This is a genomic window from Bradyrhizobium sp. SZCCHNPS1003 (assembly GCF_032381555.1).
GTDB lineage: Bacteria > Pseudomonadota > Alphaproteobacteria > Rhizobiales > Xanthobacteraceae > Bradyrhizobium.
Map to the genome: position 1 here is coordinate 1 of NZ_JAUHIU010000010.1, position 115,343 is coordinate 115,343.

Consider the following 115,343-nt stretch of genomic DNA (forward strand, 5'->3'; position numbering starts at 1 on the left):
CGCGGTCGTGTTGATCTGCGCCAGCACGTTGTTGTACTGCGAGACCAGGCTCGCGCGCTGCGTCTGCGCGGTCGCGTCCGCCACCGGAGCCGCCGCCGTCAGACCGTTGAAGGCTTGGCTGGCCGCAGCCGACGTACCACCGATCGCGCCGATCGTGGCCGAAGCCGCGTCGTTGGTCGTGGTGATCGAGATCTTGCCGGTGGACGAGTCGACCGTGGCCTGCAGGTTGTTGGCTGCGAGCTTGGCGTTGAGATCGTTCAGCGACTTGACCTGTCCTGTCCCTAGACCGAACGTGATGCTGGTCGCCGTGCCACCTCCTGTGGCGCCGACCGTCAAGGTCTGACCTGACAAGCCGTCGCCGACAGCAGTCAGCCCGAGCTTGCCCAAGGTGCCGGTGCTGCCCGAGAGCGTCAATCCCGCCGCCGGCGGCGTCAAGGTGATCGCACCCGCCGTGATCGACGCGGTGACGCCGGTCTGGGTCTGGATCGCCGACAGCAGGTTGCTGACGCTGTCGCCGATGCCGATGTTGGTGCCGGACGAGGACGTGCCGGTGACGAAGGTGAAGGTGGTGCCGTTGACGACCAGCGTCTCACCGGAGGTGATGCCGGTGGCGAGGTTGTTCGACGCGGTGCCCGCCGTGCCCGACAGCTTGGTCGAGCCGGTGATCGCCGCCGGGGTGGTGTTGTCGTTCTGCACGACCGAACCGGTCACAGCCGTCGAGCTGGAGCCGAGCAGGTCGGTGGCGCTCGCCCCGGTCAGAGCCGCGGAGGTGACATTCGACTTGGTGGAGTAGCCCACCGCGCTCTGCAGCACCTGGTTGGCGATCGACTTGGCGCTGTCGACGAGCTTCTGCAGCGAGGTGATGCCGGTGTTGGCGGCCTGCAGCACCTGCACGCCGTTGCCGATGCCGTCGAGCAGATTGGAGATGTCGGAAGCGCGGTTGTCGAGACCCTGGGCGGTGAAGAAGTTGGTCGGATTGTCGAGCGCCGAGTTGACCTTCTTGCCCGTGGAGAGATTGTTCTGGGTGGTGGCGAGGAGCTGAGCCGTCGACTGAAGCGACAGCAGATTCTGGCGCACCGACGCCGAGAGGACGATACCTGACATTTTCATACCCTTCTGGTGTGAAATAAACCCCGATCCCTTCGAGATCAGGGTGCAGCCCAGGTCGATTTGAACGACCCCGGACGACGGGCGTCACGGTGAATGGCAGTGGCTAACAAACGCTGAAGGGCTGTGGTGCGCAGCCGCCTCAATCAGCGGAACAGGCGCATCGGCGCGGCTCATTGCCGCGTCATCGCGCAAGAACGCCCTTTGAAAAGGCTCGTTGATTCAACAAACGCGCCCGTCGTTCACAACGCGTCAACCACCTTTGGAAAGGTTTCGACACGCGCGGCGACATTCTGCCGGCGGTCGTCATCGACCAGCGGACGACGCCGAGATGCGGTTTGCGCTCAGAGCGCCAGCGGCGGCGCATCGACCTCGATCAACGGCGTGAGACCGGCCGCGCGCTGGCGGCCGAACATGAGGACCGCCGCAATCAGCCGGTCGATGTCGCTCGTCCCGGTACGATGATTGACGATCGCGGCACGGATCGCCAGCCGTCCGTCGAGCATCGTGGTCGACGGCGCGGCGAGGCCGGATTCGTGGATGTCGGCGACGATCTCGCCGTTGAGCGCATCGGCATCGTCGACACGATAGCGGAAGCAGACGATGTTGAGATTGACCGGCGCCAACAGCTCGAGCTCGGGCTCGGCGCGCACCCGCGCCTCCAGATGGCGCGCGAGCTCGCAGCTTCGCGCGATCACGGCGCCGAGCGCGTCCGTGCCGAACGTCCTCAGCGTGAACCAGGTCTTCAGCGCCCGGAAGCCGCGCGACAGATCAGGACCGAGATCGCAGGGCCACTCGGTGCCCGCCGCGAGACCACGGGTTTCGCGGCGCAGATAGGCGGCCGGCGAGGCGAAGGCGTCGCGATGCTTGGTGCCATCGCGCACCAGCAGGAAGCCCGCATCGTAGGGCACCTGCCCCCATTTGTGAAAATCCAGCGCAATCGAATCCGCCTGCTCGATGCCGGCGAGCTTCGGTGCGAGCTCCGCTGACAGCATCGCGAGCGCACCGAAGGCGCCGTCGACGTGAAACCAGAGCCCCTCGGCACGACAGAGCTCGGCAATATCAGCGAGGTCGTCGATGGCGCCGATATCGACGGTGCCCGCCGAGGCGACGACGAGAAACGGATGCAGTCCCGCGGCGCGATCGCGCGCGATCGCGGTCCGCAGCTCGCCGACGTCGACGCGATGTGCGGCATCCACCGCGATGCAGCCGAGCGCGTCGCTGCCCAGTCCGCAAATGTCCATCGCCTTGGCGATGCAGCCATGCGCGGCCCTCGAGGTGTAGGCGCGCAAGCGCCGGCCGTCGTCACCGAGGCCGGCATTGCGAACCGACGCGCCGAGCGTGGAGCGGCGCGCCACCAGCACGGCCATCAGGTTCGCCATCGACGTACCAGTGACGAAGATGCCGCTCGCGCTTGCCGGAAAGCCGAACAACTGGCGCATCCAGTCGACGACCTGCCGCTCGATCTCGATCGGCGCGTGATCGCGGCCGCCGAGATTGGCGTTCAATCCGGCAGCGAGCATCTCGGCGAGCATTCCGACCACGGTGCCGCCGCCATGGACCCAGCCCATGAAGCCGGGATGAACGTTGCCGGTCGCATGGGGAACGACGAGCTCGCTGAAGTCGCGATAGACATCGGCGAGATCGGTCGGCGCATGCGGCAGCTCGCTGCGAAAGCACCGCCGCGTCGCCTGCGACATCGGCTGCCATACCGGCCGGTCGCGGATATCAGCGACATAGTCGATCATGTCATCGAGCATGCGATGACCGAGCGCGCGCATCTCGTCCCAATGTTGCGGATCGAGCGTCTCCGCCGTCCGCGATGCTGGATCGATGCGCAGCCCGGCGGTCACGCCGCCTGCTCCGCCCGCGACGCGGCGCGCTTGTCGATCATGGCCGCGAAGGCCGCAAAGATCTTCTGCATCTGCGGCGGCTTGTAGGGGAAGACCTCCGGCGAATCCATGTTGTGGACGACGGCCGTGTTGTCGGCCTCGAACACCAGCAGCGCGCCGTCCCTGGTCTCGGCGCAGTCGATGATGAAATAATCGAGGCCGACGCGCGCGGCGATCGCATCGAGCACGCTGCGGTGACGGCGGCCGAAGCCGATATCGAAGGTCTGCATGAAGGTCGCCTCTTCGAGGCGCTTGCTCTCGCTGCCGGCCATGTTGGCGTTGAGGTACCAGATGTCCCAGCGCCGCGCGATCGCCATGTGGCAGGCGTAGGCCGTGCCGTCGACGAACACGATGCGGTACTTGCGGAACTGGCCGTCCTCGCTGGCATAGTCGACGAAGCGCGAGACGAAGAATTCCTGCTCGTCGCGCTCGTCGAGATAGAGCGACAGCTCGAGCGGCTCGTCGATCTTCTCGAGGCCGACGCCGGCATGCGAGCCGCGCGGCCGGACAATGACCGGGAAGGCGAGCGAGTGGTCGACGTCCGTGATCCATTCGCGCTCGTCGGCGATCTCGATAAGACGCTCGCGGTCGACGGGGATGGTCGCCGGAATGGTGAGCCCGTCGATGCCGGCCAGCAGCGCATGCAGCTTGTCGCGATCGAGATGCCAGATCCGCTCCGGCGGATTCAGCAGCGGACGCGGCCAGCGCGCCGCGACGGCATCGATCTCGCGCAGCGCGTGCTGACAATCCTCGGAATCGGAGGCGATGACGATGGCGACGTCATGAGCGGGCAAAGGCGCCAGCAGGTCCGCGCCCGGAACGACATAGAGCAGCAGCAGCTCGATGTCGCTGTCCTCGAGCAGGAACTCGATCGGCGTGTTGCTGCCCATGTCGGTGGCCGCAGCGAGCGCGAGCACGCGCAGCCGCGGCGTCGCACTGTTGCTGGCAACGCGGTAGAGCTGCTGCGACTGCAGAACGTCGTACTGGATCGCGAGCCCGGACGATTTCTCGCCGATGAGCTGCGCGACCAGCGCGAGATCGAGCCCCTCGCCCGGCTGCGCGCGGCCGTCGAGCAGCTTGGCGAGCAAGGCGGCCCACATCGGTTTCAGGTCCTGGCCGTCGAAGGCGGCCTTGGCGAGCTTGGCCATGCCGATCCGGTCGGCATATCCTGCGCCGCTGGCCTCGGCCAGCGCGAGCAAATCAGTCGGCATTGCAGATGTCCCTGAGATCCTGGCTGCTCAGATCCGATACGAGCAGCTCTGTTTTGGCGACGATGTCGGCGACGCGGTCGATGTCGGAATCGAGATTGACCCGGGCGACGGTGACGTCAGCGCACCACGCGTCCGTCACCTGGCGCGCGCCGATGCACAGCCGCAGCGCGGCCGTCGGCGCCTCGCCCGCGCGCTCGATCCGCACCGGCTGGCCGATCAGGCACTGGCGCGCGGCAACCTCGGCCGCGCGTCCAGTGAAGCGGCTGCCGAGGTCGCGCTGCAGCGCGCGATACACCGCCTGCGTCTCACCGAGGCCGAGCGGACCGCCATCGCGCTGGAGCGCGAACGGGAAGATGGTGGGAAAGCCGAATTCGCCATCGCTCCCATCCTGCGCGGGGACGCGGGTGGTGATCGGACGCAGCACCGGCGACAGCATCAGTAGGCTTTCGATAGACTCGCCGAGCTGCCGGATCGCCATCCGACGGAACGTCTCAGGCACGGCGTGATACGCCGCGATCTCCGCCAGCGCGGCTTCCCAGCGCAGCCATTGGCCGATATTGGCGCGCGGCGCGGTGCGCGCGCGCAGATCCGTCCAGGCGAGCGGCCAATCGCTGCGATTGACGTAGTCGAACAGGCCGGGCGCGATCGGATGCCCGCTGCGCAGCGCAGCCGCTGCGGCCGCGGGCACCAGCAGCGCGCCGCTGAAGGCGGGGCCGCCGAAGAACTTCGAGCCCGTGACGAGCACCAGATGGCCGTGCTCGAGATGATCGCGCAGCCGCGCCGCGCCGAGCCGCATCTGGCAGGCATCGACGACGACCTGGACGCGCCCCGGCCAGCGCCGCGCCACCTCGTCCAGGCAGGCCATGTCCGGCGCGCGCCAGCCGAGCTTGGAGGAATCCATGACCTGCAGCAAGACGCTACGACCGTTCCGCACCAGCGCCTCGACGCTGTCGAGCACCTCGGCGTCGATATCAGCGCGCGGCTGCATCGATGCGCCGTCGAGCAGCGGCAGCGACACTGCGTCGCCCGAAAGCCCGTCGATCGGAGTGTTCATTCGCACCGCCAGACCGTTGGCCGTCCGCGTGCTGAAATGGTGTCCCCGGGCGCTCGTGGCGGTGCCGCTGCCGGTCTGGTCGCCGCCGACGACGATGCTCGTGACGGCCTCACCCAGCACCGCCCGCACCAGCGCCAGCGCATGCAGTTGCGAGTCGGTGCCGGACGGCGAGAACACGATGTCGACCTCGTCGGCAAGGCCGAGATATCCACGCAATTCGCAGCGCATCTCCTCGGTGCGCCGGTCGAGCGCCGCGTCGAGGCCGAGCGAGATCGCCGCATGCATCAGTTGCTCGCGCGCCAGCTCGACACGCGCATAGGCGCGTTCCGAAATCGGCGAGGCCGTGCTCGATGCGAAGCACAGCACATCGGGTTCGGGCGACGGCCCGCAGCCATAGACGTTGCGGCCCCAGGGGCGATCGAGCGCCAGGCGCGTGTCGCCGCCGTCGATCAGGAGATCGCCGAGCAAGGCAAACAGATCACGCAGTCCGGTCGCGGCGCCCTGCTCGCGCCGGTCGATCGGGGATGGCTGAGAGATGTGCGACTGGGTTGCCGCCGGGGTCATCACGCGGATCATCAGGCTGCGTCGGCCGCGGCAGCGGTAGGAACCGCCACCGCCGACGCGAATTGCGAGGCGACATTGCCGTGGAACACGGACGGACCAACATGATCGAGCCGGCTGTCGAGATCGGCCCAGATCTCACCGCCGAGATCGGTCCATCGCCTGCAGAACGCAAAATCCTCGCTGAGATAGGTGCCCGTCTCAGGATCGATCATGCATTCGAACAGCGCGAAGCGGTTCGGGCAGCCGGCCAGCGCGTCCTGCGAATGCTCGCGGAAGAACTGCAGCGGCGCGTAGGCCGGGTGCGCGATCATTGCCTCGACGACGCGGCGGCGGATCATCAGGAAGCCGGTGCCGGCATAGCGCACGCGGGTGAAGCCGTTGACCACCGCGACGTGGTCCGGATTGTCGATCTCCAGCACGTAATCGAGCGACGCCGCCGGCACGTCCATCCGGTTGTCGTTGATGGCGCGGCGTGCCTTGTTCCAATTGACCTTCTTGACCGGATAGACACCGGCGACCATGTCGCCGCCGGACTCGATCAGCCGGAACACCTGCCTTGGCGTGAAGCCGATATCCGCATCGACGAACAACAGATGCGTGGCCGAGGGATCATTGAGGAACAGGGTGACCAGATTCGCCCTCGCCCGGGTGATCAGCGCATCACCGTCGCGCATGTGGACGGTCAGGTCGACGTTCGAGGTGGCGCGCAACTCGCGCTGCAGGGCGAAGATCGAGCTCGCATAGATGCTCGACACCTGGCCGCCGAAGCATGGTGTCGCGATCACCAAGTGAATGCGCTCGTCGGTTCCGTCACTCACGTCCGCCTCCAGACAAAGAGGCTCTCGCCCCAGATCTGAACAAAAGCTAAAGAGACGTGGTTAACGAAAACCTAACCGCCGCCTCCGGGGCGCTACAGATATTTCACGAGCGTGAGCTGGGCCAGCATCGCCGTCGTCTGGTAGGACGCCTGGAGGTTGGTCTGCAGCTGCAGGATCTGGCTCGCCACCTCCTGCTGCGAGATGCCCTCGGTCTGGTCGACCATGCTCTGCATCGCGGCCTTGGCCTGGGTCTGACGCGCCGTGGCGTCTTTCATCGTGGTCTGGGCGTTGGCGAAATCGGTCTGGATGTCCGAGATCGACTGCTGACCGAGCTGCGGCGTCAGGTTGGCGGCGATGCGCTGGCTGAGCGCGCCGATCTGCTGCGGCGCATTCGCTCCCGCCGGCGGCGTGTTGACGGCGGCATAGACCGCGGTCTGCTGCACGAGGTTGCGGATCGCGAACTCGTTGCCCTGGGCGCCGAACTGAATGCTCTGCGCGGTGTCGATCCGGATGGTCGCGCTCGACCGCGCCGAGCCGGGACCGCTGTCGCCGGTGTACCAGGCGACGGTGTTGGCCGACCCGTTGACGAGGCTGGTCGCCGACCCCAGCGGCGAGCCGGAGACACGCAACGGCGGCGTCGCCGCCGTCACCGTGCCGGAGAAGCCCAGCGCCGCGAACGCACCCGCGTTCGAGCTCGACACCGAGAAGCTGGCGGCGTCGTCGGTGCGCAAGGTGATCACGCCGCCGCTGATCGTCGACGGCTTCGACGTGCCACTGAGCGTGTCGATCTTAGACAGCAGCGTCTGCACGCTGTCGCCGACGTTGATCTGGTTGTTGCCGTTGGCGCCGGAGGCGACGAAGGTCAGCGTCTGCCCGTTCACGGCGATGGTATCGCCGGCGGTGAAATTGGTCGTGAGCGAGTCGCTATTTGCCGGGCCCGACAGCAGCGTCGCCCCGGTGATCGGCGCGGGCGTCGTAGCCTTGTTGTTGACGGCCGTTCCCGACACGGAGCTCGCCGTGTTGAAGAAGTTGTCGCCGGCGACGATTGCCGAGGCGGCGGTCAGCGAGGTGTTGGCCAGCGTCGACAGCGCCGTGTTGAGCGCCGCGTTGAGATTGGCGGAGGTGGCCGCCGGCGTCGCACCGATGGCGAACGTATTGGTCGGCGCCGGCGTCGTGGTCGACGCCGTCAGCTTGATCGATTCCGAGGTGCCGTCGGGCAGCTTGAAGGTGAAGCTGATCTGGTCGCCCGCATTCGGATTGCCCGCCGTGAGGTCGACCGAAATGCCCGCAGGCGAGCCGGACGGCCCGGTCACCGTGGCGTTGGTGAGCGACGAAGTCACGCCGCTCAGCTTGAAACCGAACGGCGAGCCGGCGACGTCCTCCGCCAGCGTGATCGGCATCGTGGCCGACGCCGAAAGGTTGAGACGCCCGAGACCGTTGAGCCCGAGATCGGCCTGCTGCCGCTCGGCGATGACCTGCTTCAGGCCTGCCTGCGTCGTGGTGCCGTTCAGGATGTCGTCGGCCGACGCGATCGCCGGCCGGTCGGTGGCGCTGCCGGAGAAGATGTAGCGATCGCCGACCTGGGTGTTGAGGATGCCGGTGATGGCCGACAGGTTGGACAGCGCCGTCAACTGTCCGGTGGTCTGGCCGGTGCTGGTCAGGTTCTGCGGCGTCGCCGAGGCGCCGCTCTGGACCTGGTCATGAATCTTGGACAGCGACTGCAGCGAGGTATTGACCGCGCCGATCACGGTATTGACGTGGGTCATCGTCAGCGTGAAGGCCGAGATATTCGAGAGCTGCGCCCGCGCCGCGATCGCGAACCCCTCGTCGGGCCCCATGCCGGCGTAGTTGTTCGCCTTGACGCCGCTCGAGAGCTGCGTGGAAAGGTCCGCGAGCTGGTTCGAGATGTTCCGCACGGACAGGCCGAGCAGGGAATTTCCGTAATTGACACTGCTGATCGACATCTTACACGCGCCTCACTAAAATGCCTGGAGCAGGCTCTGCATCATGCTTTGCACGACCGACATGATATGGGCGTTGGCCGCATAGGTGTTCTGGACCTGGATCAGGTTGGACATCTCGCTGTCCATGTTGACCCCCGCCGTGCTCTGGAACTTCTCCTTCAGCGTGCTGACCACGACGCTCTGACCCTGGCTGAGCTGGGTCGCCAGCGTCGAGGCACTGCCCTGCTGGCTGACGAACTGCTGCAGATAGCCGGACACCGTGCCCTGGAACGGCTGCGCCGCCGAGCCAAGGCCGGTGGTTGGCGAGTAGCTGAAGGTCGCCGAGGTGAGCTGCGCGAACAGGAAGTCCGGCCGCGTCGAGTCGCCGGCCGCGGTCTGCGGCGAGGTCGAATAGGTCGACAGCTTGGTCGGATCGTTGAGCAGCGCCGGATTGATGTTGAGCCGCCCGGCGAGCCCCGTCATCTGCGAGCCGGTCGATGTGATCGCGCCGGTGTACAGCGCGCCGCCATCGGTGAAGACCGGCAGTTGCGCGTTGCCGCTGGCGAGCGTCTGCACTGTGGTGGTGGCCGAGGCCGCCTTGACCGTCGCCTGGCTTGTGCCGTCATCGGTGATGCGCAGCGTGGTGCCGGATGGATTGGCAAACTGCAGATGCGCGCCACCGAGCGCGCTGTTGAGCTGCGACACCACCGAGGCCATGCCGAGCGAGAAGTCGACGCCGACATAGGACGGGTTGGCACCGGTAGCATTCCGCAGCGGCAGCGCCGCTGGATCGTTGACGTTGACGATCTTGACCTGGCGCTGGACGTTGCTCGAATCCGTGTAGGTCAGATTGATGGTATTGCCCGCCAGCAGCCCGGTGGTCGAGACGTCGAAGCCGGCCGGCGGACCGGTCACCGCGGTGCCCGCCGTGGTCTTGTCGGACAGCGCCGAGGCCATCGTCGCCGCGAGCTGGTCGACCTGGGTCTGCGCCTGCACCAGGGTCTGGTCGCGCAGCTTGAGATCGGCCGCGATCTGCCCCGAGTTCAGGAGATTGTTCGACACGACGTCGAGCGATACGCCATTCGACAGCTTGATGTTGAGCTGCCCGACGCCGGTCTTGGTCGGATCGCTGCTGTAGAGCGAGGTGGCGTCGAGCGTCCCCGGCGACGAGAAGGTGAACTCCGAGCTGAGGCCCGCGCCGACCAGCTGGATGCCGGAATTGGTGAACACGCTCGTGCCGTTGGTCGCATCCGAGACGACACGGATGTCGACGTATTTGGACAGCGTGTCGATGGCGTTGTCACGCTGGTCCTGCAACGTCGCCGACAGCGGGTCGGAGGGGCTGAGCCCCTGCAACTGCATGTTCAGCGTCGCGATCTGCTTGATCGCGGCATTCGCCTGCGTGACCGAATTGCCGATGTCCTGCTCCACATTGGTGCGCAGGGTCTGGATGCCCTTGGTCGTCGCGTTGAGCTGCAGCGCCACGCCCTGCGCCGCCGACAGCGCCACCGACTGCGCCGACTGGTTGCTCGGATTGTTCGACAGCGACTGCAGCGCCGTCGTGAAATTGTTCAGCGCCGTCTCGAGCGTGCCGCTGCCGCCGGGCGTACCGTACACGGTTTGCAGCTGACCCAGGATGTTGGCCATCTGATTGGCATAGGTCCCGCCCGAGGTCTCGGTGCGGAGCTGGTTCTGGACGAACAAATCGAGCTGACGGTTGACGCCCGTCGTCGTCACCGTCGAGCCGAAGCCGCCGCTGGCGACCTCGATCTGGTTCGGGTTCTGCGCGACATAGCCGGGCGTGTTCGCGTTGGCGACGTTCGAGGAGATGATCGAGAGCGCGGCCTGCGTCGAACGCAGGCCGGACATCGCGGTAGCGAGGGCAGAACTCAAACCCATGTTCGGTAGCCTTGTGTCAATTCAACTGCCACGTCTCAGCGCGATCAGCGCAGCACGTTCAGAAGATCCTGCACCATCGAATTGGCCGTCGTGATCACCTTGGTGTTGGCCGAATAGGCCTGCTGGGTCACGATCAGCTTGGTGAACTCGTCGGCGATGTCGGTGTTGGAGCCTTCCAGCGAGCCGCCCGAGATCTTGCCGGTCGCGCCGATGATGGCCTGGCCGGACTGGTCGGTCGCCTCATAGGCGCCGCCGTCGAGCGCCTTCAGGTAGTTGGTGCCGTTGAAGTGCGACAGCGTGACCTGCGCCAGGTTGATGGTCTGGCCGTTGGAGAAGGTGCCGGTGACGACGCCGCTGTTGTTGACGGCGACCGACTGCAGCTGGCCGGCGGCGAAGCCGTTCTGATTGATCTGGTTGATGGTCGCCGAGCCGATCGTGCTCGCATATTGCGTCAGCGCGCCCGAGGAGATGTTGAGGCTGACGGTGCCGAGCGTGGTGCCGTCGACCACGACGTTGGGAATGGAGATGTTGGAGGTCGTCGGCGACACCAGCGAGCCGTCGGAGGCGAACACGAAATTGGTGCCGACGTTCTGCCACGCCACCGTCGAGCCGGTCGCGTTCGAGTCGGTCTGGTAGAACAGGTTCCAGGTGTCCTTGTGGCCCGTGCCGAGCGTCGAGCTGTCGACCTTGCCCCAGCGCAGCTGCACGTTCACCGGCGTGCCCGACGAGTTGTAGGCCGTGACCGCGCCGCCCGAGATCGTCTCGTTGTTGAAGTTGGTGAGATCGTTGCCGATCACGATGCCGGTGCCGGGACTCGCCGTGCGCGTCAGCGCCACAGGTGACGTGAGGCCGAGCGCGGTGAAACCCGGGGAGGCACTGCTCAAGTTCCAGTCCTCGCCGCTGCCGGAATGCAGCGTGATCTTGCCGGCGGTGATGGTCGGCTGCACGCCGGTGACGGTCGCGATCTTCGCCAACAGCGTGCCGACGGAGTCGCCGACATTGATCTGGGTACCCGAGGCGCCGGAGGCGACGAAGGTGAAGGTGACGACGTCGCCGGCGCTGCCGGTCAGGGTGATGGTGTCGCCGGCGGTGAAGTTGCTCGAGATCGAGTCGCCGCTGGCTCCGCTCAACAATGTCGAGGTCGTGATCTGCGCCGGGACCTTGTTCATGGCGGTGGCGCCGGTCACGGTGGAGTCGGCATAGAAGTTGGTGCCGACCGGCAGCGGCACGTTGGAGAGATCGGCCGAGTTGAGGCCGCCGGCCGCGACCAGCGTGCCGGTCGCAGCGTTGCCGCTCGCGGCGGTCTTCGGCTGCGTCGGCAGGTTGGCGGCGTACTGGATCGCGGTGGTCGCCTGCGCCGGCACGAAGTTGTTGGCGAACTGCAGCACGGTCGGCACGTTGCCGGTGGCGTTGCCGGTCTTCGGATCGACCGCGACGCCCATCAGGTAATAGCCGGCGCCGTTGATCAGGTTGCCGTTGGCGTTGAGCTGGAAGTCGCCGCGGCGGGTGTAGTTGGTGACGCCGGTGAAGACCGGCACGTTGTCGACGACCGAGGAGGCCTTCTGCACGTTGAAGAAGCCATCGCCGTTGATCGCCATGTTGGTGGCGACGGAGGACGTCGAGACGGTGCCCTGGGTGGTGATGGTGGCCTTGGCGAAGGCGGTGACGCCGCCGGCATTCTGGCGCGTGGGGTTGGTGGCGTTCGGGATGAGGTCTTCGAAGCTGGTGCCGATGCCCTTGTAGCCGACGGTCGACGCGTTCGCGATGTTACCGGAAATGTTCTGCAGCGCGAATGATTGAGCGGACAGACCGCTCACCGAAGTGTTCATCGCGTCGAAGATACCCATACCAATCTCTCCACTGTGATGCCGGCGGCGGGGTCGGCCCGCACCGCGTTTCGTGGAGAGCTGTCGCAATCGCTGTGCCAGATGTGAAAATGCTGCGAAATCAGCAGGTTGGAAAATAGCAACGTAAAAAGAGCGGCGTCAAAACTGGTGAACAATTGCCGAGCCGGCAGTTCTTGCCGGGCCGGACGCGCCAAATCGCGCTCCGGCTCGACCGCTCGTCGCGGCTGCCGGCGCGTCCTGAAGACCCCCATCTGAGCCTTGAACGGACGGGCCGGACAATCCGGGCGCAAATTCCTGTCAGGTCGACGACGGATTTGCCGGGTGGAACGTGAGCGACAGCCCGTCCATGCAGTAGCGCAGGCCGGTCGGCTTGGGGCCGTCGTCGAACACATGGCCGAGATGGCCGCCGCAGCGGCGGCAATGCACCTCGGTGCGGACCATGCCGTAGGTCTTGTCCTGGCGCGTCACCACGGCATTGTCGAGCGGCTTGAAGAAGCTCGGCCAGCCGGTGCCGCTGTCGAACTTGGTCTCGGAGGAGAACAGCGGCAGGTCGCAGCCGGCGCAGGCGAAGGTGCCCTTGCGGTGCTCCTTCAGCAGCGGGCTGGTCCAGGGCCGCTCGGTGCCCTCCTCGCGCAGGATCTCGTATTGCTGCGGCGTCAATTGCGCGCGCCACTCGGCCTCGGTCTTCTCGATCTCGAACTTCTCGGCGGCGCGGGCCGGCGCGGAGCCGCCGAGCCAGCGCAGGGCAGCGAAGCCGAACAGGCCGGCGGCGGTGGTGAACATCAGACGGCGGTCGATCATGGACGTCTCCGTGCGGCGATGGGTTACCGGATCTACGGATGGGATCCCGCGAAGTTACGTCAGGCGCCGGCGCGACGGCTCACTTTCTTGCGAGGGGTCAGCCCTCCCCGGCGTCGGGACGGCGGTTCAGATCGGATGGCTGCGGCCGCAACGGCAGCCGCGAGCCGGGACGCTCGGCTGCCCGGCGCCGCGCTTCGGCCGCCCTGATCTCGCGCACACGCTCCTGCGCGCGCACGCGCTCGCGGTGCCGCGCCAGCGTCCCGGCCGCGGCGGCACGGCCGCGGATCCAGAGATTGACCACGTGGCCGGCGACCCGGCCGCTGACGCCGCCGGCCCAAACCAGCTCGAACGGCGAGAACAGCTTCCAGCGGTCGTCGCCGGCGAGGATCGCTTGCGCGATCAGCTGCCCGGCCATCGCCGAGGTGTTGAGCCCCTGCCGGCCGAAGCCGCTCGCGACCCACAGCCCTTTGCGAAGCTGGCCGATCTGCGGCATGCCATGCACGGTCTGGCCGGTCACGCCGCCGAAGGTCTCGGCGATCTCGACGCGGCCGAGCTGCGGGAACACCGTCCGGATCCGGCGCTGCAACGCCGCGGCAAATCCGCTGGGCCGGGCGTCCCAGGTCGTTTCCGGGCTCGCCCACATCAGCCGGTCACCGTCGACGATGCGAAAATGATCGATGCCGTCGGTATCGCTGACTGATCCCTGGAAGGCGACCGCCTCGGCGAGCCGCTCGCCGAGCGGCGCGGTGACGCCACCATAGCGCCACACCGGCAACAGCGTATCGGACAGTTTCTGCAGCGGCGCGCCGAGATGGATGTTGCCGGCCAGCACGATGTGCGAGGCCCGCATCCGCGCCGACGGCGTCACGATGCGCTTGCGCACGCCTGACGCATCGATGCTGACCACCGGCGTATCCTCGAAGATCCGCGCCCCGGCCCTGTGCGCAAGCCGCGCCAGGGCATGAACATACTTCCGGCCATCGAGCTGGAACGCCCGGGGGTAATGGACGCCATGGAAGTAGCGGTCGGTCTTGAGCTTGGTCCTGACGCGCTCGACCTGCCAGCCCTCGACCTCGGTGTCGAAATCCTCGTGCAGCATCTGCAGGCGGCGGATCAAGGCGTCGCCGGCATCGACATTGGAGACTTCGAGCGCGCCTTCGCTGAGCCCGATGCCCGGCATCGCAGCCTCGGTGGCCTGGGCGCGGATGAACTCGGCGCCGGACCAGGACAACGCCCACAGCGCCCGCGCATGCGCGAGCCCGACGCGCTCGATCAGATCCGGCAGCGGCAGGTCGAACCCGGGCATGACCGTGCCGATCATGTGACCGGATGCGTTCCATCCGACTTGGCGACCTTCCAGCACCGCGACGCTCGCCCCCTGCCGGGCCGCGCACAACGCCACCGTCAAGCCGGCCAATCCCGCCCCGACCACGCAGACGTCGACGTCGAGGTCGAAATTCAACCTGGTGCGGCCGTGTGCACCTGCGGCATCCGCGTCATCGTTCATGCTTGTGGAAGTCTCGCTCATGGCGTTTTCTTAGCGAACCCTGCGCCGGACGTCATGACGCTTTTAATGGCGATAAAGAGACGTGGTAGAGGCTGACCCAGCCTGAACGATTCGAGACGGAATTCCATGCGCCGATTGATGCTGCTGCGCCACGCCAAGACCGAGACTGACGCGCCGACCGGCCGCGACCAGGACCGCCGTCTCGACGAGCGCGGGCACCAGGATGCCGCCATGATCGGCGATTTCATCGCCAGCCACCCGCCGGTGCCGGAGCTGGTGCTGGTCTCGACCGCGGTTCGGGCGCAGCAGACCTGGGACCTCGCGCTTGCGGCGATGAAGGACCGTGTCCCAGCCCCGCAGGTCGAGTCCGTCCCCGAGCTCTACGGCGCCGAGCCGATGCAGATCCTGTATCACATCCGCCTTGCGGCAGCGCATGATCCGAAGCAGCTCCTGCTCGTCGGGCACAATCCCGGCATGCACGAGCTGGCGCTGGCGCTGACCGGCGAGGGCGATTCCGAGGCCCGCCACGAGCTGATGCGCAACATGCCGACCGCGGGACTCGCGGTGCTCGATTTCGACACCGACGATTGGGGCGATGTGAGCTTCGCCCGCGGCAACCTGCTGAGGTTCATCACGCCGAAACTGCTCAAGCACGGCTCGGTCGATTGACAGACAGGTCGGGGCCGGCGCGTAATGCCGGCGGAGAGAGAGGAGGACCTTCGATGTTCAACTCGATTCTGGTGCCGATCGATCTGGCCGACACCGACCTCGCCAAGCCGGCCATCGCCACCGCGGCCACGCTGGCGCAGACCTGGAGCGGCACGGTGCATCTGCTCAACGTGATGCCGATGACGCCGGTGATGCTCGCCGAATACGTCCCGGCCGATTTCGATGCGCAGCAGCGCGAGACCGCCGAGGAAGCGCTGTCGATCGTGGCGCGCGAATCCGGCATCCCGGCCGAGCGCATCAGCTACACGGTACGCCAGGGCGGCATCTATCACGAGATCCTCGAGGAGGCGGCCAAGGTCAACGCCGACCTGATCGTGATGACCTCGCACCGCCCGGCGATGCGCACCTACTTCCTCGGCAGCAACGCGGGGCACGTGGTGCGCTATGCCAAGTGCTCGGTGCTGGTGGTGAGGCCGTGAGGCGGCAGATCACCGCATCTTCGCATGTCGGACCGCTTTGACCGAGCCGTGAGTCAGACGGTCGGACCAGCCTCAGCCGCGCGAGCAAGCCAGAAGCTACGCTCGCCGTTCGCTGGCTCGCCAACCGAATGTGCGATCCATTCGAAACCATTGTCGCGAAGCAGCGCCGCGTACTCGGATGGATCGAGAGACGCATGATAAAGCGGATCGCCGCGATAGCACCCGATGGCTTCACCATGTGCGGGGCCTGCGTTGAACATCAGAATGCCGCCCGAAGCCGTGCAGGCCGCGAAGATTGGAAACATTCGTCGCTGGTCATCGTGCCCAAGATGGAAGAAGCTGTCCCAGGCCAGCACGCCGTCAAACCGCCGACCTAAGGTCAACGACCGCATGTCGGCGACGATCCATTCCTGATCCAGCATCCTCGTTCGGCAAAGTGCGATCATCGTCGGCGAGCTGTCCACGCCGGTGACGGAAAACCCCTGTCCGGAAATGTGCGCTGCGATCGGCACACCGCCCCCGCAGCCGAGATCGAGCACGGTTGCGCCCGGTCGGAGACACGCAAGGAAGCGTTCGATGGGAGGCTTGTCAGTCCAGGCAGCCGCGCGGCGGTCGGCGTCCCACGACAGCGCATGGTGCTCGTAGTGGGCGACAATACGGCCTGCACCTTGGTTCATGGAAACTCCGTCGCAGGGGCCAGATGCCCCATCTGGAATGACCACCAAAGTCTGCCATGAGACCCGATGGACGCTGTTGTCATCGAAGTGCGAGCAGGCGCCGAGTCGATCACGGCCACTCCGCGATGAAGCCCTTCGCCTTATAAGGTTCGATCTTGTCCCATTCGCTCAGCACGCGGCGGCGAAACTCCGGATGGGTGTGCCACGACTGCCGCGGTACGCCGAAGCTATCGACCGTCAGCAGCATCTTCTCGACTTCGGGCCAGTGCCGCTGCAGGGTCATCGCGTAGCGCCGCGCGGTCCAGCTGTTGCCGAGGCAGATCACGCTGCCGACATTGGCGAGGCCGAGCGCGGCGTCGATCACCGGCAGCGCGAGCGCGACGTTCTCGCCGGTATTCGTGGCGTGGTGCTCTTCGAGGATGCGCTCGGCCGGAATGCCGCGCCTCACCATGGCGGCCTTGATCAGCGTACACTCCGAAAGATCAGCGCCCGGCGTGATCCCGCCGCTGACGATGGCGTGGCGGAAGTAGCCCTGCTGCCACAGCTTCACCGCCGTCTCGGCACGCAGCTCCTCGTCGACGCGGGTCCCGAACACGAACAGGAGATCGGCCGGCCGCAGCGGCGTATCGGCGAAATGCCGCGCGTTGACCGCGGCGATCTCGGCGTCATCCGGTCTGCGCAGCGCGCGATCCTGCATCGTTCTTCTCCCAACGTCGGCTCATCCTGGCATGACGCGGCGCTGTCGCGCGCTCACATTCGATGACCGGCGATGACGCCGCGTGATCACGGCAGCAGCGAGCCGGGAATATCCGTGAACGTGTAGCTGCGCGGCCTGTTGCGGGTGATGAAGCCGCCGACATACCAGGCGAACAGCGCGGCGAAGCCGATCAGGAACAACGCTCCCGACCATTCGGCGATGACGAGCGCACGCACCAGAAGCCCGGTCATCGCCACCGCGAACAGCGCAATCGCGGCGAGCGCGGCGCCATATGTGAAGCGGCCGAGGCCGGCCGTGAGCCGCGCGTTGCTGCCGCTGGAGGCGAGCCGCGCATGCAGGCCGAGGATGAAAGCACGATAGGCCTCGCTCTGCGGCGCCATCAGCGCCGCCGTCTGCCAGGAAGTCGAGATGATGCTCAGCCTGCGGCCATCGCGATGGGTGATGTCGGCACGAAAACGCTTCGCCTGCATCGACACCGGCCGGTAGGACAGCCGGATCGCGGCGATGTCGGCGTACGGCCACAGGCCGGTCCGGCCGGCGAACCGCCACGACAGGCCCTGCCCCGTGAGCTCGAACTGCTGCGCGGCGCCGATCAACGACGCCTTGTAGGCGTAGCGGATCACGTCATGGCCTTCTGTGGTGATGTCCTGGGAAATGGATCGGTCCTGTTGCGCGTGGCGCGCGCCTTATCCTACAAACGGAGCATGAGCGAAACGATCTATTTTCCGCGCCACCTGATCCTGGCCGGAGCGATGGCCGCCGGCGTGCTGCTGGCGCTGGCCGTGCACATGCTCGGCGCCCGCTACGGGCTCGATCTCGGCGGCCTGTGGCAGACCGAGAGCGGCGCCTTCATGCCGGCGGGATCGGCGATCGCCTGGTGGCTGATCGCCACGGTCGGCTTCTCCTCGGGCTATTTCATCGCCAACATCATGCACAGCGCGGTGTCGGGCGAGATCCCGCAGCGGATGCGCAACTTCCTGGTCGTGGTCGGCGTACTGATGCTGGCCGGCATCGGCCAGGCGATCTCCGGCCCGAGCCCGGTGCCGTCGGCCTCAGGTGTGCTGGCCGGCCTCGCCGCGCTCTGCCTCGGTGCCCTGATGGCGTTCTGCGGCGCCAATTTCGCGTTGCGTAAGAGCTGACGCGCGGCATCCGGATGCGACGACGCCGCGCGGGATGTCCGCGCGGCGTTTTGTCTCATCGACTGGTGACGCGATCAGCTTGCGGCGCGCAGGTTGACGCCGCTCTCGGCGAGCTTGGTCAGCTTCATGTCGGTCGCCTTCTCCTCGTCGAGCGTCTTCTGCAGCACGGCGGCGCAGTCGCTGCGGCCGAGCTGCTTGGCCCAGGCGATCAGGCTGCCGTAGCGCGTGATCTCGTAGTGCTCGGCCGCCTGGGCGGCGTTGATCAGCGCTGCGTCCAGCACGGCCTTGTCGGCGACCTCGCCGGCGACCTCCTCGGCCTCCTCGATGATGCCGTCGATCGCCGGACAGTCGACCGCCTTGGCCGCGATGCCGTGCATCTTGAACACCTGCTCGAGACGCGTCACATGCGTCTTCGTCTCATCGAGATGGGTCAGAAAGCCCTGCTTGAGCTTCCGATCCGTCGCCTTGTCCGCCATCTTTGGCAGCGCTTTGACGAGCTGGTTCTCGGCGTAATAGATGTCCTGCAGCTGATGAACGAACAGATCGTTCATCGTCTTGATGTCCTTGGTGAACAGTCCCATTTGCCTCATGTCCTCTTGGTTCGGGAACATGGCAGGTCCCTCCCCGACCGATCGTCGCCATGTTCGCTGTGCCCGCGGGGCGCTAACCGGCGGCCACGGCGGTTGTTCCGGCGCAACCGGCCCTGCCGGCCGGAACCGGTCGCAGAGGGCCAGGTTTGCTCGTGAACCGCGCGCGTAACCAATTGGACCGAACTGAGGCGGCCGCCAGCCGTGTGACTGAAGTGTGACAGACCCGCGCCGCATGGGTCGGAGCTGAGCTGTGTCAAGGACTGCACAAGGCGCGCATTTTAGCATAAGGAACAGGCTGTCACGAATTGCCCGCCTCCATCGACCAATGGTTTCGCCTCTTTTCCAAGAACTGGTACCGCCCCGCCGGGAGGATGAATGCAGCGCCTGCTGACCACGCTCTCGCGTGGCTTCAAGAAATGGATCGGCTGGAAGCGGCTGGGGATTGCAGCGAGCCTTGCGATCATCGCCTTCGCGATCACGACGCTCGTGCGCACGCTCAAGGGCGTCGATGCCGGCGTCATCCTGACGGCGCTCACCGAAATCCCGCTCGGTCACATCGCGCTCGCGGCCTTGTGTGTGATCGGCGCGTTCTGCACGCTGACCTTCTATGACTATTTTGCACTGCGAACGATTGGCAAGAAACACGTCCCCTATCGCATCGCAGCGATGAGCGCCTTCACCAGCTATTCGATCGGCCACAACATCGGCGCCACCGTCTTCACCGGGGGCGCGATCCGGTTCCGGATCTATTCGGACTACGGCCTGTCCGCGATCGACGTCGCCAAGATCTGCTTCCTGTCGGGCCTGACCTTCTGGCTCGGCAACCTGTTCGTGCTCGGCATCGGCATGACCCTGCATCCGGCGGCCGCCACCGCGATGGACCAGTTGCCCCCGGCGATGAACCAGTTGATCGCGATCGGCATCCTCGGGGCGATCTTCGCCTATCTCGGCTGGCTGACCGCCGGCAAGAACCGCCGCCAGCTCGGCCAGAACGGCTGGAAGGTGGTGCTGCCTTCCGCGCAGCTCACGCTGGTGCAGATCCTGATCGGCGTCGTCGACCTCGGCTTCTGTGCGCTGGCGATGTACCTGCTCGTCCCCGCCGATCCTCCGATCGACTTCCTGTCGCTGTCGGTGGTTTTCATCCTCGCCACCCTGCTCGGCTTTGCCAGCCATGCGCCTGGCAGCATCGGCGTGTTCGATGCCGCGATGCTGGTGGCGCTGCCGCAGTTCGGCCGCGAGCAGCTCTTGGCCACCCTGCTCGTCTTCCGCGTGCTCTATTTCGTGATCCCCTTCGCCATCGCGATCTCGATCATGGGCATCAGGGAGCTCTGGATGAACGTCGTCAAGCCGTGGCAGGAGCGGCGCCGGCTGAACGCCGCCTGCGAGGACGAGGTCGCGGCCAAGCGCGCCGCCGCCACGGCCCCTGCCGCGGTTCCCCAGCGCATCAAGCGCCACTCCCAGCGCTGAGCAGCAATTCTCTCGCGGACGATGCGACGGTTCGATCCTCGACCGGTTGAACTCGCGTGCGGTCCTCTTATTTCCGCCCCATCGCTGACGTGAATCCTTGCGCATGACCCGAATGCCCCCTCGTCCGCTGCTCGCCGCCTGCGTCCTGGTCGGCCTGCTCGCCCCTCTCGCCGCCACCGAGGCGGCCGCGCAGTTCGGCGCAGCGCCGCTGCAGATCAGCTGGGAGGTGCGCAACCGCTTCCGTCTCTTCCGCGAGGAGCGCGACTTCCTGCTGCATACCGAGAGCACGCGCGACCGCTCCATCCTCGCCGCCGAGCAGGCGCTGGGGGTGCAGAGCGACGGCCGCGGCTGGGCGCGCAACGTCGTCAACCGGCTCTGCATCGACCTCGCCGGCCGCGTCAACGAGCCGTGCACGCGCGACAACGTCAAGGAAAGCTATCTCACCCCCATCGACCATCCGGTCACCGTGCGCCTGACCGGCCCGGTGCCGGTCGGCGCCACCTGCGCCTGGTCGTTCGACGACGGCGACGGGCCGCAGACCTCGACCTTCGACTGCGCCGAGCCGGTCAATTTGCGCGTCCGCTACGGCCGCCAGACCGTGGCATCCGTCGATGTCGCCAGTCCCGAAGGCACGCGGCAGGTCTCGACCGGAATCCAGGTCCGTGACGTCCTAATCGCCGGCCTCGGCGACAGCATCGCCTCCGGCGAGGGCAATCCGGACCGCCCGATCGCGCTCGCCGACGACGGCTTCTGCTTCCGCTCCTATCTCGGCGGCCCGACCGCGCAATATTATCGGCCGAGCCGGGCCGGCTTCAAAGGCGGCCGCGCCTGTGAGGCGCCGGACACGTTGCAGAACTGGCAGAAGCACAGCGCGGTCTGGCTCAACGCTGCCTGCCACCGCTCGCTCTACAGCTACCAGACCCGCACGGCGCTGGCGCTTGCGGTGCGCTATCCGCACGTCGCGGTCACCTACCTGCCGCTCGCCTGCACCGGCGCCACCATTGCCGACGGCCTGTTCGGCAGCCAGCGCGCGCGCGAATGCACGCCCGGCCGCTCGGTCGCGACCTGCGCCGGCGGCGTCAACGGCCAGCTCGGCGAACTCCGCGAGGCGCTGACCGCGGCCAAGCGCCGCCAGCCGGACCGCAAGCTCGACCTGATTCTGCTGTCGATCGGCGCCAACGACATCAACTTCTCCGGCCTCGTCGCCGACGTCATCGTCGACACGCCGACCGAGCGCACCCTGTTCAAGCGCTCCGGCGTGATCGGCTCGGTGGAGGAATCGCGCAGCGAGCTGGCGAGCGACCTGCCGCAGGGCTTTGCCAAGCTGCGCGAGGCGCTGAAGCCGCTGGTCGGCGACCTCTCGCACGTCATCTACACCTCCTACGGCAATCCGGCGCTGAGCCGTGCCGGCACGCCCTGCCCGGGCGGCCCGGCCGGCTTCGAGGTCCATCCGTCGTTCAATGCCAATCCGCAGCGGCTCGCCAAGGTCGCGGGCTTCGTCGAGAACGAGTTCCTGCCGTCGCTGCGCGGGCTGGCGCAATGCACCGCGGGAGTTCTGTGCCGCGATCCGCAGGCCGACCGCATGACCTTCGTCGATGCTCATCAGGCCGCGTTTGCCGATCACGGCTTCTGCGCCCGCTCGACGCAGGATCCGCCGTTCGACCGCGAATGCTTTTCGGCCGACGGCACCAGCTTCGATCCGAACATCGTCAGCGCCGCCAACGAGCCGCTGCTGTGCGGCCGCGGCGCCAGCGAATATCGCCCCTATTTGCCGCGCGCGCGCTGGATCCGCGACGCCAATGACAGCTACTTCTCGGCGATGACCTATCCGCAAGGGCTGCCCGCGGCGATGCAGCCTTCCGACATCCACGATGCGAGCTGGGGCGTGCTCTCGGCCGTCTACGGCGGCGCCGTGCATCCGACCGCCGAGGGCCACGCCGCCATGGCCGATGCCGCGTTTCCGGCCGCAGCAGAGGTGCTGAACCTCGATGCGGCCGAGCCCAACGTCACGAGCCAGCCGCTGCCGCCAGCGGGAGTCGTGCGGCAGTAGCGCGCGGCCAACGATCGGCTCACCGCCGATGCACCGAGTCGCCCGTCGGCTCGACGTTGCGTCTCGGTCGCGAGCGGAGTCCGTCGATTGCGCCGAAACGGCCTGCCGCAAAAGGACGAAATTCGCCCGCCATTCCAGGTCGATGACTGCGTCCGGCCGCCTCGTGACAAAATTTCCTGTTTCTTTTTTCCAGAAATCATGCTCTGATGAGCGCATCCCGTGCTCATGAGAGGGGCGGTTCGCGGTCGTCACGAACGTGGAGTGCGGGACGCGGTGGGCGCCACCGGTCGCAGCGTGATCCGATCATGCCGACGAACGAGCGGCGGCGCACGGTGAAGTCGTAGGGTCCTGGCATCCCGATGCTGATGCCAAGCGAGCGGTGGTGATGATCCGCTCGTGACGGGGGCAAGACAGCCGGTCCCCGGGGAGAGGACGTATAAGCCGTCAAACATCGCGCAGGGAATGCCGGTTGATCGGCTTTACCTGTGGTTCCTGCCGCCTGCATTTTTTAGCAGGCGGGCCATGGGTGAGGCCCTCACCCGGCATTCCCTGCGCCCTCTCGCTCGAGAGGGTCGCGTTCAGCTTGAAAACTCGGACGCCATGCGCCGCGAGATCACGACGGTGTGTCGCTTAACAACGACCACCATGCTGCAGTTCGGCGGCGAACTACTTAGTCGGCGCCGGCTTCTTCATCATCGGCGGCGGCGCCTGCTTGGTCGCGGGGCCGGTTGCCGTGGTCGCCTGGGCCGGCAGATATTTGGCGAGGATCGCGGGGTCGATCTGGGCCATGTTGGTATCTGGAAGACGGGTCCAGGTCTCGTCCTTGCCAAACAGCGAGATGCCGAGATAGCCGTGCAGGATCAGCGTCTGCCCGTCCGGACTGACCCGCATATTGGCCTTCCAGATGTTGCCGTCGCGCGGATTGAGCACGTTGCCGCCTTCGTATTTCAGGCCCTCGCGCTTCATGTCGCGCACGAAGGAGATACCGAGCACCGGCGCATTCTTGCGGTCATCGCTGCACTTCGAACAGACCTCGTTCGGATTGTCGCCGGGGCGCGGAAACGTCTTGGCGATCACGCCCTCGAACACGCCGTCGTGGTCGATGAAGAGGAACCAGCCGACGGGCCTGCCATCCTCGACCTTCTGCCACAGACCGGCCGCGGTCGGCTCAGCCGCGAGCGCAGGCCGCGTCAGCAGAGCACCGGCAACGACGAGCGCGCCGATCGCGAGCTTCGTCACACCAGGCGCCAGCCGAAGTCGGGGAAACGCATTGCGCATCATCATCTCACCTTGACCAAGTCACAAAATGAATGGCCGCACAGTACGGCCGTTTCGTGCATCGTTCCAGCCCATAACAGGTCTGGCGCGCCGGTGAAACCGGCACGCGCAGGAAACATTTCTTCACATTTGAGTTGGTCCGGCGGCGCCGGGTTCCACGCTTCCGAGCAATTAGTTGACGCCGAGCTTCTTCTGCAGGCTCGACGACGACGTCGTGTACTGGAACACCAGCCGCTTCTCCGGATACACGTAGCGGTGCGCCTTCTGCGCCATCAGCGCGCCCTCGTGGAAGCCGCACAGGATCAGCTTGATCTTGCCGGGATAGGTATTGATGTCGCCGATCGCGAAGATGCCGGGCACCGAGGTCTCGAACGCCGAGGTCTCGACCGGAATGAGATTGTGCTCGAGCGCGATGCCCCACTCGGCAACGGGGCCGAGCTTCATCGTCAGGCCGAAGAACGGCAGCATCATCTCGCACGGCACGGTCTCGACCGCATTGTCGTTGCCCTTGATGGTGGCCGCGGAAAGCTGACCGTTCGCACCTTCGAGCGCCGTCACCTGACCGATGCGCAGATCCATCTTGCCGCTCGCCACGAGCGCGCGCATCTGCTCGACGCTGTGCGGCGCCGCGCGGAAATCGTCGCGCCGATGCACCAGCGTGATGCGCTTGGCGAGGGGATGCAGATTGAGGGTCCAGTCGAGCGCGGAATCGCCGCCGCCGACGATGACGACATTCTTGTCGCGGAACTGCTCCATCTTGCGCACGGCATAAAACACCGAGGTGCCTTCGTATGCCTCGACGCCCGGCACCGGCGGACGCTTGGGCTGGAACGAGCCGCCGCCGGCCGCGATCACCACGACCTTGCACTCGAACACCTTGCCGGCATCGGTGGTGACGCGAAAACCGGGATCGCCGATCTTTTCGACCTTCTCGACCATCTCGCCGAGATGGAAGGTCGGACTGAACGGCTTGATCTGCTCCATCAGCTGCTCGGTGAGGCCCTGCCCCGTCACCATCGGCACGCCGGGAATGTCGTAGATCGGCTTCTCCGGATACAGCTCGGCGCATTGGCCACCGACCTTGTCGAGGATGTCGATCAGGTGCGCCTTGATGTCGAGCAGCCCCAATTCAAACACGGCAAACAGTCCGCAGGGGCCCGCGCCAATGATCAGCACATCGGTCTTGATCGCTTCGCTCATGTCGCTCTTCTCGTTGGAGGCGCCGCTCGACGGACGGCGGCAGATGGCGGTTCCGAATTTGTAGCCAACGGGGTGGTCGCAGGGAAGGCACAAAAGCCGCCCCTCGCTTGCGCGCGGCTTGCAGCGGCGGGCTTAGCCGGGTTTGAAGGGGACATGAATGATGGAGATCAATCGGTGACAGAGACGGCCCGCCGCGACCACGCGCCACGCCTGGAGGACTTTCCCTATCGGCTGACGGACAATGTCCGCTTCGGCGACCTCGATCCCAACCAGCACGTCAACAACGCGGTCTATGCGACCTATTTCGAGACCGGCCGGGTGACCTTGATGAAGGACCCGCGCCATGGCCTCGGACAAGAGGGGCTGGCCTGGATCATGGTGCGGCTCGACATGCATTTCCGGGCCGAGCTGCGCTGGCCGGGCATGATCGAGCTGGGACTGGGGGTCGTGAGGCTGGGGCGCACGTCGGTGACCTGCGAGCAGGTCGTGTTCTCGGACGGGCGCTGCGTGGCGTCGGCCACCGCGGTCATGGTTCTGATCGACGAGGCGACGCGCAAGCCGGCGCCGCTGACGCCGAAGCTCATTGCTGCGCTACAGCCCTGGGTCCGCCGCGGCGTGACGATCGCGCTGCCGGCATAGGTCTGGCGGCGATCACCGGGGGCGCGGCGATGAGGACGCGAGGCGAACGGTCAGGCCTGACGCTCGGGGGTGGAGACGACGAGGCCGTCGAGCTCGTCGGAGACCTTGATCTGGCAGGAGAGACGGGAATTCGGCCGGACATCGTAGCCGAAATCGAGCATGTCCTCTTCCATCGGGGTCGGCGGGCCGACCTTCTCGCGCCAGGCTTCGTCGACATAGACATGGCAGGTCGCGCAGGCACAGGCGCCGCCACATTCGGCCTCGATGCCGGGAATGGCGTTGCGGATCGCCGCTTCCATCACGGTCGCGCCGTTCTCGATCTCAACGGTTCTGGATTCGCCGGTATGGTCGACAAAGGTGATCTTGGCCATGTGTGCTCGTGCTGCGCAGGGAATGAGGTCGGGCTGTCCTATAACGGACCGCTCCGCTCCGCGCTAGTGCTGCTGCCGGCCGCTCAGGCCGCGCCGAGCATCTCCGAAATCGCCGCGCGGGCCTGCGCGATCGCCGTGCCCAGCCAGGCCAGCGCATCGGCCGGGTCGCCCGCCCGCAGCGCCGCTTCGAGCCCTTCCGCCGCGTCGGCGACGTCGAGCGCGCCGATGGCCCGGGCCGAGCCCTTCAGCGTGTGGGCGACGGTGGCCGCATCCTCGGGCATCACCTGCAACCGCTCCAGCAGGCGGACAGCCTGGTCCGCAAACATGGCGAGCACCTCGCGCTCGAGCGCGCTGTCGCCGAGGGTCATCCGTCGCAGCAGGTCCAGGCTGATCGGCCCGTCGTCGGGAACCAGCGGGGGCGAGGGCATCCATTCGATCCGTGAAAGGTCGGGAATCATGGCGGCAATCCGGTCCGGCGGGCGCGCCGCGCGCGCCTGTGGTAAGCCAAGCACGACAATGGTTAATGCATTGTTACCGGCCCAATTGCCGCGGGTTTGCCGCGATTTGGGCCCGGCTCTGCCCCAATCGCGGCAGAAACGGGAATTCGCAGAACTTCTAAAGTGTTAACGGCGGGTGCTGTTAACGATGATTAAGAATCTCTTAACCACGGCCATTTCTTTCAACAGGCACTGCCAATAGGATGATGCCCGGATGGAGTGGGTCACCTGGCGGAATTTGCCACCCCTGGTGCCTGCGAGGGATGACGTCCGGTTCGAGCGTTGCGAGAGGGCACTCGTACGCGGCTCGCCGGATCGAAATTAAGACGAGGGCTCGGACTCAACATGGCGAACACTCCGAAAAAGGTCAAAGACCCGACTGAAGTTGCGCTGTCCGCCATTCAGGAGGCTTTGAACATCAGCGATTCGTCCGCGCCCACGGACTCGCAGAGCTCGGTCCACACCGAGGGGGCCCCGCCCGTCATGCCGAACGGCGTGTCCAGTCTGGATTCGTTCGACTCGCGTCCGGGCATCGACCGCAGCAGCCTTGACGAGATCGAGCCGCCGCCGCTCGCCGCGCGCCGCCCGGCCAATGACGACCGCGAGACCATCGGCCAGTTGCTGCAGGCGATCCAGAAGGGCCGCCCGTCACGCGGCGTCTACACGCTGGCAACCGCCTTTGCAGGCATCTGGATCGTCGGCTGCGTCCTGCTGACCATCGGTTTCCTGCCCGCTTTGCAGGCCCTGATCGGCCAGAGCGGCGGCGTGCTGGTGCTCGCCGGTCTCGCCGCGGTGTTCTTCGCACCGGTTCTGCTGTTCTACTTCCTGGCCAGTCTCGCCTGGCGCGGCCAGGAGCTGCGCATGATCGCGCAGTCGATGGCGCAGGTCGCGATCCGCTTCTCCGAGCCGGAAGGCGCCGTCAGCGATTCCATCGTGACCGTCGGCCAGGCCATCCGCCGCGAGGTCGCGGCGATGGGCGACGGAGTCGAGCGCGCGATCGCGCGCGCAGGCGAGCTCGAGATGCTGGTCGCCAACGAGGTTGCAGCCCTTGAGCGCGCCTACAGCGACAACGAGGTCCGCATCCGCGCCCTGCTCCAGGACATCGCCCATCAGCGCGACAACCTCGTCGGCCAGGCCGAGCAGGTCCGCAGCGCCATCTCCGGCGTGCAGATCGACCTTCGCCACGACATCGCGCTGATCTCGGACGCGATCGCCTCGCGCGTCGACGAGGTCGCCAAGAGCATCACCGGCGCGCTGGAAGAGCGCGGCGCCCACATCACGGCCGCGCTCGGCAACGCCGGCGACAACATGATCCTCGCGCTCGGCGAGCGCGGCGGCGATCTGCTCGACCGGCTCGAAGAGGCCAGCGCCGAGACCACCCGCGCCGTGCTCGACGCCTCGGAGCGGCTCACCACCAGCCTCAATTTCAAGACCGGCCACGTCCACGACGAGTTCGCCGACCTGTCGGACCGAGTCCACGAGATGCTGAACGAGCGCATCGACCGCATCACCAGCGAGTTCGAGCAGCGCACGGCCGCCATCGTCGACGGCATCTCGGTGCGAACCGAGCAGGTTCACGACCAGCTCAAGGCGTCCGGCGAGTCCCTCCTGCTGGAGCTCGAGCTGCGCAGCGGCGATCTCGTGACCAAGATCGACGAGGCGAGCCAGCGCATGTCCGGCCACATCGTCACGTCAGGCGAGAAGGCGAGCGAGTCGCTCGATGCGACCGTCAATTCGCTGGTCGCCAAGGTCGTCAGCCAGACCGAGAGCACCCACGACACGCTGTCGATCCAGATCAGTGCCTTCGACGAGCTGGTGAAGAACCAGGGCACCGAGCTCGCCGAGCGCTTCGCACGCGACAGCTCGACGCTGGGCGCGCTGATCACCCGGCACATCACCGAGTTCGACCGCACGGTGAAGACCTATGGCGGCGAGATCGTCGAGCGCATGGGCCAGCGGACCCAGGAAATCTCCGACAATCTCAAGTCCTATGTCGATACGTTCGATACGCGGCTGTCGTCCAACAGCGGTGAGATCACGGCGACGCTGGATCAGCGGCTGAACCAGTTCGAGACCAATCTGCAGGCCCGCATCACCACCCTCGACACCTCGCTCGATGCGAAGATCAAGACCTTCGACGACAGCGTCGAGGGCCGCCTCAAGTCGCTCGAGGAGAACTTCGACAACCGCGCGACCTCGGTCACTTCGACGATCGAAGGCCGCCTCGGCACTCTGTCCAACTCGCTGACCGACGGCGCTGCCCAGGTGCTGCACGCGATCGACTCGCGGCTGACCGTGCTGACCTCCTCGCTGACCGATGGCTCGGCCCAGGCGATCCAGTCGATCGATTCCCGCCTCAACATTCTGACCTCCTCGCTGACCGACGGCACCGACAAGGCGCTCGAAGCGATCGATCAGCGCATCCACAGCCTGTCGAACATCATCGACGGCCGCAGCTACGAGCTGACCGAAGCCGTCACCGCGCGCTTCCAGGACATCCATCAGGGCATCGAGACCCGCGTCGGCTCGATCGCCAAGGACATCGACCAGCGCGTCTCGCAGTTCGAAGACCTGCTCGGCTCGCGCGTCGAGGCCGTGGCCGGCCGCATCGAGAGCAGCGGCCGCCAGGCGAGCGACGAGCTGATGACCCGCGCCGAGCTGCTGTCCGCCAGCATCAAGTCGCACGTGGAAGACGCGGAGCGGGCGCTGACCAATCTCGTGGTCAACACCAGCGAGACCATCCAGACCGGGGCCCGCTCGGCACAGCAGGCGCTGCTCAACGTCTCGACCGACGTCGGCTCGCAGTTGAAGAACACGTCCGCCGAGGTCGAGCGCGCCCTGTCGAACGCGGGCAGCGGCGCGGCCGAGGCCGTCCTGACCAGTGCGCGCGAGGCCCAGGCCACGCTGGTCGCGGCCTCCGGCGAGACCGCCGACCAGATCAAGTCGCTGTCGGCCGACGTCGAGCGCACGCTCACGGCGGCAGGCTCGACCACCGCAGCCTCGATCCTCGCCGGTGCGCGCGAGGCCCAGAACACGCTGGTGTCCGCCTCCTCCGATGCCGCCACCCACGTCAAGTCGCTCGCCGTCGACGTCGAGCAGGCGCTGACGGCCGCCGGCTCGGCCACGGCAGCCTCGATCCTCGCCGGTGCGCGCGAGGTTCAGAACACGCTGGTGTCCGCCTCCTCCAACGCGGCCGAGCACGTGAAGTCGCTCGCAGCCGATGTGCAGCGCTCGCTGACCAGTGCCGGGACGGGAACCGCCGAAGCCATCACGGCGAGCGCTCGTGATGCCCAGCATGCCCTGCTCGCGGCATCGAGCGAAGCGGCCGAACAGGTCAAGGCGCTGACCGTCGACGTCCAGCGCTCGCTGTCGATCGCAGGAACCACGACCGCGGAAGCGATCACCGGCGGCGCTCGGGAAGCGCAGACCACGCTGATCAGCGCCTCGTCCGAAGCGGCCAATCACGTCAAGTCGCTGGCGGCCGACGTCGAGCGCACGCTCGCCGCGGTCGGAACCAGCACGGCCGCAGCGATCGTCGACAGCGCCCGCGACGTCCAGTCGAAGCTCGTCACCGCCTCGATGGAAGCAACCGAGCACGTCAAGTCGCTGGCCGTCGACGTCGAGCGGACGCTGTCGTCCGTCGGCGCCGATACCGCGACCTCGATCCTCAACAGCGCGCGCCAGGCGCAGATGTCGCTGACCGCCACCTCGGCCGACACCGCGGCAACCCTGGTCGGCAGCGCACGCGAAGCCCAGGCGGTGCTGACGACGACCACGACCGAGACGGTCGCGGTGATCGTCGGCGGCGCGCGCGAGGCACAGAACCTGCTGACGGCCACCTCCACCGACACCGCGGGCCAGCTCAAGGCGATGTCGTCGGAGATCGAGCGCGTCATCAATTCCGTCGCGGCGAACACCACCGATGCGATACAGAGCAGCGCGCTCAATGCGCAGAGCGCGCTCGTCGCCGCCTCCAACGAGGTCTCCACGCGGGTCAAATCGACCTCGACCGAGATCGAGCGCTCGGTGCTTGCCGCCGGCAACTCGTTCGGCTCGGCCATGACCGGCAAGACCGACGAGATCGTCACCTATGTGCAGCAGCAGAGCGAACGACTGTCGCAGATGCTCGACGGCAAGCGCGGCACGCTGGTCGAGACGCTGAACTCGAAGACCAACCAGCTCACGATCGAGATCGATCGCGTCACCACCGATGCGCTGAAGGCGATCGAGGTCCGCGGCCAGAACTTCGCCCAGAGCGTCAATGGCAACGGCTCCGAGGTCGCCCGCACCATCACCTCAGCGGGCGAGCTCGCGACCACCGCGATCACCAAGTCGCTCAAGGAGCTGGAGCAGGCCTCGCGCGCGGCGATCGAGCAATCGCGCCAGGTCTCGGTGGCTGCGGTCACCGAGATGCAGGAGACGAGCAAGATCCTGCGCACCGACACGGTCGCCCTGTTTGAACGTCTGCGCGAGGGCAACATCCTGCTGCAGGAGGTCCTGACCGGCGCCCACGACAACCTCAACTCGCTGGAGCGGGCGCTGGTCACCCGGGTGGCCGACTTCGTCACCGCGATGAACGACGTCACCGCACGCAACGGCACCGCGACGCAGACGCTCGAGGACCAGCTCAACGTGTTCAACTCCAAGACGTCGCGGGCGCTGGAGGATCTCAACTCGCTGTCCGGCCAGTTCGACGCGCATGGCAAGGCGCTGATCGAGGCGGCGGCCATTGTCGAGCAGAGCAACCGCGATGCGACCGTCTCGATCTCGGATCGCAAGACGACGCTGGAATCGCTGGTCACCACCATCGATCTGCGCACCGCCGATCTCGACCAGCGTCTGACGCGCTTCACCACCCTGCTCGACGAGTCCTTGGCGGCCGCCGAGGAGCGCGCCCGCGACATCGCCCGGGTCGTGGCGGAAACGGCGGGTGCCGGCTCCACCGCGCTCAGCCGGCAGTTCGAGGCCATCCGCGCCAACGCCGAGGAGGAACGCCGCCTCACCACGTCGCAGATGCAGGAGATCTACCAGCAGAGCACGCAGGAAGCCGATGCGATGTTCAAGCAGTCGGCGGAGAAGTTCGCCACGCTGGTGTCGAGCATGAAGCAGATGACCGCCGAGATGCATCGCGAGCTCGAAGCGACGCGCAACGAGCTGCGCCGCGGCGTGCTGGAGATGCCGCAGGAGGCCGCCGAGAGCACGGCGCAGATGCGCAAGGTCATCGTCGACCAGATCGAGGCGCTGGCCGAGCTCAACCGGATCGTCGCGCATCACGGCCGCGGTCTCGACGTGGTCAGCGCGTCGCGTCCCGCCGCGGTCGCCGCGCCCGCAGCCGTGATCCGTCAGGAAGAGCCGATCGTCGCCGCAGCCGTCGGCGGCCGGCCGGACATGCGCCTGCGCGAGCCGGCTGCGACCAGCGTCGCCAACCTGCCGCCGCCGGATCTCGGCATGCAGCCGCCGGCCCCGCCGCCGCAGCCACGCCGGGTCGAGGCGCCGCCGATGGGTCCGGTCGCCGATCAGCGCAGCGACAACTGGCTGTCCGACCTGCTCAACCGGGCCGACAACAGCACCGCCGGCCAGACTGCGCCGCGCGGCCGCGGACCGGCCCAGCAGCAGCCGGGCAATCCGCTGGAGTCGCTGTCGCTCGACATTGCACGGCTGATGGACCGCAATCTCGCGGCCGAGATGTGGGACCGTTACCAGCGCGGCGAGACCAAGGCGTTCTCCAAGCGTCTCTACACCCCGGCCGGCCAGAAGGCGTTCGACGAGGTCGCCCGCAAGTACCGCGCCGACCGCACCTTCAAGCAGACGGTGGACCGCTACATCACCGAGTTCGAACGGCTGCTCGACGAGGTCGCCCGCGACGACCGCAACCCGCAGGCGCTGCGCGCCCAGCTCACCTCGGAGACCGGGCTGGTCTACACCCTGCTCGCCCACGCCGCCGGCCGGCTGGCGTGATGGGAGCGAATGGGCGAGTAGCGAGTAGCGAGTAGCGAGTAGCGAGTAGCGAGTAGCGAAGGGTTCAGTAGAACCAGCGCTGCGACAAGAAGAACAAGCGGAGGCCACGAGGCCTTCGCTTCGCGTTTGGAGATGCAATGAAGGCGCTTTCGGCTTTGGCCGTTCGGGCCCCGCATCGCCGGCACCACGGTGTGCGACGTGCTCCGTAGCCAGCCAGCAGCGGTGGATAGCGACAGCGATGGAGCGCAGTCCGAGCGCAGTCCGCTGCCGCGCGCCCCTATTCGCTACTCCCTATTCGCAACTCGCTCGCGTCACCGCCGTCCCGTCGCCGCCGGCGGTGCGGGCGCGGGCTGCGAGGCCTGGGCGTTGCTCGGGCTGGCGTTGCTGGCCCCGAACAGGACCCGGGTCGGATTGCGATCGAAATTGTTCACGGCGCGGCTGATGTCGGACAGCGTGCGCCGTCCATCGGCCATCAGCGCGCCGGAGCGCTTGTCCAGATCCTCGGCGAGCTCGCGGATCGATTTCACCGTCAGGAACAGCTCGCCGCCATCCTTGCCGCCGGCCAGCGTGTTGAGACCGAGCATCAGGGTATCGGCCTTGCCCATGATGCCGTCGACACGGCTCATGACGCCATCGATGCGCTCGGAATTGCGGGCCAGCGACTGGGTGAAGACCTCGAGGTTCTTGATCGAGTTCTTCACGGCGTCCTGGTTGTCGGCGACCACCTTGTTGATGTTCTGCAGGGTGGCGCGGATCGCTTCGGTCACGTCCTGCAGCCGGGTCGGATCGGCACGCAGCACCGGCACGCCATCCTCGTCGAGCGGCGGCGGCGGCGCAGCCTCCTCGCCGCCCTTGAGCGAGATCGCGGCGACGCCGGTCAGTCCCTGGAACTCGAGCCCGACCAGGGTGTCCTTGCGGATCGGCGCGTTGTTCTCGACCATCGCCAGCGCCACGACGCGGCGCGGATTGTCGAGCTTGACCGAGATGACCTCACCGACCCGGATACCATTGAAGTTGACGCTGCCGCCGTTGCGCAGACCCGCGGCCGGCCCCTCGAACACGACCCGCAGCGGGCTGCGCTGCTTGGTCGTGTGCAGGCTCTGAAACCAGAGGACAAACCCGACCGCCGCGGCAATCACTGCCAGCGTGAACGATCCGATCAGGACGTAATTCGCCCGCGTTTCCATTACCAACTCCGGTACCGGCACGTCGCAGCGGAGATCCCAGCCGCCGCTCCCATGCGCTCTCGGTTGGCGCCGGACTGCGGCACCCACCCCATCAGCTATGTCGCAGGAGTCCCCACTCCCGCTCACAAAAATAATCGCCCCGAGGGGCGCTACGCACTAACCCATCACGGCCCGTGCACGCTTGCCGTGGAAATACTGCCGGAGCCACGGATGTTCCGAGGCCTGCATGTCGGCCATCGATCCCGCAGCGATAATCTTGCCGTTGCCCAGCACGGCGATGCGGTCGCACGCCGTATACAGGCTGTCGAGATCATGGGTTACCATGAAAACGGTCAGTCCCAAAGTGCGCTGCAGGGTACGGACAAGCTCGTCGAAATCGCCGGCGCCGATCGGGTCGAGCCCCGAGGTCGGCTCATCGAGGAACACCAGCTCCGGATCGAGCGCGAGCGCGCGGGCCAGCGCGACGCGCTTGATCATGCCCCCCGACAGCTCGCTCGGGAAACGATCAGCAACATCGGGCCGCAATCCGACCATCACCAGCTTGGCGACCATGATCTCGTCGAGCAGACGCTGCGAGACCTTGAGATATTCCCGGACCGGGAACTGGATGTTCTGCCGCACCGTGAGCGAGGAGAACAAGGCGCCCTGCTGGAACAGCACGCCCCAGCGCCGCTCGACGGCGCGGCGGCCGGCACGATCGGCGGCGTCGAGATCGACGCCGAACACCTCGATGTTGCCCGACAGCTTGGGCACCAGGCCGATGATGGTGCGCGTCAGCACCGACTTGCCCGCACCGGAGGGACCGACGAAGCCCAGGATCTCGCCGCGCTTGACGTCGAGGTCGAGCCCGTCGAGCACGCGCGTCTTGCCGAACTGCACGGTGACGTCACGCACGCGGATGATCGGATCGGACATCTCCTGCGTCATGTCACATCCCGACCGCGGCGAAGAAGATCGCGAACACGCCGTCCATCACGATGACGAAGAAGATACCCTTCACCACCGATGAGGTGGTGTGGCGCCCCAGCGACTCGGCGCTGCCCTGCACGGCCAGTCCTTCGACGCAGGCGACGATCCCGATCACCGCCGCCATCACCGGCGCCTTGAGCAGCCCGACCGTGAAATGATCGATCGAGATCGCATCGCGCAGGCGCAGCAGGAAGGCCTCGGGATCGACGCCGCCATAGAACCACGCCACCAGCCCGCCGCCATAGAGCGCGGCGATGTCGCCGAGGAAGGCCAGGATCGGCAGCGCGATCACCAGTGCGAGCATGCGCGGCAGGATCAGGACCTCGATCGGATCGAACCCCATGGTGCGCAGCGCATCGATCTCCTCGCGCATCTTCATCGAGCCGAGCTCGGCCGTGTAGGCGCTGCCCGAGCGTCCGGCGATCATGATCGCCACAAGCAGCACGCCGATCTCGCGCAGCACCAGCACGCCGAGCATGTCGACCACGAAGATGTCGGCGCCGAACCTGCGGAAATGGAAGATGCCCTGCTGGGCGATGATGCAGCCGATCAGGAAGGTGATCAGCACGATGATCGGCACCGCGCGCCAGCACACCTGCTCGAGATGATGGATGGTCGAGGTCAGCCGGAAGCTGCGGGGATGGACGAGCACCCGGCCGCTGGCGACGATCACGGCGCCGAGCATGTCGATCAGCGCGGCGACCGTGCCGAAGATGCCGGCGACACTGAGGCCGATCTGGCCGAGCATGCCGGTGATGGTCACCATCGTCGCGTCGCCATTGGGCGCGGTGCTGACGCGGCGAACCTCGTCGACCAGGCTGGCGTAGTTCGCAGAGAGCCCATCGATCCGGACCTCGACGGTTCCGGTCGTGAAGCTGCGGCGCAGCCGCTCGATCAGCCAGGCGCCGAACGTGTCGAGCTTGGACACCTGGGAGACGTCGATCGAGACATCGATCTTCTTGCCGGCGAGCTTTTCGGCATCGGCGACAAGCCGTTCGAGCGACGGCGCAAAGGGCGCAGTCCAAGCGCCGGTCGCGCGCAGCGACAGCGCGTTGCCATCGCCACTGCGCTGCAAATCAGGGCCGCCCTTCACGACGGCCATCCTCGGAGCCTCGGACGTCCGCTCCTTGACGAGAAAAATCCCACCGCGTCGCTACCACCTTGCCGGAGACCACTATCAACAGCCATAGTCGGTCAGATCGCGCAAGCCCCAAGCGCCTCATTCCGGTTCACAAATCGCCAGACTTTCAAATGACTTCCAACGGTTTTCCAATACTGGACGCCCGGATCGGCCACTGGCCGATCGCCGGCAGCTTCACGATCAGCCGCGGCGCCAAGACCGAAGCGGTCACGGTGATCGCGGAAGTGCGACACGGCACGATCGTCGGCCGCGGCGAATGCGTGCCCTATGCGCGCTATGGCGAGACCCCCGAGGCATCGTTGAGCGCGCTGCTCGCGATGCGCGATGCGATCGCCTCTGGTCTCGACCGCAACGCCCTGCAGACGGCGATGCCACCGGGGGCGGCGCGCAATGCGCTCGACTGCGCGCTGCTCGACCTTGAAGCCAAGCGGAGCGGCCGGCGCATCTGGGACCTGCTCGGACGCCGCGCGCCGGGGCCATGCGTGACCGCCTACACGATTTCGCTCGGGACCCCCGACGTGATGACCAAAGCTGCGGCCAAGGCCGCGCACCGCCCGCTGCTCAAGATCAAGCTCGGCGGCGACGGCGATCCGGCGCGGATTGCAGCCGTGCGCGAGGCAGCTCCGCAGTCACAACTGATCGTCGATGCCAACGAGGCCTGGACCGAGGCGAATTTGGAGTCCAATCTCGCGGCCTGCGCCGCCGCCGGCGTCACGCTGGTCGAGCAGCCGCTTCCCGCAGGAAACGACGAAGCGCTCGCCAACATTGCGCGCCCGCTCGCGGTGTGCGCCGACGAGAGCGTGCACGACCGCAACTCGCTCGAAGCGCTGCGCGGACGCTACGACGCCGTCAACATCAAGCTCGACAAGGCCGGAGGGCTCACCGAGGCGCTTGCCATGGCCGATGCCGCGCGCGCGCTCGGCTTCGACATCATGGTCGGCTGCATGGTGGCGACATCGCTCTCGATGGCACCGGCCATGCTGCTGACGCCGCTCGCCCGTTTCGTCGATCTGGACGGACCGCTGCTGCTCGCCGAGGATTGCGAGCACGGCCTGCACTACGAGGACAGCCTGGTCTATCCGCCCGATCAGGCGTTGTGGGGCTGAAGCGACAGGCTTCGGTGCGCGATCCACATCAGGGCGCCACCCGCTCCGGCCATCGCGGCCATCACGTAGTAGACACCGGGTCCATAGGCCGCATAGACCGGCCCCGAGAGGGCCGATGCCGCCGAGCCGACCACACCGCTCGCAGCCGCATAATAGCCCTGCCCGCGCGCCGTCAATTGCGCCGGCACATGGCGGACCAGCAGCCCCATGGTTCCGACCAGGGTCAGTCCGAAGGTGAAGCCGTGACTGATCTGGACCGCGGCGAGCCCGGCCGCATGCGGCTCCTGAGCCGTGAGGCTCCAGCGCAGCACGGCAGCCACTGCACCGATCATGACCAAGCTGGCGGGCGCCAACGTGAAGCGTGGTGACAGGGCGAACACGACGATCTCGGCCAGCACGCCCATGGTCCAGAGCCAAGCGATGGTCAGCCCGCTGAAGCCCTGCGCCTTCCACGCGATGGCGGAGAACGTGTAGTAGGCCGCATGGCTGGCCTGGATCAGCGCCGAAGCCGCGATGATGATGAGGAAGCTCGGATGGCCCAGCAGACTGCGCCCGTCCCGGGCCAGGCCGGCGCCATGCGGCAGGGGCGGCAGCGCCTGCAGCAGCAGGCTGCTTGCCGCACCGCACAGCGCGACCAAGAGGATGATCCAGATCAGCTCGGACGACGGCGCGAGGTCGGCCACCCCGCCGCACAGCAGCGTTCCGGCGATGAATGCGGCCGATCCCCACAGCCGCAGGCGACCGTAGTTCAGGCCATAGCTCATCACGCCACGGAGCGCATAAGCGTCCGTCAGCGGGACAACGGGTGTCCATAGACAGCAGGTTGCCACGTAGACCAGGAATACCAGCCAGGGTTCGCGCTGGAAGGCGAGAACCACAAAGCCCGATGCCGTTGCGAAGGTGGTCAGCCGCATCGCGGCGCGCAGGGCCTGCCGGCGCTCGGCAACCGCGGTGATCAGCGGCAGGACGGTGAAGCGGGTCACGGCGGGAACCGCGATGATCACGCCGATCCACGAGGCGTCCAGCCCGATCGCCCGTAGCCACACGGGGAAAAACGGCAGATGCGTCCCCGACAGCATGAACACCGCGCCATAGAACAGCCCCAACCTGTCCGCGAATCGGCGCGACAATACCGGCGATGTGGTGGAGATTTGTCGGGACAGTGGCATCAATTCAATTGCGATTCGATCAATATCATGGTGATCGTTATGCCAACGCGCAGCAATGTGCGCGATAGGTTTGCCATGGTCGATGAAGTCTTCGCCCTCTCGCCGATATCCGCCCGCGCGGCTCAGCCGAACGAGGCCGATTACGAGGCGATCCGCGACGCCTTCATGGAGACGTCCCGAGGCCGCTGGTTCCTCGGCGAATACGCCAAACGCAACCGCAATGCCGACACCAGCATGGTGCTCGACGCCGTGGCCCGCATCGAGCATGCGCTGGCCTCGCAGCGTCAGCAGCAGCAGGAGTTCGAGCAGGCCGACAGCAAGGCGCTGCCCGAAGCGCTGGCCGCGATCCGCGCCTCGGTCGAAGACGCTGCACTCGCCGCAGCCTCTGCGGTCGACAGCATGGCCCTTGAGCAGAACCTGGCGCCGGTGCGCAAGGGCATCCGAATCATCAAGGAAATTTCCTGGCGCTGGCGCGAGATCGGCGCCGATTCCCGGATCTGCGACCTGATCGATTCACAGGTCACATCGATCGAGGCCGCGTGCGACCAGCTTGCGAGTGCCGACCCCAAGGTCGCACTGCTTGCGGCCTTCGAGATCATCAAGACGCAGCTGAAGGAGCTCGACGCGGCGGAAGCAAGCGTTCCGGCCGCGGCTGACGAGATCAAGCCGGCGACCGAGTCCGCCACCCCGCCAGTACCTGATGTCGCATCGGGTCCGGCTGCGGAGGCGACGGTCTCGGCTGAGCCGCAGGTGGCTTCGGGGCCGTTGCCCGTGCCGGAACAGACGGAGGCGGCCCAAGCCGGGCCCGAAATGACCATTCCGCTCGTTGCAGCGGTGGCCGCGATCGAATCGGTCGAGACATCCTCCGGCGCTGACACCGCGATCATGGCGGCCGCAGCGGTTGAAGCCAGGATGGTTGACACCGACGCTGCGGCGGTGGTGCAGCCCCCCGAAATTGCGACCGAGCCATCGGTGGACGAAGCCCTTCTCGAAATCGAGCAGCACGCCGCGGCAGCCCTGGATGACGCCGTCGCCGCAGAAGCCCACGACGACGCCATCCTGGAATTGGTCGCGGCGGAGATGGGTGCCCCCGATCCGATCGACGATGAGGAGTTCAGCCGGGCCAGGACGCTCGGCTTCGACATTGAGGAGCCAACGTCGGTCGACGACGACATCGTCGCGAGCTTCAGCGAGCCAGCGCCGTCGGAGCCGGATCTCGCGCTGACCACGGCAGAAGCCCCGGTTACCACGGCGGCGCCGGCTCCCGCTGCGCCGACGATATCTGTCCCGCCAATGTATGCCCCACCGATGCCGGCCCCGCCCGCGGCGGCCCCGCGCATGGCCTCGCCTCCAGCCCCGGCGCCAGTCCCCAGCGTGCCCGTATCGGCACCGCTTCCGGAGGCGATCACCATCGAGACCCTGGCCGCCGTGGCGGCTGCGGTCGCAGCTCAATCTCCCGCAGCGCCGCAGGCCGACGTTGCGCCGAGCCAGCAGGTCCGCCCGACCGCCGCCGCGGCTCACAGCACCAGTGCATCCGCGATGCCCAGGCCTGCCTACGAGCCGTCGCTGGGATCGACGCTCCTGTCGAACGGCCTTCTGCAGCGGCCACAGGCGCCCGCCAATGACTTGCTGGCGCCGATCCGTCGCATGACCCAGCCTGAGAAGATCGCATTCTTCTCGTAGGGCGAGAGCGTCTCGGCCACCTCCTATCGAACCTCGATCACTGAGCACCGATAGGTGACGCGGATCACGTACGCTGCTGCGTGATCTGCGTAGCCTGATCCTCAAGCCATTCGCTTGGCGCATGCTCGAGGAGAACGCCGTGTCCGTTCCGAAATTTCGCGCTGTAACATCCGCCTGGAAATCCCTGCTCATGTCCGCGCTGCTGGGCCTGATGGCCTGGATCGGCCCGAACTCGGCGTTCGCTGCCGGCAGTGAGATCGACGACCTTCACACGCCACCGCGCGCGCTGGCAGCTCCCTCACCTGCAAAGGAGAGCAACACCCCCGCAGCGATCCCTCAAGAAGCCGAGCCACGCGTCGCACTCGTGATCGGCAATGCGAGCTATCAGAACGCGCCACCGCTGGAGAACCCGGACAACGACGCCCATGCTGTTGCCAAGCTGTTGAACTCGGCCGGCTTCGAGGTGATCACGGCGACCGACCTGACGCAGAACGAGATGCTCAAGGTCGTCCAGGATTTTTCGAGCCGGGTGGCAGCAAACGGCCCGAACACAGTGGCAATGGTCTACTACGCCGGCCACGGGGTTCAGCTCGCGGGCGAGAACTATCTGATCCCGATCGATGCCCGTATCTCAGCGCCCTCCGACCTGACGACGGGGACGATCCGTCTGGTGGACCTGATGGCAACGCTCGACGCCATCCCGAGCCGCATGCGGATCGTCGTGCTGGACGCCTGCCGCAACAATCCCTTCCCTGCCATCAACGATGCCGGACGCGGACTTGCCATCGTCGACGCACCGAACGGCTCCATCCTCGGATATTCGACCTCGCCTGGCGAGGAGGCGCTCGACGGGCGTGGCGAGCACAGCCCGTACGCGCAGGCGTTCCTGAACCTGGCGCGGCAGCCGAACCTGCCGATCGAGCAATTGTTCAAGCGCATTCGCCTGCAGGTGAACCAGAGCACCGATGGTCGACAGACGCCGTGGGAGAGCTCTTCGTTGACCAGTGATTTCACCTTCTTCGGCGAATCCCTGGTTGCCGCAGCGCGCGCGCCGGAGAACGCGCCCGTGGTGCAGATGGCCGCCGACCTGCCGAGCCGTTCCGTGCGGCAGGCCTATGACTACGTGCTGTCGGAGAACCGTCCGCAATATTATCGCGAGTTCATCGCGATGTACCCGCGCGATCCGCTCGCCGACCGCATCCGCGCACTGCTCGCCGGCCTCGTGCAGGCTGCGGCGTGGCACCAGGCCGTGCTGGCGAATTCGCCGGCCGCCTATCAGAGCTTCCGAGAATCCTATGCCGACAGCCCATATGCGCCGATCGCGCTGCGGCTGCAGGGACAGCCTCGGCCCATCCCCCTGCTGCAACCAAGCCGTCTCATCATGCCACCGCAACTGGCACCGATCGCTCGGCCGTTCAATCCCGGCGCCCAGATCCAGAGCCATCCAGGCCCGCAACCGAAGCTGCCGGCCACCAGCGTGCCGCCGCGCGGACCGATGCCGCCAACGGTGATCACGAAAGGCAATGCCATCAACAACGCGGGTCCCAACAAGGTCGTCGATCCCAGGCCAATCGCTCAGACCAGGTTGCGCGACAGGATCATGCGGCCGGCAAATCCGCCTGTCGCCGCGAAGATCCAGCGCGATCCACTGAAGCGCAGTCCTGGGCGGCCATTCGACACCCGCGAGGTCCGGCGTCCCTTCCCCGGCAATTCCGGTCCGTTCAAGCCGAACATCAACGCGTCGCGTCCGTCGATGGCGCGTGGCCAAGGAGGGATGCAGGGCGGCCCGACGCGGGGCACGCCGCACGTCGCGCAGTCCGGACTGCGGATCGGCGGTGGGGGATCTGCAAAAGGCGGCCTCAGCTTTCACTGAGGCTAGATCGTCACGCAATCAGCCTGGCGTAGAGCTCAGCATCGACATTGCCGCCGGACAAAACGATCACCACCGTCTTGCCCGCCACATCCAGCCGGCCGGCCAGCAATGCCGCAAGCCCGACTGAACCACCGGGCTCGACGACGAGCTTCAGCTCCCGGAAGGCAAAGCCGACCGCGCGCCCCACCTCCTCATCCGAGGCCTCGACCGCAGCCGATAGCAGTTGGCTGTTGATCGCGAAGGTGATCTCGCCCGGAATCGCCGCCATCAGCGCGTCGCAGATGGTGCGTCCCTTCGCATCATGGGCCTCGCGGCGGCCGGCCCGCAGCGAGCGCGCATGGTCGTCAAAGCCCTTGGGCTCAGCCACGACCATCCGGGTGCTCGGAAAATGCGCCTTCACCGCGGTCGAGACGCCGGCAAGCAGACCACCGCCCGAAGCCGGGACGATCACCAGATCCGGCGACAGGCCGAGCGCCGCAAGGTCCTCGGCGATTTCACGACCGACGGTGCCCTGCCCTGCGATGACGTGGGGATCGTCATAGGGCGGCACCACCGTCGAGCCGCGCTTTGCTGCGATGTCGCGCGCGATCGCTTCGCGGTCCTCGCGATCGCGATCATAGAGCACGACCTCGGCACCGAACGCCTTGGTGCGCTCGCGCTTGGCCGCCGGCGCATCCGAGGGCATCACGATCGTGGCGTCCATGCCCAGCAATGTGGCGGCATGGGCGACGCCCTGCGCATGATTGCCGGAGGAGAATGCGACGACGCCGTTGCCGCGCGCTGCCTGCGGGATCGACGCCAGTTTGTTGTAGGCGCCGCGGAACTTGAACGAGCCGGTCCGCTGCAGCACCTCCGGCTTCACGAAGACGTTCGCCTTGAACTGCTCGCTCAGCACGGGAGCCGGCAGCAGCGGAGTCCGCACGGCCACGGGCGCGAGGACGCGTGCCGCCTCATCGATGTCGGCGGCGGTCACGGGCAGGATCGGGGAATGAGCTGTCATGCCCCTATTTTACCGCGCCCGATTGCCGAGAGGCAAGGGAGCCGGTGTCAGGCGGCGCGAGCGGCCAGTTGGGGAACCGGCGCGCGCTGCCGCAGCGGATCGGTCCAGGTGAGGATCTCGAAGCGGCCGTCCTCGTGCTCGACCAGCGCCGTGCAGCTCTCGACCCAGTCGCCGCAATTCATGTAGCGAATGTCGTCCTGATCGCGGATGACAGCGCAATGGATGTGGCCGCAGATCACGCCGTCAGCGCCATGCCTTCGCGCCTCGGAGGCCAGCGCCGTCTCGAACGCGCCGATGTAGTTCACCGCGTTCTTGACCTTCTGCTTGGCCCATTGCGACAGCGACCAATAGGGAACGCCGAACATGCGACGGAAGAAGTTGACCAGACGGTTCATCTGGATCGCGAAGTCATAGGCCTTGTCGCCGAGATGGGCGAGCCAGCGCGCGTTCTGCACGACCAGATCAAAGATATCGCCGTGGATCACCAGATAGCGTTTGCCGTCAGCGCCGGTGTGGACGATGTTCTCGACGACATCGATGCCGCCGAAATGCGTGCCGTAATAACCGCGCAGGAACTCGTCGTGATTGCCGGGGACATAGACGATCTTGGCGCCCTTGCGCGCCTTGCGCAGCATCTTCTGCACCAGGTCGTTATGCGACTGCGGCCAATGCCAGCTCGATTTGAGCGCCCAGCCGTCGATGATGTCGCCGACCAGATAGATCGTATCTGCATCATGGTGGCGCAGGAAATCGACGAGGAGATTGGCCTGCGAGCCGCGGGCTCCGAGATGAACGTCCGAGATGAACAACGTCCGAAAGCGCCGAGCCGGGCTTTCTTCACCAGCAGTCTCAAGTCCCATGCGCGCCCACCTAACAGTCCCTGATGACACCGCGATGACGAAACGCCGCACCAGCAGAACCCATCCTGCCGGACCGCGACCGGACACCGCTCGTTCGACGACTCGCGACGTCCTTCGTCACTGCCCCGCGATACCAGCGGGGTGCGACAATCAGGCGACAGGCGGGCGGCGCGAACAGGGAAAATCAGCCTCCTATCTCGGCACGGTGACGACGCGCAGATTGTTGGTGGTGCCGGCTCGCGCGAACGGGATGCCGGCGACGACGACGAGCAGGTCGCCGGCTTCAGCGAACTCCTCCTGCACAGCGAAGAAGGTCGCGCGCTCGACCATCTCCTCGTAGCTCTGCACGTCCTGCGACAGCACGCTGTGCGCGCCCCACAGCAGGCACATGCGCCGCGAGGTGTCCTCGTTCGGCGTGATCGCCAGAATCGGCAGGCTCGGCCGCTTGCGCGCAACGCGCGAGGCCGAGGTTCCGCTCGACGTATAGGCCACGATCGCCCTGGCGTGGATCGCCGAGGCGAGATCGGCCGCCGCGGTTGCCACCGCATGCGGCGGCGTCTGCTCCTCGCCCGGCTGCGTCGCCTCGACGATCGAGCGATACATCTTGTGGCCTTCGGTGGCCTTGATGATGCTGTCCATCATCGCCACCGCCTCGCGCGGGTATTGGCCGCTGGCAGACTCCGCCGACAGCATCACCGCGTCGGCGCCGTCATAGATCGCGGTGGCGACGTCCGAGACCTCGGCGCGCGTCGGCGTCGGCGTCGCCACCATCGAATCCAGCATCTGCGTCGCGACGATCACCGGCTTCACCGCGAGCCGGCAGGCGCGCACCAGCTCCTTCTGCTTGCCCGGCACGTCCTCGTTGGGAATCTCGACGCCGAGATCGCCGCGCGCGACCATGATCGCGTCCGACAACTGGATGATGTCGTCGATCCGCTCCAGCGCCGCCGGCTTCTCGATCTTGGACATGATGCCGGCGCGGCCGTTGATGAGGCCCCTCGCCTCAAGCACGTCCGACGGCTTCTGCACGAACGACAGCGCCACCCAGTCGACGCCGAGCTCGAGCCCGAAGGCGAGATCGGAGCGGTCCTTGGCCGTCAGCGGCGACAGCTCCAGAATGGTGCCCGGCAGATTGACGCCCTTGTGATTGGAAATCGCGCCGCTGACGATCACCTTGGCCTCGATCCAGTCGTCGCCGAGGCCGGTGACGCGAACGCGGACGCGGCCGTCATCGATCAGAAGATCGTGACCGGGCGAGACCGCCGCAAAGATTTCCGGATGCGGCAACGGAATCGATGTCTTGTCGCCCTCGGTGCCGTTGAGGACAAATCGAATCGTCTCGCCGACTTCGACCTGGATCTTCTTGTCGCGCAGAGTGCCGACGCGAATCTTAGGACCCTGCAGATCCATCAAGATGCCGATCGGTCGCTGCACTTCCTTCTCGAGCGCGCGGATCGCGGCATGGACCTTGGCGTGATCGGCCTGGGTGCCGTGGCTGAAGTTGAGACGAAAGGTGTCCACACCGGCGAGGAACAGCGCTTTCAGCATCTCCGGAGAATTGCTCGCGGGACCGACAGTCGCAACGATCTTGGCTCGACGGTGACGACGCATGATGGGTCCTTTCTCCTTAAGCCGTGTCTCGCGTCTCTATGACACGCATGTGATTGGCATGCGCGGACGCAGCGGAAGCGCTGATATACGCCCCGCAGCGTCCATTGCAAGCGCGACACGGAACACGCCAAAATTGTGCAAGAGAACAGCACGCCTCAGACGTTGGAGCCGTGGATCGCGTCGATGACGGCGTCGGTCACCTCCCTGGTCGTCGCCTTGCCGCCCACATCGGGCGTGAGGATGCCGGCCGCACATACTTTCTCGACCGCCGCCATCAGCCGCGCGGCCGCGTCCCGCTCACCGAGATGCTCGAGCATCTGCGCGCCGGTCCAGAATGTTGCGACCGGATTGGCGATGCCCTTGCCGGTGATGTCGAACGCCGAGCCGTGGATCGGCTCGAACATCGAGGGGAAGCGGCGCTCCGGATCGATGTTGCCGGTCGGCGCCACGCCGAGGCTGCCGGCCAGCGCGCCGGCGAGATCGGACAGGATGTCGGCATGCAAATTGGTCGCTACGATGGTGTCGAGGCTCTTCGGCTGCAAGGTCATGCGCACGGTCATCGCGTCGACCAGCATCTTGTCCCAGGTCACGTCGGGGAATTCGCGCGCCACTTCGGCGGCGATCTCGTCCCACATCACCATGCCGTGGCGCTGCGCATTCGACTTGGTGACGACGGTGAGCAACTTGCGCGGCCGCGACTGCGCGAGCTTGAACGCGTAGCGCATGATGCGGGTGACGCCGACGCGGGTGAAGACCGCGACCTCGGTGCCGACCTCCTCCGGCAGGCCGCGATGCGCACGCCCGCCCATGCCGGCATATTCGCCCTCGGAATTCTCGCGCACGATCACCCAGTCGAGATCGCCGACGCCGACATTGCGCAAGGGCGAGGCCACGCCAGGCAGGATCTTGGTCGGCCGCACATTGGCGTACTGATCAAATCCCTGGCAGATCGGCAGCCGCAGGCCCCACAACGTGATGTGGTCGGGCACGTCGGGAGCGCCGACCGCGCCGAAATAGATCGCGTCGAACTTCTTCAACTCGGCGAGGCCGTCGGCCGGCATCATCACGCCGTGCTTCTTGTAGTAGTCCGAGCCCCAGTCGAAGGTCTTGACGTTGAAGCTGATGTCGCCTGAGCGCTTGGCCAGCGCCTCAAGCACACGGACACCTTCGGAGATGACCTCGGGGCCGATGCCGTCGGCGGGAATCGCGGCGATGGAATGGGTGCGCATGAAAGGGCTCCGTGTGATGGGTCAGGATTGCGTGGCCGCAGCGGCCTTCGCACGTTGAGAACGTGACAGCAACAGGGTCAGCACCGCCGATACCACCAGCAGCCCGGCGACGAAATAGAGCCCGCCGTTGAAGCTGCCGGTCTGGTCCTTGATCCAGCCGATCATCGCTGGACCGACGAAGCCGCCGAGATTGCCGATCGAGTTGATGGTCGCGATGCCCGCCGCGGCGGCCGAGCCGGACAGGAACATGGTGGGCATGCTCCACAGCGGCGGCTTCGAGGAGGAGATGCCGACATTGACGAGCGTGAGCGCGGCGAGCACGGCGGCGACACTGGTCGACAGCCCGGCCAGCCAGAGCCCGACGGCGGCGACGACGCAGGCCAGCACGACGTGCCAGGTGCGCTCGGTGGTGCGGTCGGAATGGCGCGCCCACAGGATCATGACGACCACGGCCACGGTCGGTGGCACCGCGTTGAGGAAGCCGACGGCGAACGACGACAGGCCGAACTGCTTGATGATCTGCGGCGCCCAGACGCCGAGCGTGTAGAGGCCGGCCGAGGTGCCGAAATAGACCAGCGCGAGCGCGAGCACGCGGATGTCGGCCAACCCGCGCCAGATGCTGTGGCTGGCGGTGGCGGCCTTGCTCGCCAGCTCGGCATTCATCGTGCGCACCAGCCAGTCGCGCTCGTCGTCGGCGAGCCAGCGCGCCTGCTCCGGACGATCGGTCATGTAGGCGAGCACGACGAAGCCGAGTAGCACCGCCGGCAGCGCCTCGATCAGGAACAGCCACTGCCAGCCCTTGAAGCCGAGAATGCCGTCCATCTCCAGCAGCGCGCCGGAAACCGGCGATCCGAGCACGGTCGACAGGGGCGCTGCCGCCATGAACAGCGCGGTGACTGCGGCGCGCTGCCGTGCCGGGAACCAGTAAGACAGATAGAGGATGATGCCGGGAAAGAAGCCGGCCTCCGCCGCGCCGAGCAGGAAGCGCAGCACGTAGAAGCTCGTCGGCCCCTGCACGAACGCCATCGCGGCCGACACCAAGCCCCAAGTGATCATGACCCGGGCGATCCAGATCCTTGCGCCGAATCTGTCGAGGGCGAGGTTGGACGGCACTTCGAACAGGAAATAGCCCCAGAAGAAGATGCCGGCACCGAAGCCATAGGCCGAGGCTGAAAGCCCGATATCCTTGTTCATGGTCAGCGCAGCGAAGCCGACGTTGACGCGGTCGATGAAGGCTACGAAGTAGAGCAGCATGATGAAGGGCACGATGCGCAACGTGATCCTGCGCAGCACGCGCATCTCCAGCTCTCCGGCCATCGTCACCTCCCTGTCCCGTCTTGTCGTTGATCTGACAAGCGTAGGCGGCGGACCGGGCCGGCTTCAATGCTCGCATCATTATACAAAAAAATGATATAATCCGGCCCATCGCCTCATCAGGACCCCGCCATGGAATTGCACCAGCTCCGCTGCTTCGTGGCCGCCGCCGAGGAGCTGCATTTCGGCAAGGCGGCGCAGCGGCTGCAGATGCTGCCCTCGGCGCTCGGACGCCAGATCAAGCTGCTGGAGGAGGATCTCGCGACGCCGCTGTTCGCTCGCACCACGCGCGCGGTGTCGCTGACCGAGCACGGCACGACCTTGCTGCGCGACGCCCGGGCGATCCTGGCCCGCGTCGAGGCGGTCGAAACCGGCTTCCGCCGCCGCGCGCGCGGCACGAAGGCGCAGCGGCTGCGCGTCGGCGCCATCGACAGCGCGGCCGCCGGGCTGCTGCCGCAATTGCTGCACGATTTTCGCGCGCAGCATCCCGACATCGCGGTGCAGCTCATGGAGGAGAAGACGATCCGGCTGCTGCCCAAGATCCTGTCCGGCGCGCTCGACCTCGCCTTTGTCAGGCCGCCCGAGCGCACCGATATCAGGCTCGAATTCCGCGCGCTGCTCAGCGAGAGCGCCGTGGTGGCGCTGCCGCAGCGGCACCGGCTGGCCTCGCGTGCCGCGCTCTCGCTCGCCGACATCGCCGACCAGCCGCTGATCGTCCCGGACCGCCGGTCGCGGCCGCACAGCCACGACCTCACCATGAAGCTGTTCGCACAGGCCGGGCTGTCGCCGGATATCGCGCAGTTCGCCGATGAGAAGCAGACCATCGTGCATCTCGTCGCCGCGCGACTCGGCATTGCCATCGTGCCGCGCTGGACCTCGCGGCTCGCGGTCTCCGGCGTCCGCTTCGTGCCGCTGCGGATGACACGCGGCAGCACCGCCGGACGGCTTCCGCTCGCGGCCGTCTGGCTGCGCGGCTCGCGCGATCCGGCGCGCGAGGCCATGCTCGGCGTACTCGACGCGCGGCTTGCGAAATACGCCCGCGGTGCCTGACCGCAAAATCCGCCGAACATCCTACCCCAGCGGCGCCTCCGCGACGTCGAGCAACGCGCCGAGGCCATGGCGCAGGCTGCGCATCGGCTGCTGCTCCGAGGACAGGCCGAGTGCCAGCAGCGAGCGGCCGGTCACCGCGTAGACATGGCCGAAGGGCAGCGACTGCGGCTGTGCATCCGGCTGGTTGGTGTCGAGCAGCGCCAGCCAATTATGGCCTTCGGGCACGGACGGAAGCGTGAAGTTCACGACGTCGAAATGCGCGTTGTAGACCAGCAGGAGCGTCGCATCCGAGCCACGCCGCTTGACGCCGGTCTCCTGGGCGCGGCCGTCGAGCAGCATGCCGAAACAACGCGCGTGATCGTCAGTCCACTGCTCCGTCGTCATCTCCTCGCCCGACGGGTCGAGCCAGGTCACGTCGTTGACGCCGAGGTCCTCATTGTGCGAGCCGATCAGGAAGCGGCTGCGATAGAGGATCGGAAACGCCTTGCGCATGGCGATCAGCTTGCGCGTGAATTCGCGCAACGCCCGCCCCTGCGGCGTGATGCCCATCCAGTCGAGCCAGGTGGTCTCATTGTCCTGCGCATAGGCGTTGTTGGTGCCGTTCTGGGTATGGCCGAACTCGTCGCCGGCCAGCAGCATCGGCGTGCCATGCGACAGCAGCATCGTGGCCAGCAGATTGCGCTTCTGGCGCTCGCGCAACGCGGTGATCTCGGGATCGTCGGTCGGTCCCTCGACGCCGCAATTCCAGGAGTGGTTGTTGCTGTGGCCGTCGCGATTGTCCTCGCCATTGGCCTCGTTGTGCTTGTCGTTGTAGGAGACGAGGTCGTTGAGGTTGAAGCCGTCATGCGCGGTGATGAAGTTCACGCTCGCCCAGGGGCGGCGGCCGCGCTTGTTGAACAGATCGCCCGAGCCGGAGATGCGCTTGGCGAAATCGGCGAGCGTGCCGCCATCGCCCTTCCAGAACGCACGCGCGGTGTCGCGGAACTTGTCGTTCCATTCCGCCCAGCCCGGTGGAAACTGGCCGACCTGATAGCCGCCCGGACCGATGTCCCAGGGCTCGGCGATCAGCTTGACGCTCGACAGCACAGGGTCCTGACGACAGGCATCCAGGAAGCTGCCGCCCTCGTCGAAGCCATAGGGCTCGCGCGCCAGGATGGTGGCGAGATCGAAGCGGAAGCCGTCGACCCGCATCTCGGTCGCCCAATAGCGCAGGGAGTCCGCGACGAGCTGCAGCACGCGCTGGTGCGACAGGTTCACCGTATTGCCGGTGCCGGTGTCGTTGATGTAGTAGCGTTTCTGGTCCGGCATCAGCCGGTAGTAGCTGGCATTGTCGATGCCCTTGAACGACAAGGTCGGCCCGAGCTCGTTGCCTTCGGCGGTGTGGTTGTAGACCACGTCGAGGATCACCTCGATGCCGTTGGCGTGGAACTGGTTGACCATGGTCTTGAATTCGGTCGCGAACGGCGTCTTCAGATAGCGCGGCTCCGGCGCGAAGAAGCCGATCGAATTGTAGCCCCAGTAGTTGCGCAGCCCCTTCTCGACCAGATAGCTGTCGTCGATGAAGGCGTGGATCGGCAACAGCTCGGCCGAGGTGATGCCCAGGGAGCGCAGATAGGCCGGAATGTCCTGATGCGCGAGACCGGCGAAGGTGCCGCGGTCGGCCTCGGGCACCAGCGGATGCAGCTTGGTGAAGCCCTTGACGTGCATCTCGTAGAAGATCGTCCGCTCCCACGGAATTTCCGGCTTGCGTGAGGTGCCCCAGGTGAAGGCGGGATCGATGACCCGGCACTTCAGCATCAAGGGCGCACTGTCGCGGTCGTCGAACGACAGGTCCTTGTCGGCGTGATCGAGCCGGTAGCCGAACAGCTCCGGCCCCCAGCGCAGGTTGCCGACGAGCTGCTTGGCATAGGGGTCGATCACGAGCTTGTTCGGATTGAACCTGTGACCGGCGTCCGGCTCGTAGGGTCCATGCACGCGATAGCCATACACCGTGCCGGGCCGCGCGGCCGGCAGGTAGCCGTGCCAGACCTCGTCGGTGTATTCGGGCAGCTCGATGCGCTCGAGCTCGAACTCGCCGGTCTCGTCGAACAGGCACAGCTCGACCTTGGTCGCGTGCGCGGAAAAGATCGCGAAGTTGACGCCGAGCCCGTCCCAGGTGGCGCCGAACGGAAACGGCCGGCCTTCGCTGATCCTGGTCTTGCGCAGGTTGAATGCGGCCCGCGTCAACGCGTCACCGAGGTCGGTGCGTTGGTCCATCCTTTGCCCCCTTCGTCCGATTCCCCAGATCGATTGCCGGGGGTCTCGATGATCAGCGTCGATTGCTAGGTTGCCGCTGGCGTCTCGTCCGGCACGATCACTTCCGCCTTGGTCTCGGTCACCGTCACCGACGCGATCACAGCTCCTTCCGGCGCTGCCTTCGCGGCTCGCTGCTGCGCGACTTCCTTGGTGATGGCAGCGATGGAGTTGCCGATGCGTTCGACCATCTCGGACAATTCCCCAGGCGACATCTTCAGCCGCTTGGTCACCACGCGGACCTGGGCCTGATCGGTCATGTCGAGCTTGTTGCGGGACGGCTGAATCTTCGGACGGCGCATCGGGAGTCCTCCTGCATGCCAGCTAACCTTGGCTGCGGAATTTGGTTCCCGCGACGGGCTCCCTCCCCCCTGGGCATCGCCATGAACACGTGCGTCACTGCTCTCGCGGCGCCATGCGCCCGAGTGATGTCATCGGTATTGCCCCCTGATCAGGCAGAGGGCGCAGGGAATGCCGGGAGCTGGCCGCCCCCATGGCCCGCCTGCAGAAAAAAGCAGGCGGCAGTCACCACAGGTTCAGCCGAGACATCCCGGCATTCCCCGCGCGATGGTTTTCACGCTTAATTCGCGATCTCCTCGGTGTACCGGCTTGTTAGTCACCGTCGCCCTCGGGATCATCGCCCGAAGACTTGGCGCCAGCATCGGGGCGCCAGGACCACGCGACTTCGCGTCCGCAAGCTGCCGTTCGTCCGCGCGAGTCGCCCCACGCTGCGGCATCCTACAGCCACCGCATCCCGCGCCCAACGTTCCGTGACGATCGCGAAGCGCCCCTCTTGAGGAGCACGGGATGGAGACAATCAAGCACGATTTCCGAAAAATGGCAACAGATTTATTTTTCTCAGAAATACAGACTGGTTCCGATCAGCCCGAGCAAGCATCGGGCGGCGCGTGCCCGCTCCGTTGACGATTGGGGTGTTGTCAAATCGCAATCGGCGCCTACCGGGGAGGCCGACGGCGGCTTGGCTCAGACGGGCGTTGTACATAGGGGTTCGGCAAGCACATGGCCGACATGCCCGCAGCCCCCGCTCTACACGCCTCCCACGACCTGTACTGGCACGAGATTGTGCTGGAACCGCCCCACTCCCATGTCTGGAGGCACACCGGATCAATCCCATCGAACCGTTGAGCTGCGGCCGGAGCGGTTGCAAGCACTGTGATCGAAGTCATGAGGAGAAGCGCGCGCATCATCACACATCATGGCACGAGGCTGACCAATCCGAAAGGGTCTGCCGGCGCGGCGATCTCGAACTCGGGTAAAGCCCTTTGCCGCAGACGACGCTGCCGTAGGGTGGGGCAAAGCGACGCCAAAGGCGGCGCGTGCCCACCATCGGCGGCGCTGGGTGCGGGCGGTGGGCACGGCGCGCGCGAAAGCTCGCCCGACAGGCCTCGCCCCGGCGCGCCTTTGCCCACCCTACGGTCCCTCGTCAATCATGACCGGCCCGGTGACCTTCTTCCGAATGGCCTCGACCGCAATCCTGTCCCGCCCTACCCGAACAGATGCGCCAGCCAGAACGCGGCGCCGGCGGCGAGGCCGCCGACCAGCGCCGTCTGCAGCGCCGACTTGATCTTGTTGACGCCGGTGAAGTGGCCCTTGATGGCGCCGAAGATCAAGAGCGCGATGCCGGTTGCGACCACGGAGATCCGGAGTGCGGACGAGATGTCAGGCGCCAGCATGTAGGGGATCAGCGGGATCAGGCCGCCGATCACGTAGGAGCCGCCGATGGTCACGGCGCTGACCGGCGCGCGCTTCGGATCCGGGCGTTCGAGACCGAGCTCGAAGCGCATCATGAAGTCGACCCAGCGCTTGCGATCGGACGCGATGGCGTCGACCACGGTCGCCAAGGCCTGGCCTTCGAGACCATAGCCGCGGAAGATCGCCGCAACCTCCTCGACCTCGCGGCCGCGAAGGTGCTCGATCTCGTCGTGCTCCCGCTTCTCCTCGGCGGCATAGTGCTCGGCGTCGGAGCGGGCGGCGAGATAACCGCCGAGCCCCATCGCGATCGCGCCGGCGACGACCTCGGCAAGGCCGGCGGTGACGATCACGTCGGTCTTGGCGACCGCAGCCGAGAGACCGGCGGCGAGCGCGAACGGCACGGTGAGCCCGTCGGCCATGCCGATCACGACGTCGCGGACGACTTCCGACGCGGTGAAGTGCTTTTCGATGTGCGGCGTTGCCGGCATGACGGCCTCCGATGGCGTGATCGACGGAGGCCTCTTAGCAGGCCCGGATGACAGGACCGATCACCGCAGTCCCGGCACCATCCGCCGCAGGGTGCGATCGTGCAGCCAGTAATGATGCAGCAGCGCCGCACCGGCGTGCAGGCCGATCAGGATCATCAGGCCATTGGCCAGCGCCTCGTGCATCTCCTTCATGTCGTGGGCGAAGCCGCGGTCGCCGACCCAGGGTGAGGCGATCTCGAACAGGCCGAACACCGGCAAGCCGTAGCCGCGGGCAAACTGGGTGACGATGCCGAGGACCGGAATGGCGAACATGATGCCGTAGATCAGCAGATGCGTGATCTCGCCGACGTGAACGGTCCACGCGCCGAATTTGGTCGCTTCAGGCGCCGGCGGCGGATCGGCCAGACGCCAGGCCAGGCGCGCGAGCGCAAAGCCCAGCATCGCCAGCCCGAGCGAGACGTGCATGAACAGGCCCGTGTCATGAGAGCCGCGTGGCAGGATGTCGCCGAGATGACCCGAGATCCAGGCCGCCGGCACCAGCACGGCGACGATCCAGTGCAGCCCGATCGCGACGGACCCATACGCCTTGGCGGAATTTCGAATACGCATGATCAGCTTCCTTCGACCATTGGGCACCCCCGCGGTGGCAAGCCGCGCGGGGCGTCATGACCTGAGGTAATAGCTGACCGGGGGCGTCGCGCCGCTGACGCGGGATGTCAGCCTGCTGTCAGAATGGACGGCGCCGGGGTCGCCTGGGACATCGCGGGCTGCGGCCAGCGGAGCGCCGAGACGATGGCCGGCGCGATCGTGATCCTGGCGCCGCCCAGCTCGGAACGGCCGATCTGCAGCCGCCAGCCATAGGCTTCGAGCACGTCCTGCACGATCGCGAGCCCCAGCCCGCTGCCCGGCCCCTGCTCGTCGAGGCGGCCGCCGCGCTCGAGCACGCGGCCGATCTTCGCGTCCGGAATGCCCGGACCGTCATCCTCGACGATGACGATCAGAGGGGTCGCATTCGCGACGATGCGAACCGTGCTCGCCGCATGACGCGCGGCGTTCTCCAGCAGATTGCCGAGCACCTCGGCGAGATCCGTCCGATCCATGCCGACGCTCAGGCCCGGGGGCACCTCGCCATCGAAGCTGACATGGGCGGCCGCCGGCGTGCGGCCGAGCGTCCCGAGCAGCGCATTCACCAAAGGCGCGAGCTCGGTCGCGGCCTCCGGCCCGCCGCGGGCCTTGCCGCGCAGCCGCGCCAGCGCCAGCTCGCGATCAACCTGCCGGCTCATCGCCTCGGCGACATCCTCGATGTTGCGCGCCAGCTCGAGCTGGCCGAGCTCCCTCAAGCGCGCGGCGTCGGCCGTGAGGGCGGCGAGCGGCGTCTTGAAGCCGTGAGCGAGATCGGCCGCACGGCTGCGCGAGCGCATGATCTCGCGCTGCTGCGCATCGAGCAACGCGTTGACCTCCTCGACCAGCGGCGCCACCTCGGTCGGCACGTCCACGGGAAGATGCTGGCGCCGACCGCTGCGGATCTCGGCGACGCCACGGCGCAGCACGCCGAGCGGACGCAGGCCGAGAGTGACCTGAACCGACGTGCCGACGGCGAGGATGACGGCCAGCACGGCGAGCGCGATCGACAGATCCTTGGCGAAGGTCAGCACCGCGCTGGTGGCACCGTCGAGGCCGTAGGCCACGGCCGCGCGCACGCGGATCTGGCTTTCCGGATTCATCAGGATGCCGCGCTCGGCGACCAGCACGTGTTCGCCATCCGGCCCGGCGAGCTCATGCTGATGCACGTCGCTCGGTCCGGGCTCGTCGATCGGCAGCGGCAGGATGGTGTCCCACAGCGAGCGCGAGCGCAGCAACTGGCCATGATCGTCCGAGATCTGCCAGTACAGCCCCGACAGCGGCACCACGAAGCGCGGATCGGCCGGCGGCCGCGCGACCACGATGCGCCCTTCCGCATCGACCTCGAGGCCGTTCAGCAATTGGCGCAGGTGAATATCGAGATCGGAGGCGAGCGTCCGCGCGACGTGGCGCTTGAACAGCACGACCATGCCGAAGCCGGCGACGCCGAGCGCGACCAGCAGCGCGATGGTGCCCGCCGCCACCAGCCGCAGCCGCAGCGAGCCGAGCCTCATTCCGCCGTCTCCGGGATCATGTAGCCAAAGCCGCGGCGGGTCTCGATGATGTCGGCGCCGAGCTTCTTGCGGACGCGCCGGATCAGCACCTCGAGCGCGTTGGAGTCGTGCTCGTGGCCGAGGCCGTAGACGTTCTCCTCCAGCTCATGCTGCGGCACGACGCGGCCGCTCTGCCGCAGCAGATAGGCGATCAGCCGGTATTCGAGCTGCGACAGCGTCACCGGCACGCCGGACAGGCTGACCTTCATCTGGCGCTCGTCGAGCGTCAGGTCGCCGGACGAGAGCACCGGCGCCGCACGGCCGGCGGACCGCCGCACGATCGCGCGCAATCGCGCCAGCAGCTCCTCGTTGCGAAACGGCTTCGGCAGATAGTCGTCGGCGCCGGCATCGATGCCGTCGACCCGCTCCGCCCAGCTCGCGCGCGCCGTCAGGATCAGCACCGGCATGTGTCGCCCCGCGCCGCGCCAGCGCTTCAGCACCGACAGGCCGTCCATGCCGGGGAGGCCGAGATCGAGGATCACGGCGCCATAATCCTCGGTGTCGCCGAGAAACCAGGCCTGCTCGCCGTTGTCGGACGTTTCGACCAGATAGCCCGCCGCCTGCAGCGTCCGCGCCAGGTCGGACGCCAGCCGCGGATCATCCTCGACCAGCAGCACACGCATCTACTTTTCCTCGATCCGTTCGATCTCGCCGCTGCGCGCATCGACATAGACCTCACGCACGCGGCCATCGCGGCCGATCACCCGAAACTCATAGCGCCAACGGCCACGCAGGCGCTCGACATCGATCCCCATCACGTCGCCGGCGACCCGGCCACGCAATCTCGGCAGGATCTGCGACAGCGGCAAGACGTCGCCCGCCTCCACGGCATGACGCATGGCATCACGGCGCTCACGATCATCCTCGCGCGCCACCGTCGCCGCGGACGCAGCCGTCGAGATCAGCATCGCAGATGCCGTGATGCGCATGAACCGTCCAATTTGAGGCAAATGCATGATCCTTCCGGGGCCTGACGCCGTCATCTTCAGAGATCGTCGTCATTCGTTGCGCTCTCGCCACTGGTTCGAATTGCGGGGCACGAATTGCGGAGCATTCGCAAATGCTACCGAGGTGGTGCGGATGATAGTTTGAACTTCCGATGTCGGAATTGCGCATCAGACAGATGCGGGGGTGGAAACTCGCACAGGATCGGCATCCTGCCCGAGGCAAGCTGACTCCCCGCTGACACGACCCGACGGGATGCCGTCAGTCTCGTTGCAACATGATCGCTTCAGGACGGAGCGAGCCGGGGGCGGTGAGTTCGGAGACGAGCATGCGTAAGACGATGACATTGGCAGCCGTGCTGGCGGGGCTGGGCGGCATCTTGGCCATGTCACAAGCCAGCCGGGAGACGGCGCCCACGCTGGTGCCGGTAGCCCGTGCCGTGGACGGCGGTCTTGAAGCTGATCTTGGAGCTGGTCTTGGAGCTGGTCTTGGGGCCTACCCGCATCTTGCGGCGCTGCATGCGCGGGCCGAAAGCCCGCCGCTGAGCTACGAGCCGGCCCGCCGCGAGCGCGAAGGCGACGACGACGATCAGGACGAGCCGCGGCGGTGAGGCGAACCGCCCCTGGCGAAGCGCCGCGCGGAGCTAGGCCGGCAGTCCCGCTTCGTACCAGCGACGCGTCGCCCTGACGATGCGCACGACCGAGAGCATCACGGGGACTTCGACAAGAACCCCGACGACCGTCGCGAGCGCGGCCCCCGAGTCGAGCCCGAACAGGCTGATCGCGGCGGCAACCGCCAGCTCGAAGAAATTGCTGGCGCCGATCAAGGCGGCCGGAGCCGCGACGCACCAGGCCACGCCGAGCCGGCGGCTGAGCCAATAGGCGATCCCCGCGTTCAGATAGACCTGGATCAGGATCGGCACGGCAAGGATCGCGATGACGACCGGCTGCTTCAGGATCTGCTCGCCCTGGAAGCCGAACAGCAGCACGAGCGTACCGAGCAGCGCCGCGAGGGAGACCGGTTGCAGCACCCGCAAGGTGCGCTCCAATGCCCCGCCCTTCGTCCGCAACAAGGCGCGACGCCAGAGTTGCGAGATGATGACGGGCACAACGATGTAGAGCAGCACCGACAGCAGCAGGGTGGTCCATGGCACCGAGATCGAGGCGACGCCGAGCAGCAGGCCCACCAGCGGCGCGAACAGGAACACCATGATGACGTCGTTGAGCGCGACCTGGCTCAGCGTGTAGTGCGGCTCGCCCTCGCACAGATTCGACCAGACGAACACCATCGCCGTGCACGGCGCCGCGGCCAGCAGGATCAGACCCGCCACGTAGGACGACAACTGGCTTGCGGGAAGCATCGGCGCGAACACATGGCCGATGAAAACGCTGCCGAGCAGAGCCATCGAAAACGGCTTGATGGCCCAGTTCACGACCAGGGTGACGCCGATGCCGCGCCAATGCTCCTTCACGTTGCCGAGCGCGGCGAAATCGATCTTCAGCAGCATCGGAATGATCATCAGCCAGATCAGGGCCGCGACCGGCAGATTGACCCGTGCCACCTCCGCCGACGCGACAGCCGCGAACAGCCCCGGCATGAGATGGCCGAGACCGATGCCTGCGACGATGCAGAGCAGGACCCAGACCGTCAGATAGCGCTCGAAGATCGTCATCAGATCAGGCCACGTCGGAGCGGAACGACGTTGCCCCCTCGCCCGTCCCGATCTCGCGCAGCCGCGTGCCGAGCGACATCGAATCGATGCGACCGAGCGGCAGATTGATGAAGGCGTCGATCCTGTTCTTCAGATAGCGGAAGGCGGTCGTGAACGCCGCGAGCTTCTCCAGGTCCGTGCCTTCGGCCGCCGCCGGATCCTCGATGCCCCAATGCGCGGTCATCGGTTGCCCCGGCCAGATCGGACACGCCTCGCCGGCGGCGTTGTCGCAGACGGTGAAGACGAAATCCATCGCCGGCGCGCCGGCGACGGCGAACTCGCTCCAGCTCTTCGAGCGCAGATCGTCCGTCGGATAGTCCATGCGCCTGAGCAGCTCGAGCGCCAACGGATGCACCGCGCCCTTGGGCGTGCTGCCGGCCGAGAAGGCGCGGAAGCGGCCGGCGCCGTCCTTGCGCAGGATCGACTCGGCCAGCACCGAGCGCGCCGAATTTCCGGTGCAGAGGAACAGCACATTGTAGACGCGGTCAGACACGATTCTTCTCCTTGCGCTTGGGCGGACAGCAGGGGGTAAGGCTTGCGACGACGGGCGCGCAGACCTCCGGTCGGCCGCCGCAACAGTCCTGCAGCAGAAACAGCGCGACCTTCTGAAATTGCGCGAGGTCGATGCGGTAGACGATCGATCGGCTGTGCCTGATCGAGCTGACGAGGCCGGCGCGCGCCAACACGGACAGATGCGCCGACAGCGTGTTCTGCGGCACCTCCAGCAGACGTGCGAGCTCGCCGGCCGGCAGACCGTCGGGCTCGTGCTGCACCAGGGTGCGAAAGGCCTGCAGGCGCGTCGGTTGCGCCAGCGCCGCCAAGGCCAGAACGGCTTGTTCGTTTTCCATATATCCAGAATTATCGATATATAGAGTCGGCGTCAAGGCCGACGAGCTCGAATGGTCGTTGTCGACGAACGGAGACGACGCGCCCGAAGGCTCATCGCAAGCGCAGGCGGGTGCCGTCGACGATGAGCTCGCCGTCCCGTTCCATGCGCGCCAGGGCGCGATAGAGCGCCTCATGGGTGACGCCGAGCTCGGCGGCCCAGTCCTTCTTCGACCGGCCGAGCTCGACCTCGCCGCCCTCCCCTTCGGTCTCGATGAAGTGGACGATCCGCTCGCGCGCCGTCTTCAGGCTGAGCCGCTCCGACTGTGCCCGGACCGTGCGCAACTCGCGGGCGAGATGGTCGTACCATCGGTCCCTGATCTCGGGACGGCGCAGCACCTCGGCGAAGGCCTTGCGGTCGATCGCGAGCAGCGCTGAATCCTGCGCCGCGACGGCGTCGCAATGATACGACGCCTGATCGAGGCTGGCCTCGGCGAGAAAGCCCCGCCGCGCACGCTGCAGGATGATGTCGTCGCCGGCGCGCGAGCGGCGCAGCAATCGCACCTCGCCGGTCAGCACGAAGAACATCGCCCGCGGCCGATCACCCCGACAGAACACCGTGCCCTGGTGCGGCACCTGGATGTGCCGGGTCTGCAACCGCGCGGCCGCCGGCAGAGCGGCAAGCAATGGCGACAGCCGTGCAAGGGCGCGCCAGTCGAGCGACGGGCGCGTGCCCTCGGGCGGGAGATGGATGATCCTCGGCATATGATCAGGATCATATGTGCCGCCGGCTGCGCGGTCTAGGGAAGACGTCACCGCGTTCGCTCAAATGGAGGTCCTCATGCGCCTGCGTCTTGCCGCCATTGTGCTGGCCTTCGTTGCGTCCGCCGGCATCGCCACGGCGCAGCACCACGGCCATCACGACCACGGCAGCCACGGGGCGCTTCCGCCAGACCCGCGCGAGCGGGTGGCGTTTCCGCCCGATCTCGCCGAGCACACCCTCGCCAACATGCGCGACCATTTGCTGGCGCTGCAGCAGATCAACGACGCGCTGGCGGCGGGCGAGCCGGACAAGGCAGGCCAGATCGCCGAGCAACGCCTGGGGATGAGCTCGCTGCGGCTGCACGGCGCCGCTGAGGTCGCCGGTTTCATGCCGCAGGGCATGCAGGAGGCCGGCACCGCCATGCACAAAGCGGCGAGCCGGTTCGCCATCGAAGCGCAGAACGCGGGCGTGACCGGAGACCTCAAGCCGGCGCTGAAGGCGCTCGGCGAGACGATGGCCGCCTGCGTCGGCTGCCATGCCGGCTACCGGCTGAGATAGCGCGCCGGACAACCGACCGCGCGCGGCGCGCGCTCATGGATATTTCCAATATTCTAGAAATATCGTTTGACTCCGGCGGGCCGCATGCCGCATCCTTCACGCCATGAAGCTCGATGACGCCGCTGCCCGCCTGGAAGCCCTTGGCAACACCACGCGCCTGAAGATCTACCGCGCGCTGGTGCGCGCCGGGCATGCCGGGATGCCGGTCGGCCGGCTGCAGGAGCGGCTGAAGGTCCCGGCGTCCACGCTGTCGCACCACGTCAAGACGCTGGTCGCGGTCGGGCTGATCTCGCAGATGCGCGAGGGCACGACGCTGGTCTGCCATGCCGAATACGACGTGATGCGGTCCCTGCTCGGCTTTCTGGTTTCCGAATGCTGCGTCGAGGAGCGCGACTGCGGCACCGCGAGGCCGGCCGCTTGATGATCTCGCCTTTTAATTCGATATTTCTAGAAATATAGGAGTAATAAATGACGGACGCCAAGACGGTCGCGATCATCGGCGCCGGCCACTCGGCGATCGGCACCTTGATCGACCTGGCCGCATTGGCCGAGGACGCGCCGGGCACGCAGGCGATCTGGCTGTTGCGCAGCGACGATCCCGCGAAGGCGTTCGGCGGCGGCAGCGCCGTTGAAGCTGCCGGAGACCGGCGTCTGCACCCGCGGCGGACTGGAGAGCATTGCAGCCCTGTCCGGCTGCTGTGGCGGACCGGCGCCGTCCGGCGTAGACAGTTGCTGTGCCGATGATGCCAAGGCCAAGGAGGCTGGCCGCAGCGGCTGCGGCTGTTCGTGACGTAGAGCCAAGCAGAGGTCTAACGGAATGCAGGCACGACGGCTGGGCGTGGTCATCGCTCTCGGCACCGCCCAGACGCTGGCCTGGGGATCGAGCTACTATCTGCCGGCGATCCTCGCCGACCCGATCGCCAGGGATCTCGGCCTGTCCAACAACTGGTTCTTCGGCGCGTTCTCGGCCTCGCTGATCATCTCCGGCCTGTTGGGTCCGCGCATCGGCCGCCAGATCGACCGCGTCGGCGGCCGTCAGGTGCTGTGCGCCTCCAACATCGTGCTGGCGATCGGGCTGGCGCTGCTCGGCCTGTCGCATTCGCTGTGGGTGATGGCGCTGGCGTGGCTGTGGCTCGGCGTCGGCATGGGGCTCGGCCTCTATGACGCCGCGTTCGGCGCGCTCGGGCGCATCTATGGCAAGGATGCACGCGGCGCGATCACCGGCATCACCCTGATCGCGGGCTTCGCCTCCACCGTCGGCTGGCCGCTGAGCACGCTGGGGCTCGCGACGATCGGCTGGCGCGAGACCTGTTTCGCCTGGGCGATCGCGCACCTCGTGATCGGCCTGCCGCTCAATTTGTCGCTGCCGCGTGCGACCCAGATGGCGCCCGGCGAGATGCCGACCGGCAAGCCGAACATCCCGCTCGACCGCCCGATGGTGCTGATCGCGTTTGCGATGGCCGCGGCCTGGACCGTGACCGCGGCGATGGCGGTGCATCTGCCGCGGCTGATGCAGGCGTTCGGCGCTACGCCGGCGCAGGCGCTGTTCGCAGGCATGATGATCGGGCCGGCGCAGGTCGCCGCGCGGGTGTTCGAGGCCGGCTTCCTCAGCCGCTTCCATCCGCTCGCCTCGGCGCGGCTCGCCTGCATCACCCATCCGATCGCCGCCGTGACGATCGGGCTGTTCGGCGGCGGCGCCGCGGCGGCCTTCGCGCTGCTGCACGGCTCCGGCAACGGCATCCTGACGATCGCTCGCGGCACCCTGCCGCTCGCGATCTTCGGCCCCGTCAACTACGCCTACCGGCTCGGCCTGATCGGGGCGCCGTCACGGATCTGCCAGGCCTTCGCGCCGCTGCTGTTCGGCCTGCTGATCGACGGGCTCGGCCGCGGCGTGCTGATCGTGTCGGCGAGCCTCAGCCTGTCGGCGCTCGCCGCCTTGATGCTGCTCCCGGCCGGGCGCGCCGAGGCGGCGGTGCCGCGCAGCACGACCGACAAGGCGGCCTGAGCCGGTAGCACTTCCTTAACCAGCTTGCTGCGCCCACAGCCCAACCTGCCGCTGCGGACGGGCATCCTGGGGCGCATATACGGAAAGTTGAAGGTTGGATTGAAGGATACCCGTGGTCATACGGGGGTGTTCACCACACGATGGCATTGCAGCGCAAACACATGCTTCGTGTCGGGGCGGTGGCCGCCTGCGTCGGGATCTTCCTGGCCGGCGCCGATTTGGCCGTGACCGCGCTGATCGGCAACCAGACCGCGCGGCAGCTCAGCGAGCTCAGCAAGGTGGCGTTGCGCCGTTCCGAGGCCGCGATCGACTCGGCCGGATCGATCCTGAACCGCCTGATCGCGAAAGGACCGATGGATTGCAGCGCCGTCGCGCTACAGGCGCTGCGCCTTCACGTCTATCAAGGCACCATCATCAAGGACATCCGCACCGTCGATCGCGGCGGCGCGGTCGAGTGCGCGGCCTATTCCGAAACGCTCGAATTCGACAATGGCTGGGCGCGGCGCGACGAGATGTTCAAGTCCGCCGACGGCGAGCTGCGGCTGTTCCGCGTCGAGCAGTTCACCGGCGCCGCGTTCGGCGTGATGCGCGACATCGACCCGCAACGGTCGCTGGCGGCGATCCTGCGCATCGACGGCAACCTGCTGGACGTGATGCCGGTCGGCCTGCGCGCCGAGAGCAATGTCACCCTGACCCTGCCCGATGGCGAGCAGGTGGCCGGCTATCAACCCGATACATTAGCCAAGACGCCGGCGCAGACCGTCGCCTTCACCACCGTGTCCGACCGCTATCCGCTGCAGGCCACGATCCATGTGCGACCGCAGAGCCTGAGCGCGCGCCGCGACCTCGCTTATCTCCTGACGATGCTCGCCGCCGGCACGCTGGGCGGCATGTTCGGCCTGCTGCTGGCGAGCTATCTCAGCCGTCCGGTGGACCCGGTCGCCGAGCTCGATCGCGCGCTCGCGGCCAACGAGTTCAAGCCCTATGTGCAGCCGACCTTCCGACTGAAGACCGGCGACATCGTCGGCTGCGAGATCCTGGCGCGCTGGGAGAAGCCGGACGGCCGGCTGATCCCGCCGATGAGCTTCATCCCGCTCGCCGAGAGCACCGGCCGCATTGAGAAGCTGACCTGGCAGCTTCTCAAGACCGCCTTGCGCGAGCTGCAGCCGGAGATGAAGCAGGACAAACTGTTCAAGCTGTCCGTCAACATCACCCCGCGCCATCTGCTCGGCGACCGCTTCATCGACGATCTGCGTAACACGGTCGCGTCGTCATCGGTCTCCCCCCGCCAGGTCGTGCTCGAGGTCACCGAGCGCGAGGAGCTCGCCGATCTCGCCAAGGCGACTGATGTCGTGAAGGAGCTCAGCGAGCTCGGCTTCCGCGTCGCGCTCGACGACGTCGGCATCGGCCATAGTGGCCTGTCCTATATCCAGCGGCTGGGCGCGCGTATCCTGAAGATCGACAAGTTCTTCGTCGACGCGATCACCCGCGACCAGTCCGCCATCGTGGTGGTGCAGATGCTGGTGGCGCTGGCGCGCGAGCTCGACATGTCCGTGGTCGCCGAGGGCATCGAGCATCAGGAGCAGGTCGACGCGCTGATCGCCTGCGGCGTCGAGGAGGGCCAGGGCTATCTGGTCGCGCCGCCGCTGTCGCTCGGCCGTTTCAAGCAGTTTCTCGACGTGCGCCGGGCCTCGGCCGTTCCCGGCCAGGCCGGCGAGCCGGAACTGGCCGCGTGACGGGGAGCCCGCGCGCGTCGGGCACACGCCTCACTGCCTGGTCATCTGTCCGCGGATCTCGCCGCCCGGGTTCGCCTGAGTGTGGACGTTGGCGTACCATTTGCCGGCCAGCAGATCGGCCGCCTGCGCATCGGTGATCACGGCGGAGCCCGTGATCGGCGGCTCCGGGCTCTTGAACGGCAGCACGATGCCGGCGTTCTTGCCGGGCTCGCTGGGCCCGTGGAAATGCGCGCCGATCGGCGGGCCGCTGAGGCCGGAGAAGGTAACCTTCCAGCTCAGCGTCTTGGTTGCGGTATCGAAGCTCGCTTCGGCCGCGCCCGACGCGGCGGACGCGTTCGGCGGCACCTCGTTGGCGGCCTTGAGTTCAGACTTCAGAACGACGGTTTCAGCATGAGCGAGTGGCGCGGCCGCGACGCAGGCGACGGCGAGCAACGCCAAATGAACGAATGTCCGTCCCATGGTTTTCCTCCTAAATCGTTTTGTGCAGTCTCGGTGTTCGAGACCCCAGGGGCAAGCCGATATTCCGTGGAACGCGTTAACAGCCCAGGCATGGGCAGCGGCCCAGGCCGCGTTGATTGAACAATCCCGACCCCTGTGCCAAACAGGACGGGAACACAAAGGCCTCGAAAGAAAGCCATGGCGGATCGAATGGTTGCTTCCAAGACGGCGCGCGGCAAGGTGGGGCGGCCTCCGCTCGAACGTGCCGGCGAGGTCGAGGAGCGCATTCTCGACGCGGCAAAGACGGTGTTCCTCGCAAACGGCTTCGAAGGCGCGAGCGTCGACGAGATCGCGCAGACCGCGCGCGCCGGCAAGCCGACCATCTACGCGCGATTTCCCAGCAAGGCCGCGCTGTTCGCGGCCGTCATCGGCCGCCAGGCCGCGCGCAACACGCAGTATGAGAACCTGGCGCCGCAGGGCCGCACCTTCCGCGCCCGGCTGATCAGCCTCGGGCTCACCTTGATCGAGCGCGCCTTCGTCGAGGACACGATCGGCCTGATGCGCACCGCGATTGCGGAGAGTCCGCGCTTTCCCGAGCTGACGCTCGAGATCCAGGACACGGCGCGCAAGCGCGCCACCTGCAATGTGAGCCACGCGATCGGCGAGCTGGCGCGCGCCGAAGGTCTCGCCGGCAAGGGCGCCTTCTCGGCCGACCGCATCGAGGACAGCGCACGGATCTTCCTCGATCTCGTCGTGTTCGCCGTGCTGATCCGCAGTCTGCTCGGCGAGGACATGCGCGCCCTGAAGAAGGAAGCCCAGGCGCATGTCGAGAAGCGCGTCGACTTCTTCCTCGCCGCGACAACGTGATCCTAAATCTTTTTGTCCTTGCGCAGCTCCGGAAAGATCGTCTCGTCCTGCAGGATCACGTCCGCGGTGCGCTGATAGTGCGCCGTGAGCAGCGCAACCGCGCGTTCGGTGTCGGCGTCGAGCACGGCGCTCACGATGTCGGCGTGCTCGTCGCCGACGGGGCGTGACGGAAACGCCTTGCGGATCGACAGCCGGCGGTAGCGATAGAGCTGGTCGGCAAGCTGGCCGCAGAACGCGATCAGCGACTGCGAGCCGCAGTTCGAGATCAGGACCCGATGATAGATCCGGTGCAGCCTCTCCCACTCCGGATTGTCCTCGAACGTCGTCGCGCTGAGCGAGCGCGGCGCGCGGCTGAGCCGATGCTGCGCCAGCACCAGTTGCTCCTCCCAATCAGGCGTCGCCGCCGCCATCGACTCGCGCAGCGCCAGCGCCTCGACCCAGCAGCGCGTCTTGGTCAGCTCGGCGAGCTCGGCGCGGCTGATGTCCTTGACGTAGAAGCCGCGCTGCTCGCGCACCTCGACCAGTCCGTCGGCAGTCAGGCGGTTGAGCGCCTCGCGCAGCGGCGTCTGCCCGGTCTCATAGGTCTCGGTCAAGAACCGCATCTGCAGCTTGCGCGACGGCGCCAGCCGGCCGGACAGCAGGTCCTCGCGCAGCCGGTCATACACATGACTCGCCTGGGTCGACGGGCCCTGCCCCTCGGCCTCCAAAACCGCATCCACGTCCGATCTCCTCTGAATCAGACGACATATATAGAGCCGGGCCACAGAACATAAAATTTATAAATTCTGATTGATTTCGATTTTTTCTGTAATAAAAGGGACGAGCCGGTTTCGCCGGCCAGGGACAGAAACGTCGCGCGTCCTCACCCGGGCATCGCGCAGGAGGACACGCTCATGACCCGGTTTCCGGTCGCGGCTCTCCGCAGCGTCGATCTGGGCACGCCAGATCTCGCGCGTTCGGAAGCGTTCTATCGACAGACCTGGGGGCTGGAGCGCGTCGCTGAGGCCCACGGCATCGTCTACCTCCGTGCAACCGGCAGCGACCATCACGTCGTGGCGCTGCACCGGAGCGAGCGCACCGAGCTGCAGGCGGTGACATTCCGCCTCGCCGAGTCCAGTGAATTCGATGCCGTCGGCCGCAACGCCATCCATGAAGGCGCGACGCTGATCGCAGCGCCAGCGCCGAACCTCGGCCCCGACGGCGGCGTGATCATGAGCCTGCGCGGCCCCGAAGGCGGCGTGCTGCGCTTCGTGCATGGCGACATCAGGCACGACGCCAAGCCGCCGCGGCCCGAGCTCCCGGAGCGGCTCGCCCACGTCAACCTCAACAGCACCGATGTCGATCGTTCGGCGGCATTCTACCAGAAGGCGCTCGGCTTCCGCCTGACCGACCGCTCCGCGGCGATGGCCTTCGTTCGCTGCAATTCGGACCACCATGCCGTCGTGATCGCTGCGGCGAAGGTCAACGGGCTCAACCACGTCGCCTTCCTGATGCCGACCTGGGAGGGCGTGATGCGCGGCGCGGGCCGCATGATCGATGCCGGTCATCCGATCGCCTGGGGTGTCGGACGCCACGGCCCCGGCGACAATGTCTTCGCCTACTTCATCGATCCTGTCGGCACCGTGATCGAATACACCGCCGAGGTGCTGCAGGTCGACGACGACTACGTCGTGCGCGGGCCGGAGCATTGGGTCTGGCCGCCCGGCCGCACCGATCAATGGGGCATCGCTCCGCCCAAGGCCGAGCACGTCAAGTCCGCGCAGCTCGCGGTCGGCTACGCCGCCTGACTCATTCTCCAACTCCGAGTTTCCATGTCCGCCACGTCAGATCACAAGCATTTCGAGGCCGTCATCATCGGCTTCGGTCCGACCGGCGCCATCGCCGCGAGCCTGCTCGGCACGCAGGACATCAAAACGCTCGCGATCGACCGCGCTATCGACATCTATGACAAGCCGCGCGCGATCGCGCTCGATCACGAGATCATGCGGCTGTTCGACAATCTCGGCATCGCCGAACAAGTCAGCCGCTACGTCGCGCCGTTCCCCGCGTCCGAGCATTTCGGCGCGCAAGGGCAGTTGATCCGCCGCATCGACATGGTCGGCGAGCCCTATCCCCTCGGCTACACGCCGAGCATGGTGTTCACGCAGCCGCCGGTCGAACAGGTGATGCGCGATCGTGTTCACCGCTGTCCTTCCGTCACGGTCGAGCTTGGCACGACCTTCGTCGCAATCCGGCAGGATGCAACGGCGGCGACCATCACGCTGCAGCGGGCGGACGGCACGATGCACGAGGTCACCGCGGACTATGTCATCGCCTGCGACGGTGCCTCGAGCACCGTGCGCCAGCAGCTCGGCATCAGCTTCGACGATCTCGACTTCGACGAGCCGTGGCTGGTGGTCGATCTTCTCGTGAATGACGGAGGCGTCAGCAAGCTCCCCGCCACCGCAGCCCAATTCTGCAATCCCGCGCGTCCGACCACCTACATCATCGGTCCCGGCGACCATCGTCGCTTCGAGATCATGCTGCGAGCGGGGGAAGACCGCCAGGCGATGGAGCAGCCGGAGCAGGTCTGGCAGCTGCTGTCCCCCTGGCTCTCTCCGGACGATGGCGAGCTGTGGCGCGCGGCGAGCTACCGCTTCCATGCGCTGGTCGCGCGCCGCTGGCGCCAGGGTCGTGTCCTGCTCGCCGGCGACGCCGCGCATCAGCAGCCGCCCTTCATCGGCCAGGGCATGTGCCAGGGCCTGCGCGATGCCGCCAATCTGTGCTGGAAGCTCGCGCGCGTGTTGCGCGGACAATCGACCGCGGCCCTGCTCGACAGCTACGAGATCGAGCGCAGCACGCATGTGCGCGAGCTGACCACGCGCATCAAGGCGATCGGCCGCGTCATCTGCGAGCAGGATCCGGAGGCCGCAGCGGCACGCGATGCGCGTATCCTTGCCGAAGGCGGCGGCGTGCCGCGCACCATCACCCGGCAGGAGATCGTGCCGCCGCTGACGCAGGGATTGCTCGCGACCAAGGCAAACGCGGCCAATGGCACGCTGTTTCCGCAGCCCTGGATCGTCGGTGATGGCGGGCGTGCCCTGCTCGATACCGTCGCCGGCACCGGATGGCGGCTCGTCCTCGACGGGCGGGGTGCGCTGAACTCGAGCTCGATCGACGCTGCCACCCGCGACGCCGGGATCAGTGTGATCGTCATCGGCGGTCACGGCTTGCACGAGGAGAGCGCCGTCGTCGCACGCTGGTTCGAACGCCACGGCTGCAGCGCCGCGCTGGTGCGACCCGACCATTATGTCTACGGCGTCGCGACGGACGCGCCGGAGCTCGCCGCGCTGCTGAGCGAGTTGAACGAACGACTGCACTAATCAAAACAAGAGACTATCAAACGGGGAAACGCCATGACGACATCATCCGACACCGCCAGACCCAGTGTGGGAGGACGCGCGATCGCCGTCCTCATCATGCTGTTCCTGTTCCAGACGCTGAACTTCTTCGACAAGCTGGTGTTCGGCCTCTCGGCCGTGCCGATGATGAAGGAGCTGGGTCTGAGCCCGAAGGAGTTCGGTCTGATCGGCAGCAGCTTCTTCCTGCTGTTCTCGCTGTCGGGCATGGCGGTCGGCATGTTCGTGGTCGGCCGCTTCCCGGTGAAATGGCTGCTCCTGATCATGGCCGGCGTCTGGTCGGCGACGCAGATCCCGATCTTCTTCTCCGGCTCGATCGCGGTGCTGGTGATCTGCCGCATCATCCTCGGCGCCGGCGAAGGGCCGGGACTGCCGACCGCGCTGCACGCCTGCTACAACTGGTTTCCCGCCGACCGGCGCAGCGTGCCGAGCGCCGTGGTGCTGCAGGGCATCAGCGTCGGTCTCTTGGCCGGCGGTCCGATCCTGACCTATGTCATCGTGAGCTATGGCTGGCGCACCGGCTTCCTGTTCTGCGGCCTGCTCGGGCTGGCCTGGATGCTCGGCTGGTTCTTGGTCGGCGGCGAAGGCCCCTACTCCGCCCTTGCGCCGGAGGCTTCGGCGGCGAAGGACAAGGCGTTGCCGGCGCGCGTGCTGTGGGCCGATCCGACCGTGATCGGCGTCATCATCATGTCGACCGCGTCGTACTGGATCGTCGGCATGTCCGCGACCTGGCTGCCGCCTTTTCTGCAGCTCGGGCTCGGCTACAAGCAGGTCGATGTCGGCTGGATCATCTCAGGGATCTATCTGTTCCAATCGCCGCTGCTGCTCGGCGGCTCCTGGCTGACGCAAGTTCTGCAGCGTCGTGGCTTCAGCCTGCGCGCCTGCCTCGGCCACGCCTCCGGCCTCGCGCTGCTCGCCGCCGGCTGTGCGCTGCTGCTCAGCATCGTCACGACGGGTCCGCTGCAGCTCGCCTGTATCGCGATCGCCTTCGCCGCACCGAGCCTCACCACGATCTTCGGCCCCGTCGCGCTTGGCGCCGTGGCGCCGGCGATCCAGCGCGGCCGACTCATCGTCGTGATCTACTCCGGCAACGCGGCATCCGCACTGGTATCGAATGCGCTCACCGGCTGGATCGTCGGCGAGGCCGGAAACAACGCGCCGCTCGGTTACGCCCACGCCATGACATTCACCGCCGGCGTGCTGATCGTCGGCGCCATCTCGGCCTTCGCGCTGATCTTCCCGGAGCGCACCATCGCGCGCTTCGCGAAATCGGCGCAAGAACCGGCTTCTCCCTCCGCCGTAGCGGCGGTTTCGACCTGAGGACATCGGATGAGATTTGCAAGCTTCACCATCGACAATGCGCCGACCTGGGGACTGGTCGAGGGCACCGAGATCGCCGATCTCGGTGCTATCCTGCGCGACCGCTTCCCCGACCTGAAATCGGCGATCGCAGCGGACGCGCTGAAGGAGGCGGCCGCAGCGGCCTGGGGCGCGAGGCGGTATCCGCTCTCCGCCATCAGCTTCCTGCCGGTGATCCCGAACCCGGACAAGATCCTCTGCATCGGCCTGAACTACGAGACGCACCGCAAGGAGACCGGCCGCTCCGAGGTCGAGAACCCCACGGTGTTCGGCCGCTTCGCCAACAGCCAGACCGGGCATCTCACCGACATCATCCGCCCGCGCGTCTCGACCGATCTCGATTTCGAGGGCGAGCTCGCCATCGTCATCGGCAAGCCCGGCCGCTACATCCCGCGCAGCGAGGCTTGGCAGCACATCGCCGGCTATGCCTGCTACAATGAGGGCAGCGTCCGCGACTTCCAGCGCCACACCCACCAGTTCACGCCGGGAAAGAATTTTCCCGCGACCGGCGCGTTCGGCCCGTGGCTGGTCACATCCGACGAGATCGACGATCTCGGCCCGCTCAGGCTGCAGACCCGGCTCAACGGCGAGGTCGTTCAGGACGCCACGATCAGCCAGATGATCTTCGATATCCCGCGCCAGATCGAATACTGCTCGTCGTTCACCCGGCTCGAGCCCGGCGACGTGATCGCCACGGGCACCCCTGGCGGCGTCGGCTCCCGCCGCACGCCGCCATTGTGGATGAAGCCCGGCGACATCGTCGAGGTCGAGATCGACCGCATCGGTCTGCTGCGGAACGGCATCGCGGACGAGACGCTGTGAGGGCCCCTGATGTTCTTGACCGTCATTCCGGGGCAGCCCGCCAGGGCTGAACCCGGAATCTCGAGATTCCGGGTTCGATGCTTGCGCATCGCCCCGGAATGACAGCCGAACAACAGTGCCTACTCAATGCGCCATCGCCGGCCCGCCGCCGAGCTTGACCTTGCGGAGCGTCAGCGCCAGCGGAATCGCCGACAGCGAGATCAGCATCAGCGCCCAGTAGACGTCGACATAAGCGAGCAGCGACGACTGCATCTGCACGGTCTGGCCGATCCAGGCGAGCGCCTGCTGCTGCGCCTGGACCAGCGAGCTGCCATGCGCGGTGAAGTAGTTGGTCAACTGGTGCAGCGTGTCCTGATAGGCCGGATTGGACGGAATCGCATTCTCGACCAGCCGGCTCTGGTGGAACTGCGCACGGTGCGCCAGGATGTTGGCCGCCAAGGACACGCCGATCGAGCCGCCGGTGTTGCGCGCGGCGTTGATCAGCGCCGAGGCCTGATCGGTCTTCTCAGGCGGGATGCCGTTGTAGGACGCCGTGGTGATCGACAGGAAGATCAGCGGCAGGCCAATTCCGATCAGCATGCGGGATTCGGCGAAGAACCAGAAATCCACATTGGCGTAGACCCGGGTGAGGTCGTACATCGCGAACGCCACGACGGCCGCGCCCGTCATGATCATGTATTTGGGCTGCACCTTGCCTGAGAGGCGCCCGACCACGAACATCATCGCCATCGTCACGAGGCCGCCCGGCGACAGCACGAGGCCGGCCCAGGTCGCGGTGTAGCCGAAATCCTGCTGCACCATCTGCGGCAGCATCTGCGTGGTGCCGAGCAGGATCGCACCGGTCGCCAGCATCACCAGGAAGCTGGCGCCGAACTGGCGCGACGCCAGCATGCGGACATCGACCGTCGGACTTTTCTGGTTCATCTCCCACGGGATCATGGCGATGAAGGCCGCGACGCAGACCGCGGCGGTGACCATGATGAAGCGCGAGTCGAACCAGTCGTCCTCCAGGCCGCGATCGAGCATCAGTTCGAGCGCGCCGAGGAAGGTCGCGACGAGAAGGAATCCGACGACATCGAAGCCGTGCGCCTGCTTGCGACGCTCCGCCGTGACTGCGGCCGGCTCCTGCAGGATCAGGCCGATCAGGATCATGGCGCCGACACCGACCGGGCCGTTGATCAGGAAGCACCAGTGCCACGACGCGTTGTCGGAGAGATAGCCGCCGAGCGTCGGGCCGACCACCGGCGCCACGACCACGGCGACGCCGAACAGCGCGAAGGCCTGGCCGCGCTTTTCCGGGGGAAAGGAGTCGGCCAGGATCGATTGCGCCACCGGCACCATGCCGCCGCCGCCGAGGCCCTGCATGATCCGGAACAGCAGCAGCACCTGCAGATTCCAGGCGAAGCCGCACAGCACCGAGCTCACGGTGAACAGGCCGAGGCAGAGCAGGAAGAAGGTCTTGCGGCCGAAACGCTTGGCGAGATAGCTCGACGCCGTCAGGATGATCGCGTTGGAGACGAGATAGGTCGTCACCACCCATGAGGATTCGTCCTGGCTGACGCCCATGCCGCCGGCGATATAGGGCAGCGCGACGTTGGCGATGGTGGTGTCGAGCACCTCCATGAAGGTCGCGAGCGCCACCAGCACCGCGATGATCCAGGGACTGCCGGCGCGCGGCGCGGAGAGAGCGGCGGCCTCGCTCATGGCATCAGCCTTCTCACAGCGCAGCCTTGAGCCGCTCATAGAGCGACGGCTTGGGATCGACGCGCACGGTCGGCACCACCGACATGCCCGGCCCGAGTGCGACGTCGGTCGGCGGATCGTCCATCTCGATCTTCACGGGCACACGCTGCACGATCTTGACATAGTTGCCGGTCGCATTCTGCGGCGGCAGCAACGAGAAGGCCGGGCCCGAGCCGGACTGCACGCTGGCGACATGGCCACGGATCTCCCGCTCGGGATAGGCATCGATTTCCAAAGTCACGGGCTCGCCGGGGCGCATCTGGTCGAGCTGGGTTTCCTTGAAATTGGCGCTGACCCAGACCTCATCGGGCACGAACATCGAAAGCGCCGTCCCTTGGGCCGCGAACTGACCATCGGCGGCGCTGAGATTGACGATGCGGCCGGACTGCGCCGCGGTCACGGTCGTGTACGACAGATTGAGCTGGGCCTGGTCGCGCTGGGCCTGCGCCTGAGCAAGATTGGCCTCGGCGCTCTCGCGCTGCGCCTTCAGCGACTCCAACTGGCGCTGCGCGACCGAGAGGTTGGCCTGCGCCGAGGTCAGCGCCGCCTTCTGCTGCTGGAGCTGCGATGTGTATTGCTGCTCGCTCTGCACCGTGCCGGAGCCGGTGCGGGCGAGGTCCTGATAGCGCTTGGCCTGCTGCTCGGCGAAGGTCAGCCCGGCCTGGGCCTGCTCGACCTGGGCCTGGCCCGCGGTGATCTGCGCCTGCTGCACCTCGATCTGCGCATCGATGTTGCGGATCGCCGCCTGCGCCGACTTCACCTGCGCATCGGCCTGCGCCAGCGCAGTCTTGTAGTCGCGATCGTCGATGCGCGCGATCACGTCGCCAGCCTTGACGTGCTGGTTGTCGGTGACCGGGACGGCGGTGATGTAGCCGGAGACCTTCGGCGCAATGGAGAACTGGCGGGCCGCGATGAAGGCGTCGTCGGTGGTCTCATAGTGACCGGCCGCATCGTAGTAGACGTAGCCGCCGGCGCCGACGGCGAGCAGCAGCACGAGACCCAGCGCTGCCCCAAGCGGATGCCGCCGGATCAGGCTCCTCCGGGACCCCTCCTGGCGCTGCCCGTGCTCCGTCGGCGACGGGCCGGGCTCCGCAGCCGGCGCCTTGGCCTCGATCTGCTCCGAAGTCTCGCCGGAGGCATCCCCGCGCCATTGCCGCACGGCACGATCGCGCGCCGAGACCGCCGGACCGTCGTTGGCCGCCGATGGGACCTCAGCCGATGACAGAGCTTGCTGTGTCATCACGTCTCCTTGAATAGAACGGAACCGTTTCGTTTCTAGAATTGGGGGTCATGCAGATGGGATGCAATGGCGGACCGCGATGCGGACAGCTAAACTTTTCGTCATTGGAGGCCGCCGGCGCGCGATCACCTGCGCCTTCACCGCGATCCGCCGTCAGCAGGACCAACTGCGTGACGCAGCCGGGGTTGCAGCCTCACGTCATCGCGTTGACTCGATGAACTCGGCTAAATACAACACACGCATAATAAGAAATTGTTAGGGTCGGCAACCAAGCACCACAGCGGGTGCCGACATGGTCATATTGCGAGGCGCGCATGCCCGTCCGTCAGGTACCAGGCTCAGACCTGCAATACGTGCTCATCGCCTTCGACGCGACGGGGCAGGAGCGGCGAGAGGCCGACGGTTCGCTCGCGAGCGAGATGGTGGTGAACCGCCTCCAGACGCTGGGCGGGGCGGTCACCGATATTCTTCTGCTGAGCCATGGCTGGATGGGCGATGTCCCTGCGGCGATCGAGCAGTATGATCGCTGGCTTGCCGCCATGGCGGCGCTCGAAGCGGATCGGCTCGCCGCCGCGCGGCAGCGTCCCGGCTTTGCCCCCGTCATCATCGGACTGCACTGGCCGAGCCTGCCGTTCGGAGACGAGACGCTGCCATCGGGCGGCGGCGGGTTGCTGTCCGCCGACACGTCGGCGGCATCGCTCGAGGCGGAGGTGGAACGCTATGCGGCCCGCATTGCCGACACCCCGGCGGCACGCGCCGACATCCGCTCGATCCTCGAGCAGGCGCGCATTGCGCCGGCGGCGGCCACGTTGCCGGACTCGATGCGCGATGCCTATCTCAGGCTGTTCGCCGCGGCCGGCCTTGCGATGGGCGATGCGAGCGGACGCCCCGGCGCCGAGCAGGACCGGTTCGATCCGTCCGTGATCGTGAGCGAGGCGCGGAGCGCGCCGGCCGACGCAACCGCCGGGACGCTGGGCCTCGGCGATGATCTGCGCGACGCGCTGCTGGCGCCGCTCCGCATCCTGTCGTTCTGGAAGATGAAGGATCGCGCGCGACAGTTCGGCGAGGCCGGCGCTCATGATGTCCTCGTCAGACTGCAGCAGGCGGCGCCCACGGCCCGGGTTCACCTGATGGGCCACAGCTTCGGCTGCATCGTCGTGTCGGCGGCCGTCGCCGGCACGCCCGACGGCCGCGCGCTGCCGCGCCCGGTCGAGACGATGTTCCTGGTTCAAGGTGCGCTGTCGCTGTGGTGCTATGCCGAGAGCATTCCGCAGGCCGCGCCGACGCAGGGCTATTTCCGGCGCACGCTGCTCAAGGGGCTCGTGCGCGGCGCCTTCGTGACCACCCGCTCGAGCTACGACCGGGCCAACGGATGGTTCTACCCGCTCGGAGCGCGGCTCAAGCAGCAATATCTGCTCGATACCGACTATCCGCTGTACGGCGCCATCGGCAGCTTCGGCGTCCGCGGCACCCAGCCCCTGGCGATCATCGACATGCCGATCCAGGATGTCGGCTTCAGCTACAATTTCGGCAGCGGCCGGGTCTACAACATCGAGGCGAGCCGCATCATCAGGAACGGCGGCGGCGCAGCCGGCGCCCACAGCGACATCGCCCACCCCGAAGTGGCGCACGCTTTCTGGGCTGCGATCCTGGCTGCACCCGCAGCCGTCAAGCCGCAACCCGGCATGGGCGGCGGGCTGCTCGGCAGCGACATCCGCCACTTCGATCAGCAGCTCTGGCGGCAGCGGACGTTCGAGCGGACTTCGGAGCAGGTGCAGAAGCAGGATCAGCAGCAGATCGAGCCGGCCCAGCGGCAGCAACGCGAGCAGGAGCAGCGGGAGCAGGGTCAGCATCAGCAGCAGCAGCAGGAAGACCAGCAGCAGCAGATTCAGCTGCAATATCCGCAATGGGTGCCGGCGCCGCCGATCGCGCAGCCACCCCCGTTCGAGAACCGCAAAGCCTATCCGTCCGGCGAGCAGCGCTGGATCAACGCCGGCTTCGAGGATCTCGATGCGCCGTTGAAGCCGGGCCAGTGGTACACCTTCGCTTTCGACGTCGACATCCAGCAGAGCGGCGTCTCGTCGGTGCCGCTGGCCGACGAGCAGCTGTTCCCGGAAGGGACGTCCGATGTCACCTTGACCATCCAGCTCGACAGCGACGATTTCGAGCTGTCGGACAAGAGCCGCCCGCTGCGGCTGCCGCGTACAGGCAAGTCGCGCAACAAGGCGCGGTTCGACCTGTCGCCGAAGAAATTCGGCCCGTCGGCGCTGCGGGCGACGGTCCACAAGGACGGCAATTTCGTCCAGCAGATGGACCTCGTCATCGATGTCGGCGCAGCGCCCTCGCCCCGCGTCGAGGGCGCGCATGGCCGGCCCTATTCCTCCGCCAGCGTGCTCAATCCGCGCGACGTCGGCCTGTCGATCATGCCGATCGCGGGCGGTTACGACTGTCTCGTCTGGAAGCCCGTCACGGTGCGCGCCCGGCTGCCGTTGCTGCCGGACTACCTCGCCAAGTCGATCGAGATCGCGCGTCAGGAGCTCATGAAGGTCGTGACCTATCAGAACGCGGCCGGCAGCTTCGTCTTCCAGAGCGGGATCGACATCGCCGATGCCGACCGCGACGCCGCGCTCAAGATCATGGCGCGCGCGGGAGCGGCGCTGTTCACGAAGCTGTTCTTCGGCCCCGCCGCCGCGCAGGATTCCAAGGACATCGGCGAATTCCTGCGCAAGCTGACCAGCGACCGCTCCAGGCGGCTGAAGCTGCAGATCGTGGCGGAGGCGACCACGGTGCCGTGGGGCCTGCTCTATGTCGGCGATGCCTCGGCCGGCGCCAAGCTCGACTGGGACAATTTCATCGGCATGCGCCACGTGATCGAGCAGATCCCGATGCAGAACACGCCGCGCGTCTCCGACTGCCTGATCCCCAGCGACAAGCCCGAACTCAGCATCAGCGTCAACGTCAACGACAACATCGACCGGCAGATGGGCGCCGACCTCGTCGCCCAGCAGCAGCGCTTCTGGGTCGCGGAGAAGGCGGCACGCCGCAACGTCCACGTGGTCTCGCGCACGACCAGCAAGGAGCTGGTCAAGGCGCTGGCCGACGAGACCACCAACGACCAGATCCTCTACCTCTATTGTCACGCCCGGGCGACCGGCCTCGACGATCCCGGCGGTCCCGACGGCTCCAGCCTGGTGCTGACCGATGCCGGCATCACGCTGGGCGAGCTCAGCTTGGACGCCCCGACCAGCAAGCTGCTTCCCGGCAATCCCCTCGTCTTCATCAACGCCTGCGAGTCGGCCGAATTGTCGCCGGCGTTCTACGACGGCTTCGTGCCGTATTTCATGGCCAAGGGCGCGCGCGGCGTGGTTGGGACGGAATGCAAGACGCCGGCGATCTTCGCCACGGCCTGGGCGAAGCGCTTCTTCGAGAGCTTTCTCGACGGCGTACCGCTGGGTGAGACGTTCCTCAGCCTGCGCCGGGAATTTCTCCGCGAGCACGGCAACCCGCTCGGACTGCTCTACGCGGTCCATTGCGACGGCGACACCCAGGTCGCGCCATCACTGCCGCGGTTGCCGCCGACGGCCCCCGCGCCGAACGTGCAGCCGGCGCTCGGCACCGGCACCTGACAGCGTCCTCAGCGCGCCGGCTCCGGCCCGGCGAGACGCACGACGAGAGCCAGCGCGGCAACGACCGGTGGCACGACGAAGCACCAGCTGCCCAGGCGCACGAACAGCAGCGCGGCGCCGCCGCAGCCGAGCGCAAAGGCGAGCACGTTGATGGCCATCTGCATGAGCCGCGCGGGCGGCGGCGCCTGGCCCTTGTCACCGACATAGATCCTGTCGGCGAGATCGATCATCACCTGCGTCGTGGTGCCGGTCATCAGGGTCGAGGGCGGCGCGGTCGGCAGATGGATCCGGTGCACGGCGTTCTGGATCGCCATCGCCGCGACCAGCACCATGCCGGTGATGATCGCCTCGCGGCTGTCGCCATCATGGAACGCGCCGAAATGCACCGCGAGCGCGGCGCCGAGGATCAGCAGCACGAGCTTGACCGCGATAAGGATCTCGAAGGCGCGCGCCCCCCGCCGCGACAGCAAGGTGCCGGTCAGGCGTGTCGCGATCACGACCACGCAGAACACCGGAAGCGCCAGCAGCTTGGCGACCGCGCCCGAGGTCCCGAGCGCCAGCGCCGCGCCGAGCGTCACGAAGTTGCCGGTGACGTGCGCCGTGAACAGGCCCTGCAGCGCCAGGAAGCCGGCCGTGTCGACATAGCCGGCATTGACGCTGAGCAGCAGCGGCACAACGTTGCGGGACACGAATTGCGACATGTGGTCCTACCTTCGTTGTTTAGAGCGCGTATTTCAGCTCGATGCCGATGTAATCGCTATCGTGGCCGCCGGCGCGGCGCAGCGCATCACCGATCTTGTAGTGCACGGCTTCCAGCGCGCCGGTGAGATTGGCGCTGAAGCGATAGTCGGCGCGCAGCTGCGCGTAGACGCCGGACCATGCGCTGCCCCGCCCGGCCGTGCCGACCACTGCGACATTGGGCTGGACGTAGATCGCGTCCGCCGTCGTCGCGCGCCATTGCAGGCCGATGGCCGCCATGAACGACAGATCGGTCGCGGGTTTCACCGTCAGCGACGGCTTGAGGTGGACCAAGTTGGTGTAGCCGGTGAAGCCCGCGAGCGTGAAGTAATAGCCGTTCGGGAACAGCGGATTGAAGGTCTCGATCCTGCTGTCGCCGGGATGGCGGTCGCCGGAGGCGCCGTCGAGCTGAAGGCCGATGCGCGGCTGCCAAGCCAAATCGGCGAAGGTGTAGCCGGCGCGCGCCCCGGCGCCCCAGGCGCGGATCTGCTTCGTCCCGACCGAGCCCGCCTGCCCCATCGCCTCGAGATCCCAGTCGAAGCCCGCCAGCTTGCCGGCGAAGCGGATGTCGAGCACGTGGCGCTGCTCGGCACCCGCTGCGTCGAGGAAGCGCGCATTGTCACGCTGATAGTAGGAATAATACGACGACAGCTCGTTGGTGCCGAGCACCTGGCGCTCGATTCGGAAGGTGTGGAACAGGAACGATCCGTTCGACGTATCGTCGAACGGGCGCACCAGATTGTATTGCACCGGCTGGCTGACGAACCCGATGAAGCGCCATGGGCCGCTTTCCCAGTCGGCCCACAGCGCGTCGAAGGACTGGCGCACGTTCGGCCCGTCGCGCGACGAGACGAAGCGCTGCAGGTCGAAGTCGAAATCCTGGCGCCCGACCCGGGCCTTGAAGGTGCCCTTCTCCGTCGCATTGACATAGGCGAGGAAGGCGAGCCGGAGGTCGAGCGGGTCCTGGTCGACGGACGTGATCTTGGCCTTGCCGAAGGCACGGTCGTCCTCCAGCTGGACGAACAGCTGCCAGTGCTCGTTGAGATGTGCGTCGGCATGGATCTGCAGCCGTTGCAGGACATGCTGATCGGGTTTCGTTCCACCGATGCCGAAGCTCGCGGCATCCAGGCTCTCGAACCGCTCGCGCAGGTTCATGCCGAACGAGACGTAGCTCTGCGGATGATCCTGCTGCAGCGGGATGTACTTGATCGGATCTGATGGCGCCGTGCGCAGCGCGGGATCGGCGAGCACCGACCAGTCCTCCTGCCAGCGGTTGGTACGGATCGCCGGACGTGAGGCGTTGTCCTCGGCGAGAGCTGACGTGGCCGCACATAGCGCGCCGAGCAGCGCGCTCGCGACCACCGTCTTTCTCAGGACCCGCGCCATCCGTCACCTCTCGGGAATCGCAGCAATACCCTACTTCGACGGCGCATGAATCTCCGCGACATAGCCGCCGGGAAACTGCACCACCGCCTGTTCGCGCTTATCCGAGGTGAAGGGTTCGACCAGCACGGTCGCGCCTGTTGCTTTCGCCTTGTCGAGGGTCGCCTTGAGATCGGCGACCTCGTAGCCGGTCATCTCGCGCCCGAACGGATATGGCAGATGGCCGTCGGTCACGAGCACGGTCATCCGCCCGAACACCGACTCGATGCGGAGGCGCCGATAGTGATCGTTGGGACGACCGATCTCGACCCCAGGCGCCTTGGGGTCCTCAGAGACGACCTTGCCCTTGGAGAAGCGCAGGAAGGCGCGCGTGAAGGCCTCGACGCGATGGGGCGAAACATAGACGCGGTTGTCGGGAACGGTCTGGAACGCCGCGTAGGACGGCTTCGTCGTGTGCCAGTACAATTGCATGTTGACGCCGCCCGGCCACTGGATCACCGCATCACGGCCGATCGGATCGGGAAACGGCGCAACCACCACGTCGGCGCCGGCGGTCCTGGCCGCCTTGATCGCCGCGTCCAGATCGGTGACGAGATAACCGGTGCGCTCGGCGCCGAATGGGTACGGGATTGGTGTCTTGAAGCCGAACAGCGAGACGGTCCCGACCGGCGTCTGCAGCAGCTGCGAGGTCGTGCTGCTCGGAGCAGGCGTCACCGTCGCAACCACCTGCTTGGTGCTCAGGCCGCCGAAGGTGGCGAGGAAAGAGGTAGCGAACTTCTCGACGTCGTCGGGCGCGACATAGACATGCGTGGTGTCGTATTGCGCGCCCACGCCGATCAGCGGCGCCGCGTCCTTGGCGAGAGCGGGCGCGGCGAGCAGCGTGGTGGCAATGACGGCACCGAGCAGATGACGGGAACGGACCATGACGACCTCGAATGAGCAGATGTGGATCAAGCGCGGCGCGCGCGCCAGGAGATGATCGAGACGAGCACGAGGCCGGCGATCAGGCCGAGATGCTCGAAGAAGGCGTTCAGCGCCATGAAGCGCTCATGGCCGGCCATGTGCCAGAAATCATTGGCGGTGAGCATCGCAACGAGCGTGAGCACACCGAGCGCGCCGGAGCCGAGCCAGACGAACCTGTTCGCGATGACGAGCACCGAGCCGATCAGCTCGACGGCGATCGCGGCCGACGCCCACAGCGCCGCCGGCTGCAGGCCGAAATGCGCCTGCTCAGCGATGGCGCTTGGGAAGTCCATGAACTTCTGGACGCCGCCGATCAGATAGGCTGAAACCAGCGCGACCCGCGCCGCGGGCCACAGCCAGCGCCAGTCGAGCACCGCGGCGATCGGCCGCGGCGTGTCGGACATCCCCGCCATCTCAGACCGCCCAGCAGGCGCAGCCGAGCGCGCCCCAGAAGCTCTTGAGATCGGAGACCGGCAGGCTGGAGGACCATGCCCGCGCGTGGTCGTGGCCATGCATGCCGCACGCGCTGGTGCAGCCGCACATCTGCATCGCCTGGGCGCGGACGGTGCCATCGTCGCCCTTTTCCAGCCAGGCGCCATAGCCGCCGAAGCGGCGCACCGGCGACCAATCCGGCATCGCCGGCGGCGGAGCCGCGTCGTCCAGCGGCTTGAACGCGGCGGCTGCGTAGACGATGCGGCCACCGACCATGGTGAGGTCGCTGGTGATGTCGGCGATCTCGGCCTCCGCACAGGAGAAGAAGTCGCGATCCGGCACGATCAAATCGGCGAACTGCCCGACCGCAATGCGGCCCTTCCTGCCTTCTTCGTTGGAGAACCAGGTGACGTTCTCGGTCCACATCCGAAGCGCCGTCTCGCGATCGAGGCAGTTGCGCTGCGGATACAGTCGCAGGCCGCCGACGGTGCGGCCGGTCACCAGCCAGGACAGCGAGACCCACGGATTGTAGGAGGCGACGCGCGTCGCATCGGTGCCGGCGGAGACCTTGACGCCCTTGTCGAGCATCGTCTTCACCGGTGGCGTCGCCTCCGCCGCGCCAAAGCCGTAGCGCTCGACGAAATACTCGCCCTGATAGGCCATGCGGTGCTGCACGGCGATGCCACCGCCGAGCGCGGCGATACGGTCGATCGACTGGTCCGAGATGGTCTCGGCATGATCGAAGAACCAGTGCAGCCCGTCGAGCGGGGTATCCTGATTCACCTTCTCGAACACGTCGAGCGCGCGCGAGATGGTCTCGTCATAGGTCGCGTGCAGCCGCCACGGCCACCTGTTCTGGACCAGGATGCGCACGACCTCCTCGAGCTCGCCTTCCATCTCGGCCGGCATGTCCGGCCGCGGTACGCGAAAATCCTCGAAATCCGCGGCAGAGAACACCAGCATCTCGCCGGCGCCGTTGTGGCGGAAATAGTCGTTGCCCTGCTTGTAGGACGAGCTCTGCGTCCAACGCAGGAAGTCGTCCTTCTCGCCCTTCGGCTTCTGCGTGAACAGATTGTAGGCGAGCCGGATCGTGAGCTGGCCGTCATCGGCGAGCTTCTGGATCACGGCATAGTCGTCCGGATAGTTCTGGAAGCCGCCGCCGGCATCGATGGCGCCGGTGACGCCGAGCCGATTCAGCTCGCGCATGAAATGGCGCGTGGAGTTGAGCTGATAGTCGAACGGCAGCTTGGGGCCCTTTGCGAGCGTCGCATAGAGGATCGCGGCGTTCGGCTTCGCGAGCAGCAATCCGGTCGGATTGCCCTGGACATCGCGCGCGATCTCGCCGCCGGGCGGCTCTGGCGTGTCCTTGTCGTAGCCGACGGCGCGTAGCGCGGCGCCGTTGAGAATGGCGCGATCATACAGATGCAGCAGGAACACCGGCGTGTCCGGCGCGACCGCGTTGAGCTCATCGATGGTCGGCAGCCGCTTCTCGGCGAACTGGTGCTCGGTGAAGCCACCGACCACGCGCACCCATTGCGGCGGCGGCGTGATCGCGACCTGCGCCTTCAGCATCGCCATTGCGTCAGCGAGCGACCGCACGCCGTCCCAGCGCAGCTCCATGTTGAAGTTGAGACCGCCGCGGATGATGTGCAGGTGATTGTCGATCAGGCCCGGCAGCGCGCGCCGGCCCTTCAGGTCGATGATCTTCGTCGCCGAGCCAGCGAGCTTCATGACGTCCTGCTCACGGCCGACCGCGGTGAACACGCCGTCCTTGATCGCGACAGCACTCGCCTGCGGGTTGGAGCGATCCAGCGTCGTGAACAGGCCGCGATGCAGGATGAGGTCGGGATGATCGGTCATGAGGTCTTCTCGTCTCGCGCCGGAGCGATGGTTGTGTCTGCCCGGCCGTGATGGCCGGGCAGCATGCCGAAGATGTGCGTGGCGCAGGCCGCCTTCTGCCACGCGGCAGCAAGCGTGGTGCCGTTCAGGAGCTGCTTGCCCACGGGGATCACCTGCTCTCCGACGAGAATTCCGAGCAGGCCGACCAACGCCACCAGCGGCGGTGCCGGCGAGCGGACCTGAAGCAGGCTGTAGATCACGCCGACCAACAGACCTGCCCCGAGCGAGAACAGATAGATCTTCATCGCTCGTCCCAGGGCTACTTTGCGCCGCCTTCCGAGGCGTGCTCGCCGAGCGCCCACTTCGAGAAGCGGATCTGGATGCCATAGGGCGAATGCGCCTTGAGGATCTCCATCATGCCGTCATAGGTCTCGGCACGCGCCCAGTCCTGCTGCAGCTCGAAGGCGAACTGGCACGAGGTGATCGGCACCGCGCCGGCCTGCACCGCGCGATCCATCGCTCGGTTGTGCGCTTCGAGAGACAGGTCGCCGCAGGCATCGGCCGGGATGTAGATCTCGTAGCCTTCGCGCAGCATGTCGAGCGTCGGGAACAGCACACAGGCCTCGGTCCAGAGTCCCGCGATGATGAACTTCTTGCGGCCGGTCGCGGCGACCTGCTTGCGGAAGCCGGCATCGAGCCAGGAGTTCATCGCCGTGCGGTCAACGATGTCGTGCTCCGGAAACAGCTCGGTCACCTCCGGCATGAACGGACCGGAGAACGAGTCCTTGGCGACCGTGGTGAGCACGGTCGGGATCTTGAACAGCTTGGCCGCCTTGGCGACGATCTGGATGTTGTTGAAGACGCCGAGGCGATCGTGCGACTGCACGCCCTGATACATCGCGGGCTGATAGTCGATCAGCGCGACCGCGCAGTTCTGCGGGGTCAGCATTTCGAGCTTCGACATGAGAATCTCCGTGACAGATTTGTGATGCGGGAGGACGCGCGAGGGCGTCAGCCCTTGATGAAGGCCAAGAGGTCAGCGTTGATGGTCGCGGCCTCCGTGGTCGGCATGCCGTGCGGAAAGCCCTTGTAGGTCTTCAGAGTGCCGTTCTTCAGGAGCTTGGCCGACAGCGGCGCGGAATCCGCGTAAGGCACGATCTGGTCGTCCTCGCTGTGCATGACCAGCACGGGCAGCGTGATCTTCTTGAGATCCTCGGTGAAGTCGGTCTGCGAGAATGCGACGACGCCGTCGTAATGCGCCTTGGCGCTGCCCATCATGCCCTGGCGCCACCAGTTCTGGATCACGGCCTCGGACGGCTTGGCGCCGGGCTTGTTGTAGCCGTAGAACGGCCCAGCGGCGACGTCGCGATAGAACTCCGCGCGGCGCGTGGCGACCTGGGTCTGGAAGTCGTCGAACACGGACTTCGGCAGTCCGCCCGGATTGGCCGCGGTCCGGACCATCAGAGGCGGCACGGCGGCGATGATCGCCGCCTTGGCCGCGCGGCTTTCGCCATGACGCGCCAGATAATGCACGACCTCGCCACCACCGGTCGAATGGCCGACATGGATCGCGTTCTTCAGGTCGAGATGCGCCGTGAGCGCCGCGAGATCGTCGGCATAATGGTCCATGTCGTGGCCGTCAGCGACCTGGGCCGAGCGGCCATGGCCGCGGCGGTCATGGGCGACGACGCGAAAGCCGTGATTGAGGAAAAACAGCATCTGCGCATCCCAATCATCCGCTGACAGCGGCCAACCATGGCTGAACACGATCGGCTGGCCGGAGCCCCAATCCTTGTAGTAAATCTCTGTGCCGTCATTGGTTTTCAGAACGGGCATGATTTTCTCCTGCGCGCCAGCCATGCGGTCGCACAACGAATTTCGTGTCGCGATCGCCAATGCCCGGTGCTATGCAATCTCATGTGCATCTGCACAATGACCCGAGGAGGCCAAAGCACTGGCTCCAGAAGGCCAAGGGATGGCTCAGCAGATTCGAACCACATCGTCGTCCTGGATGCGCGGCGTCGCGACGACACTGAACGAGCAAGGTCTGGATGCGGCCGCGCTGTTCGCCGACGTCGGCCTCTCGATCGACGATCTCGACGATTGCGATCGCCGCTGGCCGACCGAGGCACTGAGCCGGTTGTGGGTGCTGGCGGCGGAGCGTTCGGGCAATCCGGACATCGGGCTGGCAAAGCTCGATGCGCCGCGGCCTGACAACTATGGCGTCGCCGGCTACGCCATGATGTCGAGCCCCACGCTTCTCGCCGGGCTGACGCGCCTGATCCGCTACATGTGCCTGGTAAGTGACGCGGTGACCATCACGCTCGAGCAGGGCAATGGCGGCCGCTGGGTGCGGACCGACGTGTTCGGTGGTGAATGCCCGATTCCGCGGCAGCGCTACGACTACGGCGTCGTCAATCTGCTCAATCTATGCCGGTGGATGCTAGATCGTCGCTTGACGCCGCTCGCCACCCGCTTCTCGCACGCTGTGCCGTTGTCGATTGCGTCCTACAACAGGGCGTTCCAGTCCCCGCTCGAATTCGATGCGCCCTTCAACGGCTTTCTGGTGTCGGATCAGGATCTCGCCTGCAAGCTGACGACCTCGGCGCCCGAGCTTTCGGCAATCCACGATCGGATCGCCGACGAGGCGCTGGAGCGCCTGGTCAAGACCGACACCGCGCATCGCGCCCGCACCGCGATTGCCAAGCTGCTGCCCGACGGCAGCCCGTTGCGCTCGGCCATTGCCGCCGAGCTCGGCTTGAGCGATCGCACCTTCCAGCGCCGGCTCGCCGATGAAGGCCTCTCCTTCAGTGATCTCGTCGACGATGTCAGGCGCGAGCTCGCCCAGCGCCATCTCGCCGATTTCCGCATGACGCTCACCGACATCGGCTATCTGCTCGGCTATGCCGACCAGAGCACCTTCTTCCGCGCATCCAATCGCTGGTTCGGCGAATCACCAGGCGAATATCGCGCCCGCGTGATGGGGGGACATCAGCAGGAGATCGCCGCCGCGCGGCTGATGCGCACGGCTCGAACCAGCATCGGGTGATCTCAATCAGTAGAACCGGTACAGATGATGCACCGGGCCGTGGCCATGCCCGACGGTGAAGCGATCGGCCGCCGCGATGGCACCGGAGATGAAGGCCTTGGCATTGCGCACGGCCGCCTCGAGGCTCTCGCCCTTCGCCAGCCCTGCGGCCACGGCCGACGACAGCGAACACCCCGTGCCGTGGGTATTCTTCGTCGCAACGCGCGGTGACGCCAATGCGATGCAGCCATCCGCGGTGATCAGATAGTCGGTGCTGTCCGTGCCCTGCCCGTGGCCGCCCTTGATCAGCACGGCCGGACAGCCGAGCGCGAGCAGCCGGCGGCCTTGCGCCGCGATCGCCTCGTCCGAGGTCGCGACCGGCTCGTCCAGCAGCGCGGCCGCCTCGGGCAGGTTCGGCGTGATCAGCGACGCCCGCGGGATCAGCCCGCGGCGCAGCGCGTCGATCGCATCCTCCGGCAACAGCCGGGCACCCGACGTCGCCACCATCACCGGATCGAGCACCACGTGTGACGGCGTCCAGCGCGCAAGGCTTGCGGCAATGGCGTCGGCAATCGGCGCCTGCGCCACCATGCCGATCTTGACCGCGCCGACGGCGAGGTCGTCGAACACCGCATCGATCTGCGCGGTGACGAAATCGGGGGGCACCAGGTGCACCCCGGTCACGCCCTTGGTGTTCTGGGCGGTCAGCGCCGTCAGCACCGAGGCGCCATAGACGCCGAGCGCCGCGAAGGTCTTGAGGTCGGCCTGGATACCGGCTCCCCCGGAGGAATCCGAACCGGCGATGGTGAGTGCGACGGGGGTGCTCATGCCCCTTCCTAGCGCGGGCCGGCCGCGCCCGGCAAGCAGGCCCGGCCACCGGAGAAAGCGTATCGACTTCGCCGGAAAACGCTATATTGAGGCGAAAGATGCCTTCCGGAGACAGCCCGCAATGGTTCCCTTCTTCGTCCAGATCAAGTGCAAGCTTGGCCAGTCCTACACGGTCGCCAATGCGCTGGCGGAAGCCGAGATCGCCTCCGAGATCTACTCGACGGCGGGAAATTATGACCTGCTGGTGAAGTTCTACGTCGACAATGCCACCGACATCGGCCACTTCGTGAACGAGAAGGTCCAGGTGCTGCCGGGCATTCAGGACACCCACACCATCATCACGTTCAAGGCCTTCGGCGCCACCTAGCGACGAGCTCGTCCAAGCCCGGGACGGCCTGCCCGTCGGCCACCTACCTCACGACAAAGGCGCCCGTCGTGACCGACGGGCGCCGAGGTCCTGAAAATGGGTCAAGCATGGTTTCGTCATGAAAGACGGTGGGCGGCCGGAGGTCTGTGTCCGCCAGTGCGCGTCAGCAGGCTGAAAAGCCGGACCTTTCGATCGCGAGGGGTCATGGGGGGACCGTCGAACGGCCCGGCTTTCCTTTCGGGCAACTTGGCGATAGGCGTCTATAACCGGTGCGCGGAGCATCGGGTCAAGGCGGGCGACCGATCCGATACGGTCGATCAAGAAGTTGAGACGAAAACTCAAGAATGACTGCGGCGCCGTGTGAAGAGTGAGATCAAAGCCGTTTCGTCCCTGCTGCCGAGCTATGGCTTTTCCGCCGAGCAGATGGACACCGAGACCAACATTGCCGCGTGGCGTGAGGCCACGTCGACGTTCTTCGAGGTCGACGAGCTCGCGGCCGGCGAGGCCGCTCCGTTCCGGGCGGACGTCCTGTCCTACGCGCTTGGCTCCGTCCTGCTCGGATCGGCCCGTGCGAGCGGCCAGCGGTTCCGGCGATCGGCCGAGACCGTCGCCCGCAGCGGCGTGGATCACATCATCCTGCAGCTCTACGTGGACGGCAGCTATGAGGGCGTCGCTGGCGCCTCGCCGATCCGGGTCGAGGCCGGCGACCTCTGCGTGCTCGATCTCGCCCAGACACTCGAAACGCGCGCGACCCCGTTCGAGAACGTCACGTTGGTGGTGCCGCGTCCGATGTTCGATGCGCGCCTGCTGCAGGTCGACGACCTGCACGGCCTGGTGCTGCCGCGCAGCGGCGCGCTGGCGCCGCTGTTGGCGCGGCATTTCGGCGCACTGCTCGACTATGCGCCGCGCATGAGTTTCGACGAGTGCCAGGCCGTGGTCGAGGGCACGATCGCGCTGATCTCGGCCTGCCTGCGCGGCGAGCTCGAACGCCGCGATGCCGACCGCAGCGTGACGCCGGACGCCTCGCTGCTCCGCGTCCGCCAATATATCGAAGCGCGGCTGTCGAGCCCCGAACTCAGCGCCGACGCCGTGGCGCTGCATTTCGGGATGTCTCGCGCGTCGCTCTATCGCCTGTTCGCGCCGATCGGCGGCATCGCCGACTACATCCGCCGCCGCCGACTGCACCGTGCGTTCTTCGATCTCGCGGGAACCGGATCGCGGGCGTTGCGCATCAGCGAGGTCGCGCGGCGCTGGCAGCTCGGTACCGATGCGCATTTCACGCGGCTGTTCAAGACCGCCTACGGCATCACGCCGAGCGCCGCGCGCGAGGCCGCCATGCTGGGCTCGCCACGCCTGTCGGTCGACGCGGACGCCGAAACCGCCTCGCCGCTCAGCCGTTGGATGCGAGGGATAGCAGCGCCCCGGACCGGGGAATGAGCGCGACGACGGCCGCCGAGTGCGGATCGTCGTCCTCGGTTGCGCCGTCCTCAGATGCGTCTTCGGCCGGCTGCGGCTCGTCGGCCTCGGACGCAGCGCGCGCGATCTCCAGATGCTGCTCGAGCTGCTCGACCGGCATCGGCCGGCCCAGCAGATAACCTTGCGCGAAGTTGACGCCGAGCGCGCGCAGTTGCACCAGCTGCTCTTCGGTCTCGACGCCTTCGGCGGTGATCTGGATGCCAAGCCCCCGCGCCAGCGTCACGACCGACGAGATGACGGCGGCACTTTCGTCGCGCACGCTCAGATTGGCGACGAAGGACTTGTCGATCTTGATCTTGTTGAACGGGAACGCCGTCAGCGAACGCAGCGACGAATAGCCGGTGCCGAAATCGTCGAGTGCCAGCGAGATGCCGAGGCCCTTCAGCCTGTCGATGAAGCTCTCGTTCTCGGCCGCGCGCTCCAGCAGCACCGACTCCGTGATCTCGATCTCGAGACGCTTCGGATCGAGGCCGGACCGCGCGAGCGCCGACTGGATGACGTCGAACAGCTCCGCCTGCTTGAACTGGACGGGCGACAGATTGACGGCGATCTTGACGTCGTCGGGCCATGCGGTGGCGTCGTCGCAGGCGCGACCGATGATCCATTCGCCGAGCGGCACGATCAGGCCGGTCGACTCCGCAAGCGGGATGAACTTGTCCGGCGGCACCAGCCCCTTGACCGGATGACGCCAGCGCACCAGCGCCTCGACGCCGCGCCGCTCGCGCGTCTCGGCGTCGTAGAACGGCTGATAGTGCACCTCGAACTGGCACTGCGCGATGGCGTCGCGCAGATCGCCCTCGAGCGTGTTGCGCGCCTCGAGCTCGGCCGACATCGCATCGTCATAGAGCGTGTAGCAGCTGCGGCCGGCGGATTTCGAGCGGTAGAGCGCGAGATCGGCCTTCTTGAGCAGGTGCTCCTGGTCGCGGCCGTGCTGGGGCGCGAGCGAGATGCCGATGCTGGTGCCGATCTCGACCCGTTGCCCGGCGAGCTGGAACGGCTCGGCGATCAGCTTGGTGATGCGCTGCGCAAGCTCGATCGCGGCGGCGCGCTGGTCGGCGGATCCGGCCTGGATCAGGGCGAACTCGTCGCCGCCGAGCCGGGCCAGCACGTCCTCGTCGCGCAGTTGCGATCTCAGCCGCTGCGCGACCTGCACCAGCAGCTCATCGCCGGCGCCATGACCGAGTGAATCGTTGACGTTCTTGAAACGGTCGAGGTCGAGCAGGAAAACGGTGAAGCGGCCGTTCTTCTCGTCGTTGATGCGCTCCATCTCCTCGAGGAAGAAGGCGCGGTTCGCGAGGCCCGTCAGCGCGTCGGTCTGCGCCAGCTCGAGCACGCGGCGATTGGCGAGCGCGAGCTGCAGGGCGTTGCGGCTCGACAGCGCGAGATACACGGCGAGGAAGATCGTCGTCGCCATGCCGGCCGCATACAGCGCCAGTGCGCGGTTGTGGCTCGCCATCAGGCTGCCGCCGGCGGGCGCCGCCTGGAACACCCAGTCGGCATCGCCGATGCGCAAGGTCGTCGACCAGATGCTGGGGTCCGCGGGCCAGCGCTGCGGGTCCACGCCGGAGGCGTTGATCACGCGTTCGGGCGGCAGAAGGTTGATCGCAAGCGCCGGACTGTTGGGATTGTTCGCGCGCACCGACTGCAGCAGCGTCGGCAGGTCGAACACACCGATGATGAAGCCGCTGAGATTGCGCCGGCGGTCGGCGACCGTCGTGCGCGACGTCCCCTTGGCGTAGACGGGGATGCCGATCATGACGGCGTTGTTGCGCTCGTTCTGATTGATCAGGTTCTGACGCGTGCGCAACGCGCCGATCACGTCGTAGTCGCGCGACTGCTCCAGCACGGCGCGATGGTCGGGAATGCTCCAATAATCGAGGCCGTAGACCGGCGAGGTCTTCGCCTCGGTGGAGAAGTAGACTGGATAGTATTCGTCGCTCTCCGGCGCCACCGTGCCGTCGGGATAGGACTTGATGCGAAAGGCGGGAACGCCATCGGTGATCGCCGCCGCCTCGTATTCGCCGCGCTCCTTGCGCTTGATCCGCGGCAGCCAGGCCAGGCGGAGCATGCCGCGATGCGCCTCGAACAGGCGCGCGCTGAAGGTCTGGTACTCGCTGCGGGTAATGTCGTCGTTGGCGGATTCGAAGCGGGTGCGCAGCGCGGTCAGCCGGCTGACATATTCGTTGACGCCGTTCTGGACCAGAATCGCCTGGGCTTCGGCCACGCCTTCGAAATCGGTGCGCGCCAGCCGGTTTTCCCAGCGTCCCACGGCAACCGTCCCGACGACCGACAGCACGACGCCGACGCATGCCGCGATGATCGCAGGGCGATAAAGGCGGTATCGCGATAACGACGCGCGCAGCCTCTCCCGCCCGCTACCGCTGCGAGCATCATCCTTTTCCGGCAGCGTCGGTGCGCTGTACTCTTCAACCTGCAATATGGCCCCCGCCAAACGGCTGCCCCTCACCACGATGCGGCCGATGCTGGCCGCGGTAAGTTAAGGACGGTCAAAGATGATCCGTTGTGGAGTACCAGAAACCGGGGCTTGGTTAACGGCTGACTGTTGAGGGCCGCCCAAAACGCGATCAAGCGCGGGCTACGTCCTTAGCGAGGTCTTCATTCAACGCGCCTAGACTGAGTTGTCATCCAGCGTACCCGAGCATCGAAGATCGCAATGAACTGGTTTTCAAGCCTTCGGATCTCCATCGTTCTCATCCTGATCGCCGGCGTGCTCCCGCCCGGGCCTGCGCGCGCCGACGAGCTCGGCGTCACCAACGACTCCATCATGTTCGGCCAGGTGGCGGCGCTGGAAGGCCCGTCGGCCGCGCTGGGCCAGGCGGCGCGCCAGGGACTGCTGGCAGCCTTCAACGAGCTCAACGCCAAGGGCGGCGTCTACGGACGCAGGCTCAAGCTGGCGAGCCGCAACGACGGCTACGACCCCGATCGTTCGGTGGTCGAGACCATCAAGCTGATCTACGAGGATAAGGTGTTCGCGCTGATCGGCGCCGTCGGCACGCCGACCGCGATGGCCACCGCTCCGATCGCGGCGTCGAACGACGTCCCCTTCATCGGGCCGATCTCGGGCGCCGAATTCCTGCGGGCGCCCGAATTCCAGAACATCGTGAACATCCGCGCGAGCTACGCGGCCGAGGCGGAAGCCTCGATCAAGTACCTCACCGAAGAGCTTCACCTGACCCGGATCGCGATCTTCTATCAGGATGACGCGTTCGGCCGCGACGTGCTGGCCGGCGTGAAGACACATCTCGATCGCCGCGGCCTCGAGCTCGCGGCCGAAGGCACGTTCGAGCGCAACACGCGCGCGGTCGGCGCGGCGCTCAAGGTCATCCGGCGCGCGGAGCCGGAAGCGGTGATCCTGGTCGGCACCTACGGCCCGTGCGCCGAGTTCATCAAGATGGCGCATCGCAGCGGCTTCAACCCGACCTTCACGGCGGTCTCCTTCGTCGGCGGCAACGCGCTCGCCAAGGAGCTCGGCCCGGAAGGCCGCGGCGTCATCGTCTCCGAGGTGGTGCCGTTTCCGTGGGACACCGACCTCCGCATCGTCGCCGACTATCAGGCCGCGATGAAGACGCTCGATCCGAGCCAGACGCCGGACTTCATCGGGCTCGAGGGCTACATCACCGGCCGCCTGGTGGCCCGCGCCCTGGCGATGACCGGGCCTAACCCGACCCGCGCCGAGCTGCTGCGCATCATCAACGAGGTCGGCCAGTTCGACATCGGCGGGCTGGTGGTCAGCTTCGGCAACGCGCGCAAGGAGAATCCACCGCCGGTGTCGCTGACGGTGATCCAGAGCGACGGCAGCTTCAAGCCGATCTGATCCGCGTTGCGCGCCGGCCGAACTGATCAGCCCGCGGGCTTCTTCGGCTTCGGCGGGCCTTCGACCGGCGGCAGCGATTTCAGATAGACCGCCATCGCCTTGCGATCCTCGGGCGTGAGCTGCGAGGTGTTGCGGATCACCCGCGCCATCGAGCCGCCGGCGCTGTCGCCGTCCGGCAGCTGTCCGGTCTCGAGGAAATAGCTGATGTCGCTCTCGCTCCAGTCCGATAGGCCCTTCTGGGTGATGTTCGGCACGAAGCCCTGACCTTCCGGATCGGGCCCACCCGCCAGACGCTGCGCCGAGACGATGCCGCCGAGCGCATTGCGCGGGCTGTGGCATTCGGCGCAATGGCCGAGCGTATTGACCAGATAGGCGCCGCGATTCCACTCCGCCGGGCGCGAGGCGTTGGCGGCAAAGGGCTTGTCGTCGAAGAACAAGAGCTTCCAGACCCCGACGGTGCGGCGGATGTTGAACGGGAATGGCATGTCGTGCGCGCGCGAGGCCCCGGCGACCGGCGGCAGCGTCTTCATGTAGGCGAAGAGATCGCGGACGTCGTCGATCTTCGCGGCCGCGTAGGAGGCATAGGGAAACGCCGGGTAGTAGTGGCTGCCGCCCGGCGACACACCCCTCACCACCGCATTGACGAACTCGGCCTCGCTCCAGCGCCCAATGCCGTCGGTGGGATCGGGCGAGATGTTGGGCGCGTAGAACGTGCCGAACGGCGAGGTCAGCGGCAGCCCGCCGCCGAGCTTCAGTCGATCCGGCTGGTTCGGGACGGCATGGCATGACGCGCAGCCGCCAATGTTGAACATCTCCTGGCCATTGGCGAGATCAGGCGCCCGTGTCGCCGCAGCGAGCACCACGGTCGACGGGCTCGTCAGCCACCAGAATATCGCAAGGCCCGCGGCACCGAGCACACAGACAGCAAGCAGAAGGCGTCGCAACATGGTCGCTCCGTCACGGCGGGGAGGATGTCGTGGTTTTCGTCGCAAGCTCCAAGGCGTCGTCGGCGATCGATACGACAGGACGCACGGGCGTACAAACAAAACAGGCGCACAAACAAACGGGGCGAACGCGCAGCACGCGTTCGCCCCTCGCATGAGATCACATCAGGTCAGCTGGCCTTGAGCCGGAAGGTCTCGTGGCAACCGCCGCACTCCTTGCCGATCGCCGGCGCGGTCGCCTTCAGGCTGTCGAGATCCTTGATCTTGGCCTTGGCCTCGGTGACCACCTTGGCGAAGCTGTCGATCTTGGTCTTGAAGCCGGCATGGTCTTCCCAGATCTTCGGCGACGGGCTGTAGTCGCCCTCGAACTTCGCGCCCTTGACGCTGGCGGGATACATCGTCGGCAGCTTCTTGGCCGTCTCGTCGAGCTGCGCCAGAGCGGCATTGACCGCGGCCTGGTCATACGGCTTCTCGCCCTTCACCATGGCGATGAGAACACCGCCGAGGTTCTTGGCGTTGGCCTTCATCGTGTCCTGGCTATGCTTGACCAGATCCTGCTGTGCCATCACGGCGCCGGCTCCTAGCAGCAAAGCTGCGACAGCCACGACAGTCCGCTTCATCAATTCGCTCCTTTGTTGTCACAATCCCGTCCAGCCCACCTGAACGGGTCGCTCGGTTAGATCAACCCCTCAGCCCGCGGATTATTCCGGAATTGAGGCGGATATCGGAGAGGCTACGGAGGGAGAGTACTCAGAGACTATGACGGCGATGCTGCTCCCGGATCGCAATCCAGACGCGCTCCGGGGTCGCCGGCATGTCGATGTGATCGATCTTGTACTCGCGCCAGAGCGCTTCGACGATCGCATTGACCACAGCCGGGCAGGAGCCGATCGCGCCCGCCTCGCCCGCGCCCTTGACACCCATCGGATTGGTCTTGCAGGGCACGTTGTGGGTCTCGAAGGTAAAGGACGGCGCGTCGGCGGCACGCGGCAGCGCGTAGTCCATGAAGCTGCCGGTGACGAGCTGAGCGTCGGAGTTGCTGTAGACCACCTGCTCCATCAGCGCCTGACCGATGCCCTGCACCGCACCGCCATGCACCTGGCCGGCCAGCAGCAGCGGATTCAGCGTCACGCCGAAATCGTCGACGATGACGTAGTTGACGATTTTGATGATCCCGGTCGCCGGATCGATCTCGACCTCGGCCACATGCGTGCCGTTCGGATAGGTGCCGTCGGCGCTGGCGAAGGTGGCACTGCCGTTGAGCTTGGCGGGATCTGTGCCCGGACGCTTGGCGAGATCGGCGAACGAGATCGCCCGGTCGGTGCCGGCGACGCGGATCACGCCGTCGGCGATCTCGAGATCGCCGAGGCCGGCCTCGAGCGCTTCCGCCGCGATCTGCTTGAGCTTGTCGCCGAGCTCATGGGTGGCGCGCTGCACGCTGACGCCGCCCGACGGGATCGAGGCCGAGCCGCCGGTGCCGAGGCCGGTCGCGATTTCGGCCGTGTCGCCCTGGTGGATGTGGACGCGCTCCGGCGGCAGGCCGAACTGCTCGGCGACGATCTGGGCATAGGCGGTCTGGTGGCCCTGCCCGCTCGACTGCGTGCCGATCAGGATGGTGACGTCACCATTGGGATCGAGCCGCACATTGGCGGTCTCCTCGCCCATGGTGCCGCAGACCTCGACATAGCTCGCGAGCCCGATGCCGCGGATCAGCCCGTGCTTCTTGGCGGCCTTGGCGCGCTTCGGAAACTCCTTCCACTGCGCGATCTCCATCGCGCGCTTGAGATGCGCGTTGAAGTCGCCGGAATCGTAGACCTTGCCGGTCGCGGTCTTGTAGGGCAGCGCGCGCGGCGGAATGAAGTTCTTGCGCCTGATCGCATCGACGCTCATGTCGAGCTTGCGTGCGCAGGCATCGACCAGGCGCTCGATGACATAGGCCGCCTCGGGGCGGCCCGCGCCGCGATAGGCGTCGACCGGCACGGTATGGGTGAAGATCGTGCGCACCCGGCAGTGGAAGGCCTGGATGTCGTAGAGCCCCGGCAGCATGCCGGCGCCGCCATGCGGGATATAGGGCGCGAAGGTCGAGAGATAGGCGCCCATGTCGCCCATCAGGTCGACGTCCATCGCGAGGAACTTGCCGTCCTCGGCGAGCGCCATCTTCGCGGTGGTGACGTTGTCGCGGCCCTGCGCGTCGCCCATGAAATGCTCCGAGCGATCGGCGGCCCAGCGCACCGACTTGCGCAGCCGCTGCGCGGCGACCGCGAGCAGCGCATATTCCCGGTAGGGAAACAGCTTGGTGCCGAAGCCGCCGCCGACATCGGGGCAGATCACCCGCATCTTCTCGGTCGGGATCTTCAGGACGTTCTGGCACAGAATGTCGCGCAGGCGGTGGCTGCCCTGGCTGCCCGCCGTCAGCGTCAGATGGTCGCGCTTGGTGTCGTATTCGCAGACCGCGGCGCGCGTCTCCATGAAGCTCGCCACCACGCGCGGATTGACGATGCGGATCTCGGCAACCGCATGAGCCTTGGCGAACGCCGCCTCGGTCGCGGCCTTGTCGCCGATCGCAACGTCGAACAGAACGTTGCCCTTGTGCTCGGCCCACACCTGCGGCGCGTCCGGCTTGATCGCGTTCACGACGCCGGTCACGGCCGGCAGCGTCGTCCACTCGACCTTGATCGCCTCCAGCGCGTCGCGCGCGTGATCGAGCGTATCGGCGACGACGAAGGCGATGGCGTCGCCGACGTGGCGCACCTCGTCCTTGGCGAGGATCGGATAAGGCGGCGCGGTGAACGGATCGGTCTCGAGATTGAACAGGCAGGGCAGCCCACCGAGCTCCGCGGTGTCGGCGGCGGTCAGAATCAGCGCCACGCCCGGCAAGAGCCGCGCCTGGGTGACGTCGATGGTGAACTTGGCATGGGCATGCGGCGAGCGCAGCACCAGGGCATGCAGGGCGGACGATGGCGCGAGATCGTCGGTGTAGCGGCCCTTGCCGCGAATCAGCGCGTCATCCTCTTTGCGGAGAACGCCTTGTCCGACACCGAACTTGATTGGAGCTGCCATCTGGTTTCACTTCCCGCTTGCATTGTCGCAACTATTGGACGGCATATTGCAGCGGAACGAGGACTCGCGCAAACGCCATATGGCCGGCGCCGCAACACGCGCGGTCAACTCTCGGCAGGCATGCCAGCAAGCGATGCTGCAGCGCAAACCTCAGCGCCGCACCAGCGCCTTGAGCCAGCGCGGGCCGAACAGAACGAGAATGGCGCCCACATAGATGACGGCGCCGACGATGATCAGCAGACCGAGAACGGCTTCATCCTGCATGCGGCCGAGCGATGCGAGATGGGTCGATGCCACGAAGGCCGTCGCCCACAACGTTGCCGCGAGCACCACGCCAGTTCCAGCAAATTTCATCAGCGACATGGTGAGCCGCCGATCGAAACGCAGATAACCCTTGTGCACGGCGAAGCCGAGCACCAGCAGCAGGTTGATCCACGCGCCGACAGCCGTCGCCAGCGCAAGACCGACCTGCGCGAGCGAGCCCATCAGCAGCACCTTGAGCACGACGTTGGCGGTCAGCCCCGTAAGCGAAGCCTTCACCGGTGTGGCGGTGTCCTTGCGCGCATAGAAGGTCGAGACCGCGCTGCGAATCATCACGAACGGAATGAGCCCGACGGCATAGGCGGCGAGCGTCGCCCCCGCCGCCGCCGCATCGCCCTTGGTGAAGGCGCCGCGCGCGAACATCGCGCGCGTGATGACGTCGGGCACGGCGAGGAACGCGGCGACGAACGGCACCGAGAACAGCAATGTGAACTCGAAGGCGCGGCGCTGCTGCTCCATGGCGCCCTCTTGGTCATTCGCCGTCAGCCGCCGCGACATTTCCGGCAGCAGCACGGTGCCGATGGCGATGCCGATCACGCCGATCGGCAGCTGGTTGAGACGATCGGCGTAATACAGCGCCGAGATCGCGCCTGCCGGCAGGAACGTCGCGATGATGGTGTCGGCGAACATCGCGACCTGCGTGCCCATCGAGCCGAGCGTGGCGGGCCCCAGCGCCTTGAAGAAGGCGCGGATGTCGTCGTCGAGCTTGAGCGGCGCAAAGCGCGGCAGCCCGCCATGGCGGGCGAGATCGCCGGCCAGCAGGAAATACTGCAGGAACCCGGAGATCAGCACGCCCCACGCCGCGGCATGGCCGGCGGTCGGGAAGAACACCACGAGCGCGAGCGTCGCCATCATCGCGATGTTGAGGAAGATCGAGGCAGCCGCAGCGCTGGCAAAGCGCTGCATCACGTTGAGCATGCCGCCATACAGCGTCACCAGCGTGATGAGCAGCAGATAGGGAAAGGTGATCCGCGTGAGCGTGATCGCCAGGTCCCGCTGCACCGGATCGTCGGTGAAGCCGGGCGCCAGGATCGTCATCGCCTGCGGCATGAACACCCAGGCCAGGATCAAGAGCACGATCTGCGACGCGAGCAACAGCGTGAAGATGCGGTCGGCAAACAGGCTCGCCGACGCCGGCCCCTTCTCGCCATGGACATGCGCATAGGCCGGCACAAAGGCGGCGTTGAACGCGCCCTCGGCGAAGATCGCCCGGAAATGGTTGGGCAGCCGGAACGCAATGAAGAAAGCGTCGGCCACCGGCCCGGCGCCAAGAATCGCCGCCAGCATGATGTCGCGGGCAAAGCCGGTGAGCCGAGACAGCAGCGTATAGCCGCCGACCGTGAAAATGCGTCCGAGCATGGGGGGCTTCTAGAGCATTGGGCGGGGAGTTTGAAGCAGGGAACGTGGGCGATGGCCGCCTGGGGCCAAAGTGTGGCGACACGGTCGCGGCCCCCTCTGCCCGCTTGCGAGCCCAAGGCTGGTTCAGATCATCTCCCACCTGCGAGGGCGTCGGCCCAAAACCTTCCCCGCTCGCGGCAAGACAATCGCATATCATGAAACGAGGTATGGCTGCCCCTCGCTTCAGCCCCGGCGGCCTCTTTTCAGCCAGCTCAAGTCCCTACGACACTACATACCTGCCCCACGCAGGACGGCTATCCCTTCCGCCTGAGCCATCTGCATTGCGTCGAGGCTCTTCCCGCCCATTCTCGCAATTGGGATACCCATCGAGGGGCGCAGCATCGACCCGAAGCTGAAATTCTCAGGCCCTTCTTGATTTTCCCAGCCCTTGCTAATTACTCCATGGACATAAACGCCTTCCTTATCGAAAATTGGGCCACCGCTCATGCCACCTGGAATTTTGGCGCCGAATGAGAAGCATGGCCCCGGCGTCGATACATCCCGCTTGATCAAATTGTCCGGAAAGAACTGAATGATTTTGCCCACCGAGCCATGCAGATCGAACTGTGGCTGTGAGATGAAAATCTGCCCTGCAGCATTCACGTTGAGTTCGAAATCCGACATGTCTGCATAACCAAGCGCATGCGCTTCCGATCCTACGCGCATGCCTACGCCGATCAGGCCCGACTGCACGAGCGTCAAAGGCTGGTGCGGATAATTCGTGTTTGTCCGCGCCGGCACCTTACATATCGCAATGTCATAAGTGATTTTGACATCAACACCCCTGAACGAGAATGGCGCGTCGCGAGGCTGCGCCATGAGCATCGACCACTCGAAGGGATAGAACGCGAAGCCTGGGGCTTGGAACAGCGGATTGTTCGGCACGAGCACGCCGAAAGCGAGTCCTTGCGTCTCAATGACTTGCCCCTCAGCCTCGCGCACGTTTCCATACCGTCGGTCAATCGGATCGGTGATGACATGCGCTGCGGTGACCAACAACCCTGAGCAACTAATGAAGAACGCAGTGCCTACGCATCGTACTCTACGTTCGCCATTGGCGACGGCGACGACCGGCACAATGCTTTCGCCTAAGGCGGACCTGATCGTTCCGCCGATAGGGGGTGTTTGGGTTAAGACAATGTCGTCACGAACAGCAAAAAACTCCTGTCCAGATCGTTCTGGCCCCAAGAGATCCAGCCCTTTCATATCCACAATGGCGTATGCGCCGTCTTGCTGTTGCCGCCAGAAGAGTTTCAAGATTTTCATGCGATCCCCATCGCCGCAGCAAGACACTGGAGTAGCCCGTAGGGCGAATTGCCATCCGCCCTACTCGCTGCGAGCGTCAGCGCCTCGTTTTCAGCGCCCCCTTGTCGACGTACGGGAAGGGTAACGTCATCCGGAGCATGAGAACGAGATTGAAGACGTAGGTCAATAACACATAAATCAGTGCCACTGTGGACCAACGTCCAAGGGATGGATGCTGCCAAATGTCATAGATGAGAGCCAATGAACCGCGAAGGAAGCTGCGATCGCGATGCAAACCATTACAACGATGAGAAGCGCAGCAACAATGACAAACGCTTTTCCGTGCCATAATCCGAATTGCCAGCGGTCGTGCTCGCGCGGAATGTAGATCCTCACGTTGAACGCGGTTGGGATGATAAACACGCCGAAGTGCTTTAGTTCGGATGCTACGGTTCCTTCGGCTACCGCTGAAGCGACATGTAGCGCAGCATCTCGCGAGTAAGTCAGTGTAGCCATGAAGACAGCCGCGGTGGAAGAGACCGCCAAAAGTACTTCACGAATTCCTTGGATGCTTTTCAATTCAACGCTGAAGAGCGAGCTCTTGGCATCCGGAGACACGAAGCCTACAATTAAAAAGGCGATGACGGCAGCTTGCAGCGCGAACAGCTTTAGAAGCCATTCCTCCTGCTGCTTTACCTGTCCAGCAATGGCTTCTACGAACGAATGATCGAAGAAGTCGTCGGCTCCATGTTGAGTGAGCGCCTCTCGCACGTCTGCCTGGATACGCTGCTTGTAGGTAAGCCACTTCGTGGGAAATTTCATAGCTGCACCGGCATTCGGACGAGAGAGACGTCGCTCTAGGACTTCAGGCTGCGGAAGCGTTGAGCGATTTCGCTATCGAGAATCTGTTGCATCAGGTCGCGAGCCTTGCTCGCCTTCGTCGTATCCTCGAAGAGTGGCCTCACGGACGGGGATTTTCGCTCTTGCTGGAGGTTGAAGCCAGGCAGGATCTGCCCATTGGGCACCTGGGTATCAGCGACTGTCGTGAGCTTCCACGGCATGCGTCCCTCCTCTGCGACCATCATACTAAGGTAGCATGAGATGCCGCCTTGGAGTCCAATATTCGCCCAATGCAGGCTCGACGGCCCGTCCGATCCATCCTTGGCGCCGAGCGTGCGGCTTTCGCTCCGGCATGGGGCGTCTCAGCACGCAGGGGTGAACTAGCGGACCGGATCTGTCCCGCCGGAATTCAGATGGCAGCCTGCGTGACATGCTGATCGAGGCTGGAGGCAGGTCAGTCAGCGGGCTAACACGAGGAAAGCCAAAGCAGGGGACCAGCTTTCCGGCCAACTCGGTTGATAGTGCGATGCGGTCTATCGCCCCGCCTGCTGAACCCGCGTTGCGTCGTCCAAATCGCGCGCGCCAAAAAACTCATTTCGCGCACCACTTCAAGCGCATCCCCCGATCCGCCCCGTGCCGGAAGAATATTCCTCTTTCCATTTCTCCGAAATCATGATTGTATGCGCCCGTCCCGTCTCGATCAGAGGGGCGCTTCGCGGTCGTCACGGACGTTGAGGCGGGATGCGGTGGGCGTGTCGATGTTGCAGCATGGTTCTCCATGCCGACGAACGACATCGATGCGCACGGTCAAGTCGCGTGGTCCTGGCATCCCGATGCTGATGCCAAGTCGGTGCTGATGCGCAAAGGCGCAGTGCCGATGACGGTGGCCAAAAAGCCCGGAGCACCGGGGAGAACGCGAAGCAGCCGTTCCAACCATCGCGCGGGGAATGCCGGGATGTCTCGGCTGAACCTGTGGTTCCTGCCGCCTGCATTTTTTTCCGCAGGCGGGCCATGGGTGCGGCCAGCGCCCGGCATTCCCCGTGCCCTCTGCATGTTTGCGAGGGACGAACTGATCACAGGCCTCGGGCACCAGGTGCCGCGAGAATGCGCCGCTATGTCGATCGCTGTTTGAGATGTAAATTGGAATGCGAGCAACGCGGCCGTAGGTGGGCAAAGCAGCCGCCCGCAGGGCGGTCGCGTGCCCACCGCGCATCCGCATCGGTGGTGGGAATGGTGGGCACGGCGCGCGATAGCTCGGCGAAACAAGCCGTCAGATGGGCGCGCCTTTGCCCACCCTACAGAGAGCCGGCCGTTAATCTCACCGCTGTCATCCCGGACAAGCCGGCCGACGCGAAGCGGCGGCGGGCGCAGATCCGGCATCCATACGCTGTGCAGCTGGTGGGGTGCGCGGAACGGGCCGCCTGCCCGTTGCGGAGATCACGCGGTATGGGTCCCGGCGTTCGCCGGGACGACAGTGTTGGTTGGGACTGTCGGCGGGGCAGATCGCCCGCCGGGGCTGTGAGCCGCGCCGCTGCAAGCGGCGTGACGTCAACGATGCCTTATGCCTCAGCCCTGAAGTGCGCCGCGCACGACGTCGATGATGCGCACCTGCGTGGCTTCGTCGAGATAGGCGTGCATCGGCAGGCTGATGACATCGCTGGAGAGCTGCTCGCTGACCGGCAGGCCGCCATCGGCGCTCGGGAAGATGCGGTAGGCGGTCTGCTGGTGCATCGACTTCGGATAGTAGATCGCGGTCGGGATGCCCTGCGCCTTCAGCGCCGCAGCGAAGGTGTCGCGATCGACGCCCTTGGGCAGGCGGATGGTGTATTGCGCCCAGACCGAGGTGCAGCCCTCGACGAGACGCGGCACCTTCACGACATCGGCCAGCGCGGCCGTGTAGCGCTCGGCCACCTTATTGCGCGCGACGATCTCGTCCTCGAAGATCCTGAGCTTCTCGATCAGGACCGCGGCCTGGATGGTGTCGAGCCGCGCGGTGAGGCCGAGGCGGACGTTGTCGTATTTGTCGCTGCCGCCGCCATGGGCGCGCACGCTGCGCAGGCGCTCCAGGAGGCCGGCATCGTCGGTGAGGATGGCACCGCCGTCGCCGAAGCAGCCGAGCGGCTTGGCCGGATAGAAGCTGGTCGCGGTCGCCAAGCCGAAGGTGCCGATGCGGCGCCCCTTGTAGCTGGCGCCAAAGCCCTGCGCGGCGTCGTCGAGCACGAACAGGCCATCGTCCCCAGCGATCGCGGCGACCGCATCGTGGTCCGCGCTCTGTCCGAACAGGTCGACCGGGATGACCGCCTTCGGCTTGAGACCGAGCCGCTTGGCGGTTGCGATGCCGCGGTGGAGCGAGGCCGGATCGATGTTGAAGGTGTCCTCCAGCACGTCGACGAACACCGGCGTGGCGCCGGTCAGCGCCACGGCTTCGCCGGTCGCGCAGAAGGTGAAAGACGGGCACAGCACGGCATCGCCCGGGCCGATGCCCTGGGCCATCAGCACCATCAGCAGCGCGTCGGTGCCGCTGGAGCAGCTCACCGCGTATTTGGCGCCGCAGAATTCAGCCAGCTCCTTCTCGAGCTGGATGATTTCGGGGCCGCCGAGAAACTGGCAGTGCGCGAGCACGCGGGCAACCGCCTCATCGAGCGACTTGCCGAGCCGCTGGCGCTGCGCGGCAGTGTCGATGAACGGAATGGGCTGATGGCGCAGGTGCTGGTTCATGAGCTCTGACACATGTTCGGATCGAGAAAAGAGGGTGAAGCGGAGCCGTGGCCGGCTAGCCGGCCACGGCGCGACGCTTGGTAGCAGCCGCCTCGGCGGGACGATGGCTCGAGGTCTCCAGGCACTGCGTGGCGATCGCCAGACTCGCGACGCCCTCGTCGCCGGTGACCGCGGGCGCCGTGCCCGAGCGCACCGCGTGCAGGAACGCGATCAGCTCGGCGCGCAGCGGCTCGTCATGGCCGACCGGCAGATGGCGCATCGAGTAGCTGCCATCCGGCTTGAAGCCGAAGCACTCGGTGACCTGGCGCGTCAGCAGATCGCCCATGATGTACTTGCCGCGCGTCGCCACGGTGACGTTGCGCGCCTTGAACGGCGTCAGCCAGTTGGTGTTGATGTGGGCGAGCACGCCGGAGGCGGTGCGGAACTGCAGGAGCGCGATGTCCTCACGCTCCGCCACCGCACTCGACAATTGCGGCTGCACCTCGATGATGTCGGATTCGGTGAACCAGCGGATGAGGTCGATGTCGTGCACGGCGAGATCGATGACGACGCCGACATTGGACATGCGCGGCGGGAACGGGCCGACGCGGGTGATCGCGATCGACAGGAGGTCCTCGCCGGCGATCGCCTTCTTGATCGCGGCCACCGCCGGATTGAAGCGCTCGACATGGCCGATCATCAGGGTGACGCCGGCGCGATGCGCGGCCGAGACGATCTCCCTGCCCTCGTCCACCGTGGAGGCGATCGGCTTCTCGACCATCAGATGCACCTTGCGGGCGATGCAGGCGAGCGCGAGCTCATGATGCAGGTGGGTCGGAGCCGCGACGGTCACCGCATCGACGCCCTCGGCGACGAGTTCATCGAGCGTCTCGAAGGTCGGGCAGTTCGCAAGCTCGGTGACGCGGCTGCGATGCGCCGGCAGCGGATCGACCACGCCGACCAAGTGCACATCGGGCAGTCCGGCGAGCACGCGGGCATGGTTGCTGCCCATCACGCCGGCTCCGATGACGCCGACTCGCAGCGCCTGCCTCAGCTCGGCCTTGTGGCCCGCCCCCTTGGAACTCATGTCATCGACCCCATCAATGTCCCCGGATTGCGACGTCACGGATTGGCCATGACGGTTAACGAACTGCAAATCACCGGTCGAAGCTCTCCTAGCATGCCGGTTGAAGCGAGGCGAATGCGGAAACCTTTTTCAGGACACGATTTGATTCAGAAAGTTACATCGGGCGCGGACGAAAACCGCTGTCTTTTGAACGGCGTGTGCGATGCCCTTCACGTGTGGCAAGTGCCCTGTTCACGCGTCACGACAGGCCGCGGACAGAACGGTTGCGGCGCCTTCACGCCTGCGTGTTGGCCGCAGCCGGAGGTAACGCGGTGGATCCCGCCAGCGAAGGAGATCACGTCACATCGCGGGAGAACACCCATGACCCTCAGCCTCGCCTCGCTCCGCTACGCCTCATCCTTCGCCGTGCTGCTCGCCTCGCTTACCCCGTGGTCGCCGTCGGTGGCCGCCGTGGATCGGCCTGTCGTCATCGAGCTCTTCACCTCGCAGGGCTGCTCCTCCTGCCCGCCTGCAAATGCCTATCTGAACGAGCTGGTGCGGCAGCGCCGCGACGTGCTGCCGCTCGCCTTTCACGTCACCTATTGGGACCGGCTGGGCTGGAAGGACCCGTTCTCATTGCCGGCCGCCACCGATCGCCAGGCCCGCTACGGCAGCCGCTTCGGCGACGGCTCCTACACGCCGGAGATCGTCGTCGACGGGGTGACGGGTCATGTCGGCTCCAACAGGGCCGAGGTGGGAGCCGCGATCGATCGCGCCAGGGGCGCGAGCGCGACGGCGGCGCCGGTCAAGCTCGCACGCGATGGCGACAAGCTCGCGGTCGAGGTCGGCGGCGGTGAAGGACGTGGACGCGTCGTGCTGGTCGGCTTCGATCATCGGCATGAGACGGCGATCCGCCGCGGCGAGAATGACGGCCGCACGCTGGAGGAGCTGAACGTGGTGCGCTCGGTGCGCACGCTCGGCGATTGGAGCGGCACGGCGCTGCGCCTCACCGAGCCGATGCCGGAGGGCGAGGATGCGGCCGTGCTGCTCGAAAGCCCGGAGGGGCGCATCGTCGGTGCCGCGCGGCTATAGCTTCGACCGCCTGTCAGGCGGACGCGCAGGTGCGACGCCAGAACAGGCGGTAGCCCTCCTCCACCTTGCGCGTGTAGGTCTCGACATTGCCGGCGGCGGAGCTGCCAACCATCGCCGGCAGCTCCGTCCGCAGCTTCGCGAGAGCCGCAGGCTGCGCGGCCTGCTTCAGGGCGATGGCGATGTAGCCGTCGTCGTCCTCGGCCACGAAGTCGCCGAGCCCGACCGCCGTGTTGATGGCGGCTGCCGCGCGCGCTGCCGCGCCGTGGCCGAGCTTCGCGATCACGGGGACGCCGGCCTGCAGCGACTCCCAGGTGCTGACGCCGCCATTCTGCGGAAACGGATCGAGCGACATGTCGATGCCTGCGAACTGCGCGATGTGCTGATCGCGCGTCGACAGGCCGAGGCACGTGATGCGCTCCTGCGCGATGCCATGCGCGACGAAGCGGGCGACGAGGCGGTTGCGCAGCAAGGGATCATCGAGCGCTCCGTTCTTGATGACGATCCGCGACTCCGGCAGCGCTCCCATCAGCCGCGACCAGAGCGCGAGCGCGGGCTCGGAGATCTTGTCGATCCGGTTGAAGACGCCGAATGTGACGTAACCGTTGCGCAGCATCGGCAGCGGCGTCGGCTGCCATCCCGGCACCGGATCGGTGGTGATCACGGCCGGCAGGTCGTAGACCTGCTCGGCGAACAGATGACGTGCAGCTTCGGGCACGGTCACCGGATCGGCGAAGAAGTAGTCGATCGTGGGGAGGCCGGTGCCGGTGCCGCTGCCCCAGGCCGTGACCTGGACCGGCGCCGGCTTGCGGGCGAACACCGGCAGCCGGTTGCCGGCGGAATGGCCGGAGAGATCGACGAGGATATCGACCTGATCGGCCTCGATGCGATCGCTCAGCTCCTCGTCCGACATCTGCCAGGCGTCGACCCAGAGGTCGGCGGCCGCGCGGCACTGGTCCGTCATCGTGTCGCGCAGCGGCGAGCAGGAGTAGCAGATCACCTTGAACGCGGCGTGGTCGTGATGACGCAGCACCGGCAGGAACACCAGCGCCGCCGAATGGCTGCGGAAATCGGACGAGACATAGCCGATCGTCAGGCGCCGCTCCGGATCACGATCCCGCACCGGCGGCGGACGGCGCGCGACCTGGCTGCCGATCCTGGTCCACCATTCGCGTCTCGCCGCCTGATGCTGGGCGAAATCGGTGTCTGGCATGAAGTCGAGCAGGAAGATCCTGGCGGTGATCGCATCGCCATAGTCGGGCTTGAGCGCGAGCGCGCGCTCGAAGTGCTGCAGGGCCGTCGTGAGATCGCCCTGCTTGCAGAAGCATTCGCCGAGCCAGGTCCAGGCGACCTCGGACGCGGGATTGATCTCCAGCACCTTGCGGCAAGCGTCCATCGCCGGCGCGATGTTGTCCCTGATCACACTGAGCTGCGCGAAGCCGAGCAGCGCCACCTCCTGTCGCGGATCGAGCGCCAGCGCGGCCTCGAAATCGGGCATCGCCTTGTCGAAACGTCCGGCCTGCTGATGCAGCCGGCCGCGCTGTGCCAGCACTTGCGCGGCGTTCGGCTTGATGGCGAGGGCAGCGTCGAAGGCCGCCAGCGCCTCATCGGAATGGCGCAGGGCGATGCTCGCGAGCCCCTTGCCGAACATCGCCTCCATGTGGCGCGGGTTGAGCGACAACGCGCGATCGAAGCTCTGGTTGGCCTCCGTGTTGCGACCGAGCGGAAGCAGCGCCATGCCGCGATTGCAATAGGCGTCGGCATAGTCCGGCTTGAGCGCGATCGCCCGGTCATGCGCGGCGATCGCCTCCTCCGGCCGCCCCAGGCGCATCAGCGTGTTGCCGAGACCCGTGAGCGCCACGAGCAGATTCGGCTTCAGCGCAATCGCCCGCTCCTGGCATTTGCGCGCGTCCTCGAAGCGTTTGCGGTTGAACAGCGCGAGGCCGAGATTGGAGAGCGCCTCGGCATGCCGCGGCTCGATCTCGACCGCCTTGGTCAGGGCCTGCTCGGCGAGATCGGGTTGGCCGCCGTCGAGCGCCGTGACGCCGAGCAGGTGCAACGCATCGAAATGATCGGGCAGCAGCGCCAGGATCTGGCTGCAGATCGCCTGGGCTTCGGCGTGACGGCCGGCACGATACGCCGCCACGGCGCGCGGCATGAGCTCGTCAGCCTGCTTGCGATGCTTCTTCTGCAGTCTCGCATTCTGGAAGGCGCGAGAGCCGACATTGCTTGCCAAGAGACTTGCCTCCACGGGCGGCGTGCAGATCGCGGGAACGCAGTGACATCACATGCGGCATCACCGGATGCCGCGACACAAAGACTAGCCGGCGCTGGCGCAATGGCGACGCCAGAACAGGCGGTAGCCCTCCTCGACCTTGCGCGTGTAGGTCTCGACATTGCCCGCGGCCGAGCCCGCGACCATCGCCGGCAGCGCGGTCCGCAGCTTCGCCAGCTCAGCCGGCTTCGAGGCCCACTTCGCGGCGAGCGCGACATACCCGTCGTCGTCTTCGGCGACGAACTCGCCGAGCCCGACCGCCGTGACGATCGCCGCGGCGGCGCGCGACGCCGCGCTGCGTCCGAGCCTGGCGATGACCGGCACGCCGGCCTGCAGCGACTCCCAGGTGCTGACGCCGCCATTCTGCGGGAACGGATCGAGCGAGATGTCGACCTCGGCAAACTGCGCGATCTGCCGCTCGCGCGTCGACCAGCCGAGACAGACCACGCGCTCCGGCGCGACGCCTTGCGCGGCGAAGCGCGCCAGGAGCCGGTCACGCAACAGGGGATCATCGAGCGAGCTGCTCTTGATCACGATGCGCGAGTCCGGCAGCTGCTGCATGATCCGTGTCCAGACGATCAGCGCAGGATCGGAGATCTTGTCCAACCGATTGAACACGCCGAAGCTCACAAAGCCATTGCGGAGCATCGGCAGCGGCGTCGGCGCGATGTCCGGCAGCGCTTCGGTGGTGATCACCGCCGGCAGGTCATGGATCTGCTCGGCGAACAGATGACGCACCGTCTCGGGCACTGTGACCGGATCGGCCAAGAAATAGTCGATCGTCGGCAGCCCCGTGCCGGTGCCGCTGCCCCAGGCCGTGACCTGGACCGGAGCGGGCTTGCGGGCAAACAGCGGCAGGCGATTGCCGGCGGAGTGGCCGGAGAGATCGATCAGGATATCGACGCCATCGGCGTCGATGCGGTCGGCCAGCTCGTCGTCCGACATCTGCGCGGCGTCGACCCAGAGGTCGGCGCAGGCACGGAATTGCGCCGTGACGGCATCCTGCACCGGCGAGCAGGCGTAGCAAGCGACTGCGAAATTCTGCGGGTCGCGATGCCTGAGCACCGGCAGGAATGTTAGCGCGGCCGAATGATTCCGGAAGTCGGACGAGACGTAGCCGATCGTCAGACGCCGCTCCGGGTCGAGATCGCGCTTCGGCACCGGCCGGCGCCGGATGTGGGCGCCGATCCGCTGCCACCATTCGCGCCGTGCCGCCTGCTGGAGCGCAAAGTCGGCCTCCGGCATGAACTCGAGCGTGAAAATCTTCGCAGTCATGGCCTCGGCAAAATCGGGCCTGATTTCAAGAGCGCGATCGAAATGCTCGACGGCCGCAACGACCTCGCCCTGCTTGGCGTAGCAGATGCCGAGCCACAACCAGGCCTCCTCGGAGCGCGGATTCCGCTCCAGCACCTTGCGGCAGGCATCGACGGATTGGGCGACGTCCTTGAAGTGGCCGAGCTGGGCCTTGCCGAGCAGCGCCATCTCCAGCATCGGATCATGCGCCAGCGCCGCCTCGTAGTCCGCCTTCGCCTGGTCGAAACGGCCGGCCATCTGATGCAGCCGGCCGCGCTGCGCCAGCACCTGCGGCGCACCGGGCTTGACGGCAAGCGCGGCATCGAAGGCCGCGAGCGCCTCGGTGTGATGACGCAGGTTGATGCTCGCCAGCCCCTTGCCGAACATCGCCTCCATGTGGCGCGGATTGAGCGACAGTGCGCGATCGAAGCTCTGATTGGCCTCGGCGTTGCGACCGAGCGGAAGCAGTGCCATGCCGCGGTTGCAATAGGCGTCGGCATAGTCTGGCTTCAGCGCGATGGCCCGCTCATGCGCCGCGATCGCCTCGTCCGGCAGGCCGAGGCGCATCAGCGTGTTGCCGAGGCCCGTCTGCGCGACCACGAGGGCTGGCTTCAGCGCAATCGCCCGCTCCTGGCACTTGCGCGCCTCCTCGAAGCGCTTGCGGTTGAACAGCGCGAGGCCGAGATTGGAGAGCGCCTCGGCATGTCGCGGCTCGATCTCGACGGCCTTGGTGAGCGCCTGCGAAGCGAGATCCATTTGGCCACCGTCCAGCGCCGTCACGCCGAGCAGGTGCAGGGCATCGAAATGATCGGGCAGCAGCGCCAGGATCTGGCTGCAGATCGCCTGGGCTTCGGAACGGCGACCGCCGCGATAGGCGGCGACGGCCGCGGGCATCAGCGCATCGGCCTGCTTGCGATGCTTCTTCTGCAGCCTCGCATTCTGAAACGCGCGGGAACCGACATCGCTTGCCAAAGACGGCCTCCGAATAACGCGTGGAACTACATATCGGGCTTGTTCACGCGGCGACCTTGCGTCACGCCGCGACGGATGGGCCTCAGCCGCCAGTAGCGCAATAGCGGCGCCAGAACTGGCGATACCCCTCCTCGACCTTGCGCGTGTAGGTCTCGACATTGCCGGCGGCCGAGTTGGCCACCCGCGTCGGCAGCTCCGCACGGAGCTGAGCGAGCTCGGCCGGCCGCGCCGCGTGTTTCAGGGCGATCGCAATGTACCCCTCGTCGTCCTCGGCCACCCAGTCGTCGAGCCCGATCGCCTTGACGATCGCGCCGCCGGCGCGCGACGCCGCGCTGCTGCCGAGCTTGGCGACCACGGGCACGCCGGCCTGCAGCGATTCCCAAGTGCTGACGCCACCATTCTGCGGGAACGGATCGAGCGAGATGTCGATGTTGGCGAACGCTGCGATGTGCTCGTGGCGCATCGAGGCGCCGAGACAGGTGAGGCGGCTCTCGTTGACGCCGTGCGCGGCGAAGCGGGCGATCAGCGTGTCGCGCAGGAATGCGTCCTCCAGCGCGCCGTTCTTGATGACGATGCGGGCGTCCGGCAACGCTTGGAGCAGCGCCGACCAGACCCTCAGCACCTCGTCGGATATCTTGTCGACACGGTTGAAGACACCAAACGTGACGTGGCCGTTGCGCAGCATCGGCAGCGGCGTCGCCTGCGCTCCCGGCAGCGGATCCGTCGTGATCAGCGCCGGGAGATCGTAGACCTGTTCGGCGAACAGCGGCCGCACCGCCGATGGCACCGTGACCGGATCGGCAAAGAAGTAGTCCATGGCGGGCAATCCGGTGCCGGTCGCGTTGCCCCACGCGGTGACCTGGATCGGCGCCGGCTTGCGGGCAAACACGGTGAGACGATTGCCGGCCGAGTGGCCGGAGAGATCGACCAGAATGTCGACCTGGTCGGCCTGGATGCGATCGGCCAACTCATCGTCGGACAATTGAGATCCGTCGACCCAGCCGTCGGCCGCGACCTTGCACTGTTCCGTCACGGAATCGACCAGCGGCGAGCACGAGTAGCAGATGACCTTGAATGCCGCGTGGTCGTGATGGCGCAGCACCGGAAGGAAGGTCAGCGCGGCCGAATGGCTGCGGAAGTCGGACGACACGTAACCGACCGTGATGCGGCGATCCGGGTCGCGGTCGATGGCGGCAAGCTGGCGCTGCGGGATATGCGCGCCGATCCGCTCCCACCATTCGCGGCGGACGGCCTGATGCACGGCCACGTCGGCGCCGGGATAGAAATCGAGCGCGAAGATCTTCTTCATGATCGCATCCTCGAAATCCGGCTTGATCTCGAGGGCGCGGTCGAAGTGCTGGATGGCGCCGGCGGTATCGCCCTGCTTTGCGAGGCACGTGCCGAGCCAGATCAGCGCCACCTCCGACGCCGGATTCTGCTCAAGCACCCGCTTGCAGGCCACCATGGCCGGCGCGATCCGCTCGGTGAGCACGCAGACATGGGCCTTGCCGAGCAGCGCCGCCTCCAGCCCGGAGTCGGTCGCCAGCGCAGCATCGAAATCGGCCTCGGCCTCGGCGAACCGTCCCATCTGCACGTAGAGACGGCCACGCTGCGCGATGACCGCCGCCGTCCCCGGCTTCATGGCGAGCGCGGCGTTGAAGGCAGCGAGCGCCTGCTCGAGATGCCGCAGATTGACGCTGACCAATCCCTTGCCGAACGTCGCCTGCATGTGCCGCGGCGCCAGCGCCAAGGCGCGGTCGAAACTCTGTTTGGCCTCTTCGTTGCGCAGCAGGAGCAGTTGCGCCATGCCGCGATTGCAATAAGCGTCGGCAAAGTCCGGCTTGAGGGCGATGGCGCGGTCATGCATCTCGATCGCCTGCGCGAACAGCTGCATGTTCATCAGGGTGTTGCCGAGGCTCGTCAGAGCCGTGGCGAAATTGGGCTTGAGCGCAACGGCGCGCTCCTGTACCGCGCGCGCCTCTTCGTAGCGCTTCATGCTGAACAGCACGAGGCCGAGATTGGCCAGGGCCTCGGCATTGCGCGGCTCCACCGCGACGGCGCGGGTCAGGGCCTGCTCGGCGAGGTCGAGCCGGCCGCTATCGAGCGCGGAGGCGCCGAGAAGGTGCAAGGCGTCGAAATGATCGGGCACGAGGGCCAGAGCCTGTCCGCAGATGGCCTGGGCATCGGCATGCCGGCCCGCCCGGTAGGCCTCGACGGCCTTCGGCAGCAGGCTATCGGCCTGCTTGCGATTCTTCTTCTGCAGGCGCGCATTCTGGAACGCGCGCGATCCGATCGTGCTTTGCAACGAAGCTCTCCGGCGGACGACGTCCGGGGCTGTCTAGCACGGCTCGCGTGATTCGAGGCGAGACCCGCCCTACTCGCGGCGGTAATCGTCCTCGATGCGGATGATGTCATCCTCGCCGAGATAGGACCCGGTCTGGACCTCGATCAGCTCCAGCAGGATCTTGCCCGGGTTCTCCAGCCGGTGCACCGCGCCCATCGGAATGTAGATCGATTCGTTCTCATGCACGGTCTTGACGGTCTCGTTCACGGTGACCCGCGCCGCGCCGCGCACCACGATCCAGTGCTCGGACCGGTGATAGTGCTTCTGCAGCGACAGGCGCTGGCCAGGCTTGACGATGATGCGCTTGACCTGATGACGCTCGCCATTGTCGACCGACTGATAGCTGCCCCAGGGCCGGTGCACCTTGATGTGCGCCTCGGTCACTTCGGGCGCCACGGTCTTGAGCTTGGCGACCAGCCGCTTCAACCCGTTGGCATCGCGCTGGCGCGACACCAGCACGGCATCCTGCGCCGCCACCACGACGAGATCGTCGACGCCTTCGAGCGCGACCAGCGCCTTGTCGGTGACCACGTTGCAGTTGCGGGAATCCTCGAACACGGCGGTGCCGCGCGCGGCATTGCCCTGCCCGTCCTTGTCGGACAGTTCCCAGACCGCGTGCCAGGAGCCGACGTCAGACCAGCCGCACGACACCGCCACCACGGCGGCACGTTCGGTCTTTTCCATCACGGCATAGTCGATCGAGATCGGCTTGGCCGCCGCGAAGGCATCGGAATCCAGGATGATGAAACCGAGGTCGCGGCCGGCCTTGGAGACAGCGTCGATCACCGTCTGCACGCTGCCCGCATCGAACTTGCGGTATTCATCGAGCAGGACCGACGCTCGGAACATGAAGTTGCCGCTGTTCCAGAGATAGCCCTCGCGGATGTAGCGCTCGGCGGTCGGCTGATCCGGCTTCTCGACGAATTTTGCGACGGCCCGCACTTCCCCGGATACCGATGCACCCGGGCTGATATAGCCATATTCGGTGGCCGCGCGCTCTGGATTGACGCCGAAGGTGACGATGCGGCCGGCCTCGGCGGCAGCGAGCCCCTGCCGGCACGCCGCGAGGAAGGCCGCGGTGTCGCGAACGACGTGATCGGCCGCGAGTGCCAGCACGACAGCGTCCTGATGGCGCGACTGGGCGAAGGCGGCTCCGGCTGCGATGGCCGGGCCTGAATCACGCCGCATCGGCTCCAGCAGGACGTCGGCCTCGATGCCGATCTCGGCCAGTTGCTCCAGCACCATGAAGCGATAGGCAAGGTTGGTGATGATGATCGGCCGTTCGAACAAATCGGCATCGGATACGCGCAGCAGCGTGTCCTGGAACGTGGAACGGGCGCCGAACAGCGGCAGGAACTGCTTTGGGCGAACCTCCCGCGAGGCCGGCCACAGCCGGGTCCCAGCGCCGCCGCACATGATGAGAGGAATGATGCGTCCGGTCATGAATCAACCCGTTAAATTCGGTGATAGTCGCGGTACCATTTCGCAAAACGTCCGATGCCGTCGGCGATCGAGGTCGCCGGCCGGAAGCCGATGTCGCGTTCGAGGTCGCTGACATCAGCATAGGTCGCTTCGACGTCGCCGGGCTGCATCGGCAGCATCTCCCTGATGGCCGGCCGCCCGAACTCCTTCTCTAGTAGTACTATCACGTCCATCAGCTGTTCGGGATGATTGTTGCCGATATTGTAAATCCGCCATGGCGCCCGGCTGCTCGACGGATCGGGCCTGTTTCCATCCCAATCCGGGTTTCCCTGGGGCGGGCGGCCGATCAGGCGGACGATGGCCTGCACGATGTCGTCGACATAGGTAAAATCACGCCGCATCCGGCCTTGATTGAACAGCTTGACCGGCTGCCCTGCGAGGATGGCCTTGGCAAAGATGAACATCGCCATGTCGGGACGGCCCCAGGGGCCGTAGACGGTGAAGAAGCGCAGCCCGGTGGCCGGCAGGCGGTAGAGATGGCTGTAGGAATGCGCCATCAGCTCGTTGGCCTTCTTGCTTGCCGCGTAGAGGCTGATCGGATGATCGACATTGTCCTTGACCGAGAACGGCAGCTTGGTGTTGGCGCCATAGACCGATGAGGACGATGCGAACAGCAGATGCTCGCAGCCATGATGGCGGCAACCCTCGAGGACGTTGATGAAGCCCTCGAGATTGGCATCGACATAGGCGTGCGGATTTTCCAGCGAGTAGCGCACGCCGGCCTGGGCCGCGAGATGCACCACGGCGGGAAAGCGATGCTGGGCAAACAGCGCCTTGATGCCGGCACGGTCGATGAGATCGAGCTTGTGAAAGGTGAAGCCGGGCGCCGCCTTCAGAATGTCGAGCCGCGCCTCCTTCAGCTTCGGATCGTAATAGGCGTTGATGTTGTCGATGCCGACCACCTGCCGTCCCTCGGCGAGCAGCCGCTGCGACAGGTGAAATCCGATGAAGCCGGCGGCGCCGGTCACGAGGATGGGATGATCTGCCATGGTCGCTCCGTCAGGGTCGCCACAGTTCGATGGCGGCGGGTTTGCTCGCGCGGTCGAGCTTCATCTTGACGTCGAGCACGAGGCCGCTCTCCTCGCCGAGGAGGCTCTGAACCAAAGGCCAGCCTCCGGCCAGGAACTGATCGTGCGACACGGCCAGCACGACCGCGTCGGCTGGACGCAGCGCGTCAACTGCCGTGAGGCCGATGCCATACTCCTCGTGCACCGCCGCCGTATCGGCCAGGGGATCGGCGACCTGCACCTCGACGCCGAACGACTGCAGTTCGCTGATGATGTCGATCACCCGCGAATTGCGGATGTCCGGCACATTCTCCTTGAAGGTCATGCCGAGGATCGTGACGAGGCCGCTGCGCCCTTTCCGCTTCAGCAGCCCGCGAATGCATTCGCGCGCAATGCGCCGGCCCATCTCGTCATTGATGCGGCGGCCCGCCAGGATGACCTCAGGATGGTAGCCCGCCTTCTCGGCGCGATAGGTGAGGTAATAGGGATCGACGCCGATGCAGTGACCGCCGACGAGGCCGGGCGTGAAGGGCAGGAAGTTCCACTTGGTGGCGGCGGCTGCGAGCACGTCGCCGGTATCGATCTCAAGCGCCTGGAAGATCAGCGACAGCTCGTTCATGAAGGCGATATTGAGATCGCGCTGGGTGTTCTCGATCACCTTCGCCGCCTCGGCGACCTTGATCGAGGGCGCACGATGAATGCCGGCCGTGACGACCGAGCCATAGACGGCCGCCACGATCTCGAGCGTCTGCGGGTTCTGTGCCGAGACGACCTTGGTGATGGTCTCGAAGCGATGCGTCTTGTCACCGGGATTGATGCGCTCCGGCGAATAGCCGACGTTGAAATCGGCCCCCGCCTTCAGGCCCGAGCAGCTCTCCAGCAACGGGACGCAGTCTTCCTCGACGGCGCCCGGGTAGACGGTCGACTCATAGACGACGATGTCGCCGTGCTTCAGAACGGCGCCAACGGCGCGCGTCGCGGCCAGCATGGCGCCCAGATCGGGCCGACGTGCGCTGTCGATCGGGGTCGGAACCGTGACGATGAAGAAATCGGCAGTCTCGATATCGGCCGGCTCGCTGGTGAAGCGCAGGCCCGGCCGCCGCAGATCGCCCGCATCGACCTCGCAGGTCCGATCCCTGGCGTCCTTCAGC

At 66.4% G+C, this 115,343-nt stretch carries 96 protein-coding genes and 1 pseudogene (1 of these 97 running past the window's edge); 29 read left to right on the forward strand and 68 right to left on the reverse strand.

The genetic code is table 11. The annotated features are described in order from the left end of the window. The 10 genes from QX126_RS17660 to QX126_RS17705 all read right to left on the reverse strand — a co-directional run. A partial coding sequence (locus QX126_RS17660) for a flagellar protein (protein ID WP_315782602.1) occupies positions 1-1,104 on the reverse strand: 1,104 nt, incomplete at its 3' end. A 347-nt stretch (positions 1,105-1,451) separates the two neighbouring features. Continuing rightward, on the reverse strand, positions 1,452-2,888 hold the full coding sequence (locus tag QX126_RS17665) for an aspartate aminotransferase family protein (protein ID WP_315782882.1): 1,437 nt from the start codon (positions 2,886-2,888) through the stop codon (positions 1,452-1,454). Positions 2,889-2,956: 68 nt separating this feature from the next. After that, entirely contained in the window at positions 2,957-4,147 is a 1,191-nt protein-coding gene (locus tag QX126_RS17670; protein ID WP_315782884.1) for a hypothetical protein, read from the reverse strand. 52 nt (positions 4,148-4,199) lie between these two features. After that, positions 4,200-5,828, reverse strand: a complete 1,629-nt coding sequence (locus QX126_RS17675) for a hypothetical protein (protein ID WP_315782604.1) — start codon at positions 5,826-5,828, stop codon at positions 4,200-4,202. Positions 5,829-5,839: 11 nt separating this feature from the next. Further along, positions 5,840-6,646, reverse strand: a complete 807-nt coding sequence (locus QX126_RS17680) for a hypothetical protein (RefSeq protein WP_315738799.1) — start codon at positions 6,644-6,646, stop codon at positions 5,840-5,842. 92 nt (positions 6,647-6,738) lie between these two features. Further along, positions 6,739-8,610, reverse strand: a complete 1,872-nt coding sequence (locus tag QX126_RS17685; RefSeq protein ID WP_315782606.1) for a flagellar protein — start codon at positions 8,608-8,610, stop codon at positions 6,739-6,741. A gap of 15 nt (positions 8,611-8,625) precedes the next feature. Next, the gene (flgK, locus tag QX126_RS17690) at positions 8,626-10,488 is read right to left on the reverse strand and encodes a flagellar hook-associated protein FlgK (protein WP_315782607.1); all 1,863 of its coding nucleotides are present in this window, start codon (positions 10,486-10,488) and stop codon (positions 8,626-8,628) included. A 44-nt stretch (positions 10,489-10,532) separates the two neighbouring features. Further along, the gene (locus QX126_RS17695) at positions 10,533-12,335 is read right to left on the reverse strand and encodes a flagellar hook-basal body complex protein (protein WP_315777184.1); all 1,803 of its coding nucleotides are present in this window, start codon (positions 12,333-12,335) and stop codon (positions 10,533-10,535) included. A 297-nt stretch (positions 12,336-12,632) separates the two neighbouring features. After that, positions 12,633-13,136: a peptide-methionine (R)-S-oxide reductase MsrB gene (gene msrB, locus QX126_RS17700; protein WP_315782609.1), complete on the reverse strand. Its 504-nt coding sequence runs from the start codon at positions 13,134-13,136 to the stop codon at positions 12,633-12,635. 97 nt (positions 13,137-13,233) lie between these two features. Continuing rightward, positions 13,234-14,664 (reverse strand): FAD-binding oxidoreductase, encoded by a 1,431-nt coding sequence (locus QX126_RS17705; RefSeq protein ID WP_315758325.1) that lies wholly within the window; start codon positions 14,662-14,664, stop codon positions 13,234-13,236. Positions 14,665-14,769: 105 nt separating this feature from the next. On the opposite strand from QX126_RS17705, the gene QX126_RS17710 reads away from it, so the two are divergent. Then, positions 14,770-15,312, forward strand: a complete 543-nt coding sequence (locus QX126_RS17710; RefSeq protein WP_315738806.1) for a histidine phosphatase family protein — start codon at positions 14,770-14,772, stop codon at positions 15,310-15,312. Positions 15,313-15,365: 53 nt separating this feature from the next. Further along, complete coding sequence (locus tag QX126_RS17715) at positions 15,366-15,791, forward strand: universal stress protein (protein ID WP_315712676.1); 426 nt, start codon at positions 15,366-15,368, stop codon at positions 15,789-15,791. A 53-nt stretch (positions 15,792-15,844) separates the two neighbouring features. On the opposite strand, the gene QX126_RS17720 is transcribed toward QX126_RS17715, so the two are convergent. From QX126_RS17720 to QX126_RS17730, 3 genes are all read right to left on the reverse strand, one after another. Further along, positions 15,845-16,468: a class I SAM-dependent methyltransferase gene (locus tag QX126_RS17720; RefSeq protein ID WP_315782611.1), complete on the reverse strand. Its 624-nt coding sequence runs from the start codon at positions 16,466-16,468 to the stop codon at positions 15,845-15,847. Positions 16,469-16,577: 109 nt separating this feature from the next. Next, positions 16,578-17,165 carry a YdcF family protein gene (locus QX126_RS17725; protein ID WP_315777180.1) on the reverse strand — a complete coding sequence of 196 codons (588 nt, stop codon included), beginning with the start codon at positions 17,163-17,165 and terminating at the stop codon, positions 16,578-16,580. A gap of 86 nt (positions 17,166-17,251) precedes the next feature. Continuing rightward, complete coding sequence (locus QX126_RS17730) at positions 17,252-17,809, reverse strand: hypothetical protein (RefSeq protein WP_315782613.1); 558 nt, start codon at positions 17,807-17,809, stop codon at positions 17,252-17,254. A gap of 81 nt (positions 17,810-17,890) precedes the next feature. On the opposite strand from QX126_RS17730, the gene QX126_RS17735 reads away from it, so the two are divergent. Next, a complete protein-coding gene (locus QX126_RS17735; RefSeq protein ID WP_315738812.1) occupies positions 17,891-18,325 on the forward strand; it encodes a hypothetical protein in 435 nt (144 codons plus the stop codon). Between the two features lie 74 nt (positions 18,326-18,399). On the opposite strand, the gene QX126_RS17740 is transcribed toward QX126_RS17735, so the two are convergent. After that, entirely contained in the window at positions 18,400-18,906 is a 507-nt protein-coding gene (locus QX126_RS17740) for a ferritin-like domain-containing protein (protein WP_315758328.1), read from the reverse strand. A 384-nt stretch (positions 18,907-19,290) separates the two neighbouring features. On the opposite strand from QX126_RS17740, the gene QX126_RS17745 reads away from it, so the two are divergent. After that, a complete protein-coding gene (locus QX126_RS17745; protein WP_315758329.1) occupies positions 19,291-20,382 on the forward strand; it encodes a YbhN family protein in 1,092 nt (363 codons plus the stop codon). Between the two features lie 103 nt (positions 20,383-20,485). After that, positions 20,486-22,432: a hypothetical protein gene (locus QX126_RS17750; RefSeq protein WP_315782615.1), complete on the forward strand. Its 1,947-nt coding sequence runs from the start codon at positions 20,486-20,488 to the stop codon at positions 22,430-22,432. A gap of 666 nt (positions 22,433-23,098) precedes the next feature. Here QX126_RS17750 and QX126_RS17755 read toward each other — a convergent pair. Together QX126_RS17755 and QX126_RS17760 are read right to left on the reverse strand one after the other, a co-directional pair. Then, the gene (locus QX126_RS17755) at positions 23,099-23,710 is read right to left on the reverse strand and encodes a DUF2147 domain-containing protein (protein WP_315738816.1); all 612 of its coding nucleotides are present in this window, start codon (positions 23,708-23,710) and stop codon (positions 23,099-23,101) included. 171 nt (positions 23,711-23,881) lie between these two features. After that, the gene (locus tag QX126_RS17760) at positions 23,882-24,910 is read right to left on the reverse strand and encodes an NAD(P)/FAD-dependent oxidoreductase (RefSeq protein WP_315782617.1); all 1,029 of its coding nucleotides are present in this window, start codon (positions 24,908-24,910) and stop codon (positions 23,882-23,884) included. Between the two features lie 174 nt (positions 24,911-25,084). Here QX126_RS17760 and QX126_RS17765 point away from each other — a divergent pair, with 174 nt between their 5' ends. Next, positions 25,085-25,549: a thioesterase family protein gene (locus QX126_RS17765; RefSeq protein ID WP_315738818.1), complete on the forward strand. Its 465-nt coding sequence runs from the start codon at positions 25,085-25,087 to the stop codon at positions 25,547-25,549. 50 nt (positions 25,550-25,599) lie between these two features. On the opposite strand, the gene QX126_RS17770 is transcribed toward QX126_RS17765, so the two are convergent. Together QX126_RS17770 and QX126_RS17775 are read right to left on the reverse strand one after the other, a co-directional pair. After that, positions 25,600-25,920 (reverse strand): 2Fe-2S iron-sulfur cluster-binding protein, encoded by a 321-nt coding sequence (locus QX126_RS17770; protein ID WP_315707114.1) that lies wholly within the window; start codon positions 25,918-25,920, stop codon positions 25,600-25,602. An 83-nt stretch (positions 25,921-26,003) separates the two neighbouring features. Continuing rightward, positions 26,004-26,378: an Hpt domain-containing protein gene (locus QX126_RS17775; protein ID WP_315782619.1), complete on the reverse strand. Its 375-nt coding sequence runs from the start codon at positions 26,376-26,378 to the stop codon at positions 26,004-26,006. A gap of 384 nt (positions 26,379-26,762) precedes the next feature. Between QX126_RS17775 and QX126_RS17780 the strand changes: the two genes are divergently transcribed. Further along, positions 26,763-32,375 (forward strand): methyl-accepting chemotaxis protein, encoded by a 5,613-nt coding sequence (locus tag QX126_RS17780; RefSeq protein ID WP_315782621.1) that lies wholly within the window; start codon positions 26,763-26,765, stop codon positions 32,373-32,375. 311 nt (positions 32,376-32,686) lie between these two features. Here the strand turns inward: QX126_RS17780 and QX126_RS17785 are convergent, their stop codons facing one another. From QX126_RS17785 to QX126_RS17795, 3 genes are all read right to left on the reverse strand, one after another. Then, the gene (locus QX126_RS17785) at positions 32,687-33,562 is read right to left on the reverse strand and encodes an MlaD family protein (protein WP_315738821.1); all 876 of its coding nucleotides are present in this window, start codon (positions 33,560-33,562) and stop codon (positions 32,687-32,689) included. Between the two features lie 156 nt (positions 33,563-33,718). Further along, positions 33,719-34,489 (reverse strand): ABC transporter ATP-binding protein, encoded by a 771-nt coding sequence (locus tag QX126_RS17790; RefSeq protein ID WP_315738822.1) that lies wholly within the window; start codon positions 34,487-34,489, stop codon positions 33,719-33,721. Position 34,490: 1 nt separating this feature from the next. Beyond that, the gene (locus tag QX126_RS17795) at positions 34,491-35,624 is read right to left on the reverse strand and encodes an ABC transporter permease (protein ID WP_315739128.1); all 1,134 of its coding nucleotides are present in this window, start codon (positions 35,622-35,624) and stop codon (positions 34,491-34,493) included. Between the two features lie 158 nt (positions 35,625-35,782). Between QX126_RS17795 and dgcA the strand changes: the two genes are divergently transcribed. Beyond that, positions 35,783-36,778: an N-acetyl-D-Glu racemase DgcA gene (dgcA, locus tag QX126_RS17800; RefSeq protein ID WP_315738823.1), complete on the forward strand. Its 996-nt coding sequence runs from the start codon at positions 35,783-35,785 to the stop codon at positions 36,776-36,778. Here dgcA and QX126_RS17805 read toward each other — a convergent pair. Further along, positions 36,760-37,947, reverse strand: a complete 1,188-nt coding sequence (locus QX126_RS17805) for an MFS transporter (protein ID WP_315782623.1) — start codon at positions 37,945-37,947, stop codon at positions 36,760-36,762. The two genes, dgcA and QX126_RS17805, sit on opposite strands and share 19 nt — an antisense overlap. 75 nt (positions 37,948-38,022) lie before the next feature. Here QX126_RS17805 and QX126_RS17810 point away from each other — a divergent pair, with 75 nt between their 5' ends. Continuing rightward, the gene (locus QX126_RS17810; RefSeq protein ID WP_315782625.1) at positions 38,023-39,630 is read left to right on the forward strand and encodes a hypothetical protein; all 1,608 of its coding nucleotides are present in this window, start codon (positions 38,023-38,025) and stop codon (positions 39,628-39,630) included. A gap of 139 nt (positions 39,631-39,769) precedes the next feature. After that, positions 39,770-41,503 (forward strand): caspase family protein, encoded by a 1,734-nt coding sequence (locus QX126_RS17815; RefSeq protein WP_409999107.1) that lies wholly within the window; start codon positions 39,770-39,772, stop codon positions 41,501-41,503. 10 nt (positions 41,504-41,513) lie between these two features. Here QX126_RS17815 and QX126_RS17820 read toward each other — a convergent pair whose 3' ends face one another. The 5 genes from QX126_RS17820 to QX126_RS17840 form a co-directional block, all read right to left on the reverse strand. Beyond that, positions 41,514-42,503: a threonine/serine dehydratase gene (locus tag QX126_RS17820; RefSeq protein ID WP_315782629.1), complete on the reverse strand. Its 990-nt coding sequence runs from the start codon at positions 42,501-42,503 to the stop codon at positions 41,514-41,516. 47 nt (positions 42,504-42,550) lie between these two features. Beyond that, positions 42,551-43,363 carry a UDP-2,3-diacylglucosamine diphosphatase gene (locus QX126_RS17825; RefSeq protein WP_315738828.1) on the reverse strand — a complete coding sequence of 271 codons (813 nt, stop codon included), beginning with the start codon at positions 43,361-43,363 and terminating at the stop codon, positions 42,551-42,553. 192 nt (positions 43,364-43,555) lie between these two features. Continuing rightward, positions 43,556-44,974, reverse strand: a complete 1,419-nt coding sequence (pyk, locus tag QX126_RS17830; protein ID WP_315738829.1) for a pyruvate kinase — start codon at positions 44,972-44,974, stop codon at positions 43,556-43,558. Positions 44,975-45,129: 155 nt separating this feature from the next. Continuing rightward, positions 45,130-46,203 (reverse strand): tartrate dehydrogenase, encoded by a 1,074-nt coding sequence (locus QX126_RS17835; protein ID WP_315782631.1) that lies wholly within the window; start codon positions 46,201-46,203, stop codon positions 45,130-45,132. A 21-nt stretch (positions 46,204-46,224) separates the two neighbouring features. Then, a complete protein-coding gene (locus QX126_RS17840) occupies positions 46,225-47,520 on the reverse strand; it encodes a D-galactonate transporter (RefSeq protein WP_315782633.1) in 1,296 nt (431 codons plus the stop codon). Between the two features lie 129 nt (positions 47,521-47,649). Between QX126_RS17840 and QX126_RS17845 the strand changes: the two genes are divergently transcribed. After that, positions 47,650-48,567 carry a LysR family transcriptional regulator gene (locus QX126_RS17845; RefSeq protein ID WP_315782634.1) on the forward strand — a complete coding sequence of 306 codons (918 nt, stop codon included), beginning with the start codon at positions 47,650-47,652 and terminating at the stop codon, positions 48,565-48,567. A gap of 21 nt (positions 48,568-48,588) precedes the next feature. On the opposite strand, the gene glgX is transcribed toward QX126_RS17845, so the two are convergent. The 8 genes from glgX to QX126_RS17885 form a co-directional block, all read right to left on the reverse strand. After that, complete coding sequence (gene glgX, locus QX126_RS17850) at positions 48,589-50,823, reverse strand: glycogen debranching protein GlgX (protein ID WP_315782636.1); 2,235 nt, start codon at positions 50,821-50,823, stop codon at positions 48,589-48,591. Positions 50,824-50,888: 65 nt separating this feature from the next. Further along, positions 50,889-51,161 (reverse strand): DUF3606 domain-containing protein, encoded by a 273-nt coding sequence (locus QX126_RS17855; RefSeq protein WP_315738834.1) that lies wholly within the window; start codon positions 51,159-51,161, stop codon positions 50,889-50,891. Positions 51,162-51,815: 654 nt separating this feature from the next. After that, a complete protein-coding gene (locus QX126_RS17860) occupies positions 51,816-52,067 on the reverse strand; it encodes a DUF3551 domain-containing protein (RefSeq protein WP_315782638.1) in 252 nt (83 codons plus the stop codon). A 297-nt stretch (positions 52,068-52,364) separates the two neighbouring features. Beyond that, entirely contained in the window at positions 52,365-53,060 is a 696-nt protein-coding gene (locus QX126_RS17865) for a VIT1/CCC1 transporter family protein (RefSeq protein WP_315782639.1), read from the reverse strand. 60 nt (positions 53,061-53,120) lie between these two features. Next, complete coding sequence (locus tag QX126_RS17870; RefSeq protein ID WP_315782641.1) at positions 53,121-53,669, reverse strand: cytochrome b; 549 nt, start codon at positions 53,667-53,669, stop codon at positions 53,121-53,123. Positions 53,670-53,776: 107 nt separating this feature from the next. Beyond that, a complete protein-coding gene (locus tag QX126_RS17875; RefSeq protein WP_315782643.1) occupies positions 53,777-55,195 on the reverse strand; it encodes a HAMP domain-containing sensor histidine kinase in 1,419 nt (472 codons plus the stop codon). Further along, positions 55,192-55,857, reverse strand: a complete 666-nt coding sequence (locus tag QX126_RS17880) for a response regulator transcription factor (RefSeq protein WP_315782645.1) — start codon at positions 55,855-55,857, stop codon at positions 55,192-55,194. Before QX126_RS17880 ends, QX126_RS17875 begins: the two co-directional genes overlap by 4 nt. Continuing rightward, positions 55,858-56,163 carry a PepSY domain-containing protein gene (locus QX126_RS17885; protein ID WP_315738841.1) on the reverse strand — a complete coding sequence of 102 codons (306 nt, stop codon included), beginning with the start codon at positions 56,161-56,163 and terminating at the stop codon, positions 55,858-55,860. 344 nt (positions 56,164-56,507) lie between these two features. Here QX126_RS17885 and QX126_RS17890 point away from each other — a divergent pair, with 344 nt between their 5' ends. After that, positions 56,508-56,789 carry a hypothetical protein gene (locus QX126_RS17890; RefSeq protein WP_315777164.1) on the forward strand — a complete coding sequence of 94 codons (282 nt, stop codon included), beginning with the start codon at positions 56,508-56,510 and terminating at the stop codon, positions 56,787-56,789. A gap of 33 nt (positions 56,790-56,822) precedes the next feature. On the opposite strand, the gene arsB is transcribed toward QX126_RS17890, so the two are convergent. The 4 genes from arsB to QX126_RS17910 form a co-directional block, all read right to left on the reverse strand. Then, a complete protein-coding gene (gene arsB, locus QX126_RS17895; protein ID WP_315782647.1) occupies positions 56,823-57,851 on the reverse strand; it encodes an ACR3 family arsenite efflux transporter in 1,029 nt (342 codons plus the stop codon). A gap of 4 nt (positions 57,852-57,855) precedes the next feature. Further along, complete coding sequence (locus QX126_RS17900) at positions 57,856-58,383, reverse strand: arsenate reductase ArsC (RefSeq protein WP_315782649.1); 528 nt, start codon at positions 58,381-58,383, stop codon at positions 57,856-57,858. Continuing rightward, positions 58,376-58,738, reverse strand: coding sequence for a metalloregulator ArsR/SmtB family transcription factor (locus tag QX126_RS17905; protein ID WP_315738847.1), 363 nt, complete (start codon positions 58,736-58,738; stop codon positions 58,376-58,378). The genes QX126_RS17900 and QX126_RS17905 overlap by 8 nt, the downstream gene beginning before the upstream one ends. 91 nt (positions 58,739-58,829) lie before the next feature. Then, the gene (locus QX126_RS17910) at positions 58,830-59,480 is read right to left on the reverse strand and encodes a Crp/Fnr family transcriptional regulator (protein WP_315782651.1); all 651 of its coding nucleotides are present in this window, start codon (positions 59,478-59,480) and stop codon (positions 58,830-58,832) included. Positions 59,481-59,556: 76 nt separating this feature from the next. On the opposite strand from QX126_RS17910, the gene QX126_RS17915 reads away from it, so the two are divergent. The 5 genes and pseudogenes from QX126_RS17915 (at position 59,557) to QX126_RS17935 (ending at position 63,777) form a co-directional block, all read left to right on the forward strand. Beyond that, positions 59,557-60,036 carry a hypothetical protein gene (locus QX126_RS17915; protein ID WP_315782653.1) on the forward strand — a complete coding sequence of 160 codons (480 nt, stop codon included), beginning with the start codon at positions 59,557-59,559 and terminating at the stop codon, positions 60,034-60,036. Positions 60,037-60,139: 103 nt separating this feature from the next. Further along, positions 60,140-60,457, forward strand: coding sequence for a metalloregulator ArsR/SmtB family transcription factor (locus QX126_RS17920; RefSeq protein ID WP_315712726.1), 318 nt, complete (start codon positions 60,140-60,142; stop codon positions 60,455-60,457). Between the two features lie 59 nt (positions 60,458-60,516). Continuing rightward, a pseudogene (locus QX126_RS17925) lies at positions 60,517-60,826 on the forward strand (hypothetical protein); the annotation flags it as partial. A 27-nt stretch (positions 60,827-60,853) separates the two neighbouring features. Next, on the forward strand, positions 60,854-62,041 hold the full coding sequence (locus QX126_RS17930; protein ID WP_315773336.1) for an MFS transporter: 1,188 nt from the start codon (positions 60,854-60,856) through the stop codon (positions 62,039-62,041). Between the two features lie 161 nt (positions 62,042-62,202). Then, entirely contained in the window at positions 62,203-63,777 is a 1,575-nt protein-coding gene (locus tag QX126_RS17935) for an EAL domain-containing protein (RefSeq protein ID WP_315782655.1), read from the forward strand. Positions 63,778-63,807: 30 nt separating this feature from the next. Here the strand turns inward: QX126_RS17935 and QX126_RS17940 are convergent, their stop codons facing one another. Next, positions 63,808-64,236 (reverse strand): CHRD domain-containing protein, encoded by a 429-nt coding sequence (locus QX126_RS17940; protein ID WP_315738854.1) that lies wholly within the window; start codon positions 64,234-64,236, stop codon positions 63,808-63,810. 189 nt (positions 64,237-64,425) lie between these two features. Between QX126_RS17940 and QX126_RS17945 the strand changes: the two genes are divergently transcribed. Further along, the gene (locus QX126_RS17945; RefSeq protein ID WP_315777158.1) at positions 64,426-65,082 is read left to right on the forward strand and encodes a TetR/AcrR family transcriptional regulator; all 657 of its coding nucleotides are present in this window, start codon (positions 64,426-64,428) and stop codon (positions 65,080-65,082) included. Positions 65,083-65,084: 2 nt separating this feature from the next. On the opposite strand, the gene QX126_RS17950 is transcribed toward QX126_RS17945, so the two are convergent. After that, positions 65,085-65,801: a GntR family transcriptional regulator gene (locus QX126_RS17950; protein WP_315777157.1), complete on the reverse strand. Its 717-nt coding sequence runs from the start codon at positions 65,799-65,801 to the stop codon at positions 65,085-65,087. Between the two features lie 174 nt (positions 65,802-65,975). Here QX126_RS17950 and QX126_RS17955 point away from each other — a divergent pair, with 174 nt between their 5' ends. From QX126_RS17955 to QX126_RS17970, 4 genes are read left to right on the forward strand one after another with little or no spacing between them, the layout of a single operon-like run. Continuing rightward, positions 65,976-66,869, forward strand: a complete 894-nt coding sequence (locus tag QX126_RS17955) for a VOC family protein (protein ID WP_315782656.1) — start codon at positions 65,976-65,978, stop codon at positions 66,867-66,869. 24 nt (positions 66,870-66,893) lie between these two features. After that, entirely contained in the window at positions 66,894-68,444 is a 1,551-nt protein-coding gene (locus QX126_RS17960) for a bifunctional 3-(3-hydroxy-phenyl)propionate/3-hydroxycinnamic acid hydroxylase (protein ID WP_315782658.1), read from the forward strand. 33 nt (positions 68,445-68,477) lie between these two features. Beyond that, entirely contained in the window at positions 68,478-69,800 is a 1,323-nt protein-coding gene (locus QX126_RS17965; RefSeq protein ID WP_315782660.1) for an MFS transporter, read from the forward strand. 9 nt (positions 69,801-69,809) lie between these two features. Next, positions 69,810-70,661 carry a fumarylacetoacetate hydrolase family protein gene (locus QX126_RS17970; protein WP_315782662.1) on the forward strand — a complete coding sequence of 284 codons (852 nt, stop codon included), beginning with the start codon at positions 69,810-69,812 and terminating at the stop codon, positions 70,659-70,661. A 123-nt stretch (positions 70,662-70,784) separates the two neighbouring features. Here the strand turns inward: QX126_RS17970 and QX126_RS17975 are convergent, their stop codons facing one another. Together QX126_RS17975 and QX126_RS17980 are read right to left on the reverse strand one after the other, a co-directional pair. Further along, positions 70,785-72,365, reverse strand: coding sequence for a DHA2 family efflux MFS transporter permease subunit (locus QX126_RS17975; RefSeq protein WP_315773341.1), 1,581 nt, complete (start codon positions 72,363-72,365; stop codon positions 70,785-70,787). A 13-nt stretch (positions 72,366-72,378) separates the two neighbouring features. Then, positions 72,379-73,644 carry an HlyD family secretion protein gene (locus QX126_RS17980; RefSeq protein ID WP_315782664.1) on the reverse strand — a complete coding sequence of 422 codons (1,266 nt, stop codon included), beginning with the start codon at positions 73,642-73,644 and terminating at the stop codon, positions 72,379-72,381. Between the two features lie 314 nt (positions 73,645-73,958). Here QX126_RS17980 and QX126_RS17985 point away from each other — a divergent pair, with 314 nt between their 5' ends. Then, a complete protein-coding gene (locus tag QX126_RS17985) occupies positions 73,959-77,270 on the forward strand; it encodes a CHAT domain-containing protein (RefSeq protein WP_315782666.1) in 3,312 nt (1,103 codons plus the stop codon). Positions 77,271-77,278: 8 nt separating this feature from the next. Here the strand turns inward: QX126_RS17985 and QX126_RS17990 are convergent, their stop codons facing one another. The 8 genes from QX126_RS17990 to QX126_RS18025 are packed head-to-tail and all read right to left on the reverse strand — an operon-like array spanning position 77,279 to position 84,461. After that, positions 77,279-77,971 carry a YoaK family protein gene (locus tag QX126_RS17990; protein WP_315738863.1) on the reverse strand — a complete coding sequence of 231 codons (693 nt, stop codon included), beginning with the start codon at positions 77,969-77,971 and terminating at the stop codon, positions 77,279-77,281. A 19-nt stretch (positions 77,972-77,990) separates the two neighbouring features. Continuing rightward, the gene (locus tag QX126_RS17995; protein ID WP_315777148.1) at positions 77,991-79,394 is read right to left on the reverse strand and encodes an alginate export family protein; all 1,404 of its coding nucleotides are present in this window, start codon (positions 79,392-79,394) and stop codon (positions 77,991-77,993) included. 30 nt (positions 79,395-79,424) lie between these two features. After that, positions 79,425-80,315, reverse strand: a complete 891-nt coding sequence (locus tag QX126_RS18000; RefSeq protein ID WP_315782668.1) for a glyoxalase — start codon at positions 80,313-80,315, stop codon at positions 79,425-79,427. 26 nt (positions 80,316-80,341) lie between these two features. Next, a complete protein-coding gene (locus QX126_RS18005; RefSeq protein WP_315738866.1) occupies positions 80,342-80,767 on the reverse strand; it encodes a DoxX family protein in 426 nt (141 codons plus the stop codon). Between the two features lies 1 nt (position 80,768). After that, positions 80,769-82,646, reverse strand: a complete 1,878-nt coding sequence (locus tag QX126_RS18010; RefSeq protein WP_315782670.1) for an amidohydrolase — start codon at positions 82,644-82,646, stop codon at positions 80,769-80,771. Then, a complete protein-coding gene (locus QX126_RS18015) occupies positions 82,643-82,930 on the reverse strand; it encodes a XapX domain-containing protein (protein ID WP_315782672.1) in 288 nt (95 codons plus the stop codon). Before QX126_RS18015 ends, QX126_RS18010 begins: the two co-directional genes overlap by 4 nt. Before the next feature lie 14 nt (positions 82,931-82,944). Beyond that, on the reverse strand, positions 82,945-83,589 hold the full coding sequence (locus tag QX126_RS18020; RefSeq protein ID WP_315712755.1) for a hydrolase: 645 nt from the start codon (positions 83,587-83,589) through the stop codon (positions 82,945-82,947). Between the two features lie 47 nt (positions 83,590-83,636). After that, a complete protein-coding gene (locus QX126_RS18025) occupies positions 83,637-84,461 on the reverse strand; it encodes an alpha/beta hydrolase (RefSeq protein ID WP_315782674.1) in 825 nt (274 codons plus the stop codon). A gap of 139 nt (positions 84,462-84,600) precedes the next feature. On the opposite strand from QX126_RS18025, the gene QX126_RS18030 reads away from it, so the two are divergent. Beyond that, positions 84,601-85,674 (forward strand): AraC family transcriptional regulator, encoded by a 1,074-nt coding sequence (locus QX126_RS18030; protein ID WP_315773354.1) that lies wholly within the window; start codon positions 84,601-84,603, stop codon positions 85,672-85,674. Between the two features lie 6 nt (positions 85,675-85,680). Here QX126_RS18030 and thiD read toward each other — a convergent pair whose 3' ends face one another. After that, positions 85,681-86,481, reverse strand: coding sequence for a bifunctional hydroxymethylpyrimidine kinase/phosphomethylpyrimidine kinase (gene thiD, locus QX126_RS18035; RefSeq protein WP_315777143.1), 801 nt, complete (start codon positions 86,479-86,481; stop codon positions 85,681-85,683). A gap of 121 nt (positions 86,482-86,602) precedes the next feature. On the opposite strand from thiD, the gene QX126_RS18040 reads away from it, so the two are divergent. Both QX126_RS18040 and QX126_RS18045 read left to right on the forward strand, forming a co-directional pair. After that, positions 86,603-86,848, forward strand: a complete 246-nt coding sequence (locus QX126_RS18040) for an Lrp/AsnC ligand binding domain-containing protein (protein ID WP_172112765.1) — start codon at positions 86,603-86,605, stop codon at positions 86,846-86,848. Between the two features lie 372 nt (positions 86,849-87,220). Then, complete coding sequence (locus QX126_RS18045) at positions 87,221-88,285, forward strand: helix-turn-helix domain-containing protein (protein WP_315782886.1); 1,065 nt, start codon at positions 87,221-87,223, stop codon at positions 88,283-88,285. On the opposite strand, the gene QX126_RS18050 is transcribed toward QX126_RS18045, so the two are convergent. Next, positions 88,239-90,761 (reverse strand): EAL domain-containing protein, encoded by a 2,523-nt coding sequence (locus QX126_RS18050; RefSeq protein ID WP_315782676.1) that lies wholly within the window; start codon positions 90,759-90,761, stop codon positions 88,239-88,241. The two genes, QX126_RS18045 and QX126_RS18050, sit on opposite strands and share 47 nt — an antisense overlap. A 237-nt stretch (positions 90,762-90,998) precedes the next feature. On the opposite strand from QX126_RS18050, the gene QX126_RS18055 reads away from it, so the two are divergent. Then, positions 90,999-92,159 carry an ABC transporter substrate-binding protein gene (locus QX126_RS18055; RefSeq protein ID WP_315738874.1) on the forward strand — a complete coding sequence of 387 codons (1,161 nt, stop codon included), beginning with the start codon at positions 90,999-91,001 and terminating at the stop codon, positions 92,157-92,159. 26 nt (positions 92,160-92,185) lie between these two features. Here the strand turns inward: QX126_RS18055 and QX126_RS18060 are convergent, their stop codons facing one another. From QX126_RS18060 to QX126_RS18090, 7 genes are all read right to left on the reverse strand, one after another. Continuing rightward, complete coding sequence (locus QX126_RS18060; RefSeq protein ID WP_315782678.1) at positions 92,186-93,106, reverse strand: cytochrome c; 921 nt, start codon at positions 93,104-93,106, stop codon at positions 92,186-92,188. Positions 93,107-93,273: 167 nt separating this feature from the next. Beyond that, positions 93,274-93,723 carry a cytochrome c gene (locus tag QX126_RS18065; RefSeq protein ID WP_315738876.1) on the reverse strand — a complete coding sequence of 150 codons (450 nt, stop codon included), beginning with the start codon at positions 93,721-93,723 and terminating at the stop codon, positions 93,274-93,276. 130 nt (positions 93,724-93,853) lie between these two features. After that, complete coding sequence (locus QX126_RS18070) at positions 93,854-96,163, reverse strand: xanthine dehydrogenase family protein molybdopterin-binding subunit (RefSeq protein WP_315782680.1); 2,310 nt, start codon at positions 96,161-96,163, stop codon at positions 93,854-93,856. A gap of 150 nt (positions 96,164-96,313) precedes the next feature. After that, positions 96,314-97,843: a murein biosynthesis integral membrane protein MurJ gene (murJ, locus tag QX126_RS18075; protein WP_315782682.1), complete on the reverse strand. Its 1,530-nt coding sequence runs from the start codon at positions 97,841-97,843 to the stop codon at positions 96,314-96,316. Between the two features lie 267 nt (positions 97,844-98,110). Next, positions 98,111-99,148, reverse strand: coding sequence for a trypsin-like peptidase domain-containing protein (locus tag QX126_RS18080; RefSeq protein ID WP_315782684.1), 1,038 nt, complete (start codon positions 99,146-99,148; stop codon positions 98,111-98,113). Between the two features lie 177 nt (positions 99,149-99,325). Further along, positions 99,326-99,949, reverse strand: a complete 624-nt coding sequence (locus QX126_RS18085) for a hypothetical protein (protein ID WP_315782686.1) — start codon at positions 99,947-99,949, stop codon at positions 99,326-99,328. A gap of 35 nt (positions 99,950-99,984) precedes the next feature. Then, positions 99,985-100,188 carry a hypothetical protein gene (locus QX126_RS18090; RefSeq protein WP_315782687.1) on the reverse strand — a complete coding sequence of 68 codons (204 nt, stop codon included), beginning with the start codon at positions 100,186-100,188 and terminating at the stop codon, positions 99,985-99,987. 557 nt (positions 100,189-100,745) lie between these two features. Between QX126_RS18090 and QX126_RS18095 the strand changes: the two genes are divergently transcribed. Continuing rightward, on the forward strand, positions 100,746-101,099 hold the full coding sequence (locus tag QX126_RS18095) for a hypothetical protein (protein WP_315782689.1): 354 nt from the start codon (positions 100,746-100,748) through the stop codon (positions 101,097-101,099). A gap of 434 nt (positions 101,100-101,533) precedes the next feature. On the opposite strand, the gene QX126_RS18100 is transcribed toward QX126_RS18095, so the two are convergent. Both QX126_RS18100 and QX126_RS18105 read right to left on the reverse strand, forming a co-directional pair. Then, positions 101,534-102,685, reverse strand: a complete 1,152-nt coding sequence (locus tag QX126_RS18100) for a DegT/DnrJ/EryC1/StrS family aminotransferase (RefSeq protein ID WP_315782690.1) — start codon at positions 102,683-102,685, stop codon at positions 101,534-101,536. 55 nt (positions 102,686-102,740) lie between these two features. Further along, a complete protein-coding gene (locus QX126_RS18105; protein WP_315777136.1) occupies positions 102,741-103,751 on the reverse strand; it encodes a Gfo/Idh/MocA family oxidoreductase in 1,011 nt (336 codons plus the stop codon). A gap of 360 nt (positions 103,752-104,111) precedes the next feature. On the opposite strand from QX126_RS18105, the gene QX126_RS18110 reads away from it, so the two are divergent. After that, on the forward strand, positions 104,112-104,822 hold the full coding sequence (locus QX126_RS18110) for a DUF1223 domain-containing protein (protein ID WP_315782692.1): 711 nt from the start codon (positions 104,112-104,114) through the stop codon (positions 104,820-104,822). A 13-nt stretch (positions 104,823-104,835) separates the two neighbouring features. Here QX126_RS18110 and QX126_RS18115 read toward each other — a convergent pair whose 3' ends face one another. From QX126_RS18115 to QX126_RS18140, 6 genes are all read right to left on the reverse strand, one after another. Next, entirely contained in the window at positions 104,836-107,055 is a 2,220-nt protein-coding gene (locus QX126_RS18115; protein ID WP_315782693.1) for a tetratricopeptide repeat protein, read from the reverse strand. 84 nt (positions 107,056-107,139) lie between these two features. Next, complete coding sequence (locus QX126_RS18120; RefSeq protein WP_315782695.1) at positions 107,140-109,359, reverse strand: tetratricopeptide repeat protein; 2,220 nt, start codon at positions 109,357-109,359, stop codon at positions 107,140-107,142. Positions 109,360-109,441: 82 nt separating this feature from the next. Then, positions 109,442-111,664: a tetratricopeptide repeat protein gene (locus tag QX126_RS18125; RefSeq protein WP_315782697.1), complete on the reverse strand. Its 2,223-nt coding sequence runs from the start codon at positions 111,662-111,664 to the stop codon at positions 109,442-109,444. 69 nt (positions 111,665-111,733) lie between these two features. After that, complete coding sequence (locus QX126_RS18130; RefSeq protein WP_315782699.1) at positions 111,734-113,146, reverse strand: mannose-1-phosphate guanylyltransferase/mannose-6-phosphate isomerase; 1,413 nt, start codon at positions 113,144-113,146, stop codon at positions 111,734-111,736. Between the two features lie 11 nt (positions 113,147-113,157). Continuing rightward, complete coding sequence (locus tag QX126_RS18135) at positions 113,158-114,174, reverse strand: NAD-dependent epimerase (RefSeq protein WP_315782701.1); 1,017 nt, start codon at positions 114,172-114,174, stop codon at positions 113,158-113,160. Positions 114,175-114,184: 10 nt separating this feature from the next. Then, on the reverse strand, positions 114,185-115,343 hold the 3' portion of the coding sequence (locus QX126_RS18140) for a nucleotide sugar dehydrogenase (RefSeq protein ID WP_315782703.1). The gene runs 125 nt beyond the window's last position; 1,159 of the gene's 1,284 nt are visible here — the last part of the coding sequence; its start codon lies off the right edge, out of view; it ends in the stop codon at positions 114,185-114,187.

What these genes read in the sequence shown, in the direction of transcription:
- QX126_RS17705 (WP_315758325.1), bottom strand. Translation starts at nt 14,664, where the DNA reads ATGAGCGAGACTTCCACAAGCATGAACGATGACGCGGATGCCGCAGGT.
- QX126_RS17875 (WP_315782643.1), bottom strand. Translation starts at nt 55,195, where the DNA reads ATGAGGCTCGGCTCGCTGCGGCTGCGGCTGGTGGCGGCGGGCACCATC.
- QX126_RS17915 (WP_315782653.1), top strand. Translation starts at nt 59,557, where the DNA reads ATGCGCCTGCGTCTTGCCGCCATTGTGCTGGCCTTCGTTGCGTCCGCC.
- QX126_RS17855 (WP_315738834.1), bottom strand. Translation starts at nt 51,161, where the DNA reads ATGCGCCGTCCGAAGATTCAGCCGTCCCGCAACAAGCTCGACATGACC.
- thiD (WP_315777143.1), bottom strand. Translation starts at nt 86,481, where the DNA reads ATGAGCACCCCCGTCGCACTCACCATCGCCGGTTCGGATTCCTCCGGG.
- QX126_RS17905 (WP_315738847.1), bottom strand. Translation starts at nt 58,738, where the DNA reads ATGGAAAACGAACAAGCCGTTCTGGCCTTGGCGGCGCTGGCGCAACCG.
- QX126_RS17930 (WP_315773336.1), top strand. Translation starts at nt 60,854, where the DNA reads ATGCAGGCACGACGGCTGGGCGTGGTCATCGCTCTCGGCACCGCCCAG.
- QX126_RS17865 (WP_315782639.1), bottom strand. Translation starts at nt 53,060, where the DNA reads ATGCCGGCAACGCCGCACATCGAAAAGCACTTCACCGCGTCGGAAGTC.
- QX126_RS17870 (WP_315782641.1), bottom strand. Translation starts at nt 53,669, where the DNA reads ATGCGTATTCGAAATTCCGCCAAGGCGTATGGGTCCGTCGCGATCGGG.
- QX126_RS18055 (WP_315738874.1), top strand. Translation starts at nt 90,999, where the DNA reads ATGAACTGGTTTTCAAGCCTTCGGATCTCCATCGTTCTCATCCTGATC.
- QX126_RS17755 (WP_315738816.1), bottom strand. Translation starts at nt 23,710, where the DNA reads ATGCGCAATGCGTTTCCCCGACTTCGGCTGGCGCCTGGTGTGACGAAG.
- QX126_RS17860 (WP_315782638.1), bottom strand. Translation starts at nt 52,067, where the DNA reads ATGATGCGCGCGCTTCTCCTCATGACTTCGATCACAGTGCTTGCAACC.
- QX126_RS17885 (WP_315738841.1), bottom strand. Translation starts at nt 56,163, where the DNA reads ATGCGCATCACGGCATCTGCGATGCTGATCTCGACGGCTGCGTCCGCG.
- QX126_RS18010 (WP_315782670.1), bottom strand. Translation starts at nt 82,646, where the DNA reads ATGACCGATCATCCCGACCTCATCCTGCATCGCGGCCTGTTCACGACG.
- glgX (WP_315782636.1), bottom strand. Translation starts at nt 50,823, where the DNA reads ATGGACCAACGCACCGACCTCGGTGACGCGTTGACGCGGGCCGCATTC.
- QX126_RS18105 (WP_315777136.1), bottom strand. Translation starts at nt 103,751, where the DNA reads ATGAGTTCCAAGGGGGCGGGCCACAAGGCCGAGCTGAGGCAGGCGCTG.
- QX126_RS18130 (WP_315782699.1), bottom strand. Translation starts at nt 113,146, where the DNA reads ATGACCGGACGCATCATTCCTCTCATCATGTGCGGCGGCGCTGGGACC.
- QX126_RS17805 (WP_315782623.1), bottom strand. Translation starts at nt 37,947, where the DNA reads ATGCCACTGTCCCGACAAATCTCCACCACATCGCCGGTATTGTCGCGC.
- QX126_RS17945 (WP_315777158.1), top strand. Translation starts at nt 64,426, where the DNA reads ATGGTTGCTTCCAAGACGGCGCGCGGCAAGGTGGGGCGGCCTCCGCTC.
- QX126_RS18080 (WP_315782684.1), bottom strand. Translation starts at nt 99,148, where the DNA reads ATGAAAATCTTGAAACTCTTCTGGCGGCAACAGCAAGACGGCGCATAC.
- QX126_RS18085 (WP_315782686.1), bottom strand. Translation starts at nt 99,949, where the DNA reads ATGAAATTTCCCACGAAGTGGCTTACCTACAAGCAGCGTATCCAGGCA.
- QX126_RS17670 (WP_315782884.1), bottom strand. Translation starts at nt 4,147, where the DNA reads ATGGCCAAGCTCGCCAAGGCCGCCTTCGACGGCCAGGACCTGAAACCG.
- QX126_RS18065 (WP_315738876.1), bottom strand. Translation starts at nt 93,723, where the DNA reads ATGAAGCGGACTGTCGTGGCTGTCGCAGCTTTGCTGCTAGGAGCCGGC.
- QX126_RS17910 (WP_315782651.1), bottom strand. Translation starts at nt 59,480, where the DNA reads ATGCCGAGGATCATCCATCTCCCGCCCGAGGGCACGCGCCCGTCGCTC.
- QX126_RS17720 (WP_315782611.1), bottom strand. Translation starts at nt 16,468, where the DNA reads ATGAACCAAGGTGCAGGCCGTATTGTCGCCCACTACGAGCACCATGCG.
- QX126_RS17790 (WP_315738822.1), bottom strand. Translation starts at nt 34,489, where the DNA reads ATGACGCAGGAGATGTCCGATCCGATCATCCGCGTGCGTGACGTCACC.
- QX126_RS18030 (WP_315773354.1), top strand. Translation starts at nt 84,601, where the DNA reads ATGGCTCAGCAGATTCGAACCACATCGTCGTCCTGGATGCGCGGCGTC.
- QX126_RS17820 (WP_315782629.1), bottom strand. Translation starts at nt 42,503, where the DNA reads ATGACAGCTCATTCCCCGATCCTGCCCGTGACCGCCGCCGACATCGAT.
- QX126_RS17775 (WP_315782619.1), bottom strand. Translation starts at nt 26,378, where the DNA reads ATGATTCCCGACCTTTCACGGATCGAATGGATGCCCTCGCCCCCGCTG.
- QX126_RS18100 (WP_315782690.1), bottom strand. Translation starts at nt 102,685, where the DNA reads ATGAACCAGCACCTGCGCCATCAGCCCATTCCGTTCATCGACACTGCC.
- QX126_RS18020 (WP_315712755.1), bottom strand. Translation starts at nt 83,589, where the DNA reads ATGTCGAAGCTCGAAATGCTGACCCCGCAGAACTGCGCGGTCGCGCTG.
- QX126_RS17965 (WP_315782660.1), top strand. Translation starts at nt 68,478, where the DNA reads ATGACGACATCATCCGACACCGCCAGACCCAGTGTGGGAGGACGCGCG.
- QX126_RS18005 (WP_315738866.1), bottom strand. Translation starts at nt 80,767, where the DNA reads ATGGCGGGGATGTCCGACACGCCGCGGCCGATCGCCGCGGTGCTCGAC.
- QX126_RS18135 (WP_315782701.1), bottom strand. Translation starts at nt 114,174, where the DNA reads ATGGCAGATCATCCCATCCTCGTGACCGGCGCCGCCGGCTTCATCGGA.
- QX126_RS17920 (WP_315712726.1), top strand. Translation starts at nt 60,140, where the DNA reads ATGAAGCTCGATGACGCCGCTGCCCGCCTGGAAGCCCTTGGCAACACC.
- QX126_RS17975 (WP_315773341.1), bottom strand. Translation starts at nt 72,365, where the DNA reads ATGAGCGAGGCCGCCGCTCTCTCCGCGCCGCGCGCCGGCAGTCCCTGG.
- QX126_RS17665 (WP_315782882.1), bottom strand. Translation starts at nt 2,888, where the DNA reads ATGCGCGCGCTCGGTCATCGCATGCTCGATGACATGATCGACTATGTC.
- QX126_RS17770 (WP_315707114.1), bottom strand. Translation starts at nt 25,920, where the DNA reads ATGGCCAAGATCACCTTTGTCGACCATACCGGCGAATCCAGAACCGTT.
- dgcA (WP_315738823.1), top strand. Translation starts at nt 35,783, where the DNA reads ATGACTTCCAACGGTTTTCCAATACTGGACGCCCGGATCGGCCACTGG.
- QX126_RS17845 (WP_315782634.1), top strand. Translation starts at nt 47,650, where the DNA reads ATGGAATTGCACCAGCTCCGCTGCTTCGTGGCCGCCGCCGAGGAGCTG.
- QX126_RS17685 (WP_315782606.1), bottom strand. Translation starts at nt 8,610, where the DNA reads ATGTCGATCAGCAGTGTCAATTACGGAAATTCCCTGCTCGGCCTGTCC.
- QX126_RS18070 (WP_315782680.1), bottom strand. Translation starts at nt 96,163, where the DNA reads ATGGCAGCTCCAATCAAGTTCGGTGTCGGACAAGGCGTTCTCCGCAAA.
- QX126_RS17825 (WP_315738828.1), bottom strand. Translation starts at nt 43,363, where the DNA reads ATGGGACTTGAGACTGCTGGTGAAGAAAGCCCGGCTCGGCGCTTTCGG.
- QX126_RS17985 (WP_315782666.1), top strand. Translation starts at nt 73,959, where the DNA reads ATGCCCGTCCGTCAGGTACCAGGCTCAGACCTGCAATACGTGCTCATC.
- QX126_RS17675 (WP_315782604.1), bottom strand. Translation starts at nt 5,828, where the DNA reads ATGACCCCGGCGGCAACCCAGTCGCACATCTCTCAGCCATCCCCGATC.
- QX126_RS18110 (WP_315782692.1), top strand. Translation starts at nt 104,112, where the DNA reads ATGACCCTCAGCCTCGCCTCGCTCCGCTACGCCTCATCCTTCGCCGTG.
- QX126_RS17890 (WP_315777164.1), top strand. Translation starts at nt 56,508, where the DNA reads ATGCGTAAGACGATGACATTGGCAGCCGTGCTGGCGGGGCTGGGCGGC.
- QX126_RS17960 (WP_315782658.1), top strand. Translation starts at nt 66,894, where the DNA reads ATGTCCGCCACGTCAGATCACAAGCATTTCGAGGCCGTCATCATCGGC.
- QX126_RS18090 (WP_315782687.1), bottom strand. Translation starts at nt 100,188, where the DNA reads ATGCCGTGGAAGCTCACGACAGTCGCTGATACCCAGGTGCCCAATGGG.
- QX126_RS18025 (WP_315782674.1), bottom strand. Translation starts at nt 84,461, where the DNA reads ATGCCCGTTCTGAAAACCAATGACGGCACAGAGATTTACTACAAGGAT.
- QX126_RS17750 (WP_315782615.1), top strand. Translation starts at nt 20,486, where the DNA reads ATGACCCGAATGCCCCCTCGTCCGCTGCTCGCCGCCTGCGTCCTGGTC.
- QX126_RS18060 (WP_315782678.1), bottom strand. Translation starts at nt 93,106, where the DNA reads ATGTTGCGACGCCTTCTGCTTGCTGTCTGTGTGCTCGGTGCCGCGGGC.
- QX126_RS17995 (WP_315777148.1), bottom strand. Translation starts at nt 79,394, where the DNA reads ATGGCGCGGGTCCTGAGAAAGACGGTGGTCGCGAGCGCGCTGCTCGGC.
- QX126_RS17745 (WP_315758329.1), top strand. Translation starts at nt 19,291, where the DNA reads ATGCAGCGCCTGCTGACCACGCTCTCGCGTGGCTTCAAGAAATGGATC.
- QX126_RS18000 (WP_315782668.1), bottom strand. Translation starts at nt 80,315, where the DNA reads ATGGTCCGTTCCCGTCATCTGCTCGGTGCCGTCATTGCCACCACGCTG.
- QX126_RS17725 (WP_315777180.1), bottom strand. Translation starts at nt 17,165, where the DNA reads ATGCAGGATCGCGCGCTGCGCAGACCGGATGACGCCGAGATCGCCGCG.
- pyk (WP_315738829.1), bottom strand. Translation starts at nt 44,974, where the DNA reads ATGCGTCGTCACCGTCGAGCCAAGATCGTTGCGACTGTCGGTCCCGCG.
- QX126_RS17710 (WP_315738806.1), top strand. Translation starts at nt 14,770, where the DNA reads ATGCGCCGATTGATGCTGCTGCGCCACGCCAAGACCGAGACTGACGCG.
- QX126_RS17695 (WP_315777184.1), bottom strand. Translation starts at nt 12,335, where the DNA reads ATGGGTATCTTCGACGCGATGAACACTTCGGTGAGCGGTCTGTCCGCT.
- QX126_RS17940 (WP_315738854.1), bottom strand. Translation starts at nt 64,236, where the DNA reads ATGGGACGGACATTCGTTCATTTGGCGTTGCTCGCCGTCGCCTGCGTC.
- QX126_RS17780 (WP_315782621.1), top strand. Translation starts at nt 26,763, where the DNA reads ATGGCGAACACTCCGAAAAAGGTCAAAGACCCGACTGAAGTTGCGCTG.
- QX126_RS17840 (WP_315782633.1), bottom strand. Translation starts at nt 47,520, where the DNA reads ATGGCCGGAGAGCTGGAGATGCGCGTGCTGCGCAGGATCACGTTGCGC.
- QX126_RS18095 (WP_315782689.1), top strand. Translation starts at nt 100,746, where the DNA reads ATGCCGACGAACGACATCGATGCGCACGGTCAAGTCGCGTGGTCCTGG.
- QX126_RS17785 (WP_315738821.1), bottom strand. Translation starts at nt 33,562, where the DNA reads ATGGAAACGCGGGCGAATTACGTCCTGATCGGATCGTTCACGCTGGCA.
- QX126_RS17760 (WP_315782617.1), bottom strand. Translation starts at nt 24,910, where the DNA reads ATGAGCGAAGCGATCAAGACCGATGTGCTGATCATTGGCGCGGGCCCC.
- QX126_RS17955 (WP_315782656.1), top strand. Translation starts at nt 65,976, where the DNA reads ATGACCCGGTTTCCGGTCGCGGCTCTCCGCAGCGTCGATCTGGGCACG.
- arsB (WP_315782647.1), bottom strand. Translation starts at nt 57,851, where the DNA reads ATGACGATCTTCGAGCGCTATCTGACGGTCTGGGTCCTGCTCTGCATC.
- flgK (WP_315782607.1), bottom strand. Translation starts at nt 10,488, where the DNA reads ATGGGTTTGAGTTCTGCCCTCGCTACCGCGATGTCCGGCCTGCGTTCG.
- msrB (WP_315782609.1), bottom strand. Translation starts at nt 13,136, where the DNA reads ATGATCGACCGCCGTCTGATGTTCACCACCGCCGCCGGCCTGTTCGGC.
- QX126_RS17970 (WP_315782662.1), top strand. Translation starts at nt 69,810, where the DNA reads ATGAGATTTGCAAGCTTCACCATCGACAATGCGCCGACCTGGGGACTG.
- QX126_RS17835 (WP_315782631.1), bottom strand. Translation starts at nt 46,203, where the DNA reads ATGCGCACCCATTCCATCGCCGCGATTCCCGCCGACGGCATCGGCCCC.
- QX126_RS17740 (WP_315758328.1), bottom strand. Translation starts at nt 18,906, where the DNA reads ATGGGACTGTTCACCAAGGACATCAAGACGATGAACGATCTGTTCGTT.
- QX126_RS17715 (WP_315712676.1), top strand. Translation starts at nt 15,366, where the DNA reads ATGTTCAACTCGATTCTGGTGCCGATCGATCTGGCCGACACCGACCTC.
- QX126_RS18015 (WP_315782672.1), bottom strand. Translation starts at nt 82,930, where the DNA reads ATGAAGATCTATCTGTTCTCGCTCGGGGCAGGTCTGTTGGTCGGCGTG.
- QX126_RS18040 (WP_172112765.1), top strand. Translation starts at nt 86,603, where the DNA reads ATGGTTCCCTTCTTCGTCCAGATCAAGTGCAAGCTTGGCCAGTCCTAC.
- QX126_RS17735 (WP_315738812.1), top strand. Translation starts at nt 17,891, where the DNA reads ATGAGCGAAACGATCTATTTTCCGCGCCACCTGATCCTGGCCGGAGCG.
- QX126_RS17980 (WP_315782664.1), bottom strand. Translation starts at nt 73,644, where the DNA reads ATGACACAGCAAGCTCTGTCATCGGCTGAGGTCCCATCGGCGGCCAAC.
- QX126_RS17990 (WP_315738863.1), bottom strand. Translation starts at nt 77,971, where the DNA reads ATGTCGCAATTCGTGTCCCGCAACGTTGTGCCGCTGCTGCTCAGCGTC.
- QX126_RS17935 (WP_315782655.1), top strand. Translation starts at nt 62,203, where the DNA reads ATGCTTCGTGTCGGGGCGGTGGCCGCCTGCGTCGGGATCTTCCTGGCC.
- QX126_RS17810 (WP_315782625.1), top strand. Translation starts at nt 38,023, where the DNA reads ATGGTCGATGAAGTCTTCGCCCTCTCGCCGATATCCGCCCGCGCGGCT.
- QX126_RS17880 (WP_315782645.1), bottom strand. Translation starts at nt 55,857, where the DNA reads ATGCGTGTGCTGCTGGTCGAGGATGATCCGCGGCTGGCGTCCGACCTG.
- murJ (WP_315782682.1), bottom strand. Translation starts at nt 97,843, where the DNA reads ATGCTCGGACGCATTTTCACGGTCGGCGGCTATACGCTGCTGTCTCGG.